The 115,343-nt window shown below is 70.4% G+C and carries 86 protein-coding genes and 2 pseudogenes (1 of these 88 only partly in view); 41 read left to right on the top strand and 47 right to left on the bottom strand.

All coding sequences use genetic code 11. The features are described 5' to 3' along the window. Positions 1-65 precede the first annotated feature (65 nt). The 5 genes from CLV68_RS29520 to CLV68_RS33550 all read left to right on the top strand — a co-directional run bounded on the left by CLV68_RS29520 (position 66) and on the right by CLV68_RS33550 (position 5,305). Positions 66-668 carry an outer membrane protein assembly factor BamB family protein gene (locus CLV68_RS29520; RefSeq protein ID WP_121394282.1) on the top strand — a complete coding sequence of 201 codons (603 nt, stop codon included), beginning with the start codon at positions 66-68 and terminating at the stop codon, positions 666-668. Between the two features lie 6 nt (positions 669-674). Further along, the gene (locus CLV68_RS34340; RefSeq protein ID WP_170224659.1) at positions 675-851 is read left to right on the top strand and encodes a hypothetical protein; all 177 of its coding nucleotides are present in this window, start codon (positions 675-677) and stop codon (positions 849-851) included. Between the two features lie 208 nt (positions 852-1,059). Next, a complete protein-coding gene (locus CLV68_RS29515; RefSeq protein WP_342772825.1) occupies positions 1,060-2,529 on the top strand; it encodes an AlbA family DNA-binding domain-containing protein in 1,470 nt (489 codons plus the stop codon). A gap of 4 nt (positions 2,530-2,533) precedes the next feature. Then, positions 2,534-3,412: a hypothetical protein gene (locus CLV68_RS29510; protein WP_147460212.1), complete on the top strand. Its 879-nt coding sequence runs from the start codon at positions 2,534-2,536 to the stop codon at positions 3,410-3,412. A gap of 1,185 nt (positions 3,413-4,597) precedes the next feature. After that, on the top strand, positions 4,598-5,305 hold the full coding sequence (locus CLV68_RS33550) for a hypothetical protein (RefSeq protein ID WP_147460211.1): 708 nt from the start codon (positions 4,598-4,600) through the stop codon (positions 5,303-5,305). A gap of 337 nt (positions 5,306-5,642) precedes the next feature. On the opposite strand, the gene CLV68_RS29500 is transcribed toward CLV68_RS33550, so the two are convergent. After that, positions 5,643-5,843 carry a hypothetical protein gene (locus tag CLV68_RS29500; protein WP_121394278.1) on the bottom strand — a complete coding sequence of 67 codons (201 nt, stop codon included), beginning with the start codon at positions 5,841-5,843 and terminating at the stop codon, positions 5,643-5,645. 163 nt (positions 5,844-6,006) lie between these two features. Beyond that, positions 6,007-6,234: pseudogene (locus CLV68_RS36085) on the bottom strand (VG15 protein); the annotation flags it as partial. A gap of 537 nt (positions 6,235-6,771) precedes the next feature. Between CLV68_RS36085 and CLV68_RS29490 the strand changes: the two are divergent. From CLV68_RS29490 to CLV68_RS29470, 5 genes are all read left to right on the top strand, one after another. Continuing rightward, the gene (locus CLV68_RS29490; protein ID WP_121394277.1) at positions 6,772-7,065 is read left to right on the top strand and encodes a hypothetical protein; all 294 of its coding nucleotides are present in this window, start codon (positions 6,772-6,774) and stop codon (positions 7,063-7,065) included. 280 nt (positions 7,066-7,345) lie between these two features. Next, positions 7,346-9,529, top strand: coding sequence for an NACHT domain-containing protein (locus CLV68_RS29485; protein ID WP_121394276.1), 2,184 nt, complete (start codon positions 7,346-7,348; stop codon positions 9,527-9,529). A gap of 682 nt (positions 9,530-10,211) precedes the next feature. Then, positions 10,212-10,547: a pentapeptide repeat-containing protein gene (locus tag CLV68_RS29480; RefSeq protein WP_121394275.1), complete on the top strand. Its 336-nt coding sequence runs from the start codon at positions 10,212-10,214 to the stop codon at positions 10,545-10,547. 204 nt (positions 10,548-10,751) lie between these two features. Continuing rightward, a complete protein-coding gene (locus tag CLV68_RS29475) occupies positions 10,752-11,066 on the top strand; it encodes a hypothetical protein (RefSeq protein WP_147460210.1) in 315 nt (104 codons plus the stop codon). After that, positions 11,026-13,041, top strand: a complete 2,016-nt coding sequence (locus tag CLV68_RS29470) for an NACHT domain-containing protein (protein WP_246010179.1) — start codon at positions 11,026-11,028, stop codon at positions 13,039-13,041. The genes CLV68_RS29475 and CLV68_RS29470 overlap by 41 nt, the downstream gene beginning before the upstream one ends. Before the next feature lie 727 nt (positions 13,042-13,768). On the opposite strand, the gene CLV68_RS29465 is transcribed toward CLV68_RS29470, so the two are convergent. Then, positions 13,769-14,038, bottom strand: a complete 270-nt coding sequence (locus CLV68_RS29465; RefSeq protein WP_170224658.1) for a M50 family metallopeptidase — start codon at positions 14,036-14,038, stop codon at positions 13,769-13,771. A gap of 999 nt (positions 14,039-15,037) precedes the next feature. Between CLV68_RS29465 and CLV68_RS29460 the strand changes: the two genes are divergently transcribed. From CLV68_RS29460 to CLV68_RS34845, 7 genes are all read left to right on the top strand, one after another. Next, on the top strand, positions 15,038-16,714 hold the full coding sequence (locus CLV68_RS29460) for a condensation domain-containing protein (RefSeq protein ID WP_147460209.1): 1,677 nt from the start codon (positions 15,038-15,040) through the stop codon (positions 16,712-16,714). 70 nt (positions 16,715-16,784) lie between these two features. Further along, positions 16,785-19,307 carry a BREX system ATP-binding domain-containing protein gene (locus CLV68_RS35820; RefSeq protein WP_121394270.1) on the top strand — a complete coding sequence of 841 codons (2,523 nt, stop codon included), beginning with the start codon at positions 16,785-16,787 and terminating at the stop codon, positions 19,305-19,307. A gap of 107 nt (positions 19,308-19,414) precedes the next feature. Continuing rightward, positions 19,415-20,704, top strand: a complete 1,290-nt coding sequence (locus CLV68_RS29450; protein ID WP_121394269.1) for an MFS transporter — start codon at positions 19,415-19,417, stop codon at positions 20,702-20,704. 2 nt (positions 20,705-20,706) lie between these two features. Further along, the gene (locus CLV68_RS29445; protein ID WP_121394268.1) at positions 20,707-21,366 is read left to right on the top strand and encodes a response regulator transcription factor; all 660 of its coding nucleotides are present in this window, start codon (positions 20,707-20,709) and stop codon (positions 21,364-21,366) included. Between the two features lies 1 nt (position 21,367). Continuing rightward, positions 21,368-22,708 carry a sensor histidine kinase gene (locus tag CLV68_RS29440; protein WP_121394267.1) on the top strand — a complete coding sequence of 447 codons (1,341 nt, stop codon included), beginning with the start codon at positions 21,368-21,370 and terminating at the stop codon, positions 22,706-22,708. A 13-nt stretch (positions 22,709-22,721) separates the two neighbouring features. Then, positions 22,722-23,651, top strand: coding sequence for a TAXI family TRAP transporter solute-binding subunit (locus tag CLV68_RS29435; protein WP_121394332.1), 930 nt, complete (start codon positions 22,722-22,724; stop codon positions 23,649-23,651). Positions 23,652-23,658: 7 nt separating this feature from the next. Further along, positions 23,659-26,325, top strand: coding sequence for an NACHT domain-containing protein (locus tag CLV68_RS34845; protein ID WP_425454889.1), 2,667 nt, complete (start codon positions 23,659-23,661; stop codon positions 26,323-26,325). Here the strand turns inward: CLV68_RS34845 and CLV68_RS29425 are convergent. The 12 genes from CLV68_RS29425 to CLV68_RS29370 all read right to left on the bottom strand — a co-directional run bounded on the left by CLV68_RS29425 (position 26,267) and on the right by CLV68_RS29370 (position 38,480). Next, on the bottom strand, positions 26,267-26,728 hold the full coding sequence (locus CLV68_RS29425; protein ID WP_121394265.1) for a DnaJ family domain-containing protein: 462 nt from the start codon (positions 26,726-26,728) through the stop codon (positions 26,267-26,269). The two genes, CLV68_RS34845 and CLV68_RS29425, sit on opposite strands and share 59 nt — an antisense overlap. Further along, on the bottom strand, positions 26,725-28,044 hold the full coding sequence (locus tag CLV68_RS29420) for a class-II fumarase/aspartase family protein (protein ID WP_121394264.1): 1,320 nt from the start codon (positions 28,042-28,044) through the stop codon (positions 26,725-26,727). The genes CLV68_RS29425 and CLV68_RS29420 overlap by 4 nt, the downstream gene beginning before the upstream one ends. An 8-nt stretch (positions 28,045-28,052) precedes the next feature. Beyond that, positions 28,053-29,873 carry an FAD/NAD(P)-binding protein gene (locus CLV68_RS29415; protein ID WP_121394263.1) on the bottom strand — a complete coding sequence of 607 codons (1,821 nt, stop codon included), beginning with the start codon at positions 29,871-29,873 and terminating at the stop codon, positions 28,053-28,055. 120 nt (positions 29,874-29,993) lie between these two features. Beyond that, positions 29,994-31,412 (bottom strand): condensation domain-containing protein, encoded by a 1,419-nt coding sequence (locus tag CLV68_RS29410; protein WP_246010177.1) that lies wholly within the window; start codon positions 31,410-31,412, stop codon positions 29,994-29,996. Between the two features lie 2 nt (positions 31,413-31,414). After that, on the bottom strand, positions 31,415-32,392 hold the full coding sequence (locus CLV68_RS29405) for an alpha-ketoacid dehydrogenase subunit beta (RefSeq protein ID WP_121394261.1): 978 nt from the start codon (positions 32,390-32,392) through the stop codon (positions 31,415-31,417). Positions 32,393-32,407: 15 nt separating this feature from the next. Beyond that, complete coding sequence (locus tag CLV68_RS29400) at positions 32,408-33,472, bottom strand: thiamine pyrophosphate-dependent dehydrogenase E1 component subunit alpha (protein ID WP_246010172.1); 1,065 nt, start codon at positions 33,470-33,472, stop codon at positions 32,408-32,410. After that, positions 33,465-34,352, bottom strand: a complete 888-nt coding sequence (locus CLV68_RS29395; RefSeq protein ID WP_121394260.1) for a class-II aminoacyl-tRNA synthetase family protein — start codon at positions 34,350-34,352, stop codon at positions 33,465-33,467. The genes CLV68_RS29400 and CLV68_RS29395 overlap by 8 nt, the downstream gene beginning before the upstream one ends. Next, the gene (locus tag CLV68_RS29390) at positions 34,349-35,008 is read right to left on the bottom strand and encodes a 4'-phosphopantetheinyl transferase family protein (protein ID WP_170224657.1); all 660 of its coding nucleotides are present in this window, start codon (positions 35,006-35,008) and stop codon (positions 34,349-34,351) included. The genes CLV68_RS29395 and CLV68_RS29390 overlap by 4 nt, the downstream gene beginning before the upstream one ends. After that, a complete protein-coding gene (locus tag CLV68_RS29385) occupies positions 35,008-35,871 on the bottom strand; it encodes a 2-hydroxy-acid oxidase (RefSeq protein ID WP_121394258.1) in 864 nt (287 codons plus the stop codon). The genes CLV68_RS29390 and CLV68_RS29385 overlap by 1 nt, the downstream gene beginning before the upstream one ends. Then, the gene (locus tag CLV68_RS29380; protein WP_246010171.1) at positions 35,871-36,176 is read right to left on the bottom strand and encodes a phosphopantetheine-binding protein; all 306 of its coding nucleotides are present in this window, start codon (positions 36,174-36,176) and stop codon (positions 35,871-35,873) included. Before CLV68_RS29380 ends, CLV68_RS29385 begins: the two co-directional genes overlap by 1 nt. A 16-nt stretch (positions 36,177-36,192) precedes the next feature. Next, a complete protein-coding gene (locus CLV68_RS29375; protein WP_121394257.1) occupies positions 36,193-37,125 on the bottom strand; it encodes a 3-oxoacyl-[acyl-carrier-protein] synthase III C-terminal domain-containing protein in 933 nt (310 codons plus the stop codon). After that, on the bottom strand, positions 37,122-38,480 hold the full coding sequence (locus tag CLV68_RS29370; protein ID WP_121394256.1) for a condensation domain-containing protein: 1,359 nt from the start codon (positions 38,478-38,480) through the stop codon (positions 37,122-37,124). The genes CLV68_RS29375 and CLV68_RS29370 overlap by 4 nt, the downstream gene beginning before the upstream one ends. Positions 38,481-38,650: 170 nt before the next feature. On the opposite strand from CLV68_RS29370, the gene CLV68_RS29365 reads away from it, so the two are divergent. The 4 genes from CLV68_RS29365 to CLV68_RS29350 are packed head-to-tail and all read left to right on the top strand — an operon-like array spanning position 38,651 to position 41,822. Further along, a complete protein-coding gene (locus CLV68_RS29365; protein ID WP_147460207.1) occupies positions 38,651-38,923 on the top strand; it encodes an acyl carrier protein in 273 nt (90 codons plus the stop codon). After that, entirely contained in the window at positions 38,920-40,098 is a 1,179-nt protein-coding gene (locus CLV68_RS29360; protein ID WP_121394254.1) for a glycosyltransferase, read from the top strand. Before CLV68_RS29365 ends, CLV68_RS29360 begins: the two co-directional genes overlap by 4 nt. Further along, positions 40,095-41,048, top strand: a complete 954-nt coding sequence (locus CLV68_RS29355) for an ATP-binding cassette domain-containing protein (RefSeq protein WP_121394253.1) — start codon at positions 40,095-40,097, stop codon at positions 41,046-41,048. The genes CLV68_RS29360 and CLV68_RS29355 overlap by 4 nt, the downstream gene beginning before the upstream one ends. A 9-nt stretch (positions 41,049-41,057) precedes the next feature. Next, positions 41,058-41,822, top strand: a complete 765-nt coding sequence (locus CLV68_RS29350; RefSeq protein WP_092774431.1) for an ABC transporter permease — start codon at positions 41,058-41,060, stop codon at positions 41,820-41,822. 226 nt (positions 41,823-42,048) lie between these two features. Here the strand turns inward: CLV68_RS29350 and CLV68_RS29345 are convergent, their stop codons facing one another. Genes CLV68_RS29345 through CLV68_RS29305 form a run of 9 tightly spaced genes read right to left on the bottom strand, consistent with a single transcriptional unit; the run spans position 42,049 to position 50,355 of the window. Beyond that, the gene (locus CLV68_RS29345) at positions 42,049-42,960 is read right to left on the bottom strand and encodes a phytanoyl-CoA dioxygenase family protein (RefSeq protein ID WP_211346808.1); all 912 of its coding nucleotides are present in this window, start codon (positions 42,958-42,960) and stop codon (positions 42,049-42,051) included. Continuing rightward, positions 42,957-43,976: a 4-hydroxyphenylpyruvate dioxygenase gene (gene hppD, locus CLV68_RS29340; protein ID WP_121394252.1), complete on the bottom strand. Its 1,020-nt coding sequence runs from the start codon at positions 43,974-43,976 to the stop codon at positions 42,957-42,959. Before hppD ends, CLV68_RS29345 begins: the two co-directional genes overlap by 4 nt. 29 nt (positions 43,977-44,005) lie before the next feature. Further along, a complete protein-coding gene (locus CLV68_RS29335) occupies positions 44,006-45,289 on the bottom strand; it encodes a beta-ketoacyl-[acyl-carrier-protein] synthase family protein (protein ID WP_121394251.1) in 1,284 nt (427 codons plus the stop codon). Beyond that, positions 45,286-46,899: a class I adenylate-forming enzyme family protein gene (locus CLV68_RS29330; protein WP_121394250.1), complete on the bottom strand. Its 1,614-nt coding sequence runs from the start codon at positions 46,897-46,899 to the stop codon at positions 45,286-45,288. Before CLV68_RS29330 ends, CLV68_RS29335 begins: the two co-directional genes overlap by 4 nt. Further along, entirely contained in the window at positions 46,896-47,408 is a 513-nt protein-coding gene (locus tag CLV68_RS29325; protein ID WP_121394249.1) for a beta-ketoacyl-[acyl-carrier-protein] synthase family protein, read from the bottom strand. The genes CLV68_RS29330 and CLV68_RS29325 overlap by 4 nt, the downstream gene beginning before the upstream one ends. Next, positions 47,405-48,451 (bottom strand): beta-ketoacyl synthase N-terminal-like domain-containing protein, encoded by a 1,047-nt coding sequence (locus CLV68_RS29320; RefSeq protein WP_121394248.1) that lies wholly within the window; start codon positions 48,449-48,451, stop codon positions 47,405-47,407. The genes CLV68_RS29325 and CLV68_RS29320 overlap by 4 nt, the downstream gene beginning before the upstream one ends. Then, positions 48,444-48,674 (bottom strand): hypothetical protein, encoded by a 231-nt coding sequence (locus CLV68_RS29315; protein ID WP_170224656.1) that lies wholly within the window; start codon positions 48,672-48,674, stop codon positions 48,444-48,446. Before CLV68_RS29315 ends, CLV68_RS29320 begins: the two co-directional genes overlap by 8 nt. A 2-nt stretch (positions 48,675-48,676) precedes the next feature. After that, positions 48,677-48,949 carry an acyl carrier protein gene (locus CLV68_RS29310; RefSeq protein ID WP_121394247.1) on the bottom strand — a complete coding sequence of 91 codons (273 nt, stop codon included), beginning with the start codon at positions 48,947-48,949 and terminating at the stop codon, positions 48,677-48,679. Next, positions 48,946-50,355: a class I adenylate-forming enzyme family protein gene (locus CLV68_RS29305; protein ID WP_246010170.1), complete on the bottom strand. Its 1,410-nt coding sequence runs from the start codon at positions 50,353-50,355 to the stop codon at positions 48,946-48,948. The genes CLV68_RS29310 and CLV68_RS29305 overlap by 4 nt, the downstream gene beginning before the upstream one ends. Positions 50,356-50,698: 343 nt before the next feature. Here CLV68_RS29305 and CLV68_RS29300 point away from each other — a divergent pair, with 343 nt between their 5' ends. Beyond that, positions 50,699-51,763, top strand: a complete 1,065-nt coding sequence (locus CLV68_RS29300; RefSeq protein WP_246010169.1) for an alpha-hydroxy acid oxidase — start codon at positions 50,699-50,701, stop codon at positions 51,761-51,763. A 5-nt stretch (positions 51,764-51,768) separates the two neighbouring features. Here the strand turns inward: CLV68_RS29300 and CLV68_RS29295 are convergent, their stop codons facing one another. Then, entirely contained in the window at positions 51,769-52,704 is a 936-nt protein-coding gene (locus CLV68_RS29295; protein ID WP_121394244.1) for an alpha/beta hydrolase, read from the bottom strand. Between the two features lie 1,131 nt (positions 52,705-53,835). Between CLV68_RS29295 and CLV68_RS29290 the strand changes: the two genes are divergently transcribed. From CLV68_RS29290 to CLV68_RS29280, 3 genes are all read left to right on the top strand, one after another. Next, complete coding sequence (locus tag CLV68_RS29290; RefSeq protein WP_121394243.1) at positions 53,836-55,638, top strand: chitinase; 1,803 nt, start codon at positions 53,836-53,838, stop codon at positions 55,636-55,638. A 102-nt stretch (positions 55,639-55,740) separates the two neighbouring features. Continuing rightward, entirely contained in the window at positions 55,741-56,241 is a 501-nt protein-coding gene (locus tag CLV68_RS29285; RefSeq protein ID WP_121394242.1) for a hypothetical protein, read from the top strand. A 31-nt stretch (positions 56,242-56,272) separates the two neighbouring features. Beyond that, positions 56,273-56,788 carry a hypothetical protein gene (locus CLV68_RS29280; protein WP_147460206.1) on the top strand — a complete coding sequence of 172 codons (516 nt, stop codon included), beginning with the start codon at positions 56,273-56,275 and terminating at the stop codon, positions 56,786-56,788. A gap of 170 nt (positions 56,789-56,958) precedes the next feature. On the opposite strand, the gene CLV68_RS29275 is transcribed toward CLV68_RS29280, so the two are convergent. From CLV68_RS29275 to CLV68_RS29245, 7 genes are all read right to left on the bottom strand, one after another. Continuing rightward, positions 56,959-58,635 carry a hypothetical protein gene (locus CLV68_RS29275; RefSeq protein WP_147460205.1) on the bottom strand — a complete coding sequence of 559 codons (1,677 nt, stop codon included), beginning with the start codon at positions 58,633-58,635 and terminating at the stop codon, positions 56,959-56,961. A gap of 91 nt (positions 58,636-58,726) precedes the next feature. Then, the gene (locus CLV68_RS29270) at positions 58,727-62,203 is read right to left on the bottom strand and encodes a DUF5682 family protein (protein ID WP_121394239.1); all 3,477 of its coding nucleotides are present in this window, start codon (positions 62,201-62,203) and stop codon (positions 58,727-58,729) included. Next, entirely contained in the window at positions 62,187-63,329 is a 1,143-nt protein-coding gene (locus tag CLV68_RS29265; RefSeq protein WP_121394238.1) for an ATP-binding protein, read from the bottom strand. The genes CLV68_RS29270 and CLV68_RS29265 overlap by 17 nt, the downstream gene beginning before the upstream one ends. Then, a complete protein-coding gene (locus CLV68_RS29260; RefSeq protein ID WP_121394237.1) occupies positions 63,326-68,092 on the bottom strand; it encodes a hypothetical protein in 4,767 nt (1,588 codons plus the stop codon). The genes CLV68_RS29265 and CLV68_RS29260 overlap by 4 nt, the downstream gene beginning before the upstream one ends. A 108-nt stretch (positions 68,093-68,200) precedes the next feature. After that, on the bottom strand, positions 68,201-69,352 hold the full coding sequence (locus CLV68_RS29255; protein WP_121394236.1) for a class I SAM-dependent methyltransferase: 1,152 nt from the start codon (positions 69,350-69,352) through the stop codon (positions 68,201-68,203). Positions 69,353-69,404: 52 nt separating this feature from the next. Then, positions 69,405-70,223: an oxidoreductase gene (locus CLV68_RS29250; protein ID WP_121394327.1), complete on the bottom strand. Its 819-nt coding sequence runs from the start codon at positions 70,221-70,223 to the stop codon at positions 69,405-69,407. Between the two features lie 38 nt (positions 70,224-70,261). After that, positions 70,262-70,678: an ATP-binding protein gene (locus tag CLV68_RS29245; RefSeq protein ID WP_170224655.1), complete on the bottom strand. Its 417-nt coding sequence runs from the start codon at positions 70,676-70,678 to the stop codon at positions 70,262-70,264. A gap of 227 nt (positions 70,679-70,905) precedes the next feature. Here CLV68_RS29245 and CLV68_RS29240 point away from each other — a divergent pair, with 227 nt between their 5' ends. From CLV68_RS29240 to CLV68_RS29220, 5 genes are all read left to right on the top strand, one after another. Next, positions 70,906-74,508: a SpoIIE family protein phosphatase gene (locus CLV68_RS29240; RefSeq protein WP_121394234.1), complete on the top strand. Its 3,603-nt coding sequence runs from the start codon at positions 70,906-70,908 to the stop codon at positions 74,506-74,508. A 1-nt stretch (position 74,509) separates the two neighbouring features. Next, positions 74,510-75,019, top strand: coding sequence for an ATP-binding protein (locus tag CLV68_RS29235; RefSeq protein ID WP_121394233.1), 510 nt, complete (start codon positions 74,510-74,512; stop codon positions 75,017-75,019). A 116-nt stretch (positions 75,020-75,135) separates the two neighbouring features. Then, a complete protein-coding gene (locus CLV68_RS29230; protein WP_170224654.1) occupies positions 75,136-75,480 on the top strand; it encodes an STAS domain-containing protein in 345 nt (114 codons plus the stop codon). After that, complete coding sequence (locus CLV68_RS29225; RefSeq protein ID WP_246010168.1) at positions 75,477-77,822, top strand: ATP-binding SpoIIE family protein phosphatase; 2,346 nt, start codon at positions 75,477-75,479, stop codon at positions 77,820-77,822. The genes CLV68_RS29230 and CLV68_RS29225 overlap by 4 nt, the downstream gene beginning before the upstream one ends. Before the next feature lie 94 nt (positions 77,823-77,916). After that, a complete protein-coding gene (locus CLV68_RS29220; protein ID WP_211346806.1) occupies positions 77,917-78,459 on the top strand; it encodes a DUF6328 family protein in 543 nt (180 codons plus the stop codon). Here the strand turns inward: CLV68_RS29220 and CLV68_RS29215 are convergent. After that, positions 78,441-81,185, bottom strand: a complete 2,745-nt coding sequence (locus tag CLV68_RS29215) for an ATP-binding protein (protein ID WP_121394231.1) — start codon at positions 81,183-81,185, stop codon at positions 78,441-78,443. The two genes, CLV68_RS29220 and CLV68_RS29215, sit on opposite strands and share 19 nt — an antisense overlap. Before the next feature lie 233 nt (positions 81,186-81,418). Here CLV68_RS29215 and CLV68_RS34330 point away from each other — a divergent pair, with 233 nt between their 5' ends. Genes CLV68_RS34330 through CLV68_RS35815 form a run of 3 tightly spaced genes read left to right on the top strand, consistent with a single transcriptional unit; the run spans position 81,419 to position 84,035 of the window. Then, a complete protein-coding gene (locus CLV68_RS34330; protein ID WP_170224653.1) occupies positions 81,419-81,559 on the top strand; it encodes a hypothetical protein in 141 nt (46 codons plus the stop codon). Between the two features lie 39 nt (positions 81,560-81,598). Then, entirely contained in the window at positions 81,599-83,074 is a 1,476-nt protein-coding gene (locus tag CLV68_RS29210) for a serine/threonine-protein kinase (protein ID WP_246010167.1), read from the top strand. A gap of 25 nt (positions 83,075-83,099) precedes the next feature. Beyond that, a complete protein-coding gene (locus CLV68_RS35815) occupies positions 83,100-84,035 on the top strand; it encodes a sensor histidine kinase (protein WP_147460204.1) in 936 nt (311 codons plus the stop codon). A 61-nt stretch (positions 84,036-84,096) separates the two neighbouring features. On the opposite strand, the gene CLV68_RS29200 is transcribed toward CLV68_RS35815, so the two are convergent. The 3 genes from CLV68_RS29200 to CLV68_RS29190 are packed head-to-tail and all read right to left on the bottom strand — an operon-like array spanning position 84,097 to position 87,078. Further along, on the bottom strand, positions 84,097-85,920 hold the full coding sequence (locus tag CLV68_RS29200) for a sensor histidine kinase (RefSeq protein WP_147460203.1): 1,824 nt from the start codon (positions 85,918-85,920) through the stop codon (positions 84,097-84,099). Positions 85,921-85,924: 4 nt separating this feature from the next. Beyond that, positions 85,925-86,587 (bottom strand): response regulator transcription factor, encoded by a 663-nt coding sequence (locus CLV68_RS29195; protein WP_092774404.1) that lies wholly within the window; start codon positions 86,585-86,587, stop codon positions 85,925-85,927. Beyond that, positions 86,578-87,078: a histidine kinase gene (locus CLV68_RS29190; protein ID WP_121394228.1), complete on the bottom strand. Its 501-nt coding sequence runs from the start codon at positions 87,076-87,078 to the stop codon at positions 86,578-86,580. The genes CLV68_RS29195 and CLV68_RS29190 overlap by 10 nt, the downstream gene beginning before the upstream one ends. 140 nt (positions 87,079-87,218) lie before the next feature. Between CLV68_RS29190 and CLV68_RS29185 the strand changes: the two genes are divergently transcribed. Beyond that, positions 87,219-89,417, top strand: coding sequence for an Hsp70 family protein (locus CLV68_RS29185; protein WP_121394227.1), 2,199 nt, complete (start codon positions 87,219-87,221; stop codon positions 89,415-89,417). A 43-nt stretch (positions 89,418-89,460) separates the two neighbouring features. Here CLV68_RS29185 and CLV68_RS34325 read toward each other — a convergent pair whose 3' ends face one another. The 6 genes from CLV68_RS34325 to CLV68_RS29155 all read right to left on the bottom strand — a co-directional run bounded on the left by CLV68_RS34325 (position 89,461) and on the right by CLV68_RS29155 (position 99,721). Next, complete coding sequence (locus tag CLV68_RS34325; protein ID WP_211346805.1) at positions 89,461-91,353, bottom strand: S8 family peptidase; 1,893 nt, start codon at positions 91,351-91,353, stop codon at positions 89,461-89,463. A gap of 171 nt (positions 91,354-91,524) precedes the next feature. Further along, complete coding sequence (locus tag CLV68_RS29175; protein ID WP_121394226.1) at positions 91,525-94,539, bottom strand: AAA family ATPase; 3,015 nt, start codon at positions 94,537-94,539, stop codon at positions 91,525-91,527. A gap of 98 nt (positions 94,540-94,637) precedes the next feature. Then, positions 94,638-98,246 carry a hypothetical protein gene (locus CLV68_RS35810; RefSeq protein WP_147460202.1) on the bottom strand — a complete coding sequence of 1,203 codons (3,609 nt, stop codon included), beginning with the start codon at positions 98,244-98,246 and terminating at the stop codon, positions 94,638-94,640. 87 nt (positions 98,247-98,333) lie between these two features. Then, positions 98,334-98,603, bottom strand: a complete 270-nt coding sequence (locus tag CLV68_RS29165; RefSeq protein WP_121394225.1) for a DUF397 domain-containing protein — start codon at positions 98,601-98,603, stop codon at positions 98,334-98,336. A 70-nt stretch (positions 98,604-98,673) separates the two neighbouring features. Then, the gene (locus CLV68_RS29160; RefSeq protein ID WP_121394224.1) at positions 98,674-98,850 is read right to left on the bottom strand and encodes a DUF397 domain-containing protein; all 177 of its coding nucleotides are present in this window, start codon (positions 98,848-98,850) and stop codon (positions 98,674-98,676) included. A gap of 19 nt (positions 98,851-98,869) precedes the next feature. Beyond that, positions 98,870-99,721: a helix-turn-helix domain-containing protein gene (locus tag CLV68_RS29155; RefSeq protein WP_121394223.1), complete on the bottom strand. Its 852-nt coding sequence runs from the start codon at positions 99,719-99,721 to the stop codon at positions 98,870-98,872. Between the two features lie 200 nt (positions 99,722-99,921). On the opposite strand from CLV68_RS29155, the gene CLV68_RS29150 reads away from it, so the two are divergent. The 3 genes from CLV68_RS29150 to CLV68_RS29140 all read left to right on the top strand — a co-directional run bounded on the left by CLV68_RS29150 (position 99,922) and on the right by CLV68_RS29140 (position 101,706). Continuing rightward, a complete protein-coding gene (locus CLV68_RS29150; RefSeq protein ID WP_246010164.1) occupies positions 99,922-100,188 on the top strand; it encodes a hypothetical protein in 267 nt (88 codons plus the stop codon). A gap of 158 nt (positions 100,189-100,346) precedes the next feature. Beyond that, positions 100,347-101,147, top strand: coding sequence for a helix-turn-helix domain-containing protein (locus tag CLV68_RS29145; RefSeq protein WP_121394222.1), 801 nt, complete (start codon positions 100,347-100,349; stop codon positions 101,145-101,147). A 73-nt stretch (positions 101,148-101,220) separates the two neighbouring features. Next, entirely contained in the window at positions 101,221-101,706 is a 486-nt protein-coding gene (locus tag CLV68_RS29140) for a GNAT family N-acetyltransferase (protein ID WP_121394323.1), read from the top strand. 75 nt (positions 101,707-101,781) lie between these two features. On the opposite strand, the gene CLV68_RS29135 is transcribed toward CLV68_RS29140, so the two are convergent. Next, positions 101,782-104,067: a helix-turn-helix domain-containing protein gene (locus CLV68_RS29135; RefSeq protein WP_147460201.1), complete on the bottom strand. Its 2,286-nt coding sequence runs from the start codon at positions 104,065-104,067 to the stop codon at positions 101,782-101,784. 147 nt (positions 104,068-104,214) lie between these two features. Here CLV68_RS29135 and CLV68_RS29130 point away from each other — a divergent pair, with 147 nt between their 5' ends. The 4 genes and pseudogenes from CLV68_RS29130 (at position 104,215) to CLV68_RS35925 (ending at position 107,455) form a co-directional block, all read left to right on the top strand. Next, entirely contained in the window at positions 104,215-105,279 is a 1,065-nt protein-coding gene (locus CLV68_RS29130) for an alpha/beta hydrolase (protein WP_170224650.1), read from the top strand. Between the two features lie 10 nt (positions 105,280-105,289). Continuing rightward, positions 105,290-105,586 (top strand): hypothetical protein, encoded by a 297-nt coding sequence (locus CLV68_RS29125; RefSeq protein ID WP_121394218.1) that lies wholly within the window; start codon positions 105,290-105,292, stop codon positions 105,584-105,586. Beyond that, positions 105,583-107,127: pseudogene (locus CLV68_RS34840) on the top strand (HYD1 signature containing ADP-ribosyltransferase family protein); the annotation flags it as partial. The gene CLV68_RS29125 and the pseudogene CLV68_RS34840, both read left to right, overlap by 4 nt. 37 nt (positions 107,128-107,164) lie before the next feature. Then, entirely contained in the window at positions 107,165-107,455 is a 291-nt protein-coding gene (locus CLV68_RS35925) for a DUF6881 domain-containing protein (RefSeq protein WP_121394217.1), read from the top strand. Between the two features lie 59 nt (positions 107,456-107,514). Here CLV68_RS35925 and CLV68_RS29110 read toward each other — a convergent pair whose 3' ends face one another. From CLV68_RS29110 to CLV68_RS29095, 4 genes are all read right to left on the bottom strand, one after another. Next, positions 107,515-109,854 carry a M4 family metallopeptidase gene (locus CLV68_RS29110; RefSeq protein WP_246010163.1) on the bottom strand — a complete coding sequence of 780 codons (2,340 nt, stop codon included), beginning with the start codon at positions 109,852-109,854 and terminating at the stop codon, positions 107,515-107,517. Between the two features lie 451 nt (positions 109,855-110,305). Next, positions 110,306-111,052 carry a GAF and ANTAR domain-containing protein gene (locus tag CLV68_RS29105; protein ID WP_425454888.1) on the bottom strand — a complete coding sequence of 249 codons (747 nt, stop codon included), beginning with the start codon at positions 111,050-111,052 and terminating at the stop codon, positions 110,306-110,308. Between the two features lie 153 nt (positions 111,053-111,205). Beyond that, positions 111,206-111,634 carry a DUF6292 family protein gene (locus tag CLV68_RS29100; RefSeq protein ID WP_211346803.1) on the bottom strand — a complete coding sequence of 143 codons (429 nt, stop codon included), beginning with the start codon at positions 111,632-111,634 and terminating at the stop codon, positions 111,206-111,208. Between the two features lie 150 nt (positions 111,635-111,784). Further along, on the bottom strand, positions 111,785-115,343 hold the final stretch of the coding sequence (locus tag CLV68_RS29095) for a toxin glutamine deamidase domain-containing protein (protein WP_121394209.1). Its footprint extends 7,742 nt past the window's final position; the window shows 3,559 of its 11,301 coding nt (coding positions 7,743-11,301); its start codon lies off the right edge, out of view — the gene reads right to left on this strand; its stop codon occupies positions 111,785-111,787.

Here is a 115,343-nt window from a genome sequence, read left to right as displayed (position 1 = left end):
TTCGAGCATGGTGGCCGAAGCTGCAGGTCAACCGCACATGATGCGAGCCCGCGGACCAAGGGCCGATGGGCACCAACGCTGACCCGGGCAACACCTTCTCACTTCCAACATGCTGTCGCAGCGGTCTGCGAACATCAACGATCACCTGCACCCACACCTGTCACCCGCCGCGGGAACTACGCGAGGACAACGCCGCCACGGGCGAACCGATGTGGGCGGCGGAGGTCGGCCCCGGTCGGGACATCCGGGTCAAGGGCGGGTTGGTCCTGATCGAGGGCGCACCCGTCCCCGATGTCGTCCTGGACCCCGCCGACGGCCGTCAACTCTGGCGCAGCCCCGGGACCACCACCAAGCAGGTCCGGCTCTTCGACGACGTCGTGCTGATCTCCTACGACTCCGAGACCGTCATGCTGGAGCGGAAAACCGGCGCCGAGCTGTGGCGAACCCCCGAGGTGGTGACGGTCCAAGAGGGCACCCTCGTGCAGGAGGGCAGCGGCCGGACCTGGTCGGTGCCCGACCCGCGCACCGGGGTCGCGAAGTGGGCCACCGCGCGCGACGAGTTCAGCAACGCCACGGTCGCGGCGAAGCTCGTGCTGATCACCCAGGACCAGGACGGGCCGGGTGACACGGTGACCGCCTACGACCTGGTCACCGGTGCCCAGGGCTGACGGAACGTGGTCCCCCGGACCGAGCGGGCGCACGCCGTCCGGCTCTCCGACACCACCGAGGTAGTCGCGAAGAACAACGAGACCGGCGATCACCACCGCCTGCGCGCTACTGCTGCCCAACTCACCGCCGTCCGCCGCCGCGGCGAGTCGCCCTGCCCATCGAACTCCCCACCCACAACCTGACCCACGCCACCCAACCCTGGAAGTGATGGCTAACTTGACCGGTGCTGGCGCCCCACAGGCCCAAACGTGCTCCGTGCCCAATCATGGTTCCGCTAAGCTGATCCGTGATCCGCGTGGCCACGGGCCGAGCTTCGCAGAGGTGCGGTTGGAGGACCGGGGTATGGCTGTGGTGGTCGAGCCCATCGTCACCGAGGAGAAGTTGCGCGCGGTGCTCGCCGAGCAGTGCGAGCAGGCGGCCTTGGACTACAAGCAGCCGCTCGATCTCGGCGAGCGCGGCGAATTGATCGAGTTCGCCAAGGACGTCGCCGCCATGCGGTCCAACCCGACAGGGGGCTACATCGTCGTCGGTGCCGACGACAGGGGCGACGTGGTCGCCGGCCTGACGCCCGGCCTCGCCGCGCATTTCGACGAGGCCACGCTGCGCCCGAAGCTGGGAAAGTTCCTTACCTCACCGGAGATCCACGCCGCCTGCCATGAGATCGACGGCCACACCGTCGCGTTGGTGTACGTCGCCCCCGCCCCTAACGGGTGGTGCGTCATCCACACCACCGGCGAATACACCGACACCAAAGGCCGCGACAAGACAGTGTTCCGCGCGGGCGACGTGTTCGTTCGACACGGCACCAGCAGCGAGCGTTGGAACGACACCGACGTCGACCGCCTCCTCACTCAAGCCATCACCCAGCGCAAAGACGCGTGGCGTCGAGAACTGGCCTCCGACCTCGCCGCGCAAGCCACCACCGGCGCGACGCTGCGGAACCTGACGAACCTGCCCGCCGCTTCCTTGTCCTGGGACATCGACGCCGCCACCTTCGAGGACCTGGTCACCGAACTGCTGCGCCGCGACGACGATGTCGCGCTGGGCCGTCTGCTCTCCCGAGCAGGCAACGACGTCGCCGGACTCCTCGACACCGATCCCGACGAGCTGCGGCGTCTGCTCGACCGGATCAGCACCATCGCGGCCCTGGCGATCGATCACGACCGCACTCGCTGGGTCGACCGCTCCGTCACCACGCTGCTCAGCGCCTACGAACTCGGCTTCGATAACGAAAGTAGCCCTCGCGACGGTGCCGCAGTGGTCTGGCTCTGGCTCGACATCATCACCCAGGTCTATGCCCTAGGCGCCCTCGCCGTCCGCAGGAGCGCCTGGACCACAGTGAGGTTGCTGGCTGACCGCCGCCCCGACGCGGAGCCGTTCAACCACTACGGAAGCTGGCTACGCCACGCCGTTACCACGGCCGCCCGGGCAAGCATCTTCGACAACGAGGCCACGGCCGGGCTGCTCGCCCGCGCCCACAACATTATCCGCGCCAATCCCGCCCTGCACCCGGACCGACCCGCCGAGCAGCCCGCGATCCTCAACAGCCTCTGCCAGTTCGACGTTTACGGCGCCTTGGTCGTGATCGGCGCGCGCGGCACGATCGACTCCGCGAACTTCTACACCAACTTCGCCCGCTACTACTCCGCCCGCAGCGCACCCGCCTTCGAGACCATCGTGTCCGACCCTGCTGTCCGCAACATCCTGTTCGTCGGCGACGACCAACTCCTCGCTGACGCGATAAGGGAGATCGCGAGCTTGGCTTCCCATGAGGGCTGGAAGTTCAACGGCTTCACCGGACTCGACTCCCCGGCCGTCGCCGCGTTCATCGCAGCTCACGTCACACCGGACCGAGGATGAGCCGTTGAGCCCGAGGCGATTCTCGGGGGCGTCGTGCGTGCTGTGCCATCAGCGCGAGTCGACGCCCACCGGGGAGCACGTGTGGCCGTCCTGGCTGCTGAGGAAGCTCTTCCCGCCAAACGACGGCCCGTACTCGGTGGAACGCAAGGGGCCGGGTGAGATCCCGGACGTGGTGTGGCAGGGCAGCTCCTTCAACCGGGTCAAGCTGCCGTGTTGCGCTGCCTGCAACGGCCGTCTCAACACACGGTTCGAGGCGGCCTGCCGCGGCGTGGTTGAACGTTTGGTGGGCCAGCACGACGACCCTGTGCTCGACACCGACGACACAGGACGGCTCGGGCTGTGGCTGGTGAAGACCACTCTCCTACTCAGCCACCCGGCCGCGGTGAACTCCTCCGGCACCATCCCTGCCGAACGATGGGACGCCGACCGGCTCCCCCAAAACGACCTCTACGCCTGGCTCACCAACGACGGCCCCCCGCCCGACGGCCTGTCAGCCTGGCTCTCCCGAGTCGATGCCGACGCCGTCGCACGCCAGCACCAACCGCTGATGTCGCTGCCCACCGTCGTCGCCGACGGCCAGAACACCCACTTTCTGGTCCGTAGCCAGGGATTCCTCACGTGGGAGATCACCCTGCTCTACCACCCCGGCTGGCCCGTCACCCACCCACTCGAACCCGCTGGCCAGTCGGCCCGGGTATGGCCGCCACGCACTGAGCCACTGGATCTCGACGCACTGCCCGCGATCGACAGGTACGCCGTCGCCTGGGCCCACGGTCCGGAACTGTGGTTCGCCGAGGGAACCTACAGACCCGACACGTTGCCGCCCCTCACCGACGTTGGCACCGGACACCAGATCCCAGGGGTCATCTTCGCGCGTCCCTGACCCGCACCGGCAAGAGCGCCGACGGTCCGGCCGCCGCGACCGGGCAGGCTGCTGACCGTCGACGGCAACGCGCGGGCGGGCCACGGTGAGGCCAGGAGCGTGCCGAGGTCGTTGCGGACCGCGCACGGCAGCGGCAACGACAGTCCGACGACGCGCAGACCCCCGCTGGGTCCGCTAGGGACAGCACCAGCGCTTCGGGGAGGGTGAAATCGCTGACCACGCCGGCAACCACCACGTCGACCACGGTCTTGGTGCGCGTCTTGACCCATGCCGAGGTGCGGGTGGCTTTGGCGACACGCCCGCGCAGCGAAGTGACCACCCTTCGCAGCCAGGCGCGGGTTTGAGCGCGGAAGGTGTGCCCCCACACCAGGCCCTGCCTGGTCGTGGGACCTCGTCCCGGCGATGGCCCGGTCGACGACGAACTCGAAGCCGTGGTGCTGCCCCAGCGACGCCAGGTGCAGCACGCTCTCGGCCTCGCTGTCGCCGACGTACGGATGTAGCGCCGACCATCCGGAACCTGGACCTTGTTCAGCACCCGACGCGCCTCGATCAGCGCGCCCCCCGCAGGTTGCCCAGCGCGTTGCCGATCGTCACGTTCTAGGTGGCACCGGTCCGGGTGCTCAGGCAGCGCCGCGCCAGGCCGCGGGCGACGGCCTTGGTCTGCGGGCGCAGGAGCTTGGCCCACTGGTCGATGTCGAAGTCGTTCTGCTCGTCGGTGAGCTTGACCGCAGAGTAGAAGGTAACGGCGATCTTGCGCTCCTTGTACTCGTCGAAGACGATGCCGCTGGAGCGGTTGTTACGCTAGGCGTACTCGTGGAAGGGCAGGACGTCCTCGACGTGACGGTGACGGTGTCGTCCTCGGCGCCGTTGAATTGGTCGACGCCTTCCTTGCGGAACAGGTTCGGGATGACGAGCTCCTGCTCCAGCATCCCGACCGCTGTCGCGGCTAGCTTCTCGGGCTTGACGACGCGGTGCTATGCCGTAGACACTCTGTTGCTCCTTCGGGCATAAGATGGAAAGCCAAGTGGGAGAAAGTTGTGAGCAAGGCTCAGAAACTTGCACTGCCAGCGGTTTCTCTTCGGACCGCTCGGGTCGGCCAGCAGCGCGCGCAATCGAGTCGGACAGGAAGGGCGACGTTTGAACCCCAGGAGTGCGACCGAGTGCGTCATCCTCGCCGCCGTCGGCGTGGCCTACATTGGGCAGATTCTTGGCCAAGACTCAATCTTCTGGACCACACTGGGAGTTTGTTCGGCCTTGCTTGTGGCATTCACTCAGTTGATTGACACAAGGCCCCGCGCGGTCGCGATTGCGCCAGAAGAAACTCGGGATGCAACCGTGCGCCTAGCGCCGGGTCATCTGAACCCAGTTGCCCATTCTTCGGAGAGTCAAGGATTTCCTTGGCTCGCAGTTGTCGCGCTGATCGGCGGCGGCGGGCTATATTGGCTCTACACGCAAACCGCTGGCGAGGTGGATGACAACAGAAGCGAGATCGCCTCATTGCCAAGCGCATGTGTAGCGGTTGATGGCGAACTTGCCGATCACTTCAAGATTGCACTTCCCGGCAAGTCCACAGACAAACTTTCGCTTGGGACACCGAATCGTTGCGACTGGAAGCAACCCGACGAGTCGGGTTCCCAATCCTACCGGGTTAGATACGATCCACACAAGATCCTTCCCCTAGGGACCGAGGATACTGTCAGCGAAGGCGTCAAAGCCTTTACGTTCAGGCAATACGAAAATGGCGAAGAGATCTGCGACGTCAGTTGGTCAACATCCTTCGGCTTCACTCAAGCTCCGGTATATTTCAAACTGGAAGGAGAGAAGGTCGCGCAAGATTCTTGTGCGATAGCCATGGAATGGGCAAAGGCGATATATCCACGTCTGCCTCACTGAGGCTATCGGCGGGTTCGTCGTGCGACCTTGCGCCGGTCCATCTCGCCGTCGTCGCCGTCGTCCGGGGTGAGGCCGCCGCCGAAAGTTGGTGGGCGGGGCTGGCTGGACGAGCGCGGCGAGGGTCCTCGCGTCGGCCTCCAGTTCGTCGACCCTCGTCCCGCGCAGGCGTGCGGCCATTTCGTCAGGGAGTTCGTGTTTGGCGGCGACCTTGGTGCGGAGCAGCTCGGTCTCCAGCTCGGTGAGCTTGGTGGTCAGCTCGGCCGCGGTGGCCCCGTACTCCTCTGGCGTCGCCACAGCCTCAAGGGACTTCTGCGCCTCGCGGAGCTGGGTGCGGTAGTTAGGCGGCCTCGCCGCGGACCTTGGTGAGCTCCTTGCGCGCCCAGTCCGGCAGGCCATCCTCACCAATCACCGTCGAGGTCGGGGCACCCCCGCCGGGAGCCTCGCTGCCCTCGGAGGTCTGGGTGGTCCCGTCTGTCTGGCTGGTCGCCGGGTGTCTGGTCCTCCCGTGCTGCGGCTGGGTCTCGGTGGACTCGGGCACGGATCGCCTCCTGGACGGTCACGAGGGAGCGGAAGCGGCCTGCTCTCGCGTGGCACGGGCGGCGGCTCGTTGTTCCTGGCGGGTGTAGCGGCGCCACGCGCTTACCGCGACCTTGCCGCTCAGGCCCCTTGGTGACCTTCGGCCACAGGGCCTTGTAACGGCGGTTCAACGCGGTCAACAACGAGGTGGCGAACTGCTCGCGGCTGTAGATGATTTCCGCGCAGCAGTGGCAGTTGTCGTGGTACTTGTCGCCATCGACATAGGTCGCGGAGCGCAGGGAGCGGTATGTCGCGCCACGCGAGATCAACATCGCGCACCACCCGCACGGGTTCCGGTGCGCTAGAGCCTGACATAGCCGATGGCCCGCCGGTCCCGGTCGACGGTCGACCACGTGGTGCTCCTGGCACCGTTCGTGGCGATCCGCTCCGCAGCGGCGGCGTGGCGCGCACCGGCCTGTCGGTGCGCAGTTCAAGCTCGGGGAGATGGGCGTCGTGCTGGATGAAAGTCGCTGTAGCCAGCTCGTGTCGGTCAGACCGAGGTCGGTCACAGTCACCGAACATCACCAGTTCCGCGACCCGCTAGCCTGCCACCTGTGCAGGCCCCTCTGTGGTTGACCAGCGCGTGGAGATCGCCGATCACCCCGACCTGACCGGCGCCGAGGTTTGCGTCGACACCAACCCCACCAGGTCGCCGGGGGCGGCTTGTGACACCTGCTGCCCGACGGCACGGTGTTCTACCGCCAACGCGACGATGTCGACGGCACCCGACCATGCAAGTCCGTCCTGTCCGCAGACGAGATCCGCACGTCCACCGTCGCCGGAGGATGGCGCCGACTCACCGACCACAACACCCGCCGCCCGCGGAGCGCTCACCGCCTCGGACCAGGTTACGGTCACTCCAGGAACCACAAAAGGAAGAGGTAGACGGGATGAGCAACGCACGCGCGCGGTCTCCGCCGATCGCCGAGGGACAGAGGATGCTGCTCGAGCTCGTCGGGGTGCTCGGCGCCACTGCCGAGGGCGAGGTCACCGACGCCGTCGACGACGCCCTGCAGCACATCGTGGGTGTCGGCGGGGACCTGGTGCTGGTGGATCTCACCGCCGTCACCCGACTCGGCACACTCGGGCTCGCCACCCTGCTACGCGCCCAAGAGGCCGCCGAGGAGATCCGCGGCATCGACCTCGCGATCAACGCGCCACCGGCCAGTATCGCAGTGCGTTAGCTCGCGGGAAGCAGACTGGCTGCCATGCTGCCCGGCTACGACACCGTCGACCACGCCCTCGCCGCGCTCCCTCGCAACCCCGCGTAACTGGTCAGGGGCGAGCCCACGGCCACGAACCACGACACCGTCTCTCAGACCGTGCCCCACCCGGCAGGGAGCAGTCGAGCGTCGCCCAGACCCGGTCAGGGCTGGACGGCTGGGGTAGCTCATCTATCCGGACGCGGATGTATTCCTGCGGGGCCGGTGTGACGGCGTACGGCGCATTGGCGATCATGAAGACATGCGACGCCGGTGGATGTGGGTTGGGTTGGCCATGCCGACCGTCGGGTTGGGGTGGTGGGTGCTGCAGGTGACACTGCTCACGGACACCGAACGCACCAACGCCAGCGGGTATGGCCAGTTCGTCCTAGCGGCCGCGGGCCTGCTGCTCACCGCCGGCGGACTCGTGGCGGACCGCCGCGACGCGACGCGTAACACTCCCAGCCTGGACGAGGTGGCCGACGCGCTGGCGGTGGCCACCCGGACACAGTGGACCGCGGCCGCCGCCGACCGCAGGCTGCTGCATCCGGTGCCGCTGCCGATCCGCTGGCGCCGCAGCCCACTCTCCGTCGCGGGCCCGGTATCCGCAGCCACCACGCCGCGAGTGGGCGCGTTCGCTCCACCTCCGGGCCTGGACCGCGTCACCCCGGCCCAGGTGCGGGAGGGCACCCACCGCACCTTGCACCGTCTCTACGGCGGACTGGCTTCCGGGAGGCTGATCATCACCGGCGGACCCGGCGCGGGGAAGAGTTCCGCCGCCATCCTGCTGCTGCTGCAAGCCCTCGACTTCCGCGACCACACCCCCACCGACCAGCGCGCCCAAGTCCCGGTCCCGGTCCTGTTCACCCTCACCGGCTGGGACCCGGCCAACCAGACCGTGCGCGACTGGCTGGCCGACAAACTCGCCGAGTTCGCCTCCCTGTCCAGGCGCCATGGTCGACAGCGTGCGGTGGACCTGCTCACCGCCGGGCGAATCGCAGTCTTCCTCGATGGGCTCGACGAAATCGCCGAAGACCTCCGCCCCACGGTGCTGCACGCGCTCGCCGAGCAAGCCACCTTCCGGCTGGTCCTGCTCACCCGCACCGACGAACTCGCGGCCGCCACAACCGTCCGCATACTCACCGGGGCCGCCTGCGTCGAACTACGTCCCCTCACCCCGGTGGACGCCGCGACCTACCTGCGGCACAGCCTGCCCGACCCCCCGCCCCCCACCTGGCAACACCTCCTGGACTCCCTCACCCCCAGCGGCACCAATCCCTTGGGCGCCGCGTTGACCAACCCGCTGACCATCACCCTGCTCCGCGACACCTACCACCCACCACCCCCACCCCACTCACCACTGGGCACACCCGACGAACTACTCGACACCACCCGCTTCCCCACCCCCCAGGCGGTTACCGACCACCTCCTCGACCATGCCATCACCGTCGCCTACACACCCAGACCGGGCAACCCGCCACCCCGCTACACCCCCGACACCGTCCGCCACACCCTCACCGTCATCGCCCACCACCTCCACCAGGCCAACACCCGTGACCTGCACTGGTGGCACATCCCAGGCTGGATACCCCAACCACACCGCACACTCCTAGTGGCTATCCCAACCGCACTCGTGTTCGGGCCCTTGGTCGGGCTCGGGGCCGGGGGGATAGGTGGGCTCGCGTTCGGGCTCGTGGTCGGGTTGGTAGGCGGGCTCATGGTCGGGTTGGCAGGCGGGCTCGCGGCCGGGCTCACTCCGGCCCAACTCGCCTCGTTCAAAGGGCTGCGCGTGCCGTGGCGATCAACCCTCGAGTTCGGGCTCTTGGTCGGGCTCGTGTCCGGATTCGCGGGCGGCCGAGCGTTCGGGCCCTTGGTCGCGCTCGTAGGCGAACTCGGGGTCGGGTTGGCTTCCGGGCTCATAGACGCGGTAGGGATGGGATTCCAAGAACAGGGCTCCATGCAAGGGCTGAGCCCGATCAGGCAATATGGTGACGACCTAACGTTCGGGCTCGTGAGCGGGCTGGTGTTCGGGCTGGCTTTAGGGCCCGTGAGCGGGCTGGTGCTCGGGTTGGATCTCAGGCTCGGGAGCGGGCTCGCGTTCGGGCTCACGGTTGGGTTGGTAGGCGGGCTCGCGTTCGGGCTCGCGTTCGGGTTGTTGCATTCGAGCGCTTGGCGCTTCGCCCTCAGCGCCCTCTACCTCGCTCGCAAGCACCGCATTCCCCTGCGACTGTTGAGGTTTCTCGACGACGCCCACGCACGCCACCTACTCCGCACGGTCGGCCCGGTCTACCAATTCCGACACGCGACCCTGCAAGACCGCCTCGCACCACGCACCACCCCCAAAAAAGGGAACGGAAGCGGTGAAGCGCGGGCCGATGGCGGTAACCGATCGCTCACGGTGGGCGAATCGACCTCGACAACCATGTCGGGGCACACCGGCCGGTAGAGGATCCGACCGCCGCGACCAAACAGGCCGGTGACCGTCGACGCCAGCGTGCGCGGCGGTTTGCCGGTGAGGGCCAGGAGCTCGCCGTCGACCACCACGTCCCCCAGCTCGGCGACCGCGGCCGCGACCTCGAGGAACCGCGCAGCGAGGTCGCGGCCGCCGCGCGACTGGATGACCCGGTCGCGGCGATCGCGGCGGCTCGCCACCAGTCAACCTTGGCCTCGAACGACCACATAGTCGGATCACGCGCCTAAGACACTGCGCGTGGGCTGCACTAGCGCGAACTCGATCGGCGGGACGAGTACCACCATTCCGCTGCCTCCAGCTCCCCCTGGACTGTCCACTGTGGAATATGGCGGACGGATGAGTGCCGGTGAGTGCCGGGCAGGCGACCGGATCAGGGATCGGCCGACCCCACGGCCGATCCTCGCACTCCCCCACCGGAACCTCGTCCATCGCGCGCAGGTACCGCACCAGATCGGGCGTCCACGGATCATGGACGACCAGGGCGATCCGACCGGTGGTGTTCTAGGCAATCGGGTGCTCGGCGTTCGGCGGCCTATGCACCCTCAGCGCCAGCGTCCGTCGGATCGGTCGCAGCGCCGTTGCCTCTTCGGTACACAGCGCGCGCCGCTGCTCGCTGACAAGCGGGTCGCCATGTCATTCATCCAGTCCACCAGAGATGGAGCCCACCATCCAAACCGTCCGATTCCGGGAGGCGATCTTCACCTGCGACGTCCAGTTCAGCCGCGCGACCTTCGACCGCAACGCGGACTTCGAGCGGGCGACCTTCCGCAGCGATGCCGTGTTCAGCGGGGCGGGCTTGCCAAGTGTGCGCTACACCGTGGCTGACACCCCGGCTCCGTGGACGACCTTCTCGGGTGCGCGATTCGAGGGTGGGGGACTTCCGGCGGAGGTGCCGCCGTTCCTGTCAGCACCGGATGTGCCAGGGCCGTCGGGCAAGCGCGCGGTGACCGGCGTGCCGTGTTCGACACCACCCAGCACGCTCAACCGGTAGAGCGACGTATTCGACGGTGACGAGTGCGCGAGAATTCGTGTTCCGCCTGCGTGGCCTGGTGCGATCCGCGCACGGGTTGGGGTGTCGTGCGCGATGCTGGGGGCATGATCGATCCGCAGACTGGTCCGCCGTCTACCGCCGATACCCGGCCCGGGCGGGTGCTGTCGTTGCCGGGGTGGGGTGCTCGTGGTCGGGTTCCCTGTGATGCTGCTGGTCGCGGTGGGCGCGGTGTGGCTGTTGCTGGGGCTCAGGGTGGATGGGGCCAAGCTGGACGTGATCCGCACCGGCGATGCGCTCGACGTGGGCTTGGGTGGGTTTCTGGCGTTGTGGTTGGCGGTGCGCAAGCAGCGGTCCACCACGGGTGTACCCCTTGTCACCGGCTCGGTGCGGGTAGGGATGATTGATCGTTATGACCGGTGGTTCAAGATCGGGATGGCTGTACGCGGTGGGCGCCGCAGGCTGCCTGGCGGTGGCGCTGATGGTGGGGTGGCAGCAGTTGCCGCGGATGCAGGTTGGTGATGTCGACCCGTTCTCGGCGGTAGTGGCGCTGGCGGCGCTGGCGGCGGCGCTGTGGTCGGGGCGCCAGTCGGTGCGAGCGGCTCAGTCGACGCCGGTGGCGGTGGTGGAGGTGGCCGCTCGGTTGGCCGATGAGGTGCGGCACCGTGAGGGGCGGACTCGAACTCAGTTGTTGGGCGGGGGAAGGCGCACGATCAACGTGGACTTCGACTTCCGGTCAGTTCCGGCCCATGGCGCCGACGACGCCGCCACCGCTGGCCGGCTGGCCGAAGTGGTGGACTACTACCAGGCGCTGCGGCCGCAGCGATTAGTGATCACCGGCGCGGCGGGCGCCGGTAAGACTGTGCTGGCGCTGGAGCTGCTGCTGGGGCTGTTGGAGGTCCGCAGCGCTGAGGACCCGGTGCCGGTGCGGATCCCGGCCACGGCCTGGGACATCGAGCGGCCGCTGCGCGACTGGCTGATCCAACATCTGATCGATGCCTACGGGCAGACCTCGCGCACCGCGCGGGCATTGGTCGACGCGGGCCGGATCCTGCCCGTGATCGACGGTCTCGACGAACTGGACGCAGAGCCCACCCCCGCCTACACCTCCAACGCCGCCCGCGCCATCGAGGCGTTGAACGCCTACCAGCACGGCAGGCAAGCCGCACCGCTGGTGCTGACCTGCCGCACCTTGCACTACCAGGCGCTGACCGACGTCGATGTCTGGACCCACGAAGCGGCCCTGGTCACGATCCGCGCGGTGGACTCCGACAAAGCGCGGGCGTTCATCCTGTCCAGGGTCGACACCCCCGGCCGGTGGAAGGCGGTGCTGTCCACCCTGCAACACCATCCTGACGGGCCGCTGGCCGAGGGCCTATCCACGCCGTGGCGGCTCTCGCTGGCCACCGTCGTCTACGAGCAGCGCGATCGCACCGGCGCCCACATCCGCGATCCCGACGACCTGATCGCTGTAGCCGTCACCGGCGACCCGACTGCGGTACGCGATCACCTCTTGGCCCACTTCATCCCCGCCGCCACCGCCGTCTACACGACGGCGTCCAACACCGAACCGCCCTACACCGCCGAGCAGATCCACCAGTGGCTTGCGGTACTCGCCGGATACCTGCATCACAACGCCACCACCGGACGCGCCGTCGGCGACGTGCCGCTCTCGGGCACCGACCTGGTGCTCCACCAACTGTGGCCCCTCGGCGGGATCAACCGCGTCCGCGGCACCGTAATAGCTATGACCGCCCTGCTCTGGCTCATCGCCACCGCGATTCTGCTGACCCGCAACGGGATCGGCTTCAGTCCCGGCCAGATATACGGCTTCACTAGCGCCATGCTCCTCATCGTTCCTCTCGCTTACACCTCTTGGCGGGAGCTCTGGCCAGTACCACTTCGAATCAACACACGCCAATTTCACACCAACAAAGGCCGCCACCAACTCGCGGGCTTCTGCCTCACGTTCGGGCTCGCGACTGGGCTCTCGGCTGGGCTCGCGGGCTGGCTGTTCGGGCCTGCGGACGGGCTCGCAGGCGGGCTCGCAGGCGGGCTCGCGGTCGGGCTCACGCTTGGGCTCGCGCTCGGGCTCACGCGCGGGACCCCGTGGGAACACCACGACGCCGCGTCCGGCACGTGGGATCCACGTGAAATCGTCAGACAGGACTTCGCGCTCACGCTTGGGCTCGGCCTAGTGTTCTGGCTCATGATCTGGCTCACGATCGGGCTCACGCCAGCGGTAATTTTGGGGCTTATGCTCGGGTCTGGTTCCCTGGCCGGATTAGGATTCGGGGGAACGGGAATCCGTTATGCGGCGTTGTTGCTGTGCACACGCGATCTGTTCACGTCCCGACCACTGCCCTGGCGACTCAGCCGGTTCCTGCACTGGTGCTATCACACCGGGCTGATCCGACAGGCTGGCATCGGCTACCAGTTCCGCCACCGCGAACTCCAGGACCACCTCGCCCAACACCCACACCCAACCACCCCATGACCCACCTCAGACCGATGGAAGCACCTCGCCTCAAAGCTAACGGTCTCGGCACTGGTCGCAACGCGCTCGGCCAGGACATGACCCGGCGAGATCGACGTGGTCGTGGCTCGGATCTAGCGATGCAGAGGCTCGTGCCGGTGGCGACGCGCGACATACAGCGGCCCCAAACGAGATTCCGCGTTCGCGTAGCAGCGCGGCCCGCGTCGTCTGATCGAGTGATCATCAGCGTGGCGGAGTGCCACGCGCGAACATGATCGACCGGTCGCGTGCCGGTGCCCCGTTTGAGGAAGATGTCGAACACGATGAGCCTGCCATCCGATTCCGTGTCGGAACCCTCGGCTACCACGAAGGCATCCAGCAAGCCGATGGCCGAGCTGCGGCGCTTGCTCAGGTCCGTGTTCTCGTTCCTGTCCGCACCACCTCGGATCGCGGCTGCGGTGTTGGCGATCGTGGCCTGTTGGCCGTCCTGTTGGGCTGGATCGGCAACCTCGGCGGCGGGGGTATCGCCTCGGGACTGCGGCCGGTCCCGCTGTTCGGCGCGTGTGCTCTCACCGCGTTTGCTGTCGCCGCCGCGTGTCTGCCCCGTGTGGCCTACAACTGGGCGGGACACCCGTGGTCTCCGCCAGGTCGGCGGCGTCGTCGTGCCCGGACTCACCGCCGTGCCAACGAGCACGGACCAGCATCCACCCTCCGGCGCATTCCCGACCAGCAGCAACCAGGTCGCGGCCTAGGCGACCGTTTGCTGCATCTGCGGGCCGGTCCACCACAAAGTGGCGAACGCGGCACCGACCACGACCACGACCACGACCACGACCACGACCACGACCAGCAGATTCTGACTCAAGGCCAGCAAGAGCAGCATCACCAGCACGACCACAGCCATGACCATCGGCGCTCGTCCCCGGTCAAACAGCTCGGCGAACCACCAGCCGACTAACGGCGGGGTGGCGTACCCGGCCGCGGTGGGTGACCGTGTCCGACAATCTGGACTCCCCACCAGACGCGCGTGCTGCCTGGAGTGGGCTCTGCTGATCTCGATCGTGGGACCCCGCAATCGGTGAGTACTCCAGCCAGGCCATGCCCGAACTCGTGCACGATCGTCGAAGGCCGGTCAGCCGGCAACGGCCTGGCGCCTCCGGCTATCGCGAGCCCCGACCGCCAACGTCGCCCCGGTCATCACTATCAAAGCCGGGGACGGCGCGAAAACCGTGCTGCCCAGCAGCTCCAGAACTCGTCGGGGTCCTGATCGAGCTGGGTCTGCTTCGGAAGGCGACACCGTGCCCGCGGGCACCGCTACCGAAAGTTGATCACGCAACCAATATGGGTGACGTTGCCGACGTTTCATCGTCAAGACGCGCACGTCACCGTTCACCCCGACCACGTGATGAACGTCGCGGGCCTAGACCACGTTGCCGGGCACGTCGCCGTCGACGTGCTCGGCGCGCGCTGCAATGTCGGGCGTCCTGTTCATCGAGTTCATCTCCCTGGGAGTTCGGCTGTTGAATGTGCCGCGGCGGTGTCGATAGCGACACAGGCTTCGTTGCCCGCAGGCCGCATGGACGCCCCAGGCGCGAACGCGGATGCGCGGCCGAGCAGCGCGCCGACCCACCAGCGGAAGCGGGTACACCCAGTCCGGCCAGGCAGGTCGCCCGGCGGAGGCGGTGGCAGCCACTCCCAGCATCGCCACGCACCTCAGACCCATCGACGCTGACGTACCCAAGGACACGACCACCGCCCACGTCGGCTCGGCGACCTTCAGCAAACGGGCTTGGTCACCGACAGTCAACTCCAACGGCCACTTTCCAGGCCCCTGGACGGCCCGAATCAGGCTTGATAGTGTTCTAGGCATGATCATCTCACTACGAAGAGTAATATTTCAGGTGGGGATCGATCCCGTGTTTGCGTGCTCGAAATAGGGGATTTCCCCCATGTTCGGCGCAGGCGGGCTGCCTAGGGTCCAGCTGGGTTCGTCGCCGGGACGTGAGGGGTGTTCGCCATGACGGTGGGGCAGTCGGTGGCCACGCTGCCGGTGCGGTTCCGGGGGGCGCGGGGCGGGAGCGGTCCGGTGACGCTCGGGCAGCGCAACGTGCTGCGCTGGCTGGGGACGGACGGGGACCGGTCGGACGTCTTACCCGTGTTCGTGGAGCTGTCGCCGGGGCACACGGTCGCGGAGATCGTGGGGGCGCTCGGGGTGCTCGTCGCCAGGCACGAGGCGTTGCGGACGACGTTCGTGCTCGACTCGGCGGGCGGGCCGACGCAGCGGGTGCTGGTCGAGGGCGAGGTCGAGCTCCAGGTGTACGAGGCGGGCGGCGCCGACCTGGTCGGGTTCGTCGGGCAGCTGGTCTACCAGCAGCTCGGGGTGCCGTTCGACGTGGTCGCCGGGTTGCCGCTGCGGGTGCTGGTGGTGACCACGGACGAGGTGCCGACCGTCGCGGTGCTGCTGTTCTGCCACGTCGCGGTGGACGCGGCCGGGGCGGCGATCGTGGGCGAGCAGCTGCGGGCGCTGCTGGCCGGGCGCGACGACCTCGCCGAGGAGCGCGGGCACCAGCCGCTCGACCAGGCCGAGTGGGAGCAGTCCGAGGTGGGCAGGCGGCGCACCCGGTCGGCGTTGCGGTACTGGGACACCAGGCTGCGGCAGGTCCCGCAGGCGATGTGCGCGCTGCCCCCGCACCCGGCCGGGTCGCCGGGCAACCTGGAGCGGCGGATGGTGTCGACCGCGGCCGCTTCCGCGCTGCGGACCATAGTGGGCCGCACCGGCGCCAGTCACTCCAGTGTGGTGTTGGCCGCCGCGGCGGCACTGCTCGGTGTAAGGACCGCGACGCCGGACGGTGTCATCGTGTCGATCTGCGGTAACCGGTTCCGGTCAGCGTGGCGCGAGTATGTGGGTCCACTCGCGCAGGACGCCCTGGTTCCGTTCACCCTCGACGGGGACGCCACCTTCGACGAAGTGGTCCGTCAGGTACAGACGACCACCATCAACGCTTACCGCTACGCGCAGTTCGACTCGGTTGAGCTGTGGGAGGTCATCGACGCCGTTGGCCGTGAGCGTGGCACCTACTTCCACCGGGACGCGGTCTTCAACGACCTGGGTGCCACGTCAGCGTCAGCGGCGGTCGACGCGCCAGAGGATCCGGTAGCGGCCCTAGAGGACACGACCATAGAGCCCATGCCGGACCGGACACTGCCTACGGCGTTCCTGCTGACGTTAGGTGGCGTGAGTAGCACCGCGGCCGACATCCGACTGCACGTCGACACGTCCCGCTTCCCCGCGGACGAGGTCGACTCGGTGTTGCTGTCGCTGGAGCGGCTGCTGGTGACGGCGGCGACCGGGGCGGTGCGGGTGCGCGACATCGCCGCGGTGACCGGGGTGGCGCCGGTGGAGCGCGCCGAGCCGTGGCAGCGGGTGGACTCGTCCTGGGTGGACCCCAGGGAGGTCGGCGCCGCGGTGGCCGAGGCGGCGGGTGGCGCGGCGGTGCGGGTGGCGGTCGAGGACGGTCGGATCACCGCGGTGGTGTCCGATCCGGCGGCGACGCCCGCCGGGCTGCACGCCGGGGTGCTGGCGGCGCTGCCCGGTCGGCCGGGGGCGATGGCCCCGCACGACTATGTGATCCACGACATCCAGGGTCGTGTTCTGGAGTCCGGTTCGGGACGTCCGACCGCTGCCGCCGATTAAGCGGGTAACCTAAGATCGACAATCGAGATCGGCGATTCCGCCTTTCGATTGGCGATACTGGGGGTGGCGGATGGGCGGACCCGCTCGCGAGCCCCTCGCCGGTCGCGAGCAGGAACTTTCCGCACTCCGGCGGTCACTCGACGCGCTGGTCGCCGGGCAGTCGCTGGTGGTGGCGGTGCACGGGGAGCCGGGCGCGGGCAAGACCAGGCTGCTGTCCGAACTGGCCACCGCCGCCGATTCCTCGGGGGTCGCGGTGCGATTCGCCGAGGTGTCTCGACCGCCGAGCGAACGGATCTCCGAGCATTCCCCGTCGGTGCTGGTGATTGACGACGCGCACACCGTGAAATGGGCGGAATGGCTGGAATCGCTGCTGCGGGTCCCGCCGTCCGGCCCGGTGATCGTGGCGTTGGCGTACCGCGACGGCTGCCAGTGGTTACCCGCCGCGTTGGCGCGGTCGCCGTGGCAGGTGACGCGCCTGTCCCCCGGCCCATTGGACACGTCCGCTGTAGCCGCGCTCATGCCCGGTACACCCCGCCATGTCTGCGCGCAGCTAGTCGCTGCCAGCGGCGGTAACCCCCTCTACCTCTCGGCGCTGGCAGGGATATCGCCGGAGATAGTGCTCTCGGCGATTGACCCGCGTGGGCTCGGCGAGACTCCACTTCCGGACGCGGTGCTCGCGGTTGCCGCGAGTGAGATCCTCGCGTTAGACGAGGTGCAACGGGAAGTCGCGTACGCGGTAGCGGCGTCCGGCTTCCCCGCGGATCTCGACGTCGTTGTCCGGGCGGCAGGGGTACCAGAGGCGGTCGTGCTGCGCGCGCTCGACGACCTTGTCGCGATCGGACTTGTGCGCGCGCACGGCTCACGGATCGCGTTCCGGCATCAGTTGGTCCGGGCGGCCGCGTACCAGTCCGCCGGTGTCACCTGGCGAACGGCGGCGCATCGTCGCGCGGGTGAGTACCTGCGCGCCAAGGGCGGGCCGTTGCCGCTCCAGGCATTCCACGCCGCCCGCACGGCCACGTACGGCGATGTCGCCGCTGCCGCGACCCTGGCCAGTGCCGCCGAGGTGGTGCTCGACTCCGCGCCCGCGATCGCCGCGCGGTGGGTGGACCGGGCGATGCAGATACTGCCGCACGGCGCGGGTGAGCGACTCGTGCCTCTGCTGGGTCGCGCGCTAGGACTCGGCGGTGACCTCACCCGCGCGCGGGATGTCCTGCACCAAGCCTTGGCCACAAAGGATGAGCCTGAGGTGGTTCGTGCCTGTGCGCGCACCGAGCGGCTGTTAGGCCGGTACACCGAGGCAGAGGCTCTACTCGCTAGAGCCGACACACCTGGCACTGCCGCCGAACGCGCGGCGATCGCGGCCTTGCTCGACGACACCGAGAGCTGCGTCGTCCACGCGCGCCAGGCCATCGCCCAGGGCGACGAGGTCGCGGGCCACGTCCTGGTGGCACTGGCCTCGGTGCGTGCCGGGCTGCGCGCCGACGCGGGCGATGACGGCCACGACCCGTGGGCCGCGGTCCGGTTGGTGGACGGTTTGCCGGACGCGGCGGTCGGTGACCACTTGGCGGGCCTGGCCTGGGTGGAGCTGGCGCTGGACCGGTCCGCCGAGGCCGCCAGGCACGTGCGGCGCGGGCTCGACATCGCCCGTGGGACGGGGCGGCGGTCGAGCGTGCCCGAGTTGTTGGCCGTCGACGCGGCGCTGGCCCTGCGGTCCGGTCACCTCGACCGGGTCCGCACTAGTTGCGAGGAGGCGCGCGCGGTCGCGACGGCCATGGGCAGCGCCGAGCTCGCGGCGTTGGCGGCAGCGGTCGAGTTGTCGGCGGTGTTGTGGCAGAACGGGCCGGAAGAGGCGCTGGCGGCGGTCCCGGCGCCCCGGTCGCCGTGGTGGGGCGAGATCGCGGGTATGGCGGTGGCGGAGTCGCACCTGGTCGCGGGCGACTTCGCGGCGTGTGTGCGGCACATGGCGGACGCGGTCGGCGCTGACCTCGGCCGGGCGAGCGGGTGGGGCCGGGGGACGTGGGCGGCGCACCTCGCGGTCGCGCTGGTGGGACTTGACCGGGTCGATGAGGCGGCCGGGTTCGCCGAGGAGGCGGTGTCGCGAGGCAGCGCGATCGGCCACTACGCGCGGTCGCACGTGTTCGCCGCGCTAGGGCTATCCAGCGCTGCCAGGGACGAGGCAGTTCGCGCTATCTCCGGCGGACCGGTCCGGCAGGCACGAGCCAGGGAGTTGCTAGCCGAGCATCTAGCCGCCGGAGGCGATCTGGGCACCGCGCGCGTGGAGTTGGGTAAGGCCAAAGAGGGCTATCTGGCGTGTGGGGCGACGTGGTTGTCGACGCGCGTTCGGCTTACCGAGGCCAGGTTAGGCGCACGCGCGCCGCGGCCCCGTCGTCCACACGGGACGGTGGAGGCGTTGTCCGGGCGTGAGCTGGAGATCGCCGAGCTGGTGGCGACCGGGTTGACCAACCGCGAGGTCGCGACCCGGCTGTTCCTCAGCCGCAAGACCGTGGAGGGGCACCTGGCGCGGGTGTTCACCAAGCTGGGCGTCAAGTCCAGGATGGGTGTGGCCCAGCGGTTGGCCGCCCGCTCGTCGTGAGGGGACTGCCTCGCCCTAAGGGACTGTAAGGTTGCCCGGCGACGCCTTGTCGACCGCCGACTACTCCCCGCACTGTGGTCCCGATCACCTGATCCACGGGAGGGGACATGGCAGTCACGGAGCGGGCCGCGGACCGGCGGGTGGTGTCGAACATCGCCAAGGGGTCCATCGGCAACCTGATCGAGTGGTACGACTGGTACGCCTACACCGCGTTCTCGATCTACTTCGCGTCGACCTTCTTCCCGAAGGGCGACCAGACGGCGCAGTGGCTGAACACGGCCGCGGTGTTCGCGGTGGGGTTCCTGATGCGGCCGATAGGCGGGTGGCTGCTGGGGCGGTTCGCGGACCGGTTCGGGCGGCGGTTAGCGCTAACGGTGTCGGTAACGCTGATGGCGCTGGGGTCGCTGATGATCGCGCTCACACCCGGTTATGCCACGATCGGAGTGGCCGCGCCGATCATCCTGGTGCTGGCGCGGTTGTTGCAGGGGCTGTCGGTAGGCGGTGAGTACGCCACCTCGGCAACGTACCTGTCAGAGATGGCGGCCAAGGGGCGGCGCGGGTTCTTCTCCAGCTTCCAGTACGTCACCCTCACCGCGGGCCAGCTCACCGCGCTCGGGTTGCAGATCGTGCTGCAGAACGTGCTGTCCCCCGCACAGATGGACTCGTGGGGCTGGCGCATCGCGTTCGGCGTGGGCGCGCTCGGGGCTCTAGTCGTCATGTGGCTGCGGCGGACGATGGACGAGTCGCCGAGTTTCGAGGCCGAGCGCGGCAACGAGACCCGCGGGACCATCAAAGCCCTCTTGCGTCATCCCAGGTCGTGCCTGCTGGTCGTAGGTCTTACCTTGGGCGGCACAGTCGCGTTCTACACCTATACGACCTATCTGCAGAAGTTCATGGTGAACACCAGTCACATCGATAAGAGCACGGTGGCCTGGATCAACTTCCTGGCGCTGGCCGTGTTCGTAGTGCTGCAACCACTCGCGGGAGCACTGTCGGACAAGATCGGGCGTAGGCCGCTTTTGCTGGGCTTCGGCGTTCTCGGCACGCTGTGCACGGTGCCTCTTCTGACCGCGCTCGCTGGGACCAGTCAGCCCATCTTCGCGTTCCTGCTCATGTTGGGCGCGCTCGTCATCGTCACCGGTTACACCTCCATCAACGCGATCGTGAAGGCGGAGCTGTTCCCCACGAAGATCCGTGCGCTCGGCGTCGGTTTGCCCTATGCGCTCACGGTGGCCATCTTCGGCGGCACCGCGGAGTACATCGCGCTCTGGCTCAAGCAGGCCGGGCACGAGTCGGTGTTCTTCTACTACGTGGCGGGGTGTGTGCTGGTCTCGCTCGTGGTCTACTCGGTGATGGGCGAGACGTCCGCCGACTCACCGCTCGAGGACCGGGACTGACGATGCGCGTGCTGCTGGTCGAGGACGACGACGGGGTGGCCGCCGCGGTGCACGACGTGCTGACCGCGCACGGGCACCCCGTGGAGCGGGTCACCCGGGGCGCCGACGCGCTCATCCGGCACCGCGACGCCGACGTGGTGCTGCTCGACCTGGGGCTGCCCGACATCCACGGGCTGGAGGTGCTGCGCAAGCTGCGCAGGCTCGCCTCGACGCCGGTGGTGGTGATGACCGCGCACGGCGACGAGCGGACCGTCGTGCGCGGCCTGCGCCTGGGCGCCGACGACTACCTGGTGAAACCGGTGCGGCTGATCGAGTTGCTGGCCAGGATCGAGGCGGTCACCCGGCGCGCGCTGGCGGCCGAGGGCACCCGGCCGGGGGTGGTGGAGGTCGACGACGTCACGGTCGATCTGGACGCGCGGCGGGTGTCGGTGGCGGGTGCGGCGGTCGCGCTGACGAATCTGGAGTTCGAGATCCTGGCGGTGCTGGCGCGGCACGCGGGCGTCGCGGTGAGCAGGCAGCAGTTGCTCGACGAGGTGTGGGGCGACGCGTACCTGGCGGTGTCGCGGTCGTTGGACGTGCACCTGGCCGCGCTGCGGGCGAAGCTGGGCCGCCCTGACCTGGTGCGCACCATCCGCGGGTTCGGCTTCCGCCTGGAGGCGTGAGGTGCGTAGGCGCCTGCTGTTGGTGCTGCTCGGGCTGTCACTGGCGGCGCTGGCCGGGCTCGCGTGGCCGTTGCTGCACAGCACCTCCGCCGAGCGTACGCAGCGGTTCGTGCTCGGCCGTACCGCCGATCTGGACCGGTTCGCGGAGCTGGCGTCGGTTGGCGGTGACCGGCTCGTCACCGAGGTTCGCGCACATGTGGACCTCTATGGGGACGCGGTGGTCGTTATCGACGCTAGGCGTACACCGGTGCTAGAGACGGGGATGCGGGCAGACGAGCCTGCGGTGAAGGCAGCGCTAGATGCCGCGTTACGCAACCAGCCCGCGACAGTGCCACCGGATGTGCTGCCTTGGTCGTCCGGCTCGGTGTTGTTCGCGCGACCGGTGGGCAGCGGCACCAGGGTGACCGGGGCGGTCGCGTTGCGGTCCGCCGTGGATCGGGCGGCGGCCGATGTCGGCGGGTCGTGGGGCATCGTGTTGACGGGGGTGGTGAGCGCGGCGCTGGCGTTCGTGGCGTTGGCGTTGTTGCTGGCCAGGTGGGTGTTGCGGCCGGTGGCGGAGTTGGAGCGCGGGGTGCGGGCGGTCGGTGGTGGTTCGCCGGGGGCGCACGTGTCGCCCGCGTCGGGGCCGCCGGAGTTGCGCGGGTTGGCGGCGTCGTTCAACCGGATGTCGGACGCGGTGGCGGAGTCGGCCCACCGGCAGCGTGCACTGGTGGCGGATACGTCTCACCAGCTGCGGAACCCGTTGGCGGCACTACGACTCCGGATGGACTCATTGGCGGGACGGGTGTCTGCGGACGGTGCGGTTACGTACTCATCGATGGTCGCGGAGTTGGACCGGTTGGAGTCGTTGCTCGACTCGATGCTCTTGTTGGCATCAGCCGACACAGCGGCTACGGAGTTGGCGGCCGGTTTCGATGCTAGATGCGATGCGGGAGTGGTAGTCAAAGACAGGGTCGACTCGTGGTTGCCCGCCGCTGATCGCGCGGGGGTGACGGTGGTGGAGGAGATCTCGTGCGTTCCAGTGGCGTGTTCAGAGTCGGATCTGGCTCAGGTGTTGGATGTGTTGCTGGACAACGCCATCAAGTACGCGCCTGGTGGGACTGTTCGCGTGTCGGTAGGGCTACCAGCGGTCGTTACGGTCACCGATGACGGCCCTGGAGTGAAGCCGGAGGATCTACCCAAGCTGACTGACCGGTTCTGGCGCGCGTCATCGACGCCCGGGTCGGGCTTGGGGCTGGCTATCGCGGACCGGTTGGTCACGGCCTATGGCGGTGAGTTGCGGATCGTGTTGGCGGAGCCCCATGGGTTGGCGGTGACCGTCGTACTGCCGGGAGGCTCGTGATGGGGGTGTGGTGATGGGACTGTCTCGACGCGGGTTTCTGCTGGGCGTGCTGGGGGCGGTCGGGTGCTCTTACACCGGACCGAGCGGGCGGGTGCGGATCGCCGCTGGGGAGGCGGGTGGGTTCTATGTCGAGTTCGCCCGGTTGTTGGCTGGGGAGATGAACGCGGCGGAGCCCGAGTTGCGGGTGGAGGTGGTGGAGACGCTGGGGAGCGTCATGAACATCGCGCGGATCTCGGCTGGTGAGGCGGAGTTGGGCTTGGTTCTCGCCGACACCCTTGCTGCCGCCCGCGCAGGCTCACCGCCGTTCCACTCGCCGATAGACCTGACTGCACTGGGCCGGGTCTATGAGAACTACATGCAACTCGTCGTCCGCGCCGATAGCCCTATCCACGCACTGTCAGACCTGTCCAGCCACCACGTCTCCCTCGGCGCCTCCGGCTCCGGCGCCGCCCTCTTCGGCGAACGCCTAGTGACCACAGCCGGCGTCCCCGTCGTCGTGGACCACCACCCGCTGGCCGAAGCCACATCCGCCCTACGCAACGGCCGCGTCCAAGCCCTCCTCTGGTCCGGCGGCCTCCCCACGCCAGCCCTCACCGACCTGGACAACGCCATCGGCATCCGCCTACTAGACCTAGCCGCCTACGCCCCCACCCTCCGATCCCACTACGGCCCCGTCTACGACGCGGTAACCATCCCCGCCAACACCTACCGCTCCCCCACCCCCACCACGACAATCGGCGTCCCCAACCTCCTAGTCCCCAACCCCGCCCTCCCAACCCCCACCATCAGAACCACCGTCCGCGTCCTGGTAGACCAAGCTACCCACCTAGTCCCCCAACAAGCCCTAGGCACCCAATACCTCGACGTCCGCTCCCTCATAGACACCATCCCCGCGCCCTTGCACCCAGCAGCAGCGGCCATGTACCGAGACCTCCGGGGCTGACCGTGCGGTGTACTTTGGCCGCGTGCGCCGACAGCCTGACCTGACGTTCGCCGAGGCCCTCCGAATCCTGGACCGGGACGAACCAAGGCTCGTTGACAAGCTGGACAAGGCCCTGGGCATCGTGGTTCTGGGTGCGGGCACCGTCGCCGGGATCGCCGCCTTGGGTACGCCGCTCGCGCCGCTGGTCCTGTTCGCCTCGGTGTGGGGGTGGGTGGATCAGAAGAACGAGGCCATCAAGCTGCTGTCGTCGCTGCTCAAGCCCGCCCGCTTCCGGAACAAGCGCGGCCGCGAACGGCGCGAACTCATCGAGGCCGCCCACAGCCTGCTGGTGGCGTCGTCGTTCCTGGAGGTCTTGCGGGAGACCATCGGCCCGAAGGCGATCAAGAAGCTGGCCATCACCGACGCCGAGCGGTCCTACGTCGCGACCGGCGCCATCACCGCGAACCTCCAGTCCACCCTCGACGCCCTGTACCTGGCCGAGATCCCGGCCCCGTCGCCCACCCGCGGCTTCCAGGAGAACCTGACCGCCATCCGCTCCTGGATCGGCACCGCCTCGGGCCGAACCGACTCCTTCCTCGCAGGTCTGGACGCCTGGCAGGGCCGCCCCGCTTTGGCGAACCCGACGTTCATCGGCAAGGTCCTCGCCCGCTACGAGTCCCGCTACCTCGAACTAGCCGCCGATGTCCCGGAGTTCCTGTTCTGGTCGTCCCTGGGCGAACACGCCGCCACCCGCACCGCCATCTCCACGGAACTACGCGCCGTCCTCGACCTCCACACCGAAGCCCTCACCCGCCTGGAAAGCCTGCTCTCCCTCACGCCGGTGGCGCCGCACCCGGCCGAGGACCTGGACGCCCTCCACCGCGCCAACCGGGCAATCCTGGACCACCCGATCATCGCCGCCGACGTCGAGAGCCATGACGTGCGGTTCCCGTCGGTGGAGCGGGGCTTCATCACCCCGCACTACCGGATCGCCGGCGCCAACAGCCGCATCTCGGATCAAGACTGGTGGGACCGCCAACCACGCCACGAAGACTTGGACGTCATGCTCGCCGCGCACCTGACGTCAGCCAGCGCGACAAGGGTGCCGATGCTGGTGCTGGGCCACCCCGGAGCAGGCAAGTCCCTGCTCACCAAGGTGATCGCCGCACGCCTGCCAACAGCCAACTACACGGTGATCCGCGTTCCATTGCGGAGCGTGGAAGCGACCGCGCCGATCGTCCACCAGGTGCAGCAGGCATTGGACCTGTCAACGCACCTGCGCACCTCCTGGCGCGAGCTCACGCGCCAAAGCGCTGACACAGTGCGGGTCGTTCTCCTCGACGGCTTGGACGAACTCCTCCAAGCAGCACAGGTCGACATGCGTGATTACCTGCAGAAGGCCATGGACTTCCAGCGCCTCGAACACGACCAGGAACGCCCGGTGGTAGTCATCGTGACGTCCCGGACCGTCGTGGCCGACCGGGTGTCCGTCCCCGCCGACGCGCCGATCGTGCAGTTGGCCGACTTCGACGATGACCAGGTGGATGCCTGGTTGTCACGGTGGAACGCGACCAACCCGACGATCCGAGCACTGCGACACGAAGACCTCGAACAACACCGCCATCTCGCGGGCCAACCGCTGTTGCTCCTGATGCTCGCGCTCTACGCCGCCGAACCCTCGGCCCAGGGCTTCGACGGCGATCTGTCGACCGCGGCGCTCTACGAGCGCATCTTCGACACCTTCGCCCGACGAGAAGCACGCAAGTCGGCCAGCGGCCCCGACTTGGACAAGGCAGTGGAGGAACAGCTGGAACGGTTGTCCATTGCCGCCATCGGCATGTTCAACCGGGGGACCCAACACATCAGCGAGGCAGATCTCGCCGCCGACCTGGCCGCCTTGCTCGGCCCCGACGCCGTCCCGGCCGAGCGGGTGATCGGAAAGTTCTTCTTCATCCACTCCGCCGAAGCGGTCGCCCGGGAGAAGACTCGCTCCTACGAGTTCCTGCACGCCACATTCGGGGAGTTCTTGGTTGCCCGCTACCTAGTGCACGAACTAGTTCGAATGGCCCGCGGGGCGGACTACAACCGGGGTGATCCAAATGACGAGTTGCTGCATGAACTGCTCTCCCACCGGACGCTGACGGCGAGGCCGATCATCCTGGCCATCATGGCCGAGATGCTCACGCCAGATGACCACACACTGACAGCGCCTGCCCTGTTGACACTGCTGCGCACTTACACCCACCGCACCCGGTCCCGACGATACGAGCGTTACCGACCCACACCCCAGAATACCGTTCGACAGCTGGCAACCTACTCCGCCAATATTGCCGTCTTGATCTGCGAACCAACACGTGACCTTTCGCAGATCGAACACCTTGCCCCAAGCCACTGGGAGTCCACCGTCAACCTGTGGCGGACACTTCACCAAGAAGAAGACTCCGTCATACGGCGCTTGTATGCCATGGCCGAACCGCGCCGGAGGCAGTCGCTCCTCCTCCACGAACAACGCGTGGCCAAACTGATCGGCGATTCGGCGGGGGTAGCTTTCTATCAAGCACTCGCCCGGATGATCGACATCGCTCACGGGTTCGCGGTACTCAAAGAGGAGGGGCCGGAAAGTATCACCGACCGGATCAATGCTTTTCTCGACGACGCCACCAGACTCGTTTTGCCGGAGAAGGCGGCGGAGTAGCGGGTGGTGCTGGGCGGGTGGTGTGCCAGGTGGCGACGGCTTCTTCTTCGTCTACCAGGGGGACGATGAAGTGGGTGTCCTGGCCGTTGCGCATCCAAGTGCGGATTCGGGTGTTGAGGTCACCGACCACCTCGCGGACGACGCGTTCGGTGGGGGCGGTGCGGAGGGTTTCCGGGAGGCGTTCGATCTCCTTGCGGAGGCGGAGGGGTTCGGGGAGGAGCGCCTCGGTTTCCACGCCTTCGCGGCGGAGGTAGGCGGTTAGCCAGGCTTGGGGGTCGTGGAGGTTGGGGAGGGGCTTGCCCGCGCCGGGGAGGTTGTCGAAGGTGCCGCGGTTGGTGGCTTCGCGGATCTGGGCTTCGACCCACGACTCCGGGCTGACGCCGGGGGGTTTGCGTTTGGTCATGTGCGGGGGCGCGATAGGGCCCTGTCGATGAGGGCGTTGGTGGCGCCTAGGTAGGCCGATGGGTCCAAGAGGGCGTTGACGTCCACGGAGGCTAGTTCGGGGGCGGAGCGTAGAGCCTCGGAGAAGTCGGGTGAGCGGGAGAGGCGGGCCAGGAGTTTCTTGGCCTCGACCTTGCCCAGCACGGGGGCCAGAGCGACGTTCAGGCGCTCGGACACGATAGTGCCACCGGTCAGCGATAGGTTCGCCCGCAGCCGTGAGGGGAAGACCTCCAGGCCCTCGGCCAACTCCGCGGCGGTCCAAGCGGCGCCGCCGAGACAGCGCAAGAGTTCGCGCAGGGGCTGCCACTCCGCGTGCCACGCACCCGGCGCGCGCTCGTCCTCGGCGATCATCGACTGCGCCAGGACCGTGGCGTACAAGGGAACCTGCCGGGCGGCGGCCATGATCAGTGTGGCCAGCACCGGGTTGCGCTTCTGCGGCATCGCCGACGACACGCCCCTGCCCTCGGCGGACGGTTCGACGACCTCGCCCACCTCGGTGCGCGACATGCCCTGCACGTCGAGCGCGAACTTCCCCAGCACGCCCGTGACCACGGTGGCCGCCGACCCGATGTCCACGAACGGCGTCCGCAGCGCGTGCCACGGGACCACGGCCTCCGGCAGCCCCAGCACGGAGGCGAACTCCGCGCTCAGCACCAGCCCGTGGTCCGGATCTCCCGCGTACTCCACATAGGACGCCAGCGTCCCCGCCGCGCCGCCGAGTTGGGCGGGCAGCACCACGCCGCGGACCCGGTCGAGCCCGTCGAGCACCGAGGAAAGCCAGCCTGCCGCCTTGAGCCCGAAGGTCACCGGCACCGCGTGCTGGGTCAGCGTCCGACCGGCCATCACCGAGTGCCGGTGCTCGTCGGCCAGCCGCGCCAGTGCCTCGGCCACGCGCAGCAGGTCGCGGTCGACCACGGCGAACACGCGCCGGGTGATCAGCATGGCCGCCGTGTCCAGGATGTCCTGGCTGGTACTGCCGCGGTGGACGTACTCGCGGGCGTCCTCGGGCACGCACGCGGTGAACGCCGTGACAAACGCCACGATCGGGTTCGCGCCGCCCCGGGACCGCACCGCCAGGTCGACCACGTCGATGTCGGCGACCGCGCCCGCGATGGCCTCGGCGGCCGGAGCGGGGATCACGCCCAGCGCGGCCTGCGCGCGGGCCAGGGCCACCTCGACCTCGACCATCGCGGCGACCCACGCCTCGTCGGTCACCAGGTCGGCGGCCTCGGCACCGGCCCACACCGGGGCGAGCAGGCCGCTGTCGGTACCGGTCACGCAGCTCCTCAGGCCGTCCGCGCCACCGGGGGTCGCGCGGTGCTGGTCGCCGCCAACGCCGCCCTGGCGATGGCGTCCGCGTCGGCCAGGATCACCGAGTTCACCCCTGGGCGGATCCCCGCCGCGGTGACCCAGTGCACCGACTCGGTAGGGACACCGTATCCGAATCGGCTGGGGTGGGGCGTGCCGTCCGCGCGCAACAGCCGGTACGGGCGGGGTGTCACGGCAAGGCCGCCTGTCTCGACCGCGCCACACGGATCAGGTATGTGGTAGGGGACGCAGTCGCCCCGTTCGAGCATGGACGCGATAAGAGAGTCTGTCGTCAGCCGGATGTCGACCTCAGGTAGCCGTGCCTCCACCAACGTCGTGCACATCACCGCGGAGCCACCGACCCGAGGTGAGCTGACCAGGAAACCTCGGTCGGCTAGGTCTACCCGCATGCCCGGCCCCACGACCCGCACGACCTCGGCTTCGATCAACGCGACCAGCTCGGCTACTCGATGCGCGGGCGGTCCGATCGACAGGTAAGCGTTGAGCGGGGTGTACCAGCCATCGAGGTCGTTGCGATAAGAGGATCCGGTGATGCCACCGTGGTCGACCGCGAGTCGGATCTCGTTGCGCATGTCCCGCAACACGTCCAGGGCAGCCTTAACAGGATCGGTGACGTTCCCGCCCGGCACGTCCGCCCGCAGCAACTCCAGCAGCCAGCCCTCGAACTCCGCCGGTGACGCGAACCGCCGCCCACCATCCGGGTTCGACACCGCCGCCCAGTCCCACGGCTCGACCCCGAACTCCTCGACCAATCCCGGCTCGCCCGCGATGAACCGGGCCGCGAACTCCTCCCCCACCAGAGTCCGGTAGTAGACAAGCTCGACCTCGCGCGCGACCAACGGCCAGATGTCGTCCCGGAACGACACGGCAGGCTTAGAGCGCAGCTCGGCGATCACCTCCGCGGTCAGGAACACCGGCTCGTGCCGCCCGAACGCGCCCTTCTCGTTCTCCCCGCGCGCGTGGTACGGCACCCCACGCCGCGACCCCGTGACAATCACCGGCTCTCGCCCCGACGGCACATAGGCCAACGACCCGTCGGCGCGCTCCTTGAACTGCCCGCCACGGTCGCCGGTAAGAAGCGCCAGGTAGTCGAAGAACGCGAGACCCATGCCACGTACCGCGACGACCTCGCCCGGCATGATCGCCGACAGGTCCACCTCGGACGGATTGCCCGGCGGCACATAGCCAAGCCCGCGCGCGTCAGCGAAGTCGGACAACCGAGCCTCGACCGCGCCAAGAGGCATATCCACATGCCCCTGCGCCAGCACCACGGCAGACAGACCGGCAAGCGTGGTGCCATCGGACAACGTCACGCACTGGCCGCCGTCAGGGAAGTCATCGACCGCGATCGCGGTAAGACGGTGCAACCGGACCTCCACACACGGTGGAGCCGTCTGCCGGACATGGTCAAGGAACCAGTCCAGATAGTGCCCGTAGAACGCCCGCGTGGGATAAGAGTTCGGAGTCAGCGAGGCAGCCTCTTCCGCGGGTGCCAGCCCGCTGACCGCCCACTCATAGAGGCTCGGTCCAGGCCGGATAGGCCCACCGCAGTCCACCGTGGCGTCGGTGAACATCGACACCTGGCAGGCGATCGTGTTCATCAGCAGCGACGCGGGCTGGCTCGTGGACCACACCCGGCCGCCGCGCCCGACGTACGGGTCGACGACGTGCACGACCACCGGCTGCACGGCGTTGGCGCACAGCCGCTCGACGACGCTGAGGCCGCGCGGGCCCGCGCCGATGACGCAGACCTGCCGGACCGGGCCAAACCTGTGCATGCGAGCTTCCCGGGTTGCGTGGGTGCGGGGGCGGGTCCACCAACGACCCGCCCCCGCACCCTGGGCGTTCAGTGAGCGCGGAAAGGCCCCCGCGCTACCGCGCGGTTCACTTGATCTCGATCATCGGGCACCTCCCTCGCCAGTGTCCGCCCCGGCCACCGCTGTGGCCGGGAGCCTGGGCCCGCCCCGCACGCCGGTGGGCGTGTCCGGGTCGAGCGCGGTGCGCACCGCCACCGACTCGATGCCGCGCACGACGGCCTCGGTCTCGGCGGCGGTGAAGTAGCGGGTGTCCACCGACATGGTCAGCTCGATGGCAGCCGGGCTCGACGCGGACCCCTGGTCGTCGTCGACGTGCAGGTACAGCTTCTGCCGCGGCATGCCCGGCTCGTCCTCCCAGTGCGCCGACGACCGCGACAGCGCCGAGGCCAGCACGTCCGCCGTCGGTTCCGGGCCTGCCGATGGCGCCCGGTCGGCGGCGCGGCGGTCGTTGAAGAAGCAGGAGAAGTCGATCGGCTCGCCGCGGTCGGCGACGACCTGGTCGACCACCTCGTCCTGGGCGTCCGGGTCGTAGTAGGCGTGCTTGTAGGCGTTCATGGTGCTGCGCGCGGCCCGCCCGACGGCTTCACCGAGGGTGATGTCGGCGACGTCGATCAGGTAGGGGCTGATCTGCACGATCGTGCTCACCGACTCGGCGAACCCCGGCCGGAACCGGTTGCTCACCATCAGCATCGCCAGCACCGGGTTGCTCGCCCCGGCCCTGGCCAGCGCGACCGCGAAACAGGCGAGCAGGACCGGCGAGGTGCTGATCCCGGCGCGCCTGGCGACCGCGTCCACCGCCAGCCGGGTGGCTGGCGAGCGGTAGCGGATCAACCGGTAGGTCGGGTCCCGCAGCTCGGACGGCTCACCGAAGCGCAGTGGCGACACCGTCCGCAGCACGTGTTCGAGGTAGCGCAGCGAGGCGGCCGACTGGCGCAACGCGGCGGGTTGCTGCTGGGCGCGGGCCTGCTCCAGCGGCTGCACGGCGGTGACCGGCGGCAACGTCGCCGGATCGCTGGCCAGCTCCCGGATCAGCACCTCCAGCCCACCGGCGTCCATCGCCAGGTGCAGGTACACCGCCACCATGTGGGTGATCGCCCCCTCGGTGCGGACCACGGCCATCCGCACCGGGAACTCGTGCTCGTAGTCGAACGGCACGCTCGAGTACCGCTCCTGCACGGCGGCGGCCACCGCGGCCGGGTCGGACCCGGTCGCGTCGACGACCTCCAGCACGACCTCGCCAGAGGCGGCCAGGCTCTGCCGGGGCCTGCCGTCGGTGAACACCAGCCGGGTGCGCAGCGCCTGGTGCCTGCCGACGACCGACCGCAGCGTGGCGACGACCTGCTCGACGGTGACCCCGGGCGGCAGCGGCGTGAGCCCGCCCATGGTCCTGGACTCGCCCGAGCGGGCGATGGCCTGCCAGATCCCGATCTGACCCCAGGTCAGCTCGGCCTCGCCGCTGCCGTCGCCGTCGAACGGAACGGGGACGCGTTCCACTCGCATGATCACCAGCCCGTGCTCTTGAGCACCGCGCGCACGGCCTCGGCCAACTGCGCCTTGGTGGGCTGGATCGCCACGTCCAGCTCGGGGACCGCGCCGACGATGGCGCCGTCCGGCCTGGTCACGCGCTTGGGCGGGGCCACCAGCCGCATCTCCTCCGCCGCGGTGGCCAGGATCTCCGCGCCCATGCCGCAGGCGCGGTTGGAGTCGTCGAACACCACCAGCCGCCCGGTGCGGGCGACCGACTCGGCCAGCCCGGTCCAGTCGAACGGGTACACCGAGCGCGGGTCCCACACCTCGACCGACGCCTCGTCCGCCAGCTCCTCGGCGACCGCGAGCGCCTCGTGCACCAGGTGCCCCAGGGCGACCACGGTGACGTCGGTGCCCGCGCGGTGGACCCGGCCGCTGCCCAGCGGGATCGGCGCCAGGTCGGCGTACTCGACGATCTCGCGGACCCCGAGCGAGGCGAGCGGCCCGAAGAACACGACCGGGTCGTCGTCGCGGATCGCGGTGGTCAGCAGGCCGTACGCGTCGGTCGGGGTCGCGGGCAGGACGGTCTTGACGCCCATGTGCGCGAACAGGCTGTACGGCTGGTCGGAGTGCTGCGCGCCCCACCCGGCCCGCCACCCGGCCGCGGGCATCAGGTAGGTGACCGGCACGCTGCGCTGCCCGCCGCTCATCATCAGGAACTTGTTGGCCTGGTTGGTGATCTGCTCGAACACCAGCAGCAGCAGGAACGGGATCTGGAACTCGATCACCGGCCTGCGCCCGGCCATCGCCGCGCCGGTGGCGAAGTTGGTGAACCCCTGCTCGGTCAGCGGGACCTCGACCACGCGGTCGGGGCCGTAGCGCTTGAGGAACCCGGCGGTGATGTTGGTGAGGGCGAAGTTCACGTCCTCACCGAGGACGAAGACCGACTCGTCGCGGTCCATCTCGTCGCCGAGCGCCCGGTTGAGGGCCTTGAGGTAGGACAGTTTGGGCATGGCGCACCCCCTTCCCTACAGCGAGACGCCCGGTCTCGGTCGGAAACCGTCGGCGTGGTAGTGGTCCGTGGCGTCGGCCGGGTCCGGCCGTGGACTGTCCACAGCGAACCGGACGACCTCGTCCAGGTCGAGCTCGACCTGCGCGTCGATCCGCGCCCGGTCGGCCTCGGCGACCCTGGTGGCCTGGATGTCGAGCGGGTCGCGCTCCTTCCAGCTGTCGATCTCGGCCTGCTCGCGGTAGCGGAGGCGGACCAGCATCTCGAAGGTGTGGTGACCGTGGTAGCGGTAGGTGCGCATCTCCAGCAGCGAAGGTCCGCCGCCGCCGCGGGCCCGCTCGACCGCCTCCGCGACCGCCGCGTGCACCACCTCGGCGTCCTGACCGTCCACAACCGACGACGGGATGCCGAACGCCTCGCCACGACCGGTGATCGTCCCGGCCACCGCCGCCTCCACCGGAAGCGTTGTGGCGTAACGGTTGTTCTCACAAACATACACCACCGGGAGCTGCCACAGGGCGGCGAGGTTGAATCCCTCCAACAACGCGCCCTGGGTGACGGCGCCGTCGCCGAAGAAGCTCAGCACGACCTTCGGGTCGCCCGCTTTCGCCGCGGCCCAAGCGATCCCGGCGGCGATGCCCGCGCCGTGGCCGACCGTCCCGGTCGAGTTGTAGACGCCCGCGGTGAAGTCCGACGGGTGGAACGAGCCGCCGCGGCCCTTGTCGATCCCGGTGACCCTGCCCGCCATCTCCGCCATCAGGCGGCTCGGGTCGGTCCCCTTCGCCAGCAGGTGTCCGTGGCCGCGGTGGCTGGACAAGACGATGTCACCGGGGTCGAGCGCCGCGCAAGCACCAGCAGCGACCGCTTCCTGCCCGATGCACGGGTGGATGCCGCTGAAGATCTCGCCCGCGCGCACCAGCTCGATGGCGCGTTCCTCGAACCGGCGGATGAACCGCATGGTCCGGTACAGCTCGACGGAGTCAGCGACGGCGACGGGAACCGTGACGCTGGTGGGCACCGCGGTGATCCCGGCGACCTCCAGCCCCTCGGCGACCTTGGCGGGAGCGACGACACCCTCAGGCACGGCGACCACCGCCCAACGCGGCCAGCACGTCCGCGGGCCACTGCGTGCAATCCTCACCGTGCCGGGTGATCAGCGCCATCGCCAGCCGCTCCAGTCCGAACGCGACACACGAGGTGTTCGCGGGCTCGCCACCGGCGGTGATGCCGAAGGTGTCGCCGAAGTGCTCCTTGTGGTAGTTGGCCGACGCGACGGCCTGCACGGTGCCGTCGGCGACCGGGACGCGCAGCTCCCACTTGAGCTCCTGCATCCGTTGCGCCGCTTGGTAGACCTTGCGGCCGGGGCCGAAGAACGGGTCGTCGGCCACCTCGACCGACACCGCCAGGCCCAGCTCGGTGAACCAGCCCTCGACCTGGTCGAGCCGGGCCGCGCGCCACTTCAGGCAGTGCTCGTCGGTGGCGACGGTGACCAGCTCCAGCATCCGGAACGACCGCATCCGCCCCGGCTCGCTGGTCGCCTCCTGCCGGAAGCACGACGCCTCGACGGTCACCTTCGCGGGCTCGTCGAGCGCCCTGCCCTCCAGGGTCGCGTAGACCGGGTAGCAGGCGGCTGGCAACAGCACCAGGTCGCCGATCTGCTGCTGGGCGTGCCACTCACCGCCCTGTTCCACCAGGGGTTTCAGCCTGGCCCAGCCGTTCGGCGTGCCGCCGTAGCCGTGCACGGTGCCCAGCAGGTTCGGGAACGCGGCGACGTACCCGGCGCGCTCGATGGTCGCCCGGGAGATCACCGGCGGGATCACCAGCCGGTGGAACGGCTCGTCGGCGGCCAGCGCGGCGATCCCGTCGCGCAGCAGCCCGATGACCCGCTCGAAGCCCGGCGGCGACAAGAACACGCCGGGAACCCCGGTCTCCAGCGGCAGACCCGCACCCAGTCCCGAACTCATGGCGCCACTCCCTGTCCTGGCCAGCGGTGCTCTCGCACCAGGTAGTCGTCCTCGCCCGCCAGCGCCACCGCCGCCGCGTAGCCGGTCGGCGCGGGCAGGTCCCGCACCCGGTATGGCCCGTCCGCCTGGTGAACCACACCGCGTTCGCGCACCGGGAGCCGCAGACCCGGGAACAGCCGCCCGCCCGCGGCTTTCACGCACGCCTCCTTGCGGGCCAGCAGCCCGGTGAAGCGCGCCGGTCGGTGCGGTGGTGGGCAGTCGGCCACGTGCCTGGCCTCGTCCCCCGGGTAGTACCTGGCCGCGGCCCGCGCCACGTCCAGCCCCTCGTCGATCCACTGCAGGTCGACGCCGATCGCGCGCCGGGCGGTGCAGGCGACCATCGCCATCCCCTCGGACCGCGACAGGCTGACCCGCAGGCCGTCGACCTCGGGCTTGCCGTGCCGCCCGATCCGCCAGCGCACCGCGCCCGGCGCGATCCCGAGCGCCCGCCCGGTCAGCACCCTGGCCGCCCCGTGCGCGGCGATGAACTCCCGCCGCCGCGCGGGGTGTGATCCCGCCGCCCGCTCCCGCTCGCCCTCGTCGAGGTGACCGTGCAACTCGTCGAGGACTTCTTGCGGGAGAACGGAATCAACCAACCAGACGCTGACCTCGTCCATCATGCCACCGCGACCACGGCCGAGTCCACAGCGGAATGATCGATGGTCGAAATGTCCACAGTGGCCGCGCACAGCAGCCCGAGGGAGGGCTCGTAGTCGGCGAGCACCACGAGGCCGTCGTGCCCGCCTTCGGCCAGCTCCCACCAGATCCCGGTGTAGGGCTGTCCCGCGTCGGCGACCACGTCGGCCACACCCGGCGCTGCCTCGGCCAGCCTGGACGAGGCGACCACGGTCGCCTGGCGCCCGAGTCGGTCCACGTCCTCGCGCAGCAGCCGGGCGACGCGCTGGGCGTCGACACCGGTGTGCTGCCCGACGCGGAGGGGATTTCCGTTGCTCTCCAACCGCAGGACGACTCCCGTGTGCCGGTCCGGGATCGGCGCGGGCTCCCCGAGTTCGTAGTGCAACGCGGACTGCTCCACGACCACCACCAGCGCCCGCTCACACGCTCCCGAGCCCAGGTACGACTCGGTGAGGCGCAGCGCGGTGAAGGCCGCGCCGCTGCCCTGGTCGCACACCGCGAACGCCATCGGCGTGCCGGGGCACCGGTCGCTGAGGTAGCAGGCCGTCGCCCGGCCCAACCGCAGGTCGTGCATGGCGAACGCGAGCACCAGCAGGTCGACCGGCTCGTCCGGTCCGACGACCGCGGGCAGCATCGCCTCCGCCATCTCGCCGAACGAGTGGCCGACACCCTCGGTCAGCAGGTCTTCCCGCAGGGCGTTGCCGTACGGGCGGACCAGGTCGGCGAGGAACGGCCGCAACGCCGGGTCCAGCGCGGTCGATGAGGTCTCCCCGAACACCCTGGCGTGCGCGGAAACCAGCCGAGCAGGACCGGTGGGCGACCCAGGAGGGCCGGAGGTGAACATCACTCGTCCGCGACGGTGTGGGCGGCGATGTAGGCCGCGAGGGTGCCGACGGTCTCCAGGTCGGCCTGGTCGATCTCCTCGACGTCGATCTGGATCTCCAGCTCGTCCTCGAGCTCCAGCAGCAGCTCCAGGGTGCTCGCCGAGCTCAACCCCAGCTCGGTGAACAGCTTGGTGTCGGTCCCCAGGTCGGTGACCTCCCGCTTGAGCACCCTGGGCAACAACTCGGCCATGCTGTCGGCGACCCGGCCGAGCAGCTCGGCGTCCACAGTGGACTCGGTGGCTCCAACTGCCTCAACAGACCCCACGGGTCCTCCCATCACGCTAGTGCTCGAAGACCATCGCGGAGAACGTCGCGCCCAGCCCGGCGGCGCCGACCAGGTACCGGTCCCCCGGCCGCAGCCGCCCCCGGTCCAGGGCGGTGCGGTGGTTCAGGAAGGGGTCGGCGGCGAAGCTGTGCCCGGTGACCGGCACGTTGTCGAGCAGCACCTGCTCGACCGGGTACCCGATCCGCTTGGCGACCCGCCGCCACGACACGGAGTTCACGTTGTGCGGCAACAGGAGCGTGATGTCGTCGAGGGTGAGCCCGGCGCGCTCGACCGCGGCCAGCAGCACCTCGGACAACAGCTGCGGGTACTCGTACTGGAACCGCGCCGCCAGGTCCGGGTCGATGATCAGCCTGCCGTCGAAGTCGCCGCGCACGAGCGTGGCGTAGGACAGCACCCGGTCGGACGGGCCGTCCGCGGCGACCAGCGCGGCGGCGGCACCCTCGCCGAACACCGCCGTCTCCGGCACCAGCATCGCGTCCGGGGTGAAGGTCTTCTCCCCCGAGACCACCAGCGCCAACGCGTCGGGATCGGGGTCGGACGCCAGCAATCGACCGGCGACGTCCAGCGCCAGCAAGCCGGTCGCGCAAGCCTGGTGGGTCACGGTGAACGACAGCGCGTGGTCCAGACCGAGCTTCGCGCACAGCTCGCGCAGGGGGTTGTTCGGGTACGGCACCGAGACCGGCATCCCGCGCGCGTACAGGACGTACTTGACCCGGTGTTCGTTGCCGCGCAACGTCTCCAGCCCGCCGGTTGCCGCGACCAGCAGGTCGAGCAGGGTGCCGTCGGTGTCGAGGCAGACCTGGTCGAGCCCGTGGAAGCGGCGGAACAGCCGGACCTGGCGCTCGGTCAACCCGAAGCGCGGCGCCAGTTCCTCCAGCGACACGCGGTCCGGTGGCAGGTGCGCGGCGACCTCGACCAGCGCGGTCACGACCGCACGCCCGTCATCGCGGTCGGGTCGAGCGCGGCGTCGACCAGGACGGACTCGATCTCGGTGAGCAGCCGCAGCATCGACTCGGGCGAGACCCGGGTCGTGTCGCCGGTGAGGGTGAACACCACGGCGTCCGGCTCGGCGTCGACGTCGAGGTAGAGCAGCGGGCTGTCCACATCGGTCCACATGACCCACTCGTGCGACGTCTGCTCGCGCGCGGCCAGGATCTCCGCGGCGGGCGGCGCGGTGATGTCGCGCTCGTCGCGGCCGGGCGGGCGGCGGTCGTTGAAGTAGGTGTCCATCTCGACCCGACCGCCGAGCTCCTCGGCGACCCGGTCGACCATGGCCGCCCGCTTCTCCGGGTCGTAGTAGGCGTACTTGTAGGTGACCATGGTGGCCTGCCGCGCGCGGTGCACCGCCTCGTCGAAGGTCACGTCGGCGATGTCGACCATCAGCGGGCAGGTCTGCGCCATGGTGCTGACCGACCCGACCAGCGACTGGCGGAACCGGTTGTTCACCGCGATCTGCACCGCGACCGGGTTGTTGCCCACGGTCCTGGCCAGCGCGCTGGCGTACCCGGCGAGCAGGATCGGCGAGGTGTCGGTGCGCAGCCGGGCCGCGATGGCCTTGGTCGCCAGCCACGCCGCCGGGGACCGCAGGGTCAGGTCGCCCCAGCGCGGGCTGCGGTGGTCGTCGGACTCACCCTCGACCCGCTTGGCCGAGACGGTGTGCAGCACCCGCTCCCAGTAGCGGATGGCCGCGTCGCTGTTGCGCAGCACGGTGGGCTTGCGCTGCTGCTCGGCCAGCGCCAGCGGCTGCGTCGCCGCCAGCGGCAGCGTCGGCCCACCGGTCGTCCAGTCCATCGTGGACAGATCGGTGACCAGCGCCTCCAGGCCGTGCGCGTCGATGGCCAGGTGGCTGTAGACCGCGACCGAGTGGGTCGGCACGCCGCCCTCGGTGATCACCGCCATCCGCACCGGCCACTCGTCGGCGTAGTCGAAGTCGGTGTCCTCGTACTCCAGCCGGACCCGCTCGGCGACCGCCGCCGGGTCCTCGCCACCCGCGTCCACGACCGACAGCGCGACCTGGCCGGTCTCGTGGACCTGTTGGCGCGGACCGCCACCGGGCCCGTCGAACACCAGCCGGGTGCGCAGCGACTCGTGCCTGCCCATCACGTACCGCAGCACCAGCACCGACTGCTCGATGGTGGAACCCGCGGGCAGCGGCGTGACACCGCCCATCGTCTCCGAGCGGCCGGTCTTGACCACCGTGCGCCACACGGTGCGCTGGCCCCAGGTGAGCTCACCCACCCCGGAGCCGGTCCCGTGGAAATCGACGAGGATCTTCTCCGTCATCCTGCTTTACTCCCCGCCGCGTCGTGCTTCTAGCGGGCATTGTTGGGAGCCGCTCGGAAAGTGTCAATACTCCACATGCCGACCATTCACCCGCGGTCAGATTCTTCGTGACTGCCCTAGGTCGGTGCGGTACCTTGACGCGCAAGTGGGCAGTTGTTTGGAGGGCGCGCGTGGCGCTATTCGAGGAAGTCGCCGGAATACTCCGAGAGGTCGTGGGACCGTGCGGCGGATGCCCGCCGGAGATTACGCCGAACGCCACGCTGGAGGGTGATCTGCGGTTCGACAGCCTCGACCTGGTCCGGGTGGACGCGGCGCTGTCGGCGCACCTGGGCGCCGAGGTCGGGTTGGCCGAGCACGTGCGCGGCCTGGACCTGGACGCCATCAGCACCTTCACCGTCGAGCAGGTCGTCGACCGAGTCAGGGATGGAGCAGCGCGCGCGTGAGCCGCTTCCTGTTCGTCGTGCCCCCGCTCGCGGGCCACGTGAACCCCACCATCGGGCTCGGCGCGGCACTGGCGGCGCGGGGCCACGAGGTCGCCTGGTGCGGCCCTGAGCTGCACCTTCGCCCGATGCTCGGCCAAGACGCGGTGGTCCACCCGACCGGGACCAGGCTGCACCGGCCGCAGGCCGACCACGGCGTGGCCGCGATCCGCTCGGTGTGGGACCGGTTCATCGTGCCGTTCGCCCGCTTCAGCCTGCCCGCCGTGGAAAAGGCCGTGCTCGACGCGCGACCGGACGTGGTGGTCGTCGACCAGCACTCCCCCGCGGGGGCGATAATGGCGCACCGGCTGGGCGTGCCGTGGGCGACGCTGGCCGCGTCGACGATGGAACTGGGTGAGCCGCTGGCCGAGATGCCGCGGGTGCTGGACTGGCTGCACGGCAGGCTGCGGCACCTGTGGGCCAAGGCAGGGCTGCCCGCCGACGAGTACTTCGACCTGCGGTTCTCCCCGTACCTCTCGCTCGCCTGCACCACCCGGGCATTGACCGCGGCCCTGCCGGACGACGTGATCGGCGTCGGTCCGATCCTGGCCGAGCGCCCAGGGCAGCCCGACTTCCCCTGGGAGTGGCTGGACCAGGGCAAACAGCACGTCCTGGTGTCCGTGGGCACCCTCGCCGACGACGTCTCCGAGCGGTTCCTCCGCGAGACCGCCGCCGCGCTGGCCCCGCTGGGCGAGCAGCTCCAAGCGATCTTCGTAGCCCCACCGGAGGTGCTGCCCGACCTGCCCCCGCACCTGATCGCGCGGACCAGGGTGCCGATGCTGGCCCTGCTGCCGCGCGTCGACCTGGTCGTCTCGCACGGCGGCCTCAACACCGTCTGCGAGTCCCTCGCGCACGGCGTCCCGCTGGTGGTCGCCCCCATCCGGCACGACCAGCCGATCAACGCCAACGGCGTGGTCGCCGCGGGCGCCGGCCTGCGGGTCGGCTTCGCCAGGGCGGACGCCGGTCGGCTGCGCGCCGCCATCACCACAGTCCTCGGCGACCCGGCCCACCGGGTCGCCGCCGCCCAGGTCCGCGAGTCGTTCGCCGAGGCGGGCGGAGCCGACGCCGCCGCGGCGGCACTGGCGGAGCTGGCCACCCGGTCGCCGGCAGCAGCCGGCATGAGCAGGAGCACGTCATGATCGAGGTCAAGGGACTGCGCAAGTCCTTCACGCTGGGCAAACGGCGCAAGACCCGCACCGTCGAGGCGGTGCGCGGCGTCGACCTGTCGGTGGCCGAGGGGGAGATCTTCGGCTTCCTCGGCCCCAACGGCGCGGGCAAGACCACCACCGCCCGCATCCTGTGCACGCTGCTCGAACCCGACGGCGGTGAGGCCGTCATCGCGGGTGCCGACCTGCGCGAGGACCCGGGCGCGGTGCGGACCAAGGTCGGCTACGTCCCGCAGGGCGGCACCACGACCGACGAGGTCACCGCCCGCGAGGAGCTCGTCCTGCAGGCCAGGATGTACGGGATCGGCAAGGCCGAGGCGATCGAGCGGACCGAGAAGGCGCTGGCCGCCTTCGAGCTGACCGAGTTCGCCGACCGCCAGTGCCGCACCTACTCCGGTGGCCAGCGCCGCCGGGTGGACATCGCGATGGGCATCATCCACGAGCCCAAGGTGCTCTTCCTCGACGAGCCGACCACCGGCCTCGACCCGCAGTCGCGGGCGCACCTGTGGGACGAGGTCCGCAGGCTGCGCGACGCGGGCATGACCGTCTTCCTCACCACGCACTACCTGGAGGAGGCCGACGCGCTGTGCGACCGGATCGCGATCATCGACCACGGTGAGATCGTCGCCATCGGCACCCCGACCGAGCTCAAGCACGGCGTGGCGGGCGACGTGGTGACCGTGGGCCTCAACGGCAGCGGACCGAAGGCGGCCGAGCTGCTCGACGGGCACGACTACGTGCGCAAACTCGAACTCGGCGAGGACGGCCTGCGCCTCTACGTCGACGACGGCACCACCGCGATGCCGCAGATCATGCGGGTGCTGGACGCGGGCGAGATCCACTTCGACACCGTGGAGCTGCACCGACCCAGCCTCGACGACGTCTTCCTGATCAAGACCGGCCGCTCGCTGCGGGACAAGTAGGAGTTGGACATGAAGTTCCTCCGTGACACCTGGCTGGTCTTCACCCGCCAGATGCTGCTGGTGTGGCGCACCCCGGCCCGGCTGGTGATCGGGTTCGTGCAGCCCATCGCCTACCTGGTGCTGTTCGCCCCGCTGCTCAAGACCGCGCTGGCCCCCACCGGCGCGCAGACCTACGCCGACGCCTACCGGGTGTACGTGCCCGGCCTGCTGGTGGTGCTGGTGCTGCTCAGCGGCTTCTTCGCCGGGTTCGGGCTGCTCGGCGAGCTGCGCTCGGGGGTCATCGAGCGCTCCAGGGTGACCCCGGTCAGCCGCACCGCGCTCATCCTGGGCCGGGCGTTCTCCGAGGTCGTGACCCTGATGGGGCAGGCGGTGGTGATCACCGTGGTCGCGCTGCCGTTCGGGCTGACGGTGCACTTCGGCTGGCTGATGCTGGCCTACGTGATGCTGGCCCTGATGGCGCTGATGGCCTGCGCGCTGTCCTACGCGATGGCCATGCTGATCCCGTCGCCAGCGGCCCTCGGCCCGCTGATCAACAGCGTGTCGCAGCCGTTGTCGCTGCTCTCGGGCGTGCTGCTGCCGCTGTCGCTGGCCCCGGGCTGGCTGGTGGCGATCGCCGAGTGGAACCCGATCTACTGGACCACCAACGGCACCCGGTCGCTGTTCACCGGCAACCCGGGGGACGTGTCGGTGTGGGCCGGGATGCTGATCGTCATCGCCCTGGCCGCGCTGACGGTCACCTGGGCCACCAGGATGTTCGCCCGCCAGGTCCGCTGACGGTCCGCGCGCCAAGGCCCCCGGGACGCGCCCTCCCGGGGGCCTTTCCCTGTCCGCGAACGACGCTACGGTGCCGTCCCCCCGCGCACAGGAAGTCCGCCCCATCGAGCATTCCTGGGTATGGGATTTCCGGTATGGCGAACCAGCCCTATCCGCTCACCGTTCTCCGGGCAGCGGAAATAGCCCGGAGGTGACCTTCCGGGCTATTTCCTCCAGGACCGAACTGTTATTCGCGCCAGAGGGTCGGGCAGTAGTTCTGGTCGGTGTAGTCGGGTAGGCCCTCGTCGTTTCGGCGGACCAGGACGTCGTGGTTGTAGAAGACCGGGGTGCCGTCCGGTTTGAGGTAGGGGCGGAAGCGGTTGTCGCCGTCCTGCAGGTGCAGGGAGATGGCCCGGCGGGGAACGTCGGCGAGGTTGGCGCCGCTGCCGTGGTAGGTGCGGCAGTGGTGGAAGCTGACGTGGCCCTTGGGGATGACCATGGGGACCTTGCTGACCACGGCCCCGTTGTGGGAGGCGTTGGCGTGCAGCAGGTCTTCCAGCTCCGAGCGGTCGCGGTGGGCGAAGTGCCTGGTGGAGTCGTCGCCGGGGATCTCGGTCCAGGTGTTGCTGCCGTCGACCATGGTGATGGTGCCCATGCGCTCGTCGCAGTGGTGGAACGGGATGAACGCGGTGAGCATCCGCTCGGAGGTGCAGGTCTGCCAGTAGTGCCGGTCCATGTGCCACGGGACCTGGTTGGACTGCTCCTCCGGGCGCGGCGGCTTGTAGATCAGGGTGCTCTGCCAGACCCGGATCTCGTCGGCCTTGGCGAGCCGGGCGGCGACCGCGCCGAGCAGCGGCTTGCGCAGGATCGCGGCGACCTCGTCGCTCTCGTAGTGGATGTAGTCGTTGTGCCGCTGGACATCGCCCTTCTCGGGGGTCCAGTAGGCCAGGTTGGGCGGGCGCAGCGGCAGGCGCCGGTCGGTGTGCCCGGCGTAGAACCGCTCGGTGGCCTCGACCAGGGTGTCCATCTCCGCGTCGGTGAACAGCTTGCGGGACAGGTACCAGCCGCGGTTGCCGTACTCGGCGACCTCGTCGTCGGTGGGCAGCAGGGCCCGGTCGGCGTCGGTCAGCGCGAAGGCGTGGGTGAGTTCGGCGGTCACTGGGCTGCTCCTCGGACGTGCTCCCCGGCGCGGTCCCGCTCGACGGCCTCGTAGAGCGCCTTGATGTTGGCGCTGCCGAAGGTGAGCGCGCCGAGGCGCTCGATGACCTCGAAGAACAGCGTGCGCCGGGGGTGGGTGGTCTGGGTGAAGATCTGGAACAGCTCGCCCTCGTTGTCCTGGTCGACCAGGATGTCGAGCTCGCGCAACTGCTCCACGGGCACGGCGACGTGCTCGAACCGCTCGGCCAGCGCGTCGTAGTAGCTGCCGGGGGTGCTCAGGAAGCCGACGCCGCGGCCGCGCAGGGTGCGCACGGCGGTGGCGATGTCGGCGGTGCGGAAGGCCAGGTGCTGCACGCCGGGGCCGTGGTGGGCGGCGAGGAAGTCGTCGATCTGGCCGGGTCTCGCGGTGGTGTCCGGTTCGAGCAGGGTCAGCGTGACCTCCTTGGACACGCTCTGCACGACCTTGGAGTTCATCGCCTGGCCGCCGACCTCGATGTGCTCCTCGAAGATCTGCTTGAAGCCGAGCACCTGCTCGTAGTAGGCGACGGTCGGGTCCAGCTCGCCCGGCGCCACGCAGGCCGCGATGTGGTCCACGGCGTCGAGCAGGTCGAGCGGGTCGTCCGCCGACTCGGTCGCGAGTTCCACAGTGGACAGCAACTCGCCCGGGCGGACGAACACGTGCCCGACGTCGCCGAACCCGGTGACCCTGGTGCCGTCGGCGGTGGCGCCCCTGGCCAGCGCGTCGGCGAGCGCGGCCGCCGGGTCGTCGGTCGACAGGGCCACCGTGGCCAGGCCGTCGCCGTGCGCGGCGACGTAGTCCGCCGCCGGGTGCCCGTCGGTGCGGGCGCTGGTCAGCAGCAGCTGGATGTCGCCTTGGCGCAGCAGGACCGAGTAGTGGTCCGGCTGGTCACGCACCCACCCGTGCAGCCGGAAGCCGTACTGGGCGCGGAGCGCGGCGGCGGCCTCGTCGGCGTCGCCGACGTAGAACTCGACGTGGTCTATGTCTTGTACGTGCATGGTGGACCTCTTGGCCGGAGGGCTGGGGTTCAGCGCGCTGGTGCGGGAGACGGGGTGGCGGTGCGGGTCAGTTGGGTGCCTGGGTGGCCGATCAGCAGGCTCACGTTGTGGCCGCCGAAGGCGAACGAGTTCGACAGCGCGGCGCGGACCGGTCCGTGCCGGGGTGCGCCGCGCACGTGGTCGAGCGCGCACTCCGGGTCGGGGTCGTCGAGGTTGTGGGTCGGCGGCAGCACGGAGCCCGCCACCGAGAGCGCGGTCACCGCGGCCTCCACCGCGCCGGAGCCGCCGAGCATGTGCCCGGTGAGGGCCTTGATGGAGCTGACCGCCGGGCTGTCGTCGCCGAACACGGTGCGCACGGCGGCGGCCTCGGCGGCGTCGCCGAGCGGGGTCGAGGTGCCGTGGGCGTTGATGTAGTCCACATCGGACGGTGTGAGGTCCGCGTCAGCGGTGGCGCGGCGCATGACCGAGGCGGCGCCGGAGCCGTCCGGACGCGGGGTGGTCGGGTGGTGGGCGTCGGTGCTGACCGCCCAGCCGAGCAGGCTCGCGTAGGACGAGGCGCCCCGCGCGTCGGCGAAGTCGGCTCGCTCGACGACCAGGATGCCTGCGCCCTCCCCCAGGACGAACCCGTTGCGGCGCTTGTCGAACGGCCTGCTCGCGGCGGTCGGGTCCGCGCCCCAGCCGCGGGCGAGTGCCCACGCGTTGGCGAACGCCGAGGCGACGGTCGGGTGCAGCGCGGTGTCGCTTCCGCCGCACACCACCACATCCGCCTCGCCGCCGCGGATCAGCCGCAACGCCTCCGCGATCGACTGCGCCCCGGCCGCGCACGCGGTGGCGATGCACGCGCTGTGCCCCCGGATGCCGTGTTTGATCGCGATCCGGGCGGCCGCCATGTTCGCCAGCATCCCGGGGAGCAGGTACGGACTCACCTTGGCGCGTCCGCGTTCCCGGCGCTGGGCGGCGAAGTGCTCGTAAGTCTCCAGTCCCGCGCCACCGGTCGAGACCACGACCGCGACCCGCTCGGGGTCGACGTCGGTGCCGACGGTGATCCTGGCGTCGGCGAGCGCGTCGTCGGCGGCGGCCATCGCCTGGAGCACGAACCGGTCGACGGCCTTCGCGGACTTGGCGTCCATGACCTCGGTCGGGTCGATGTCCGGGGCGATGCCCGCCGCGTCGAGGAGCCCGGCGAGCGGGTGGCCCTCGGGCGGGGTGACGACACCGGAGCGGCCGACGCACAGTGCGTCGAACACCTCGGCCGGTTTGCGCCCGAGTGGGGTCACCAGCCCGATTCCGGTGATGGCGGCGGCGGGTCTCATCGCGCGGCCAGGGTCTTCAGGTACTGCTCGCGCAACGCGACCTTGCGGACCTTCCCGGTGGGGCCCAGGGGGATCCGGTCCTCGTCGACCACGACCACCTCGCGCAGGGTCGCGGCCACGTCCGGGCCGAGGGCCGCGCGGATCGCCTCGTCGCGGTTGGCGTCCGGGTCACCGGCGGCGTCGAGTTGGAGCAGGACGTCGGTGACGACACCGGAGTCGGTGCGGACCGCGACGACCGTGCAGTCGGCGACATCGGGGCAGGCGTTGAGGACGCGCTCCTCGGACAGCGCGGTGTGCAGGCGCTTGCCGTCACCGAGGTCGACGGAGTCGACAAGCCGGTCCACGTGGTAGAAGTAGCCCTCTTCATCCCGGTAGACGAGGTCGCCGGTGAGGAAGTAGCCGCGGACCCGGGTGCGGTAGGTGGTCACCGAGTCGTTCCAGTACCCGAGCGAGAGCGTGGGCGACTTGGTGCCCAACTCCCCCACCTCACCCGGCGGCAGCTCGGTGCCGTCCGGGTCGAGCACGACGGGGTCGGCGAACGCGTGCGGCTTGCCGATGCAGCGGCCGTACCGGGTGGTCTCGGTGGTGTGGGTGATGTAGAAGTGCGAGTGGCCCATCTCGCTGGAGCCCAGGCCGTCGATGAAGGCCGATCCCGGCTTGCGAACCCGACCCTCCCGTGTGGACACCTCGCGGTAGCCGAGCGAGATCAGCCTGCGGATGTGGGCCTCGTGCGCGCAGTCACCGGTGTTCCACCACAGCGCGACCGAGTCCAGGTCACGGCCGCGCAGGTCGGTCTTGGCCATCTCCGACCACGTGGCCGCGAAGCCGAGCACACCGCTGGGCCGCCACTGCTCGATGGCGTCGACCACCGACGGACCGGTCTGCGCCGACACTGCGAGCAGCTGGCTCTCGCTCGCCAACACCAGGTTCAAGGCGATGAGCGTGGCGGCGTGCGGGGCGGGGAGCACGGAGAGGATGCGGTCGGTTCCCTGCGCCTTGGGCATCCGCAGCCGGTGCTTGTTGGCGGCGAACAGGCTCGAATGCGAGTGCAGCACGGCTTTCGGCACGCCGGTGGTACCCGAGGAGTGCGTGATCGCGACTGGGTCGTCCTGGTGGAACCGGTACGGCTCTGGCGCGGTGGCGGGATCGCCCTGGCCCAGCTCCTCGATCGGGGCGAGCAGGTGTACGCCGTGCGGGGCAAGGGCTTCGCGGCGGGCCTTGTCGGCGAGGACGCCGACAGCGCCGAGCCTGCTGACGTAGAGCGCGGTGATCTCGGGGGCCAGCTTGGCGTTGATGAGCGCCGGGATGGCACCGAGCCTGGCCAGCGCGAGGAAGGTGAGGATGTTGTCGGCGGCCGCGGTGGCGGTGACCGCGACCGGGTCGCGCTTGCCGATGCCCAGTGCGTGCAGTGCCGCGGCCCGGGCCCGGACGCGGTCGTCGAGCACCCGCACGGTGAGCGCCGTCCACGCCGGGACGTCCTCGACCGCGGTGTCGAAGGTGAAGGCGGGCCGGTCGAGGTCCCCGCCCAGTGCCACCAGGGTGGTCAGCACGTTCCCGGCGCCCACCTCCGGCGCGCTCGCCAGCCTGGCCCGGATGCTCGTGGCCCTCATGCCCGCTCCCTCGCCATGACCAGGACGGCCTCCGCCCGGTCGCTCCCACCCGACTCGTCCGCCAGCTCGGCGGTGATCACCAACGCCGCCTCCGCCTCACCGGCGGCGAACAGCAACTCCGCGCACGCGATGGCGTCCGCCATCGCCTCCCCGCTCGGGCTCGTGCACACCACCGGCCCGGCCAACCCCCACCGCGCGGCCACGTGCCCCAGCACCGCGTTCGGGTTGGATTGGAAGAACAGCAACGGCGCGACCCTCGTCCCGCCCGCCACCGCGTCGGCGACCGCGTCCGCACTGGTCCGGTCGCCGCAGGCACTGGCAAGCACGATGGCGGTGCGTTCGGCGACGATCTCCCCGCCGTACGCGCTCATGCACCGCTGGGCCACTTCCGCGACCAGCGGGTTGAACGTGGAGACGACGAAACCGGTCACCGGGGTGACCGTGTCCACATCGGACTCCGGCCAGTACGCCGACGCTACAACAACACCGGCCTCGACGGTAGCGCTCATGCCGCACCGACCAGGAGCGCGGTGTTGGCGCCGCCGAACGCGGCGTTCACCGTCAGCGCGTAGCCCACTCGCGTTCGCCGAGGCACGTCCACGACCAGGTCGAGCTCGCACCGCGGGTCAGTGCCGAGGTAGCCGGAGTTGACCGGCAGCTCACCGGCCCGCAGAGCCAGCACCGTCGCCACCAGTTCGACCAGGCCGGATGCCTCAAGCGCGTGGCCGTGCACGGACTTGGTCGAGCTCACCGGCGCCCCGTCGAGACCGGCCAACCGCAACGCGGCGACCTCGGCGGCGTCGTTGAACTCCGTGCCGGTGCCGTTCGCGTTGACGTAGTCGATGTCCCCAGTGGACACACCGGCGCGGGTCATGGCCTGGGTGATGGCCCTGGCCAGGCCGGTTCCGTCCGGTTTGGGCTTGCACACGTGGTAGGCGTCCCCCGAGCGGGACCACCCGGCCACTCGGGCCAGCGGGTCCTTGCCCGCGCGCTCCAGCAGGACGGCCGCGACGCCGTCACCGAGGAGCATTCCCTGCCGCCCGGCGCTGAACGGCCGCACCCGACCGTCGCGCGACAACGCCCGCCCGGCGTCGAACAGCGCGAAGGTCGACGGCTCGACCAGGTACCCGGCCGCGACCAGGACCCGCTCGGCGCGACCGGTGGCGATCATCGTCGCCGCGTCCGCCACCGCCGAAGTCGCCGCCACACAGGCTCCCGTGTACACCCGGGGCACGCCTGCCACCCCCGTGCGCTCCGCGACCTCGGCCGCCACCGCGCGGTTGCCCGCGTCGGCGTGCGCCGCGAGCAGGAGTGGAACCATCGACTTGGGACCGGTGTACATCTCATTGATGACACCGACGAGTTCGTCCACCAGCGAAGGCGCCCCGGGCAGGGTCGCGGCGTGCCGCGTTCGGCGCCCCTCGGTGGCGAAGCGCGTGACCGGGGCGAACGCGGGCACACCGGCGAACCCCTCGGCGCGCAGTCGCGTGTGGTCGCGGCCGAAGGCGGTCCGCGCGGCGGCGGCGGTGATGTGGACCGGGTGGTCAGCCATGGTCACGCAGCACCCTGGCCAGGGTGTCGACGGCACCGGTGACGGTGGCCATGCCGGAGAACACCTCGTCGGACAGCTCCAACTCGACCCCGTAGCGCTGTTCGACCTGGGCGATCAGCCAGGTCAGCTCCAGGGAGTCGAGGGTCTCGCCGACCTCGCCGGTGGCGCGGTCGCCGAAGCCGGAGAGCATGCCGATCACCTCGGCCCGGTCGGGTGCGCTCATCGTCAGGACGCGGCGTCCGACCCGGAGGCGACCGAGAGCCGCTCGGCGAGCGCGTCGACGAACTCGTCGAGGGTCATCAGCGCCAACGCCTCCATGTCGTCGTCGCCGAACTTGATCTGGTACTTGTCCTCGATCTGCACGGCCAGGTCGGCCAGCGCCAACGACTCCAGGTCCAGGCCCGCGGGCCCGAGGTCGGTGTCCCCCTCGACGTCGCTGACGTCGTAGTTCATCTCCCGCAGCGTGTCGAGCACGAACTCGCGGAGCTGGTCCTTCATCGCTGACTCTCCTTGTCCTTCGGTGCTGCATGGGCGTTCTCGGCAGCGACGAGCGCGGCGGCGGAACGCACGACCTTGCCGGTGGTCGTCCTCGGCAGCGCCGGGAGGACCACGAGCCTGCGTGGGCGCTTGAACGGCGCGAGAGTCTCGGTGAGGGCGGCGGTGACCTGCTCGACCGCGGCGCCGTCGGCGAGGCTCACGTACGCCTGGATGCCGGAGTCGTGCACCACCACGGCCTCGCGGACGGAGTCCAGCGCCGAGAGCGTTTGCTCCACCTCGGTCAGGTCGACCTTCAGGCCGCCGATGGACACCTGCGAGTCGAGGCGCCCCAGAACGGTGAGCAGACCGGCGTCGAGTTCGGCGGCGTCCTTGGTGCACAGCCAGCCGTCGACGAAGCGGGACGGGTCCTGCGCGCCGAGGTACGGCGAGTCGGCCATCGCGATCCACAGCTCACCGGCGCTGACCCGCAGGTCCAAGCCGTGCGTGGGTTCGACCGACGGCCAGCGGGTGCCGTCGAGGTCGGTGGCGATGACCCCGATCTCGGTCATCCCGTACATCGTGCCGAGCGGGACGCCGAAGCGTTCGCGGAACCGCGGCGGCACCGACGGTCGCACCAGCTCACCGGCGACGATCATCCCGCGCAGCTGGGGAAGCGGCGCCGGGTCGGGCAGCGAGGTCAGCAGTTCGGCGTGGAACGGAACGCCGATGATCGTGGTGGGCAGGTCCGACTCGGCGACCGCGGCGAGGATGCCCTCGGCGGTGAGCCTGCGCGGGAACACCAACTCCGCGCCGGTGTGCACCGAGTTGAGCAGACCGCCGACCAGACCGAGCACGTGCACGATCGACGACAGCAGCACCACCCGCTCCCCCGCCCGGGGGAACCCGGCGAGCCGGTCGTAGCGGGACAGTTCGGCGATCAGGTCATCGGATGTCCTGGCGATCACCTTGGACGCGCCGGTCGAGCCGGAACTGAACTGCACCAACGCGTGCGGTGTACCGGCGGGGCGACCACCCTCCCTGGCGGACACTCGGGCGACGACCTCGGCGTAACCGCTGAGCCGGTGCCCCGTGCTCTCCTCGACCTGCACCACGAGCTGCGCGCCCACCCGCTCCAGGGCGCCGTCGACCTCGTGCTGGGTGAGCCGGTGGTCGAGCAGGCTGACCTGGGCGCCGATCCGCCAGGCGGCGAACAGGAAACCGATGTAGGCCAGCGACGGCGGCAGTCGCAACGCGACAGTGCCGCCCGCGACCAGGCCGTGCGCGCGCAGGTGCGCCTCGCGCTCGGCGACCTCCGCGCGCAGACCGCCCCGGTCGACCGGTCGGTCCAGGCGCAGGCAGACCGCGTCGCCCGGCCCGCCGAGCAGCACGTCGTCGACCCATTCCGGGTTCACCGCAGGCTGATTCACCAGCGGAAGTTCCACGCCCGCCATTGGTTCCTTCACATTTTTTGCTAGGCCGAACGCCGTAGCGAGAGTCCTTTAGCCGCCCTGGCCGGCTAAACAATCGCATACCGCCTCAACGAGAGTCAAGGTCGCCCAAAAGGACTAATACCGGCCGGTCCGACAAGCCCACTACCAGGGGTTCTCACTGTGTGCACAGGCGAATCCGGCTACGCGGCGCGCACGCCACAAGGCCACTGAAACGCGGTCCGTGACCATCTTGGAAATTGCGGATAGCGGATGACAGGATATGCCGGGCGCAATACCCCGAACGGCGCAAAGCCATCAAGGAGGACCTGGCGTGAATCCCGTGGACGTCGCAGACTACGCCGAGCACGCGAAAGCCACCCTCGCGGGCGATGTGCTCGGCTACCTCGACGGCGGGTCAGGCGCGGAGTGGACACTGCGCGAGAACACCGCCGCGTACGACCGGATCCGGCTGCGGCCCAGGGTGTTGGTGGACGTCGAGTCGGTCGACACCGCGGTGGACCTGCTTGGTTCGTCGTTGGCCGCACCGCTGGGCGTCGCGCCGATGGCCTACCACGCGCTGGTGCACCCCGAGGCGGAACTGGCCACGGTCAAGGCAACCGGCGCCGCCGGGGCGCTGTTCGTGGCCAGCATGTTCGCCAGCACCGACCTGGTCGGGATGGCCGACGCGGCGACCGGTCCACTGTGGATGCAACTGTACTGGCTGCGCGACCGCGGCGCCCTGCTCGACCTGGTCGGACGGGTCGAGCAGGCCGGGTACCGGGCGCTGGTGCTGACCGTGGACGCGCCGAAGGTGGCCAGGCGGGCACGGGACCTGCGCAGCGGGTTCACCCTCCCGCCGCACGTGCGCGCGGTGAACCTGGCCGCGGAGCTGATGGCGGCGAGCCACGTCGCCGAGGCCGGGGTGTCGGCCATCGAACGGCACTCGCGGGAGCGGTTCGACCCGACGATCACGTGGGCCGACCTCGGCTGGCTTCGCGAACGCACTCGACTCCCGCTGGTGCTCAAGGGAATCCTGACCGCCGAGGACGCCCGACTGGCCGTCGGGACCGGGGTGGACGCGGTGGTGGTGTCCAACCACGGCGGCAGGCAGCTCGACGGGGTGCCCGCCACGGTGGACGTGCTGGCCGAGGTGGTCGACGCGGTGGCCGGTCGGCTGCCGGTGCTGGTCGACGGCGGCGTGCGGCGCGGGACGGATGTGCTCAAGGCGTTGGCGCTCGGCGCGGCAACTGTGCTGGTAGGACGGCCGGTGCTGTGGGGACTCGCGCACTCCGGGGCCGCCGGTGCCGAACACGTGCTGAGGTTGCTGCGGGCGGAACTGGAAGAGGCCATGGCGCTGTGCGGTCGCCCGACGGCGGTCGAGGTGGACCGGTCGGTGCTGGGTTGAGCTGATCACCCGGAGCGGCCCGCCCGCGACGGGTGGTCGGCGAAGGCGCCGCGCAACCGGGCCGCCGCGAGCGCGACGGCCTGGGCGGCGGCGGGCAGGACCCCGAACATGGTGAAGAAGCCGTGCGCCATACCGGGGAACCGGGTCAGCTCGGTCGGCACGCCTGCCTCGGACAACGCGCGGGCGTAAGCCTCGCCCTCGTCGCGCAGCGGGTCGTACCCGGCGGTGATGATCGTCGCAGGTGGGAGGCCGCTGTGGTCGGTCGCGCGCAGCGGGGAGGCCAACGGGTCCGCGCCGTCGGCCGGGGTGGCGAGGTAGTTATCCCAGTACCAGGCGACCGAGTGCCGGTTGAACAGGTACCGGTCGGTGTTCTCCCGCAGCGACGGGGTGTCCGCGCCGTGGTCGGTGTTGGGGTAGACGAGGAGTTGGTGGGCGAGGTCGGGGCCGTTGTCCCTGGCCAGCAGGGTGACGGCGGCGGCGAGGTTGCCGCCCGCGCTGTCCCCGCCGACCGCGATCGGACCCGCCCAGTCCTGTTGGGCGACCCACTCGGTCGCCGCGTGGCAGTCGTGGACGGCCGTCGGGAACCTGTGCTCGGGTGCCAAGCGGTACCCGACCGCCACGGTGACACAGCCCGCGGCGTTCGTCATCCGACGGCAGATGGCGTCGGCGGTGTCTATCGTGCCCAGCGTCCAACCGCCGCCGAAGAAGTAGACCAGCACGGGAGACGGCCCGGTCTCCGCGGTCGGCCGGTATATCCGCACCGGTACGCCGCGGGCGTCGGTGTCGAGCACCGAGGCCACCGGCTCCGGGTCGCCCGCCGCGTCCTGGATGGACCGCAGGTCCTCGGCACGGGCCTGGTCGAGGGTCAGCTCGTAGAGCGGGGTCGCCCGCCGCCGCTCGCGCTCGGCCCGGTACTGCTCCACCTGGGGGTCCAGGGTCATGCTCGTTCGTCTCCCACCCGAGCAGGCGCGGCCGTCCAGGCTCGACGGCCGCGCCGCGCTCACACCGCCCCGGGATCACACCCCGGCAGCGGCACCTGCTCGATACCGGGTCATCACACCTCGCGGACGTTGCGCATCAAGTTCACCTCCCGGAAGTCGATCATCGACGAGAACGCCGAATTCCGCGTGAGCATATGGCGACCCCGCGCGAGGAGTCGATACGCCAAAAGGCGCCAACCCCCGACTAGGCCGAATGGACACTCCATTATCTGTCCTTTAAGGATGATCACGCCAAACGCACCAACCGCACTGCTCCACCCGGCGCACACTCCCCCACCCCGCCCAGCCGACACCCCCGAACAGCCCAACCCCCCTCTCACGACCTGCTCGAACCCTCCATGCCCTCCCCGTGCCCCCGCGCGCCGTTCACCCCCCGGCCACCCCACGCCCTCCCGCTATCCGTCCTAACACGACAATCAGGTCCACTGTGGCCATCCATTGCCATCAGTCCACAGCAGACACTCCACTCCACACACCCCACCCAGCACTCCAGCCCTCGCCCCTTGCCCCCGTCCCGCACCCCGCAACTCGCACCCCACGGACGACGGACCACGGACCCAACGAGCCAACGAGCCAACGAGCCAACGAGCCAACGAGCCAACGAGCCAACCAACCGGAAGCCCGGATCGGCGCGGCCACCCGGATCGCCGCGGCCGCCGCGGCGCCTCCGGCCCGACCCCAGCCCCCACCCTCTCCGGGGGGCGGCCCCGACGCCAGTCTAACGGACGGGGGTGACAGAACCCGGGTTGCGGATCTTCGGAAAGCCTTGCTGTGGATAACTTCTGTCGCTGGACCGGGTGAACTCGGCGATGATCCACAGTGGCGTCCGCGCGAAGATCGGCAGGTCGACGCCGTGGTCGGATGATCGGGCCGCACCCGAACGGGGCCGCCTGGACGAAATCGATTCCAGACAGGTCTTGCGCGGTCGCTCAGCGCGGAATCCCTCGGCGAACGAGGAGCCGGAACAGCAGGTCAGCGGCAGCGCCGGAGAGGTCTGGACAACCCAACCGCATTGGTCTAGACAATAGGCAGCGGTGTCCCCCTGCGCACCGCGGTATCAGGGAGGTCGTGATGGCTCTCGGTTTACGGCGTCGGCGTGGGCGGGTGGTGGTGGCCGGGCTGGCCGCCGTCGCCGCGGTCGCGACCGGTGTCCTCGCCGCCGGTCCCGCGGCGGCGGCCAACCTGCTCACCAACCCCGGGTTCGAGACCGGCACCACCGCGGGCTGGACCTGCGACTCGGGTGCCGTGGTGAGCACCCCGGTGCACTCCGGCTCGAACGCGCTGGCCTCCACGGCGGCGGGCGCGAAGAACGGCCGGTGCGCGCAAACGGTGTCCGTGCTGCCCAACACCAAGTACACGGTGTCGGCCTGGGTGCGCGGCAACCCGGTCTACCTCGGCATCACCGGCGGCGGCTCCACCTGGACCGCCGCGGCGAACTACACGCAGCTGTCCCTGTCGTTCACCAGCGCCGCCACCCAGACCTCCGCCGAACTGTACGTGCACGGGTGGTACGGGGCGGGCACCTTCACCGTCGACGACCTCGTCCTCGACGGCCCCGGCGGTGGCGGCGACAACCCGGGTGGCGGTGCGCCGAGCGCGCCGGGCAACCCGTCCGTCGGCGCGGTCACCGCGAACTCGATCGCGCTGTCGTGGGGCGCGGCCACCGGGACCGTCACCGGCTACAAGGTCTACGAGGGTTCGGCGCTCAAGGCGACGGTCACCGGCACCTCGGCGACGATCAGCGGTCTCACCGCGTGCACGACGCATGGTTTCGCGGTGACCGCGTACAACGACAAGGGCGAGTCGGCGCGCAGCCAGGAGGCCGGCGCCACGACCCCCGGCTGCCCGGACACCGGTCTGCCCAAGCACGCGCTGATCGGCTACCTGCACGCCAGCTTCGCCAACGGCTCCGGCTACATCAAGATGGCCGACGTGCCGGACAGCTGGGACATCATCAACCTGTCCTTCGGCGAGCCGACCTCGGTGACCTCCGGCGACATCCGGTTCACCCAGTGCCCGGTGGCCGAGTGCCCGTCGGTGGAGAGCGAGGCGGACTTCATCGCCGCCATCCGCGCCAAGCAGGCCAAGGGCAAGAAGGTGCTGATCTCGATCGGCGGCCAGAACGGCCAGGTGCAGCTGACCTCGGCCGCGGCGCGGGACAAGTTCGTCTCGTCGGTCTCGGCGATCATCGACAAGTACGGCCTCGACGGGCTCGACGTCGACTTCGAGGGCCACTCGCTGTACCTCAACGCCGGTGACAAGGACTTCCGCAACCCGACCACGCCCGTGGTGGTCAACCTGATCGCGGCGCTGAAGACGCTGAAGGCCAAGTACGGCGCCAAGTTCGTGCTGACGATGGCCCCGGAGACCTTCTTCGTCCAGGTCGGCTACCAGTTCTACGGCGGCACCAGCGCGGGCGACAACCGCACCGGGTCGTACCTGCCGGTCATCCACGCGCTGCGCGACGCGCTGACCGTGCTGCACGTGCAGGACTACAACTCCGGGCCGGTCACCGGGCTGGACAACCAGTACCACACGATGGGTGGCGCGGACTTCCACATCGCGATGACCGACATGCTCAAGGCCGGGTTCCCGGTGGCCAACACCGGGTTCACCTTCCCCGGCCTGCGCGACGACCAGCTCGGCTTCGGCGTCCCCGCCGCGGTCAGCGCGGGCAACGGGCACACCGCGCCCGCCGCCGTGCAGCAGGCGTTGACGTGCCTGGTCAAGGGGCAGGGCTGCGGCGGCTACACGCTGCGCGGCGGCGCGTCGCCGAACCTGCGCGGGCTGATGACCTGGTCGATCAACTGGGACCGGTACTACAACTGGGAGTTCCAGAACGCCCACCGGCCGTTCCTCAACGCCCTGCCGTAGCCGTACCGAGCGAGGACCGACGATGGCCCACCTCCCGTGCCCGAGGTGGGCCATCACCTTTTCCGCACCGTCTCGTCGGGGTTCCGTGGTACCCATGGAGCCATGACACCCCGTCGGCGGCGCCGCGCGACCACCCAGGCGGTGGTCGCGGTGCTGTTCGCCGCGCTCGCCGTCGGGTTGGTGCTGTTATTCGGGCCGCGGGCGTTCGCGCTGTCGGGGTTCACCGGCGAGCGGGGGACGGTCGCGGTGGTCGAGTGCGGGCCGCGGTTGTGCCAGGGGGAGTTCACCCCGGACGGCTCGCGCATGACGATGGTGCGGGTGAACGTCGGGGACGTGCACGGCATCGCGCCGGGCCAGTTCATCACCGTTTACCGCGACGGGGACATCGCCAGCCAGCGCGTGCTGTGGCGACTGGTGCTGATGTTGGGGGCGCTGCTCATCGGCGTCGCGGCGTTGGGGGTGACCGCGGTGTCGCTGTGGTTGCGGGCGGTGCGGCGGGAACCGTGGGGGACGTGGGAGGTGCTCGGCCGGGGGTTCACGACGGCACTGGGGGTCGGTGTCCCGGCGTTGGTGCTGGCCCTGGTGCTGTACGTCCTGCGGTGATGGCGCCATACTCCGCCTACCAGGAGCGGAGGTGCGGGTGCTGAGGGTCGTGCGGGGCGTGGCCGCGATCGGGCTCGCGGTGGGGTCGGTGCTGCTGTTCCTCTTCTGCTGGCAAGCCGCCCTCACCAGCGCGGGCTACCGCGGCGACCCGGGCACGTACCAGATCGACAGGTGCACGACCCAGTCGACACCGGACGGCGACGTACACCGCTGCACCGGCGTGTTCTACCCCGACGACTCGACCGCCGCGGCCGCGACCGCCAGCCTGAACCCCGCCAGGGAACTCACCCCACCGGGCACCCACCTGGACGCGCGCCGGGTCGGCGACCAGGTCTTCCTCCCCTCCCGAACCATCGCCGCCGTCAGCTTCCCGCTCCTGCTGGCAGTGGCCGCGTTCGTCCTCGGCCTCGCCCTCCACCTCGGCTCCCTCACCCTCACCAACGACGACTGGCACCTCCCCACCGCCGCGATCTGGTCCCTGACCACCTCGGCCATCGCGGCAGCCCTGGGTGTCCTGGGCGTACTCGGCGTGTTGGTCTTCAGCTGATCCTTGGCAGCTCGGGTCCTGGCTTCGGCTGACTCCCGGCCCGGATCGAAACCAGCCAGGATAGACGGCGGAGCAGACAGGCTCCCCTGGTGTGCGGGACGGCAATCAGCCACGCGGTCAGTGATGCGGTCCCTGATCACGATGGTCTTGAGGTGCCGAGTGTCCTGATGTCAGTTGGCTCCCTGCTCGGGTGGGAGCCAACTGAGGCGGACGGCGGCGCGGGTGAACTCCCTGGTGTGCAGGGCGGCGGTCAGCCAGGCGGTGGGGAAGGCGTCGGTGGGGTCGGGGATGGCTCGGCCGAAGGGGTCTCTGGCGCGGGTGCGGGCGGTGGTGGCGAGGGTGTCGAGCAGGGCGGCGGTGGCGGTGAGGCCCGCCCTGGCGAGGGTCGCGGCGTCGCGGGTGGTGGAGGGGAGGGCGGCGACGGGGCGGCCGCCGAGGACGACGCGGTCGACGACGGTCGCCAGCAGGCCGGACGGCGGTGGCTCGACGGCGGGTGCGGGCAGTGCGGCGGCGGGCGCGCCCGGCGGCAGGTGCGACCGTTGGAGGCGGTCGATGGTGAGGTCGACGTGCCCGGTGACGGCGAGTTCTCCCGCCGCGGCCAACGCGACGGCGGTGGCGGGGCGGTCCGGGACCAGGCGGGCGACCACGCGCAGCGGCAGTCCCGGGCGCTCGCCGAGCAGGCGCAGGTTGTCCCTGGCCGCGTCGGTGGCGCCGAGGAGATCGATGTCGCCGGTGTCGAGGCGCAGGCGCAGCGCCGTCGTGGTCGCGCCGCTGACGACACCGCTGAGGAACACCAGGTCCTGCCCGGTGTGCAACGCGCGGGTGAGCTGGTCCGCCAGGGGCTCGTCCCACAGCCCCGCCACCGGCTGCTCGTCCCAGGTCGCCCCGGCAGCCGCCACGGCCCGAACCGCCCTGCCCGCCCCGAGTCGCCGGTCCGGCGCGGCCGTCGCCCCGGACAGCACCAACCCCGACCGCCCCAGCTGCCGGTGGCTCAACCCCGTCTCCCCCATCGCGACCGGCCCGTCCGCCGCGATGACAATCCGTTCCACACCACCGGGATAAACCGACGGCACCGTCCACAGTGTTCGGTCCGCGGCCACGACGTGGGTGACCACCCCGGCGTAGCCCGACGAGGTGAGCACCGCTTCCGTGCACAACCCGTACAGCCGCAACGCCCCAACCGGCTGGTACTCGCGCCGCGCGGTCCCCCGCAGTGCCACCGGATCCCCGATCCCGGAACGCAAGTCGTGGCACACCAGCATCACCTCGGTGAGGTCATCGGCCAACGTCTCCCGGTCGAACGACGACGCCCCCGCCTTCGCCGCCGCGAGCCCGGTCGCGATCCGCACCCCACCCGCCGCGGCCCGGTGCAGGCCCACCAACCGAGCCCCGTGTACCGCCCGCAACAACTCGCTCCGGACAACCGCGCCGCTCCCGGTGACCCCCACCCGCAGGATCTCCGCGCACGCCCCCCACAGCACCTCCGCGGCCGCCCGCTCCCCCCGCTTCTCCCCCACGACGACGTCGTCCTCCAGCTCGACGACGTCAGCCGCACGCGGCTGCACCTCGGCAACGGACGCGACCGCCACCGCGATCCCCCGGTGCAGGCACTTCGGCGCCAGCAGGCACGAGCACACCAGCTCGTCGGCACCGATCAACACTCCACTGTGGAGCGTCCAGCTCAGCACCGTGTCGGCATCGATGCGCGCGCTCGCCGCGTCGCCGACCACCTCGACGACCCACTCCCGCGCCCGGTCGAGCGCCCCGTCGATCCGCTTGCGCAACCGCGGCGGCAACGCGTCCAGCACCGCGGGCACCACTTCCGGTGCCACCGGGGGAACCGTCATCCCCACACCCCTTCCAGCCGACCGGATCGCACCGGACCCGCGACCACCACCGCCGGACCACGAGAGCGCCGGGCTCCCGACAGAAAAGTGATCATCCGCGAACCTTCTCCCCCACCCAGTTGGCGAGTTCCAGCGGGCTCAGCGCGGCGATGGGCATGCCCGCGGCGACCAGGCCCGCGGCGATGGCGGTGGAGTACCGGGCGGTGCCGGTGTCGTCGAGGCTGGCGCAGCCGAGCAGGGACACACCGGTGGCGGTGAGCTCCTTGACCTGGGCCAGCAGCGGACCGACGGGCCCGCCCTCCTCGAAGTCGCTGATCAGGATGACCAGGGTCCGGTCGGGCACGGTCACCAGACCGCGGGCGTGGCGGAGGGCGCCCGCGATATCGGTGCCACCACCCACGCTGACCTCCAGGAGCAGGGCCAGCGGGTCGTCGACGTGGTCGGTGAGGTCGATGACCTCGGTGGAGAACGCGAGGAAGTGCGTGCTCAGCGCCGGGACGCCCGCGAAGACGGCGGCGGTGAGCGCCGACCACACCGTCGATGCCTCCATGGAGCCGGACACGTCGACGACCAGGACAAGGCGCCAGTCACTGGTGCGCCGGGCCTTGCCGCGGAAGACGGGCCGGTCGGGCAGCACGATCACCCGTCCGTCGTCCCCGCGCCGGGCGGTGGCGAGGTTCGCGCGCACGGTCCGGCGCAGGTCGAGCCCACCCCCCGGGCGCCTGCTCGGGACGGGCAGCGAGATCCCGGTCAGCGCCGGGCGCAACCGGACCGCGAGTTGGGTGGTCAGTTCCCGCACCAGCCGCGCCACCAGCGGCCGCAGCCGGGCCACCGTGGCCTCCGGGAGACCGCCGGACAGCGCCAGCACCGTGCGCAGCAGGTCGACCGAGGGCCGCACCGAGTCCGGGTCGATCTGCAGCGCCGCGTCCACCCGGCCGCCCTCGACGGCCGCGGCCAACACCTCCTCCCGGACCCGGGTGCCGAACAGCTCGCCCAGTTCCGCCGCCCACTCCCGGGTGTTCGGGAACGGCGTGCCGCCACCACCGCCGATGCCGTGCCGGTCCGCGCCCTCCCCTCTGTCCATTCCGTACAGTTCGTCCAACGCGGCCGCGTAGCGCCGAGCGGAGCCGTCAGCCTGGTCAGCCCGCGACCCCAGTACCAGTCGCCACCTGGTCACCGGCGGGATCCCCTGGTGCACAACGGGTTCCTGGCCATCCTCGGCAGGCGGAGCGGTGAAGTGACCGTGGTGGAGTCCGTGCGCGGCCAGGACCGCCACCGCGGCGTGCTCGGCCTCCACCCAGCGGGCCATCAGCACGGGGTCGAGCGCGGTGTCGATCCGGGCGCCGGTGTGCTGCTCGACGACGTCGGTGATCCGCCTGCGGGGCGTGGGGCCGACGGTCGCGAACGCGGCGCGCAGGGTCGGCAGGCGGTCGAGGAACTGGCGGTCGGTGAGCGCGCCGACCCGGTCGAGCAGCGGGGTCAGCGCCTCCGGGGCCTCCAGCAGCGGCTCGGCGGCGGCCAGCGAGCCGGTGAGGAACCCGCGCAGCGTGTCCCGACCCGAGGTCGTGGTGGCGTTGTCGACCAGGGACGCGGCGCGCTCACCCAGGTCGCCGGGTGGCAGGAGGCCGAGCAGGACCCGGGTGGCCGCGGCGGCACCGGCGATCAGCGGGGCGCCGTCGTCGGTGAGGCGGCGCAGGGCCGAGGCGAGCCGCAGGCCGGTGCCGTGCGCGTCGTGGCGTTGGCCGAGCTCGACCAACGACCGGGCGTCGGCGGCGGAGTCGGACCCGGCGAGTCCGTCGAGCTGGGCGACGGCCGCCGTCTCCAGGGTGCGGGGCAGGTCGGCGTCGAGGTCGCCGCCGCCGGGGAGATGACCCGCGCGGAGTCGGTCCAGCAGGTCGAGGGCGGCCAGCAACTCGCCCAGCGTCGCGGAGGCGGGCAGCACGGTCGCGGCATCGGTGAGGATGTCGCCGAGCAGGTCGTCGAGTCCACACCGGGCCGCGTCTGCGAGGTCGGTGACCACATCGCGCGCGGTGTGCCCGTCACGATCGGCTCTCCGTGCCCGCAACCGCCCCGCGGCCGCCAACGGGAGCGTCGGCCCCCATAGTCCCGCGACCGGCAGGGTGGCCGCGGTCGCGGGCGTCCAAGTGGCTGTCCACCGGGTGGTGATCGCGTCTGCGCCACCGACGCCGGTCGTACCGGTGCTCTCGGCGTAGGGGACACCGAGCAGTATCAACCGGTTCAGTGTGACCTCACGGCGCGCGTCACGGTCAGAGCGTGCCGGATCGAGCCGCAGGTCGACCTGGTCCCGGCTGTCCGGGTTCGGCAACCGCAACTCGGCGAGCAGGGCCTCGACCGACGGCGCCAGACCCGACCTGGGTGTGCCGGGCGCGAGCCCCCCGGTGCGCTTGCCGATCAGGACGTCACCGGCGGCCCTGGCCACGACCCGCCCGCGCCCCAGCGGTTCGGCGTGGGTCAGCACGGTCTGGATCGCCTCGACGACCTCGCTGCGCCCCGGCGCGGGCAGGCCGCGCAACCGGGCGAGGTCGACGGCCAGCCGCAACGCCTCGCGGGCCTCGCCGGGGCCCGCGGGGTGGCCGAGTTCGCGGACCCGGACGCAGACCCGCACGATCACCTCGGCGGCAGCGGCCTCGACACCGCCGGGGTCACCCGCGGCCGTCAGGACTGCCTGCTGCCACTCGGGATCGCGGATGCCCGCCGGGTAGCCGGACCGCTCGTCCAGCATCGCGAAGGTGTACGGCACCAGCGACGTGATCACCTCACGCGCGCTGGCGGGCTCTTGCTCGATCGGCTCGCCACCGAGCAGGGCGGCCGCGTGGTACGACCCGATCACCGCCGCGCACGGCCGATCGCCGGTGTCGGCCATGACCTGCCGCATCCACGCCTCGCGGCGCAGGTCGAACGGGTCGACGGTGCCGTCGGTGCGCAGCGCCCACCCGACGTAGAGCGCGGTCCGCCGGATCGCCTCCGGCGTCTGCCCCGGCGCGGCAGCCTCCACGAGCCGGTCCCACAGGTCGTCCCCGTCGCGGCCGGTCACCTTGTGCCGCAAGGCATCGGCTAGAGGCGTCGCCGAGGCTGCCCGCTCCTGGTAGCGCTCACCTTGACGGGACAGCGGAAGGTCGCAGGTCTTGACCTCGACCCCCGCTCTCACCGCCCAGCGGATCGCGGCCAACTCCGGGGAGAAGTCGGCGAACGGGTAGAACGCCAGCCCGCCACCATCACGCCCGGCACCAGACAGCGCCACCGGCGCGCTCAACCCCGGCTCGGCCAGGTGGGGCAGCCACTCACCCATCTCCTCGGGCAGCTCGACCAGGACGACCTCGGGCGCGGCGGCCTCCAGCAGCGCGGGCACCACCGCGGCCACCGCCGGGGAGTGGTGCCGCACGCCGATCAGGTACGGCAGGCGGTGCGCGACGAGGGCGTCCAGCGCGGCGTCAGCCGTGTCCCTGTCCGGCCTGCCCGCGTCCACATCCCGTCGACCCGTGTCCCGGCCCGGCCTGTCGGTGTCCCTGGCGGTACCCCTGGCGGGCCCGCTACTGGTCGAGGACATCGCGCAGCTCCCAGAGGCGGCGCCAGGTGTGGGTGCCGGACTCGGCGCGGCGGCGGACCGCGCCGTCCCAGTAGGCGAGCAGCCGGGCCGCGTCGGTCGGGTCGTCCTTGCGGACGACCCCGAGCAGGTGGCCGGGCAGCAGCGACAACGGGTCCCGGTCGCTGGTGAAGTACGCGTTCGCCAATCCGAGGGACGTCGCGACGGACACGGCCTCCGCGGTGCTCATGACCGTCGTCGGCCGCTCGACCGCCCAGCCCTCCACCGACGTCCCGTTGCGCAGGTCGCGGAACGCGGTGACCAGGGCCTCGAGCACCACGTCGTCGATGGCGAACGGCGCCTCGACCCGGTCGAGCGCGGCCGTGGCCTGCCTGCGGACCAGCGCCGTCTCGGCGGCGAGGTCACCGATCGGGCCGACCGCCTCGAAGTTGAACCGGCGTTTGAGCGCCGCCGACATCTCGGACACGCCGCGGTCGCGCAGGTTGGCGGTCGCGATCACGGTGAAGCCGGGCGAGGCGTGCACGGTGGCGTCATCGGTGCCGGACAGCTCGGGCACGGCGATGCGCCGGTCGGACAGGATCGACACCAGCGCGTCCTGCACCTCGGGTAGGCACCGGGTGACTTCCTCGATGCGCACGACGCCACCGGTGCGCATGGCGGTGAGAACCGGCGACGGCACCAACGCCCGGGCACTCGGGCCCTCGGCGAGCAGCAGGGCGTAGTTCCAGCCGTAGCGCAACTGGTCCTCGGTGGTCCCCGCCGTTCCCTGGACCACCAGTTGGCTGGTGCCCGACACGGCCGCGGCCAGCAGCTCGGACAGCATGGACTTGGCGGTGCCCGGTTCACCGACGAGCAGCAGCCCGCGCTCCCCGGCCAGGGTGATGACGGCGCGTTCCACCAACGCCCGCTCCCCCACGAACTTCGGGCTGATCGCCAGCCGCGACGGCAGTCCGGCGACGGCCTTGGGCAGGGTCAACGCCTCGCTGCCCATCACGAAGGTGACGGCCGCGCGAGGTGTGAGCTGCCAGCCCGGCGGCTTGCGGCCGGTGTCGTAGGCGGCGAGGAACGCCAACTCCTCGCGGTACGCGTCCTCGGCGGGCTCGACCTGGCGGGTCTTCGGCGCGGTCATCGCCGCCGCCCGGTGCGGAGTTCCTCGTAGCCGGGCGCGTCGCCGGAGGTCGCCCGGGACCACGCCCGGGCGAACAGGTCGGCGAGGGGTTCCCGGGCGGCGATCACGCCGCGCGGGGCGTCGGTGAAGCCGAACATGGCGGTTTTCCACGTCTCCAGAGGTAGGTGGGGTGCGGCGAGCGCGAGCCAGCCGCCGGGGAGGAACAGGGACCGGCCCGCCCTGGTGCGTTTCGCTGTCACGACCAGGTCGGTCTCGGCGAGCGCCGCGCGAGCCTTGCGCAACCTGGCCGGCTTCCAGCCGGTCCAGCGGGCCACGTTGGCATCCGTCGGGTCCGGCAGCGCCAACAGTTGCAGGTAGAGCGATGCGGCGTCCTCATCCAAGCCGTGCTGCTCGACGACCTCCTTCACCAGGTGCGGCACGGAGAAAGTCGGGTCCTGGTAGTAGGAGTCCGCGTCGCCCGCGGACGGCACCGCGCACGCGGCGACGACTCCGTCAGCGGCGATGAGGTCCAAGGCGGCCACCACGTGCTGCGACTCGGTCATCTCGGCGACAGCGACCAAGAGGTCCCGGTCGTGCTGACCGAGCCGCCCTGGCCACAGCATCAGGTAGGACCAACGGGCGGCACTGGTGAGGGTGAGCCAGTCACGCACCCTGACGGTGTGCGAGGGCTCGGGCAACTCCACCCCCAGCAGCGCCCGCACGGCGGACTCGTCGACCACGTTGCCGAGCGGCACCGCGAAGTCGGGGTGCGCCACCCGCTGCCGTACCAGGGCCAGCGACTCGGCCAGGGTCGCGCGGTGCGGCGACGACGCGGGCAGCCGCTGCGCGAGCCACAGCAGGACCGGCGGGACGTCGTGCAGGTCCGCGCCGTGGAACCCGTCGGCGTGCCGGGAGACCACCTTGTCGCCGTCGAGCCGCATCTCCGCGTCCCTGACCAGCACCGAGGTGCCCGGGTTGAGCACGGCGACGACCCGGTCGGCCGGGCCGCGCAGCGGGAGCCTGGCCGCCTCGACGAGCACGTCGTCGGGCACCGGCCGGGACCGGCCGACGGCGTCGACCCACACCCGGGCCACCGCGGCGACGTCCGGGCCCGTGTCCCACAGCGCGCCGGGGAGTGACGGGGTGGTGGTGGCCAGCAGGCGTCTGCGCAGGTAGGGGTCGAGGTTCTTCATGCGCTGCTTGGCCGCCTTCGCGCCCGGCAGCGACAACCCCAGCAGGGCGCGGTTCTCGGTGCTGATGAACGTCGAGGCCCACATGTCGACACCGGGCAGTCCGGCGAGCAGGTAGGCGGCTTCCGCGCTGCCCATCCCGGTCTCCTCGACCAATGCCGCCACCGCTTCCGGGCGCCACGGCGCGGCACCGTCGCGGTCCAGCAGGAGGAGGAACTCCTCGATCCACTCGCGACCGAGGGCGGTCGGCAGATCCTCGCCGTGCGCGAGGGACCAGTCGCGCGGCAGGTCGAACTGCCCCGGCTTCCCGGTGTACTGCAGGGCGGTCGCCTCACGGCCGTACCACCCGCCGTCGACCACGACGATGAACCCGTCGCGCACCGGGATCACGTGGTGGCGGTCGATGGAGACCTTCTCCGGCAACGTCACCATCGCCCGCCGCCACCGGCCCGGCTGGTCGAGGACTCCGCTGTCCGCGGTCCACCGCAGCACCTGCGCCAGCGTGGCGCGCTCGGTCTCCGGGGTGACCGGGGACGCCGCGCGCTGCACCAGCAGGCCGATGTGCGGCAGGGCGTCGACCCAGTCCGCCGCCAGGGGCCCTGGCAGCGGCCCGGCGTCCGGTGCGGACCGGCCTGCGGCGGCGCGCAGGGCAGCCAGCGCGGCGGGCATGGTCGTGGCGGCGCCGGTCGGCCGACCGCTCTCGTAGCGGCCGAAGTGGTTGAGCGCGGCGCTGACCTCGTCCTCGGTCACCACCGGCCCGGTGCCCGCGAGCCAGTCGCCTTGCTCGCGGGCCGCCTTCGCGATGTCGTTGAAGGCGCGCAGCCGGACGAGGTGCTCGGCCGCCATGCGCACGACCCCGACGACACCCGCCACCAGCGCGGGGTGGCTGAGGCCGGGGAGACCCGCGAGCACGGCCTTCACGACCCTGTCCTGCTTGCCCGCGCGGAGCGCCGCGAACACCGCGCGCACAACGGACTCACCGTCGCCTTCCCGCTCGGCGACCGCGGCCTTGAGCATCTTCTCGACGGCGCCCCTGCTCACCGCGCGCAGGGCAGCCGACCCGGCCTCGTCCCGCGGCCGCAGCACGTGCCACCAGTGCAGCGGCACCACCAGCGGCGTCCCCGCCGCGTAGTCGGGGTGGTGCGCCCCGTCGGACACCCTGGCCAGTATCTCGCCGTCGGGGTCGAGCAGGCGCTGGGCGCCGTACTCGCGGACCACGGCGACGCGGCTGCCCGGCAGGTCGAGCAGGGCGCTCACCTGGTGCGAGGAGTTGATCCGGCGGCCATCGATGCCCTCGCCGGTCCACGTCCCGTCGGCCTCTTGCCGCAGCCGCCACCCGTGCAGACCACCCGCGGCCCCCAGCGGACTCGACTCCGTGCCGGGGGCGGTGGGCCTGAGGTCGCACTTGAGGAGTTCCAGTCGGGCACCGTCGGCGGCGAAGTCGTCGAGGAACGCCGGACGCCCCACCCGGCCGGTCGCGCCGGTGGCGGGGTCCACCTGGAACCACTCCCAGGCGTTGCCGTAGCGCGCGGACCAGACAGTGGAACCGTCGCCGAAAGCCGCTCTAGGCTCAGGAAGCCTGGTGTCGCCCGGGTGCACCGCTCGCTTGCCGGTGAACCTACCGCCGCCAGGCAGCGCGATGGAGGCGTTGGCACCCACGCGGTTCCAGACGTTCAGCTCGCCAGGCTCGAACTGCTTGGCCGGATTGTCCGCCCAGTACGCGAGGATCCCGTCCGGACCGCGCCAGTTGACCAGCAGCCCGCCGTCGAACCAGTGCGCGGTGGCGGAGTAGGACCACTGGCTCCGGGCGTCGGCCGGGATCCGCGCGGTGTGCTCGACGAGCACGCCGTCCGGCCCGACGGCGACGAAGTGGTCTTGCTTGCCCAGTACCAGTGCAGGCCAGCCCTCGCCGACGACCTCGACGTGGTGCTTGGTCTGGGTCAGGTACGCCTCGGCAGCATCGTCGAGCGCGGGCCAGCCGAGTTCGTCGAGGAGACCGGCAGCGAGGGTGTGCCGCAACGCCCCCACGACATCGGTCGCGGCGAGGGTGTCGGCGGCCTCGGGGACGTCGGTGAACGCGTACGGGGTGCCGAGCACCGCGAACTCCTGCACTGCGTCCGCGAGACCCTGGACCGTCTTCCTCGGCGCGGCGGCGCGGGTGGTGAGCAGGTCGCGCAGGGCGGCACGCAGGCCGGGCACGGCCATGACCGCGCGCACCTGCTCGATGTCGGCGACCTTGCCCCGATTGGACTGCCGGAGGTAGTCGACCGCCTGCGATCCCAGCCGGGGCCCGAGTTCCCCGCCCGCGACCGCGGTCAGGTCGCGGCGGCCAGGGCCGTCGTCGGCGATCCACTGGCGCAGGCCCATGTCGAGCGGTTCGGTCCCGAGCCGCAGCGGGACGTCGTTGGCCAGCAACAGGTCGAGCAGGTCGAGTTCGACATCGTCGCGGCGGGCGACAACGGCGACCGGCTCGGCGTCGGCGACCAACCGGGCGACCATCGCCGCGACCAGGGTGAGCAGTGCCTGGCTGCGGGCGGGCGCCTGCCAGTCGCTCCACCGCGCGGCGACGATCTCCCCCAGCCACCCGGCGGGGGTGGTCGGCACGGTCGGGTCGGGCGGGCCGGTGAGCGCCTCGGTCGCGCCACCCGCGGTGAGGATGTCCAGCCAGGTGTCGGTGGTGCCGCGCTGGCGTGGCACGAACGCCAACAACCGGGCCCGGATGCCGGGTTCCTCGGTGGCCAGCGCGACGAGCGAGTCGCGGTAGGACTTCCAGAACCCGGTGGCGGCCCGCGAGATCGACGCGGTACCGAGGATCTCGCGCAGCACCCACTTGTCCTCGGCGCGCAGGTCCAGCCTCGCCGCCTTGGCGAGCCTGCGCAGGTCCTCGGGCATGCCCGCGTGCGGCGGGAGCCCGCCGCGGACCCGTTCCACGCACAGGGTGCGGAACCGCTCGTACGCCTCGGCGGGCGGGAACCGGCGGGCCAGGTCCCTCGCGTGCGCGGTCAACGCCTTGGCGGGCAGCACCCCGGCGAAGGCGAACTCCAGGAAGACCGCCCGGACCCGTTCGCCGTCGACGGCGAGGTCGTGGACCTGCTCGGCCTCCCGCGCCTTGCCGAACATCGTCGCCGCGTAGGTCCCGTTGCCGTGCCTGAGGAAGATCCGCGCGGCCTCCTCGTAGAAGGTCGGCAGGAAGTGCGGTGCCGAGCGGCCCAGCATCGTCGCCAGTTCGCCGAAGCCGTCCTTGGCCGCGCCCGCCTTGGACTTCGCCACCCGGTCCAGCCGCTCGATGTCCTTGACCAGCGCCAGCGCGTGCCGCGCGGTGCCGGGGTCGTTGATCAGCGCCCAGGCCGGGAACCCCAGCGCCGAGCGCCTCGCCACCCCGACCGGGACGGCGCTCACCGGCGCGGCGAACCCCAGGTACTCCGCTGTCAGGTCCTCGGCGACCCCCAGCACCTCCGGCACCAGCCGCACCACGACCCGGTCCTCGACCGCCGGGTGCTCGTAGTGCCTGGCCACCAGGGTGTCCCGGTCGCCGCCCGCGCTCACGCCCGGCAGTACCGCGCCCGCGGCCACCAGTGCGGCTTCGGTGCCCATCCGCCTGCCCCCACCTCATCGTCCGAAGTGGAGGGAACCATTCCGACCACTCACGCAGAGGGTAGCGGCGGGCACCGACAGTCGCGTCGAGTTGTGCACAGGCCCAGGTCAGCGGGCGGGGAGCTCCAGTGCCCAGCGGTACGCCTGGACGAGTCCGGTGTGGAATCCCGAGGCGGAGCCCCAGAGGAACAGCCGGAAGTGCCGGTAGAGCGGCTCGCCCCAGGTGCGGATGACGTGCTCCCGGTTGGCGTCGAGCTTCTCGGCCCAGATCTTGCAGGTGAGGTAGTAGTTGTGGCGCTCGTCGTCCACCGACACGAGGTCGAACGGCGACTTCGCCACGTGCCGTAGGTAGTCGTGCAGCAACAGAGGGCTCGACACACCCGGGTAGATGTACCGGCTCATGAACGTCGACACGCGGTGCTTGGCACGCATCGCCAACGCGTCCAGGTAGACCCGCCCGCCCGGCTTCAACAGCTCTTCGTACTTGGTCAGCGACCTGGCGTAGTCGGGCAGGTGCTCGGTGACACCCATGTTGACCACGGCGTCGTACTTCACGCCGGGCGAGTACTCGAAGACGTGCTGCCGCAACACCTGGCAGGGCAGGCCCTCGCGGGCGATGAGGTCCTTGAGGTACAGCTCCGAGGGCTCGGACAGGGTCAGGGTGGTGACCTCGATGCCCTTGCGGCCCGCGTGTTCGACGAACGCGCCCCAGCCGCCGCCGACCTCGAGCACGGTGTCGCCGGGGTTGAGGCCGAGCTGCTCGATCGCCAGGTCCATCTTGCGGGTCATGGCGTCCTCGATGGGCTCGTCGTCCGATTTGAACGAACCCTGGGTGTAGCAGCGGTGCCGCTCGTCCAAGAAGGACAGGAAGAACTCCGGGTCGCGGTCGTAGTGCGCGGTGATGGACCGGCGGTCGTGCTCGGTCTTACCGCGCACCACGGCGGGGAGGAACCTGTTGGCGTAAGAGATCGGGTGGAAGTCGCCGAAGAACTTGCGCACCTCGAGCGCGGTCAGGATGTCGCCCTCGATGTCGATGTTGCCGTCGAGGTAGGCGAGACCGACCTGCACCTGGTCGAGGGAGTTCAACGCGGACATGCCCGCGTTGTTGTTGGCCACCAGGGTGAACACCGGCTCGCCGGACCCCAGGGTGCGCCCGTCCCCGGTCGGGGGCTGGACGCGGAAGGGTACCTCGGCCCGCTTGCGGAAGTACGTGCGGTAGCGCCGTCCGAAGGCGCCCCAGTCGGCTTTCTGCCCCGTCACGCGGCCAGACTAGCAGCGGCCACCGACGGCCCACCACGGTTTTCGACGTGGCTCAGCCCGCGATCGCGCCGAGTTCGGCCAGGTCCGCCGGGGTGAGCGCGATGTCACCCACGGCCAGGTTCTGCTCGAGGTGGGCGACGGTCTTGGTGCCGGGGATGAGCAGGATGTTGGGGGACCTGGCGAGCAGCCAGGCGAGCGCGATCTGCCGGTCGGTCGCCCCGTGCCTGGCCGCGACGGTGTGCAGGACCTCGGCCTGGATCGGCTGGAAGCCGCCGAGCGGGAAGAACGGCACGTAGGCGATCCCGAGTCGGTCGGTCTCCTCGATCAACGAGTCGTCTCCGCGCTCGGTGATGTTGTAATGGTTCTGCACGCACGCGACCGGCGCGATCTCGCGGGCTTTCGCGAGTTGCGCGGCCGTGACGTTGCTGACCCCCAACTCCCCTACCAACCCCTGTTCGCGTAGCGCGGCGAGAACGGCGAACGACTCCTCGAGCGGCGAGTCGTCCATCACGCGCAGGTTGACCACGTCGAGTCGGTCCACACCGAGACGGGTGAGGTTGTCGTGGACGGCGGAGCGCAGTTCGTCCGGCGCGAGCGCGGGCAGCCAGTTGCCCGTGTCGTCGCGACGCGCCCCGATCTTGGTGACGATCACCAGGTCCGCGGGGTAGGGCCGCAGCGCGCGGGCGATGAGGTCGTTGACCACGTACGGGCCGTAGTAGTCGGAGGTGTCGATGTGGTCCACGCCGAGCTCGACCGCGCGGCGCAGGACGGCGACGGCACCCTCGGGGTCGGCGGGCGGTCCGAAGACACCAGGCCCGGCCAACTGCATGGCCCCGTACCCGACTCGCTTGACCCCTCGCAGAGCGCTCATGCCGTTCACTATGCCCGTTCGCGACTGGGCGTGTGCGGTCAACCGCGGTGCGGGAAGTGCGCGACGAGTGTGCTCCTGCCGTCGGAGTGGCGAAGCTGCACCTCATCGGCCAGGACGCGCAGGAGCGGCAAGTTGAAACCACCGTCGATGGGGTTGTTGCCTTGGGCCGGTAACTGCCACGAGCCGTCCTCGGCGACAGTGACGACGATCGTCTTGGCCTTCGCGTGCAGCGTCAGCGTCACCGCGCCGTCCTCGCCCTCCGGCCGGAACCGGTGGTCGATGGCGTTGGTCACGGCCTCGTCGGTGGCCATGACGATGTTGCGGGCGGTCTCGATGGCGACGCCGAAGTCGGCCAGCCAGACGCGGACGTGGTTGCGCACCGTGACGACGTGTTCGGCGCGAGCCGGGAGTCGCACGGTGATGTGGTCGGCGGAAGACTCGGCCGTGACGGTCACGGGTGCTTCCATAGGGACCCCTGGACCGGGGACCTCGGTGGTCGGCGACCCGGTCTCCCCGGCGCCCGGTGCGGTCGACACCGTCTTACCTCCCTGCCAAGCAACGTGCACGTCACCGGATGAGTCGCCACCGGCAATGTAACTGTTACCGCCGGTTCATGATGACGGTAGCGAGCCGTCCGGGGAAGAGGTCGCGCCCACGCGGTTCATGCGGAAAAGTCACCAGCGTGCGCGCGGACGAGCCGGGGACCGGGGAGATGGCCGGGCTGGTGCTGCGGTTCGACTGGTCCGCGACGCAGCTCGGGCCGCGTCAGTGCTGGTCGGAGCCACTGCGCACGGCGGCGGGGATAGTGCTGGAGTCGCGCCACCCGATGCTGCTGCTGTGGGGCGAGCGGCTGACGATGCTCTACAACGACGCCTTCGTCCCGCTGGCCGGTGACCGGCACCCCGGCGCGCTCGGCGGGTCGGGGCGGGCGGTGTTCGCCGAGGTCTGGCCCACGATCGGGCCGGTGGTGGAGCGGGTGCTCGAGACCGGCGAGGCGGCCTGGGTCGACGACCAGCCGCTGGTGCTGACCAGGCACGGGGCCGCTGTGGAGACCTTCTGGTCCTACTCGCACAGTCCGGTGCGGGACGGCCGCGGCCGGGTGGTCGGGGTGTTCAGCACCACGAACGACACGACGTCGCGGGTGGTGGCGGCCCGCAGGTTGGCGGCGCTGCGCGACCTGGGCGGGCTGCCGCGCTCGGCGGACAACTCGGTCACGGCGGTGTGTTCGGCGGCGGCACGGGTGCTGGCCGAGCACCACGCGGAGATCCCCTACGCCCTGTTCCACCTGGTCGAGCCGGACGGGTCGCTGCTGGTGGCGGCCGAGTGCGGGGCGGTTCCACCGGATCCGGGGCGGGCGGGAGCGGTCGCGGCGGCCTGGCGGTCGCGGGAGTCGGTGCCGTGCGGGACCGGCGAGCTACTTGTGCCGTTGCAACCAGGGAGCGGGGGTGACTCGCCGGGAGTCTTGGCGCTAGGGCTCTCCGCGCACCGGGTGTTCGATAAGGACTATCAGGACTTCTTGGTCCTAGTGGGTGGCCAGGTGTCCGCGGCGGTGGGTGACGCGAGGGCCTACCAGGAGCAGCGGCGGCAGATCGCGGACCTAGCCGAGCTGGATCGACTCAAGACCGAGTTCTTCGCCAACATCAGCCACGAGTTCCGAACGCCGTTGACGCTGATCGCCGGAGAGACTGCGGACGCCGTCGCGGACGAGGTAGCGCCCTTGGCGCCTGCCCAGCGTGATCGGGCCGAGGTGGTGCTGCGCAACGCCGAGAGGCTGCGCAGGCTGGTCGATGACCTCTTGGACCTAGCGCGGCTCGAAGCGGGCGCCCTGACGGCGGATCCCACATGGACCGACCTGGCGGCGCTGACGGAGGAGGTGTCGACCTCTTTCGCGCCCGCGGTGAGCAAGGCGGGTCTGGCCATGGTGCTGCGGTGCTCTCCCCTGCCCCGGTTGGTCGCGGTCGACCGCGGGATGTGGGAGAAGGTCGTGCTCAACCTGCTGTCGAACGCCGTGAAGTACACCCTCGCCGGTCACATCGAGGTGGCGCTGCTCGACCGGGGCGACGACGTCGAACTCGTGGTGACGGATACCGGCGTGGGGGTGTCGGCGGAGGAGTTGCCGCGGCTGTTCACCCGGTTCCACCGGGCCGCCGACGGCCGTGGGCGGTCGTTCGAGGGAGCTGGGATCGGTTTGGCCCTAGTGGACGAACTGGTCAGGTTGCACGGTGGGTCTACCGGTGTGGCCTCGACCGTAGGGGTGGGGAGCGCGTTCACAGTGCGCATCCCGTACGGCGAAACCGCCGCCGAGGTCGGTACTACGCCTCCCGCCGGACGCACCGCTCACCTGACTGAGGCACTGCGATGGTCGGATCCCGCGAGTGAGCCGGTGTCACGCGCACCCGAGGACGCCCCGACTGTGTTGGTGGTCGATGACAACTCTGACTTGCGTCGGTTCGTGACCGCGCTGCTCAGTCCTACCTGGAAGGTCATCCAGGCTCCGGACGGGGTGACCGCGTTGGCTCGGGTGGCGGAAGACGCCCCGGACATGGTCTTGACCGACGCGATGATGCCGGGGATGAGCGGGTTCGAACTGCTCCACACGCTCCGCGCGGACCCTGCCACGGCAGAGCTACCTGTCGTGTTCCTGTCGGCGCGGGCCGGGGAGGACGCGGCGGTCGAGGCGCTGGACGCGGGCGCGGACGACTTCCTGCCCAAGCCGTTCTCCCCCGCCGAACTGGTCGCGCGGATCCGGTCGAACCTGGAACTGGCGAGGCTGCGGACGCGGGCGGCGCGATTCCGCAAGACCCTGGTCGAGGCGCTGCAGGAGGGGTTCTTCCTGGCCGACGCGGCGGGCACGGTGATCGAGGCGAACACGGCGTTCGGGACGATCACGGGCTACTCGGCGAGCGGGGTGCCGTTCCGGTGGCCCTACCCGTGGCTGTCCGAGGGCGGGGACCGGCACAAGCAGGAGCGGGTGCACGAGCAGTTCCTGCGCCGCGGCGGGGGTGAGTTCCTGTACCCGATCCGGCACCGCGACGGGCACCGGGTGTGGGTGTCGTCGCTGGTCGCGACGCTGCCGGACCGCACGGGGGCGGCGCGGATGTCGGTGGGGACGGTGCGCGACGTGACGGCGCGGGTCACCGCGACCAATCGCGAGGCGACCCTGGCGCGGTTCACCGGCGCGCTCGCGACGGCTGTAGACGTGGACGGGGTGCTGGGCGCCGGGTTGCCCGGGGTGGCCGAGGCGTTCGCGGCGTGGTCGGCGGCGGTGGTGCTGTGGCGCTCCGACACGCCTGACCCGCGTGTGGTGTCGTACCCGGTGTCGGTGACCTGGGACAGCTGGTCGTTCGAGCTGCGGCAGGCGATGGCGGACGCGGCGCGGCGGCGGGCGGGTGCGGTCGCCGAGGTCAGGGACGCGGCGGGGCCCGCGTTGGTGACGGCGCTGGGCGCGGCGGACGCGGTACTGCTGGTGCGGCCCCGGTCGGCACCGGACCCGGCGGACCGGTCGCTGTTCGCGTTGATGTCCCAGCACCTGGCGTTGGCGACGGCGCGGGCTCGCAGCTTCGACGAGACCCGAGGGGTGGCGCTGACGCTGCAACACGCCCTGCTCGGACCGAGTGACCTACCGCCGGGGTTCGCTGTGCGGTACGAACCGGCGGTGTTGCCGCTAGAGGTCGGTGGTGACTGGTACGACGTGGTGCGGCTACCTGGGGATCGCATCGGGATCGTGGTGGGCGACTGTGTGGGCAACGGGCTCGCGGCGGCCGCGGTGATGGGTCAGCTACGGAGTGCGTGCCGCGCGTTGCTTCGCCAGTCGGGTAGCGCTGCCGACGCGTTGCGTCAGTTGGACGGCTACGCGGAGGACGTACCGGGCGCGAGTTGCACGACCGTCTTCTGCGGGATCGTTGATCCTGTCGCGAGCACAGTGACCTACAGCCGTGCCGGGCACCCGCCGCCGGTGTTGCTCACACCTGATGGCAGTACCCGCGTGCTGGACGAGGCGGGTTCGCTTCCCTTGGCTGTCCTACCTGACACCGACCGCGTGAACGCTCAGACGGACCTACCACCAGGGTCGTTGGTGTTGCTCTACACCGATGGTCTTGTCGAAAGGCGCGACGAACCCTGGGACGTCGGCTTGGACCGGCTCCGCAACAGCCTGTCGACCCAGTCGGCCCCAGGGACCCCTCTTGCGGCGATCATCGACCGGGTCTTCGACGACCTCCGCCCGGCTTCCGGCTACGACGACGACGTCGCCGTGGTGGCCTACCGGTCGGCGGAGGACCGCTGAGGTGGGGATCGTGCTGGTGACGGGGTGCTCGGGCTCGGGTAAGACGTCCGTCGCGGCCGAGTTGACGCGCCGTGGGCTGGTGGCGGTGGACGCTGACACGACGTTGGCGATGTGGCTCGACCGCGACGGCAGCCCTGTCGAGTTGCCCGACGACACCACCTTCGAATGGCTCTCCGAACACGACTGGTCGTGGGACTTGTCGCTGCTCGACGAACTCGCCACGCGCCCGGGAACGCGGTACGTGTGTGGTAACGCGGGCAACATCGGTAATGCCTGGCCAAGGTTCGACCGGGCCTACCTGCTGGTCATCGACGAGGCCACGATGCTGTCCCGGCTGGACTACCCGCACCGCGACCACGACTTCGGTCGTAGTCCAGGTCAGCGCGCGTGGCTCCAGGACTGGCGCCCGCGCTACCAGGCGGAGGTAGCAGCGTTGGGCGCGATCCCCGTTGACGCTACCCAGGCCCTGATCACGGTGGTCGACCAGATCACCGCGCAAGTCCAGCGATGACGGCGGGCGCGGTTGCGCCTAGGCTGCTCGACGGGGGCGCGAACGCGGTCTTGTGCGGAGTGGCGACGTGCGCGGCTACGATCTGCACCCGGGTGAGCTGGTGGAAGGAGCCTGGCGTGGGTGAACCGGCACCGCTGGCGATCACGGTGGACGAGCGCGCGGCGGCGGTGGTGGTGTCCGTGGTCGGTCAGCTCGACTTCGGCACGACCCCGGAGCTGCTGCGGGTGGCAGCGCCGGTCGTGGACAGCGGGCGGGCCGTGGTGCTCGACCTGGGCAGGTTGTCCTTCTGCGACTCCAGTGGCCTCAGCGCGCTGGTGCGGCTGCACAAGGCGGCCGTGGCCGCCGAGGGGACGCTGACGCTCGCCGCGCTGCGCCCGCAGGTGGGGGCGACGATCACCGCGACCGCGCTGGACCGGTTGTTCAGCATCGTCGACGAGGTGCCGGGGACGGACGGCAGGTGAGCCCGAGCCGGGTGCCGGACACGCGGACCTACGACATCACCCGGTTCGGCCTCTCGGACATGGTCCGCACCGCCGCGGACCTGCGCAGGCTCGCCGAGCTCGCCCCGGACTTCACCTCGGCGGGGTGCGCGGTCGTGACCCGGCTGCGGGAGTGCTTCACCGATCCGGCCGGGTCGGTGCTGCCGGTGGTGCGGCTGCTCACCATCCGCTCCGGCGCGGAGCTGGGTTTGGACGCGGGCGCCAAGTACCTGGTGCTGGAGGCGGGTACCGAGTCGGATGCTCCGCGGGTGCGCACGCTGCCTCCGGTCGAGGAGTTCGAGTCGATGCCGATGATGGCGGCGATGACTCGCGAGTTCGGTCTGACTCCCGAGGACATCCTCAACGGCGGCGGTGACGGCAACGGGTTCGGCGTGTTCCACGTACCGGTGGCCCGCGGCAGCCGCTACATCGACGACCAGGCGTTGGTCACCACGCACGACATCGAGTCGGTGCTCGGGTTCGGCGGGGTGTTGCCAGGTGGGACGCCCTTCGCCGTGGTGCTGTACTCGCGTGTACCGATCCCGGTGAGCACCGCGGAGCAGTTCACGGCGGTCGCCATCGGGCTGCGCGTCGGGTTGCTCGCGCACGGCGCCGAGGTGCCCGCCGAGCGGGACGCGCTGCGCCAGCACCTGACGACCCTGGAGCGGGCTTCTCGCGACCAGGCGAACGCGCTCGAGGAGGCCGTGGACCAGCTCCGCGCGACGGCGGACCTCGTGGACACTCTGCAGGTCGTGGGGCGGCGCCTGACCGCGCAGCTGGATCTGGACGCGTTGGTGCAGGACGCCACCGACGCGGCGACGAAGGCCACGGGCGCGGAGTTCGGCGCGTTCTTCTACAACCTCGTGGACTCCTACGGCGAGTCTTACACGCTGTTCACGCTCTCGGGTGTGCCGAGGGCGGCGTTCGAGAAGTTCCCCATGCCGCGCAACACCAAGGTGTTCGCGCAGACGTTCAACGGCGTGGGCACCATGCGGTCCCCTGACATCACCGCCGACCCGCGCTACGGGCACAACCCGCCGTACCACGGGATGCCGGAAGGCCATCTGCCCGTGTGCAGCTACCTCGCGGTACCGGTGATCTCACCGTCGTCCGGTGAGGTGTTGGGCGGCTTCTTCTTCGGGCACTCCGAACCCGACCAGTTCACCGCGCGGCACGAGCAGCTGGCGGAGGGCATCGCCGGTTATAGCGCGATCGCCTTGGACAACGCGCGTCTGTTCTCCCGGCAGCGGTCCATGGCCACCGAGTTGGCGCGCAGCATGCTGCCGAAGATCCCCGCCACACCGGGTCTACGCGTCCTCTCGCGCTACCTTCCCGCAGCGACAGGCGCGGAGGTGGGCGGCGACTGGTTCGACGTGATCTCGTTGCCGGTAGGGCGAACGGCGTTCGTTATCGGCGATGTCGCCGGACGCGGTGTGTCAGCGGCGGCGGTCATGGGCCAGATCCGGACGGCGGTGCGGTCGTACGCGCTGCTGGACCTGCCGCCGTCGGAGGTGCTGCGCAACAGTTCCGAGTTGGCGATGGCGACGCCGGACGCGGACTTCATCACGTGCCTCTATGCGGTGCACGATCCCGCCGACGGCACGCTTACCTTCTCCAGCGCGGGTCATCCGCCCGCGGTGTACGTATCGCCGGAGGGTGTGTCGTCGCTGATCGGGCAGACGTTGGGCATGCCGCTCGGCGTTGGCACCAACTTCGCACAGCGGCAGATCGAGTTCCCTGTGGGTGCCCGGCTTGTGCTCTACACCGATGGCTTGGTGGAGACCAGGAACGGTTACCTGAACGAGGGAATCGACGCGCTCGCTGAGGCTGTGCGCGAGATGCCCGCCGACGGCGAGGAACTGGACGCGCTGATCACGCGTATGACAGCGGGCGCCCACGCGGACGACGTCGCGCTGCTGTACGTGCGGAACGAGGGCAACAACCGCCGGGTCAGCACGCTCGTGCTCGACACGTTGCCGGACGCCGCCGCGCGAGCGCGGTCCTTCACCACCGAGCACCTGGAGATGTGGGGGCTGGCGGCGTTGACCGACCGCGCCGTCACCATCACCAGCGAGTTGGTCACCAACGCGATCAAGCACACCGGTTCCCCCGCCGTCCTGCGCCTGCACGTGGACGCGCGCGGTCTGGGCATCGATGTCAGCGACCACGGCTACACCCAGCCGCGCACGCTTCCCGCCGCGCTCGACGACGAGCATCACCGCGGCCTCCACATCGTCGAGTCCTTCGCGACCCGTTGGGGCACACGCGCGACCTACGACGGGAAGTTGGTGTGGGCTGAGATAGCCCTACCGCGACGCTGCTAGCTCCTCGCCTTCCCATGTCCGTCAGTCAACGGATGTCTCGTTCGACGCGGGACGACATGCTCATACCAGGACAAACCAACCCTGGAGACGAGCGATGACCGTCGAAACACCGCACCAACGCCTCACACGCAACTACGGTGAGATGCTGCAAGAGATCCGCGTCGCGCAGACCGGGGTGCAGTTCCTCTTGGCCTTCCTGCTCGCGTTGGCGTTCACGCCGCGCTTCCCCGAGATCACCGAGTTCCAGCGCACCGTCTACGTTGTCGCTCTCCTGTTCGGGGCGGCGGCGACTGCCTTGCTGATCGCCCCCGCCCCGTTCCACCGCCTGGTGTTCCGCCGCAGGCTCAAGAGCCACCTGGTGACCGCGACGGGGTGGTTCACCTTGTGCGGACTGGGTTTCCTCGTGCTCTCCCTCGGCGCGTCGATGCTGCTGATCCTGGACGTGGTGCTGGGCACCCGGCAGGCGGTGTGGCTGACGATGGGCACGGTGACGTGGTTCCTGGTGTGGTGGTTCGTCGTGCCGATGGTGAGCAGGCGGCACGGGCGGCGCCACCCGAGCCAATCGCAATCGGGCCAGTCACCGACGGGCCGAGCACAGACGGGCCACCCGGACGCGGGTCACCCCGACGCGCGGTAGTGGGCGGCGGCCTCCCTGGCGATCTCGGTCCGGGAGGCCATGCCCAGTTTCGCGAGGATGTGCGAGACATGTGTGGCCACGGTTCGCCGGGAGAGCACCAAGCGGTCGGCGATGGCCGGGTTGGACAGTCCCTGTGCGACGAGTGCGGCCACTCTTGCCTCGGCCGGTGTCAGGCTGCTCCACCCGGTGCGCTCGACGCGGTGGCGCACTCTCGGTCCGCGACGGATGCCATGCGCGTGCAGCGCGGATCGCATACCTGCGGCGTCCCAGGCCGCGCCAAGTGTCTCGTAGAGGTCGTCAGCGGCGGTGAATGCGGCCCGAGCTGACACAGAGTCCCCCGCCTCGGCCCAGGCGATCGCAGCGGCGTGCAACGCTCGCCCACGCGCGAACGGCCGCCCGGCTGCGAGGTAGTGCTCACCGGCGCGAGTCAGCGCTGCCGGGTCACGGTCGATGAGTCCTCGACACAGTGCTGCCGCTCCGAGGCGATGCGATACCGGATCGTCGACCTTCTCCGCCAGCCCAGCCGTGTACTCGGCCGCAGTGAGATCACCGAGAAGTAGTGCAAGGCGCACTGTCTCGGGCAGGAGATCTTCCATCTCCTCAAGCTCTTGTGCTGACTCCGAGAGACATCCCAGCAGCCCTGCCAGAGCGCGGTCGGGCTGACCACGCCTCTCACGGTCGAGTGCCTTGGCCAGCGCCAACGACCCGATCACCCGGTTACCGATGCCCTTGGCCGGTTCGGCTGCCGCCGCGAGGTGGGCGACACCCGCGTCAGGGTCGCCGCGGTGGAACGCGATCAGCGCGGCGATGCCGTGGTCGCAGCACGCCACACCTGGGTCCTTGACGTCGTCGGGTAGCGCGGTCACCTCGGTCAGCGCGTCGTCCCACCGGCCCACGTCGAACAACAGCTCGCCGAGCGCGCTGTGCGACTGCGCGAGCCGGATCAGCCCGCCTGCCTCTTCGGCGAGCGTGCGGACCGCTGTGGCGGCGGCGATGGCCTCGGGGTAGCGGTCCACGTCGCCGAGCGCGACCGCCTGGTTGATCTGCAGCAAGAGCCTGAGGTCGAGCAGGGCGGGGTGGGCGTCGGTGACCGCGAGCGCCCGGTCGAACAGGGGAAGCGCCGCGGCGACGTCCCCGCGCATGATGGACACGACAGTGAGCACGTGCAGCGCCCATCCGATGGTCCAACGATCGTCCTCGGCAGCCGCCAACGCGCGAGCGGCGACCACACCGGCCAGTTCGACTTCCCCGAGATCGCGGTGCGCACGGGCGGTCAGCACCAACAATCGGGCGCGGTGTCGATCGGGCAAGTCAGTGCTGGCGGCGGCGAGCGCTGCAAGAGACTCACGCGAGCGACCAGTCAGTGCTCGGCACTGCGCAAGCGTCCAGTGGAGGTCGACGATGAGGTCCGGGTCCGTCGTTACCGCTAACGCGCGGTTGGCGACTTCCTCGGCGCCGCTGGCGTCACCCATGCGGTAGCGGGCGTCAGCCAGCCTGGCGGCGAGAGGCCCACCATCGCCACGGACCGCCCGGTCGAGTAGTCGCACCGCCATCGACGGTGACTGGGCGATCAACGCGGGCGCGGCTTCGACAAGCCAGGCCGTCGACCACGCGTCGAGACGAGCCGTGCCTGACAGATCTACCGCGCGCAGGTACTGCCGCGCGATGCGTCGGATCGGGGCACCAGAACCAGCCAGAGCAACAGCGGCGTCACGATGGAGGACGGCTCTAACCGCAACTGGTAAGTCGTCGTGGATCGCGGATCGGATCAATGGGTGGCGGAAGGCGAGTCTGTCGGCCGATTCGCGCAAGACACCGGCCGCGCGTGCTTCCTCCAACGCATCGATCACCTCAGTGACGCGCTCTCCGAGGACAGCGGCAACATCGGCAGGATCGAACTCGACGCCGAGTAGTGCTGCTGCGCCGAGTACCGCTCGAACACGCTCGGGCAGGAAATCCAACCGGTGGGCGATAGCGGCACCCAGTGAACCTGGGGCGAGATCTGCGGTTAGTTCTACCTCGCCCGCTTGTGCCGTGATGGCGCCGGATCGGCGGAGAGCTTCAACGAGTTCGGTCAAGTACAACGGGTTCCCCGCGGCCCCATCGGCCAACGCGAGCAGGCGGGTTCCGGGGGCGCCGCCCGCGAGGTCGCCGACGAGCGTGGTGACGGCATCGTCGTCGAGTCTGTCGAGTGGGACGACACCGGAGCCCGCGGCGCGCCTGATGGCGAGCAACTCCGTACCGCGCGGTGCCAGGCGGGTCATTCCGAGAACCAGTAGCGGTAGGTCGCGCGCGAGCCTGGCCAGGCGGCACCAGAGGGCGGCGGTGGCGCGATCCGCCCACTGGAGGTCGTCGATGACCAGCACGGTCGGTGTGACGGCGCACAGGTCGGTGATGATGGCCTGGAGTTGGCGGGACGCGGCGGCGACAGGGTCCGACGCGCCGGTCTCACCGCGCAGCAGCCGGTCAGCCGAAGCGAGCCTGGGATCGTCACCGCGCAGGGCGTCCAGCACCGGCAAGAGCGGCAGGTCTTGGCCGAGCTCGTCGCCGTAGCCCCACTTGATGATGTAGCCGAGTGACTCGGCTCGGTTCGTGGCCGCGCGCACCAACGTCGTCTTGCCGATCCCCGGCTCGCCCTCGACCAGCAGTGCCCGCCCCCGTCCGGCGCGCACGGCGTCGACGGCGGCGTCGAGGCGACGTCGCTGCCGGACGTGGCCAACGGACATCAGGCCAGGCTAGAAGGTGAACGAAAGGTAAACAATCGTCGGTGGACACGTCGAACCCAATGGCCTAGCAGCCCCTTACTCACCGTGGTCGCCTGGGGTTACGCGCGCATTCACCGGTCGTTGGCGCCTGCGTGGCACCACCGTGGCATGGCGTTGCGACCATCGGTGCGCTCCACACCGTGCACAGCCCGTCCGGGCCGCACCGGCCGGACGGCCGACCGACGGAGAACCCCATGCGCGCCAAGCGTTCCCTTCTCGCCGCCCTCCTCGCCGCCGCGACACTCGTCGTCGGGGCGATCATCGCAGCCCCCGCGTCCGCGGGCACCGACCCCGGTATGACGCACAACTCCACGCCGGGGATGACGCACAACTAGCCCGTTTCACGCCTCGCCCACGCGGGTAAACACCTCTGAGTGACTGAGCGACTGGTTTCCGGGCGCTACCGTCTGGTCGAGCCACTGGGCAGCGGCGGCATGGGCGAGGTGTGGCGGGCCTACGACGAACGACTCCACCGGACGGTGGCGGTCAAGCGCATGCGGGTCCCGGCGGGACCCGAGGCGGAGCGCGTGACGCGGCTGGCGATGCGGGAGGGCCGGATCGCGGCCAGGCTGCAGCACCCTGGCGCCATCACCGTGTACGACGTGATCGATGACGACGGCAATCCCTGCCTGGTCATGGAGTACCTGCCGTCGACGAGCCTGTCTGCCGCGTTGGCGTCCACGGGGCCACTGTCCCCGGAGGAAGCCGCGCGCGTGGGTTTCGCTATCGCGGCCGCTTTAGCCGCCGCGCACGAGGCCGGGATCGTGCACCGGGATGTCAAGCCGGGCAACGTGTTACTGGGCGAGGACGAGCGCGTCAAGATCACCGATTTCGGGATCTCCCGCCTGGCCGCTGATTCAGCTGTTACCGCGACCGCGACGGTCAAGGGCACACCGGCCTATCTGGCTCCGGAAGTCGCGCGTGGTGACGTGGCCACCTTCGCATCGGACGTGTTCTCGCTCGGCGCGACGCTCTATGCCGCTGTCGAGGGCGCGCCGCCGTTCGGGCGGGATGACAATCCCATCGCCTTGCTCTACCGAGTCGCGACAGGCGTGTTCGAACTGCCTACCCACGCGGGCGCTTTGACACCGCTGCTGATGCGCATGCTGGATATGGACCCCACGGCGCGTCCGACGATGGCCGAGGTCCGTGACGCACTTGATGCCGTCGAGCACGACCCCATCGCGTTCGTGCCCACGCAGCAGTTGGCACCAGTCGAGGCAGTACAAGCCAAGGTCGAAGCAGTACAAGCCAAGACGGTGTTGGTCGAACCGCCGGTTCAGGTTGAGGCGCGGCGGCGTCGGAAGTCCGCGCTGGTTGTTCTGGTCGCGCTCGCGGTGCTGGCAGGTGGGACTGTCGCCGCTCTGGCCCTGCTCGACGACCAGGCGTCTGGAGTCGCGGCACCGACCCCTCCCCCGACGTCCACCCAAGCTCCTCCGCAGCCCACAGCGCAGCCGACGACGGTTCAGCCCACGACGGCCGAGCCGACCACGACGGTCCCTCCTGCGGTGAACCCGGTAGCACCGACACCGGGCGACCCGGCGACAGCGCTCACGGACTACTACGGCCTGATGCCCGCCGGCCTCGACAAGGGGTGGGAGCGGCTGACCGAGAAGTTCCAGCGCTACCCCGCGGGCGGGTACGGGGGCTATCAGAGCTTCTGGGGCTCGGTTCGCGAAGTGCGGATCTCGGATGTGTCGTCCGTCGGCGAGAACACCCTGAAGGCGACCATCGACTACCGGTTCGCCGATGGCCGGTCCGTGCGGGAGGTGCACCGTTACGTGCTGGTTAACGCCGGGGGTCAGTGGAAGATCGACCAGTCGACGGTGCTGAGCAGCCGCCCCGTCTGACGTTCCGTGCGGGTACCGTGACAGGGTGGCGCGGCGTGATCACGGTGACCCGGCGGCAGATGCCGTCCTAGCCGCCGTCGCCACCGTTGTCGGCGAGCGAGACCCACGCCCGGAGGCGGTCGCGGAAGCGGTGGGCATCGCTTTGGGGGCCGATGGGTGCGAACTACGACTGGACGGTGTCCGCTACGCGTGGGGCGCGGGCGGTGCCGGGTTCCGCGCGGCGATCTCCCCTGGCGCTGACTTGCGCGTTCGACCTACCCGCAGCCGGTTGAGCTCAGTGGCCGCCGTGTTGGCTCCGGTGATCGACCTGATCCGGCTCACCCGCGAGGTCGACGGACTGCGCCGCCGCGGCCACGCCGCGACCGCGGACCTGGCCGACGGCCGCTGGCGCGCCGCCGCCGAGATGGACACCGAGCGCCGCCGCGTCGAACGCGACCTGCACGACGGCACCCAGCACCACCTGGTGGCCCTCCGGATGGCCGTCGCGGTCGCCGAGCACGACCCGAGGCTCCTCCCGACCCTGTCCCCCCGCCTGGACGCCGCCCAGGAGAGCCTGGTGCGCACGGCGGCGGGAATCCTGCCCCCGGCCCTCGCCAAGGGCCTGGTGGCCGCCCTGGGCGCCGAACTGGCCCCGCACACCGACGTCCGCCTCGACGTCTCGGCGGACCTGCCCCGCTACCCGGCCCCCGTCGAGACAGCCGTCTACTTCGTCTGCCTGGAAGCGGTCAACAACGCCCACAAACACGCCGTCGGCGCCGCCATCGACGTCCGCCTCCACCCCGCCCCCGACGGCCTCCACTTCTCCGTCCGCGACAACGGCCCCGGCTTCGAGGTAGCCCGAACCGGCACGGGCAACGGCCTGGTGAACCTCACAACCCGCCTCACCGACATCGGCGGCACAGTCCGAGTGGACTCGGGCCTGGGCAACGGCACGACCATCGCGGGCTTCATCCCGACCTAGGCCACTCTCGATGAGACGCAGGCAGGCAACTCGACTTCCTTGCTGCGTCGGGGTGCAGCGACTAGGAGCGAAGCAGCGAGAGACCTTCGCAGGTTCGGACCAGGACCAGGCAGGCGTCGCGGTGGTGGGGGCTGGTGGCGGGGTTGCTTGCGCGGGTGCGCCAGATGGCGGTGGCGGTGGTGGCGGTGTGGTGGATCTCGTCCAAGGGGGCTGTGGCGGGGAGTCCTAGGCGGATGTGGGGAGCGCGGCCGTTGGCGCCTAGGAGGCGTTCGGCGTCGGTGGGGAGGGTGAGGATGCCTGACTCCAGCTCGTTGAGCAGTGCGAGCTCGGCGAGCTCGTGTGCGTCGGCCTCGATGCGGTCCAAGAGGCGAGCCAAGGGTTCTGGGCGGGGTGCTCTGCGCGCGGCGGCTAGGACTGAGCGGGCGGTGATGAGGTCGGCTCGTTCTATGACGCGGCGGCGTAAGAGGCTGGCTAGGTCTTCGGTGCCGACGATGATGTCGACCTTGTCGCGGAAGGTGCGGAGGAATACGGGGTCTGGTCGCGAGAGGACGACGACGTCGTAGCCGGACACCGCGGTCGGGAGCGCGGGCACGTCGACCAAGGTCATGTGGCGCAGGATGTCCGCGGGCCACCGGATCACGAGGCGGTCGGCGTCGGCGGGGCGGGTGATGCCCGCGACGGAGACCGGGGTGGTCACCGGTGGCAGACCCGGTCGGTGGAAGGTGACGTCGCGGGTGCGGCCGTGGACGTACCAGGTGATGGCGTCGTCCGCGGCGAAGGCGTACCCGGTGAGGAGTTCGACCGCGCCGGAGGAGTCCACCAACGCGACCGTAGGCGGCTGATCGAGGCGGTCGGCGATCTCGGCCCATCCCGCCACGGACTCCCGTACGGCCGTAGTCACCAGGTCGCGCACTCGGGCCAAGAGGGTCCCCTCGGCGTAGGCAGGCGCAACGACGGCCGTCCCGTCCAGACGCTCTGGCAGCCAGATCCGGACGAGAGCCCGCCCGTTGGCCACCCAGGTATCCAGCACACCACCGAAAGCCGCCAACCGGTCCGCGTCGTCTTTCAGTGCCCCGCGCAGTTCCGCCGCAGTAAGCCGGGGGGTGCTATCCGTGAAGGTCAGCGTCAACGCACCGTTCGCACGCGACAGTGCCACCCCGACAGGTTCGCGCGAGGTCCCCTCGGCCAGCAGCGACATCACAGCGGCGGCAGCGTGGTAGACCCCGGACTCGACCTCCCACCCCACCCGGCGCCCCAGGTCGCCGGCGAAGCGGACTGGGCGAGGTAGGTCAGCGGCCAACTCTTCAAGCGCGGCAAGCGGTCCACGCTCAGGCAGCATCGCCGGGTGCACGCCACGCACCACGGTCCGGAAACGGTCGATCACCTCGTCGAGCGCGGTGCGGAAAGACGTCAACGCGCGCGCGGTATCGCTACCTGCGTTGTCCAGATCTGCCAGTAAAGACCGCAGATCAGTGAACTCACGGGTCGTGACCGAGGTCAGTGCCCCCGCGATCCGTCGACGCTCCAGGTCACGTACCTCGGCAAGCCTCTCCCGTGCGGCGCGCGCGTCAGCCTCTAGTACCTGGACCCGCTCGGTGAGCCGTTCTCGTTCCGCGCGGAGCCGTTCGTCGGCAGCCAGCAGAGCGATCCTGTGCGCTGTTCGGCGTAACCGCTCCTGGTCGCCCGGACCTGCCTCAGATAGGGCTACCGCTCCCCCACTTGGGACACGCTCCACAACGCCCGGGATCGCCTCTACGCGTTCTGCGGGCGCGGCGGAACCTGGCCAGGAGGCGACAACAGTCAGCCCATCGCCGTCCGGGGCGTAGTAGGCGGCGGCGTGGCCGGTCGACTCGGCCAAGTCGCGGATCAGCGCCTCGAAACCCACGCCACTACCCGTCGATCCGCCTGGCTCGCAGGTACGCCAGCACGGCGAGGACCCTGCGGTGGTGGACACTGGGGTCGCCGGGCAGGTCGAGCTTGGTGAAGATGGCCGCGATGTGCTTCTCCACGGCTTTCGCGGAGATGAACAGTTCCCCGGCGATGGCGTTGTTGGTGCGCCCCTCCGCCATGAGCCGCAGCACGTCGTGCTCGCGTTCGCTGAGCGCGCCGACCGGTCCCGCGCCGCCCGCGGGCCGCTCCACCAGCCGCTTGGCCAGCGACGGTTCGATCACGATCTCGCCGTCGGCGAGCCGGGTGAGGGTGTCGTCGAGGACCTGGACACCCGCGACCTTCTCCTTGAGCCGGTACCCGACGCCCTCGGTGCCGATCTCCAGCACCCGCATCAGGTAGTGCGTCTCGGCGTAGTGCGACAGCAGGAGCAGGCCGGTCTCGGGCCGCAGCGCCCTGACCCGTTCGGCGGTGGCCAGGCCGCCGTCGGGCTCCGGCGGCATGCGGATGTCGAGGATCGCGACGTCGACCGGGTCGGTAGCCACGAGGGCGACCAGCTTGTCGCCGTCCGGGACCGATCCGACGACCTCGTGGCCCGCGGCGCGCAGCAGCATGACCAGGCCCTCGCGGAACAGGGCGCCGTCGTCGGCGATGGCTACCCGCACTTGCGCTCCTCGGTGACGTCGACCCACACCGAGCCGAGTCCCCGGCGTACTCGCACGTCAACGTGGGTGTCGCGGGGCACGGACCGCAGGTGGTCGGCGACAGCGAGGCAGGCGGCGGCCGCGGTAGCCCTATCGACCGGGTCGCTGTGCACGGCGAGCGCCACCCCGTGCTGTTCCGCCACCGCGTGCAGCGCTGGTTCGAATCCGTCGCTGGACAGCACAGGCGGATAGAGAGCGCCGCCGATCTCACGCAGTTCGGCGAGCACCGCGGCGAGCGAGCCCTGCAGTTCGTCTATGCGTCCGTTGAGCGTGGGATTGTCGGGGAGGTCCACGGACAACAACCCTAGCTCCACCGACAGTGCCGCGACCCGCTGCGCGGGGCCGTCGTTGAGGTCACGTTCCAGTCCCCGACGCAGCGCGCAGGTGGTCGGGTCCACCGGGCGCAACCGCACCGTGCGGACCCGCCGCCACCAGCGCGTGATCGGGTTCATCGGACCATGGTGCGGTCGGCGTGTCAGTTCGGGCAACAGGGGTTGCCCTCTAGCCGGGTAGGGATATCCCTACCCGAACGCGCGAGGATAGAGTCAACTACCGGAGCAGGGCTGTCGCCCGCGCGGACTGGGAGAACTCCATGGGCCACGGCCTCGGCATCGACCTCGGCACCACTTTCACCGGAGCCGCCATAGTCGGTCCGACTGGTCGTGGTGTCTCGGCCGGAGGCCCCCATCACGCCGCCGGAGGCCCCAATCGCACGGCCGGAGGCCCCAGTACAACGACAATGGTGCCATTGGGGCGCGACGGAGTCGTTGAGCCATCGGCTGTTTACGCGTCGGTTGACGGGACATTGCTGACAGGTGACGCGGCGATGGACGCGGCGCGGGTCGAGCCACATCGGTTGGTGCGCGGGTTCAAGCGCAGGTTAGGTGACCCGACGCCGCTGGTGGTGGGCGGTGCTCCTTACTCCCCCGCAGCGCTCTTAGCCGCGCAACTGAAGTCCGTTGTCGCTCGCATGACGGCCACCATTGGCACCGCGCCGGAGTCGATAGTGCTGACTTGCCCGGCGGTGTGGGGGCCCTACCGGCGCGAACACTTCGACGAGGTCCCGCGACTGGCAGGGTTATCCGGCGCGATCATGGTCACCGAGCCCGAGGCGGCGGCCACGCACTACGCGGCGGAGCGCAGGCTGGGGGTCGGCGAGCTAGTCGCGGTGTACGACCTCGGCGGTGGGACTTTCGACACGACGATCCTGCGGGCGCGCGAGGACGGCATGGAGATCGTCGGCACGCCGGAGGGCATCGAACGCCTGGGCGGCATGGACTTCGACGAGGCGCTGTTCGCCCATGTGGACGCCCAGGTCGGTGGGGTGCTCGCCGACCTGGACCCGGCGGACCCCGAGGCGGCGGCCGTGTTGGCGGCGACGAGGGCGGCCTGTGTGCGGGCCAAGGAGGAGCTCTCGATCGAGCCGGACGTGACGGTGCGGGTGCCGTTGCGGTCAGGTCTGCGCGAGGTCGTGGTGACCCGCCTGGCGTTCAACGAGATGATCCGCCCGTCGGTGGAGCTGACAGTGGAGGCATTGCACCGCACGATCTCGTCGGCGGGCCTCACGCCGCGGGATCTCGCGGCGGTGTTGTTGGCGGGCGGGTCGTCCCGTATCCCGTTGGTGGACCAGGTGGTGTCTGCCGCGTTCGGTCGGCCGGTGCGCACCGGCCTGCACCCGAAGTTCACTGTTGCCCTAGGGGCCGCCGCGATCGCGGCGCGACGGGTAGCACCAACGCCGACGTTCATCCCGTCACCGGTCCCGCGACCGAAGGTGAATCGACGGAAGGTCCTCGTCCCAGCGGCGGCCGTTGTCGCTGCCGTGCTCGTCGGTGGCGGCATCACTGTCTTCGCGAGCAATACCAACGAGTCTTCGTCGTCAGCACTGCCTGAGGCGATCATCGGCGCGAGTACGGGCACTCCAACCGTCTCGGGAACCATCAACGGTGTCGGTCGGCGCCCACGTGGGGTGGCCGTGTCGGGGTCGAAGGTCTATGTACCGAGCAGCGTGTCCAACACGGTGTCGGTGATCGACCGCGCCTCGCAGAAGGTCATCAAGGCGATCCCCGTGTCAGCGCCACCGCAGTACGTGGCGGTCAACGGGAACAAGGCGTTCGTGACGCTTCTTAATCCCAGCAACGCTGTTGCGGTCATCGACATCGCGCGGGATGAGGTGGTCACGACCGTTCCAGCGGGGAAGGGTCTGTTCGTCCCGGACGTGACCGCGGACGGCAAGAGGCTGCTGATCCCCGATCAGGACACCGCCCAGATCCTGGAACTGGAGTCCGAGGGAACCGTGGCGACGCCGTTCGCGAAGGCGCCGACCGGTTCGCGTGGGCTGGTCGTGGACCGGAACCGGGTGTACGTGGTCAGTGTGGAGCTCAGCCAGGTCACCATCCTCGACCTGGAGAGCCATCGGCTGCTCGGGTCGGTGCGAGTGGGCAAGAGCAGCATCGGTCTCGCGGTGTCGCCGGACGGTAAGACCCTCTATACAGCAAATTTCGACGAGAACACCGTGTCGGTAGTGGACACGGACTCGCAGAAGGTCACCGACACCATCGACGTGGGCGAGCGTCCGATGGCGATAGCGGTAGCTCCTGACGGCAAGCATGTCTACGTCGCGAACAACGGGTCGGGGACCGTGTCGGTCCTCGAATCCGGCAGCAACAGGGTGACGGCGACCGTCAAGGTGGGGCGTGAGCCGTGGTTCCTGGCCGTGTCCCCTGACGGCGGAGAGACCTACGTGACCAACACCCTCAGCGACTCGGTCACCATCCTGAAGACCGGGGTCTAGGCCGCGAAGAGGGTGGCACGGGGTCCGCGCCACCCTCTTGCAGCTAGGACGCGATCAAGCTGACGTCGTCGAAGACGAACGCGGTACCGGCCGCGAAGTCCTCCATTCCGTCGAAGGACAGCACGATGGGCTGCCCGGAGTAGGCGCCGACGGGGAAGGTCTTCAGTGCGAAGGTGCCCGCGTCGACGTTGCTGTAAGTGGCCAGGACCGTGTTACCGGCCCAGACAGTCACAGTGTCGTAAAGGACCGGGTCGGTCTCCTCTGTCACGATCTTCAGGTAGAACGACAGTGTCGAGTGGACACAACCGGCGGGGACGACGACGGCTTGGTTGAGCATGTTGTCGGAGTCGACGCCGTGGCCGTTCAGGGCGGCGGCCCTGGTCCCGGTGCGGGGCGCGTTGGCCCCGCTCCAGACGCCGATGGTCTGCGTGTCACCGGACCACGACGCCCGCCCCGACTCGAACCCGCCGTTGAGGATCTTCTGCCCCGGGCTGGAGCAGGCGCCCGCCGCGGGGGTCACATTGATCGGGAACGCGGTGGGGCGCGCCCGGTTCGCGGCATCGGTGGTGGTCACGGTGACGTTGTAGGTCGAGGCCGTGGTGGGCGTGCCCGAGATGACACCGGTGTTGAGGTTGATGGTCAGGCCGGGGGGCAGCGTCGTGGCAGTCCACTTGTACGGGGCACTGCCACCGGTGGCGGTTAGCGTCTGCGAGTACGCGGTCCCCACGCGCGCAGCTCGGAAGCCGGGGTTCACTACAACGGGGTAGCCCGGCCGGTTCCCGGTGTTCGTGGCCAGGAGCCGATTGGGTGTACCGACGCGGGCAGCCGTAACGCGGTTGGCACTCGCGTCGAGTAAGAGGGCTTCGGCTGCTCTTGCCGGGGTCAACGTCGGTTCGGCGGCCAGGAGCAGCGCGACCGCGCCAGTCACATGCGGCGCGGCCATCGATGTGCCGTCGAGGATCTCGGTGGCCGTGTCGCTGGCGTTCCACGTAGAGGTGATGCTCTCACCGGGGGCATAGATGTCGACACAGGGGCCGTAGTTCGAGAAGTCGGCCGAGCGGTCGTTGATGGTGGTCGCGGCGACCGTGATGGCCTCTGGCGTGCGGGCCGGGGTGTGGTTGCACGCGTCCTCGGTGTCGTTGCCCGCCGAGATGGAGTAGACGACGCCGTCCTTGATGGAGTTGCGGACGGCGTCCTCCCATGCCTGATTGGTCCCGCCAGCGCCAAGGCTGACGTTGGCGACCGCGGGGCCGGTGGTGTGATGCGCGGTCACCCAGTCCAAGCCCGCGATGAAGGACGCGCTGGTGCCTTCCCCGTCGCAGTTGAGCACCTTGACCGCGATCAGCTTGATGGCCTTGGCGACGCCGTGCGTGCTACCGCCGATCGTTCCCGCTACGTGCGTGCCGTGACCGTCGCAGTCGGTGTTGTTGCCGTCCCCGAGGGTGTTCGTTCCCCATGTCGCTCGACCACCGAAGTCCTGGTGCGTGGTGCGGATTCCGGAGTCGATGACGTAAGCGGTGACGTTGGACGCGGTGTTGGTCGGGTAGTTGTAGGTGTTGTCACCCGGCCGATCGCGTTGGTCGATGCGGTCCAGGCCCCATGGCGGGTTGTCCTGCGCTCCGTCGGCCTTGACCTTGAGGTCTTGGCTCACGTAGGCCACGGCCGGGTCGGCAGCGATCTTGCGCGCGGTGTCGGCGGTGAACCGACCGGCGAACCCGTTGAGCGCGTGCCGGTAGGTGTGCGTCAATTGTGCGCCGTAGCGGGATGCCACGGTCGCCGCGGTGGTGGAGGCCGCTGACCTCGCTCCCGGCGCCTCCTTGAACACGACGATGTAGCTGCCGTCGATGACGCTGGATTCCTTTGTGGGTGGCTTCGCCGGACGGTTGGACGCGCTCGACGCGGTGGGCACCAGCACAGACAGGCTCGCGATGAGCACTACCACAAGCGATAACCGTCTACGCCTCTTTTGCTCGTACAAGTAGATTCCTCCCCCTTACGCCGCAGCACAACGGCCGCGGTCCGGACAAGGCTCACATCCCTTGTCCGGCCGCACAACCCGCCGATCGGGCAGGCCAATCCGGCGTAGTGGGTACCTACTCGCGGATACCTACCCCTGACCCGGCGGCTTGCCGTTAGCGCTAGGAGCGGGGATGTCGTCAGGAAGCAACACACACAGGTCACTGATGGTCGGCGAGGAGATTCCGCGCATTCGGCGGGCGTGCCGGGTGACCGCCTCGTCGAGGACCTGGCGGGCATATCGTCCGTTGCCGAACGACTGGTCCCTGCGGATCGCCAGGAAGTGGCTGCGCAGCGCGGTGACCGTGGCGGCGGTGCATTCGTAGCCGACCTTGGTGGCGTGCTGGCTGACGATGGTGACCAGTTCGTCGGCGGTGTAGTTCGCGAACTCGACGTGGTGGGAGAACCGGGACTGGAGACCGGGGTTGGCCGCTAGAAAGCCTTCCATCTCGTTGGCGTAACCGGCGGCGATGACGACAACCTCGTCGCGGTGGTCCTCCATCAGCTTGACGAGCGTGTCGATCGCCTCACGACCGAAGTCCTGCCCGCCACCGGGGCGGCTCGACAGGGTGTACGCCTCGTCTATGAAGAGAAGTCCCCCGCGCGCGCGGTCGAAGGACTCGGTGGTGCGCTTGGCGGTGTGACCGATGTACTCGCCCACGAGGTCTGCCCGGCTTACCTCGATCACCTGGCCCTGTGCGAGAACCCCCATGGCAGCAAGGATCGAGCCGTACAAACGCGCGACGGTTGTCTTACCGGTTCCGGGTGGTCCCGCGAAGATGAGGTGCCTGCTGAGTGACGGCACGGGCAGGTTGGCTTCGCGTCGTTGGCGCGCCGAGTCGAGCAGGTCGACCATGCTGCTCACTTCGCGCTTGACGTCGTCGAGTCCGACTAGACCACGCAAGTCCGAGAGAAGCCTGTCGACTTGCTCTTGGTCTATCCGACCCGCGCCTGCGCCGATTCCGCTACCTGGCAACGGTCCCAGGTCTTCGGGGAGGAGTCGGGTCAAGGCGACGGCGGGCGCGTGCTCGTCTTCAGCGAGCCGGTATGCCTGTCTGCCGACCATCTCCTCGAATACCTTGCGCGCCGTGCGACCGTTGCCGAACGTGGCGTCGCGCGGGAGCTTGGTGAAGTAGGCGTGCACGGCCGCGCGGGTCTCGAACTCCAGCCGGTAGTCGTGCGCCCGGCAGAGTCCCTCCACGATGGTCACCAGTTCGGGCGCCGTGTAGTCGGTGAACTCGATGGTGCGGGTGAACCGCGACGCCAGGCCGGGGTTGGCGGCCATGAAGGTGCGCATGTCGTTGGTGTAACCGGCGACGATGACCACGACATCGTCGCGGTGGTCCTCCATGAGCTTCACCAACGTGTCGATGGCTTCTCGGCCGAAGTCGGGGCCGTTGCCGCCGGACCCGGCGGAGAGCGCGTAAGCCTCGTCGATGAACAGGACGCCGCCTAGAGCCTCGTCGAACTTCTCGGCGGTCTTGAGCGCGGTACCACCAACGACCGCTGCGACGAGGTCGGCGCGGGCGACCTCTACGAGCTGCCCGGTGCGCAGCACTCCTAGCGCGGTGAGGATCCGGCCATACAACCTGGCGATGGTGGTCTTACCCGTGCCGGGAGAGCCCGCGAAGACAAGGTGCCGGCCGAGGGGCGGTGAGGGCAGCCCGGCCGCTGCTCGGCGTTCGGCCATCTGGTGAAGCCGGACCAGCGTCTCCACCTCACGCTTGACCCCGTCGAGTCCTACGAGGTTGGTGAGCTGGTCGAGCAAGGTGGTGAGGTCGCTGGAGGTTTCGACCTTCGGCGGCGAAGTCTCTTGTGGTGTCTCGACCTGGGCGAGACCCGCGTCGTCGCGCAAGTCCTTACCCCGGTTCCGCTCGATACGGCAACCACGCAGGTCCACCGGTTCGCTCGAACGAAGCACTACGCCGTCGCCGAGGTTCTGTTCGACGACTACGCCACCGAGTTCTCCGGTGGCAGCGCCTTCCCAGAGCGCGCCGGTGCCGCATTCCCTGATAGCGCCACCGTCGATCCTTACCCGTGCCGAACCGCGCGCGATGACAGCGGTGCCCTTGGCGCGTTCGATCTTGGGCTCGGTGATGGTGACTGTCGCGTTCTCCTCCGCGATGACCGCCGACCCGGTGCCACCTGTCACGGTGAACTTGGTGAGGTTCAGGAAGCCCGTGCCACCGACTAGGACGACATCGTGGCCGGAGTCGGTGAAGACGCAGTCAGTCAGGTCTGCGCGGGAGGAATCGAGGACGTGCAGACCGTGACCGCGCGCACCTCGGACCTCGGTGCGCTCGATCGTCGCGGTTCCCCCTTGCACCAACACGATCGCTTGGGCCTGAGCGTTGACGATAGTGCTGTCGAGCAGGGTCGGTGACGAACCGGCTCCTACGAGGAACGCCACACCTTCCACTTCGGACAATGTTGTGCTGTCCACGTGCAGGGTGCTGTTCTCCTCGACGACGATGCCGGGGCCGTTGATGCGTTCGATCCGGCAGTTCTTGACCGTGCCACCACCGTTGTCAGCGGCGAGGAACGCTCCCCCGGACTCGGCGATGTCGCAGTCGACCAGCCGCGGGGCTCCCCCGGAGCGGGCGACCACGGCGGTGGTGGCGATGCCGGTGAACGTCGACGCGCGGACCTCCGCGCCGCCGCCGTCGAACACGAGCAGGCCCGCGCCGCCCGGGTTGGTCACGCGGCAGTCCCGCGCGTGCAGCTCGGCGCCGCCCCGCACCGCGATCGCCACGGCCGACTCCGCTGCGATCGTGCACTCGTCCATTCGCAACGAACCGGCGGTGAGGTCAACGGCGGCCTCGCCATCGCGATGGGCGAGCACGATCCCGGAGACCGTCGCACGTTCGGCGGCCAGGTGCACCGCCGGTCCGCCGACAGCCTCGACGCGCACCTCGCCCGCCGAACCCGCGCCGGAGAGGGTGATCTCCCGCTCGATGACGACCGACTCGCGGTAGGTGCCCGGTCGCACCGCGATGACGTCCCCGTCGACCGCGGCGGCGATGGCGTCGTTGATGGTGCGGAAGCAGTCGGCGTCGGTGGCCGACACGCTGAGCACGGACCGCACGGTGGTCAGCCTGCCTGCCATCGCGGAGCCTCCTCGGGGTCGGTCCCGGTCAGGAAGTCGATCAGCTGCTGGTGGGTGTCGACGTCCGGCTCGGGGTCGGTGGGCATCGCGGTCTCCGGTCAGGCGGCGGGGAGCGCGCCGAACCAGCGCGCCGTGTGGGGGTGGTGGGGCACGTCGACAGCGGCCCGCGCGGCGGCGGCCGCCCGGAGGTTGCTCAATGCGCGTTCGGTAGAAGCACCTTCCTCGGCCAAGAGCAGACGGTTGCCCTCTACGCCCAAGACACGCAACGCGGTGTGGGTAGGGATCACCACGTCGTTACGCCTGTCAGCGTCGAGGAGTCCCTCTAGGCGGCGGGCGGTGGTGGTCCAGATCAGCAACTCGGTGTCACCTGGGACAGACGCGCCTACCGAGGACACGGCGAGCATGGGTCCCTCTAGGCGTAGGAGAGCGCCTTCGGCGTGGTTGGCCTGGTGGGCACCGGTAACCACAACGCCGCGCATCGTGGGCAACCTTCGTAGTCCCGCGGTGAGGCAGGTGTGGAAGGCGGTGTCGTAAGCGCCGGGGGCTTCCGCGAAGACCCGGACCACGGCCAGCTCGGTGAGGAGCGTGGCCTGGTCACCGGATGCGCGCAGACCTGGCCGTTCGGCTAGGAGCTGGACCACGGCCCTGGTGGCGGAGTCATAGAGGGTCCCCAACGAGGCCCTCACCGCGCGGCGCTGGGCTTCATCACTGCGCGCGTCAGCGGGGACGGCGGGGTCGGTGTGCGCTTTGGAGACTAGAGCGGGGAGCGCGTTCGCGGCGGGCGGGGCGGTGATCGCGGCCGGGAGTGGGAGGGCGGAGGACGTGGGGGCAACGGAGGGCAGCCGGGGAGCACTGGCCTGCGCGGTCAACGACGCGATCGCACCGGGTGCGGTGGGCAGCGGGGCGGCTTCGTTGGCTGGGGCCGGCAGCGGCGGCAGGGCCTGGCCGGCGGGCTGCGCGATGGTGGCTCGCTGCGGCGAGGCTTCGACAGACGGCAAGACCTGGTTGGCCTGCGGAGCGGCGGCGGACGGCATCGCCTGCGCGGCGGCGGGAATCGCTGGTGCGGCGGTGGGAATCGCTGGTGCGGCGGTGGCGGCCGGGTTCGTGAGGTCGGCGGCCATCGAGGGGGCCATCGCACCAAGCGGCGGGGCGGTGGGTGGCACGGCTGCTGCCAAGGGAGCGGATGTGGGCAGTGGCGCCGGGGACGCGGTGGGTGGCACAGCTGCTGCCGAGGAAGCGGATGTGGGCAGTGGCGCCGGGGACGCGGTGGGTGGCACGGCTGCTGCCGAGGGAGCGGATGTGGGCAGTGGCGGCGGGGACGCGGTGGGCGAGGTCGTGTTTGCCGTTGGTGGCAGGGGCTCGGCAGCGGATGTCGGGGTGGGGATGTCGCTCGTGGTGGCCTTCGGCGGCGCGGCGGCCGTGGTCGAGGCGGCGATGAGGGGCAGCGCGGCGGCGGGGCGTGGGGCTGCGGTTGCTGCCGAAGGGGCCAGGTTGGTGGGGAGTGCGGCTGGGCGCGGGGTGGCGGGCAGCGGGCCTGCGGCGGGGAGCGAGGGCGCGGGGGTGGATGCGTGGGCCGGGATCGGGGCTTCGTCGGTCTGCCGCGACGAGGTGGCGAGGGGCAGCAGCGGACCGGCAAGTGAGTCACTGGAGGCCACGACCGTCACGGGCGACACGGGCTCAGCGGTGGCTACCGCGCGGGGCGGGGTATCTGCCGTGGGCGAGGCGGCAACGGGCGGAAGACCACCAGCGGGCGAACCGGCGGGCACGGCGGAGACGGCCGGGGTGTCTACCTCCGGCGGCGTGACCGAGGGCAGCGATGGACCACCAGCGGGCAGACCGACCACCGTCGCGGCGGACACCGCACGGGGTGAGAGGTCCAAAGCGGCCGGGGTGTCTGCCTGCGGCGGTGTGATCGAGGGCAGCGAAAGACCACCAGCGGGCGAACCGACCACTGTCCCAGCGGACACCGCACCGGGCGAGAGATCCACCGCGGCCGGGGTGTCCGCCTGCGGCGGCGTCACCGAGGACAGCGAAGGACCACCAGCGTGCGGACCGACCGCCGTCCCAGCGGACACCGCACCGGGCGAGAGGCCCACCGCGGGCGAGATGGCTGCCTGCGGCGGTGTGATCGAGCTACCGGCGGGCGGGCTGGGCGGCGTGGCCGCCGGGCGAGGTGGGGCGTCCGCTGCGGGCGGGGTCGTGGGCGGCGCGGAGGTCGGTGTGGGGGCACCAGACTCCGGGGTGGCGGCCATCGCGCGGGGGGCGGCAGCCAGCGGGGGAAGTGAGGCGTCCGCCGCGGGTGAGGGCGGCGCGGCGGTCGGTGTGGGGGCACCGGGCCCTGGGGTGGCGGCTGTTGCGCGGGGGGAAGTGGGTGCGGCGGGCAGGGGGGTGGGTGCGGCAGTGGCTGTGGCGGTGGCGGGGTGGTCTTCGGGGAGGTTGAGGGATTCGGGGGTGAGGAGGCTGGTTCCGGCGGTCACCCGGGGCAGGGGGATGGACCAGTTGTCGAGGGTGAGGCGTTGGGTGTGGTCCTCCGGCCACGGGGTGGGGGGGGGGGGGGGGGTGCCCACGAGGTGGGAGGCCAGGGATCGGGCGGCGAGGGTGGCGCCCGGGGTGGCGGGGAGGATGCGGAGGGTGGACTTGGTGGTCGCCGGGAGGTTGTCGAGGACCTCGGTGAGGGCGGCGATGACGTCCGGGGGGATGTCGGGGCCGCAGGCGAGCAGCAGGTCCGGGGTGGGGGCGGTGGGGGTGTGGATGGCCGGGTCGACCGGGAGGGTGTCGGGGCGGGCGAGGAGACCTCGGGCCAGGACGTCGAGGGACCAGCCGGGGGTGAGGCGGTAGCGGGCGGGGGCGAACATGGCCAGCGACGGCAGCGGGGCGGTCCAGCGGTCGAGGACCGGGGCGCAGCCGGGGCGGTAGACGCTCTCGATGGCGAAGGGGTACCAGGCGAAGTGGCCGTCGGGGTCGAGGTGGACGAGGCCGTGTTCGCTGGGCAGGCCGTGCAGGGCGCGGACGGCGGCGCCGCGCTCCCGGGCGACGGCCTGGGCGATGTCGGTGCCGTAGCAGGCCAGGACGACCCGGCCGCGCACGTCGACGGGGAAGGCGTCCAGCACCTCGACGACGTCGGCGGCCGACGGAGCCGGTTCCCCCGGCGCACCGACGACTACGGTCGGTCGCTCCGGGTCGGGTTGTATCCACCGCAACGGGTCATCTTCACGCGAAGGGCCGCCGCCTGCGCGCACCCAGAGTCCCAGCGGGATCTCCTCGTGGCCGGACGGTAGGTAGCCCTGCCACCACGGTTCGGGGAATCGGTGCCCCATCGGGCGACGGTCGGAGCCCGCGCCGTGCGCGACCCAGCCGAGTCCGGTGGCGAAGGTGTGCCCGCCGGTCAACGTGTAGAGGTCGCCATCAGGGGCGATGACCTCGACGCCGAGCCGGTCGGCGAGGCGCCTGGCCAGGGAGACCTCGCCCGCGGCCATGGTCGAGGAGTGCGCGGCGAGCAGTCGGACACCGGTGTCGACCTGGTCGTCGAGGTCGGCGACGAGCCACGGGTCCAGCCGGGCCAGCGCGGGCCAGGCCGACGCGCCGACGACGACCGAGGTGCGGTGCCGTTCCTCCGGCAACGCCGCCGCGATGGCCGCCGCCTGCTCGTCGGCACCTGGTTCGCGCAGCACCAGCGCGTGCCCCGCCCGCTCCACCGTGATCGCCACGATGTCCTCCTTTCCGTTCCCACTCACCACACGGGCGAGCGGGTGCGGAAGGTTCACCGCGATCCGGAACCGGCGGGAAGACGCGGGTTACCCGAGGGCACCGCGCTTGATGGCGGAGATGAGGGCGCCGAGGTCGACGGTGCGCAAGACGGGCCCGTCCGGGTTCTTGCTGTCACGGATGGCCCCCGGCGCGATCTGCACGCACTGACCACCGTTGCCGCTACTACGGGAGCTCTTACGCCACACCTCGACGCACTCACCGTTGTTGCCACTGCTGAACGAACTCTTACGCCAGACCTCGATGCACTGACCGCCGTTGCCGCCACTGAAGGAACTCTTGCGCCACGGGATGGACATGGGGCCTCCTCCGCCGAGAAACGGGCTGGCCCCCGCCCCGGGAGGGGCGAGGGCCAGTGCCGTCCCGGGGTCAGTGACCCAGGGACCCATTCTTGACGGCGGCGACCAGCGCGTCGATCCGCCCAACGAGGGTCGGACCCGCCGGGTTCTTGCTGTCGCGGACCACTGTGAGCGTGTGCGCCAGCTCTACGCACTGCCCGTTGTTACCGGAACTGCGAGAACTCTTACGCCACCTGATCTGATCCATGATTGACCTCCCTGTTGGACTAGCCGTCGACCAGGCTAGCCAAGAAGGAGCGCGTCTCCTCCGGCGAGAGCGCCAGCTTCGCCACCCGCTGGAACCTGTCGGCGTAGTTCTCCAGATCTGCCGGTCGTTCCAGGTAGACCGCGCCGTCCGCGTGCTCCAGGTACACGAAGTTCGGCGCGTCCTCGTCGGGCAGGGTGAGGAGGGTGAACGGACTCGTGATGCCCGGGTGCGGCCCGACAGCGAAGGGAAGCACCTGCAACGTCAGGTAGGGACGCTGAGACACCTCGATCAGATGGTTGATCTGCTCCCGCATGTCCCCGATCGGCCGCCGCACAACAGCTTCGTTGAGGATCACGTGGAGATCAGGTTGCCTGGTGTCCAAGCGCTGCTGGCGTTCCTGCCGGAAGGCGATCGACTTGGCCAGTTCGGCTTCGTCGATGTGATCAACGAAAGCCGACCGGACCGCGCGGGTGTAGCTGGGAACCTGGAGCAGGCCGTAGACCAGTTCGGACTCGTAGACGGAGATCGCCTTGGCGTCGGCCTCGAAGCCGACGTAGGTCTCGTGCCAGTCGGGCATGGTGTCGCTGTGGCTGACCCACCAGCCACGCTCGTTGCTCTCCTCGGCCTGGCGCATCAGGGTGTCGACCCTGGGGGCGCCGATGTCGTAGAGCTGGCAGAGGAACCGCACGTTCTTGGGCAGGATCGAGTGCCTGCCGTTCTCGATGCGACTGATTGTCGGTCGGCGGACGCCGAGGTACTCCGCGGCGTCGTCCTGGGTCTTGCCCGCGGCCTCGCGCAGTTCGCGGAGCTGCTTGCCGAGCCGCCACCTGCGCACCAGTGAGCCTGGTGTCAGGTCATCCGTTTCGTTCATGGTCGACAGTCTCCCGGTTGCCTGCGTACGTACGCCAGTCACACGATCGAGGTATTTCCTTGGCGCACGTACGTGACGTACGGTTCACTCACCGGTACAACTCTCGCCAACGAGGTGGTGCGCGCCGCTATGGATGGATATTGGACACCATGCAGGGGCAATAGCGAACGGCGGGGTCATCTGCACGATCGGGGGCGACGATGAGGAACCCCGGCGGGCTCGTGTGCGGCCTGTTCGCCAGGTGGGGGTGGCGGCCGGGGCCGGACGCCTGGTCGATCCCGTGCCTCGACCAGGCGGGCCACCGGGCGTCGATCACCGTCGCGATCGCGCGGGGCGGCGTTGTGGTCACCTCATCGGCGCCGGGACCCTGGCTGATTCACCCGTTGCGCGTAGGCAGATTGCGCGCAGCGTTGCGGGACGCCGCTCTTACCGTCGCCGCAATGGACGAACGTCCCCGGGCGGGCTGACCTCCGGCGCGCGGGCGACCCTCCCCGCCCGCGCGCCGGTTCCCCGGTGCCCCCGGCCGTCATGCCCCGACGGCAGGCGCCACCCGACCGGTCCGCACGCCACCTCCCCGTGCGGACCGGTCGGTCCAGCCCGGTCCCCCCGAGAAGAAAGGCACGCGTTGACCTCCCGCATCCCCTCCCTGCGGACCTGGCTGCTCGGCAGGCGCCTGCGGCACCTCATCGACAGCACCGGCATCGCCCACCGCGACATCGCCGAACGCCTGAACTGGCACCGGTCCGACCTGTCCCGCTTCCTCAACGGGCAACGCGGCATCCCCAACCCCGAACTGGGCCTGTTGCTGTTCACGTGCGGCGTGCACACCAGGTCCCAGCGTCAGCACTACCTGTCGCTCAATAGCGACGCGCGCCGCGAGGAGTGGTGGCACGACGGCCACGACTCCCCCTTGTTCACCCAGACCCTGGACGAACTCGAGACCCAGGCGACCCGGATCACCTCGTTCACCCCGGGCACCCTCCCGGCGCCCCTGCAGACCGACGACTACGCCGCCGCCGTGGGAGCCACGCCGCGGCGACATGTGCTCGACACGCTCGCACAGCCGAACTGGCACTTCGTGCTGACGCGGGAGTCCCTGACACCGGCAGCGCTACCGCCGCGGGTGATCCAGGAGCAGGCGCGGCACCTGTTCTGGGAGTCGACGCGGCGCAACGTGGTGATCCAGGTGGTGCCGCACACGGTGCTCAGCCACGACATCCCGTTCCGGGTGATCACCGTCGCCGACCAGGGCAGCCTGGTGCACCTCGACCTCGGCAACTCCGCGCTGTTCCTGGAGAGCCAGGCCACCATCGACCGCTACCTCGCCCTGGCCGCGCGGCTGGTCGACACCTGCGTGTCCGCCGACCGCAGCCGCGTCCTGCTCGCCGCACTCGCCGACCCGGTGGTCACCGGCCAGCCGACCTGACCCGATCTTCCCTGGTCAAGGGGTGTGGACAACTTTCTGCACGCTGTCGGGGGTCGGGTTTACCTTGGGCGCCATGAACGAGATTCGACCGGCACGGGCCGGGGACGGCACGGCCATCGGCGAGGTCCACGCAGCGTCGTGGGGGGCGGTGTACGCACCGCTGTTCCCGGCCGCGTTCGCCGCCGAGGGGATCAGCAGTCGGTTGGGGCGTTGGCACGCGCGGATAGCGGAGGGGGTCGGGGTGCTGTTGGTGGCGTCGCGGGAGGGGCGGGTGCTGGCGTTCTCACACACGGTGCCGTCGGCGGAGCGGGACGGGTACCGGGAGATCCTCAGCTTCTACGGCCATCCGGACGGGTGGGGCACGGGGGTGGCGCGGGACCTGATGGCGGAGACGGTGCGCAGGGTGGACCGGGTGCACCTGTGGACCCTGCGGGACACGGCCCAGTCGCGGCGGTTCTACGCGAAGTGCGGGTTCGTGGAGACGGGCGAGACCCGAACCCGGGACTTCGGGGACGGGAACCCGTTACCCCAGGTCGAGTACGCGCTCGTGACCGGCTGATCCCGGGCGGCGCTCCTCGGGTGAGTCTCATCGGGTGGTGCTCGTCCGGTGGTGCTCATCGGATTCGGGTGGCGCTCAGCGGGTGAGGTGGGAGCGGAGGCGGGCGTGGCGGAACTGGTAGACGGCGCCGGATTGGCGTAGGACGCCTCGGGTGTGGGCGTCGGTGAGGAAGTCGGTGACCGACCAGGGCAGGCGGCCCAGGAGGGGGAGGCAGACACGGGTGAAGACGATCCACTGGCCCCAGGCGGTGAAGGTCAGGACGTAGGAGGCGGCGCCGCTGAGGCCGCCGATGGTGCTGAGGACGAAGGCGTCGTGGCCGCTCCAGCGCAGTTCGCCCAGCACACCGCTGAGCACGACGACCATGAGGAAACCGCTGGCGAAGATGGCCAGCGCGAGGAGGGGGGTCAATACCAGGAAGAGGTGGATCGCGGCGGTGCGGTTCGCGGCGAGGATGGTGAGCGGGCCGGTGGCCGAGGTGAGGTCGTGGGGTGACTCGAGGAAGGCGACGAGTCCCAGGGCCACCGCGACGGCGACGGCGAAGACGAACCCCAGGGCGAGGGCGTTGATCGTGGCCAGCCGGATCGTCTCGGCCGGGGTGGGGAAGCCGCCCGCCATGCCGCGCAGCAGGACGCCGACCGGGCCGTAGCCGAGGCCGACGACGAACCCGCCGACGAAACCCGCGAGCACCCGCGTGGGCACAGTCGGGCGCACCCGCACCCGGTTGCCGAGGCGCAGGCGGACCCGGGACGGTCCGACGGACACGTCGAGGTACACGATCATCAGCCCGTAGATGACGCCGAAGCCGAGTCCGACCACGGGGCCGATCAGCAGGCCGTCGAGCAGCACCGTGACCGGTCCCAGGCCGTTGGCGAGGATGAACGGCGCCGACACGGCGATGTCGCACACGGCGGTGACCAGGGAGGTGGCGATCACCACGGCCAGCACCCTGGTCGAGCGGCTGAGCGCGTCACCGAGCCGCCACCACGCGACCTCGACGGGGCTCATCTCGGCCAGCCCGCCGAGCCAGTGCCGGACCCGCGGCAGCGGCCACCGGCGGTTGTCGCGGTACACCGACGGCACGTACCCGGCGAGCAGGTGCTCCTCGACGACCGCGCGGGTGTCGAGGGCGGGGTCGGTGAGCGCGGCGGGGTCGGCGCGGTAGGTGGTGCGCGCCAGGGCGACCATGAGCGGGGTGCGCAGCGCCTCGGTCAGCGGCGCGGGCATGTCGGCGACCAGCCGGTCCCACGACGGGTCGTGGCGGGTCGCGCGGGGCAGGTAGTCGGCGAGGTCGCCGGGGTCGAGGTCGTCGAGCTCGACCCCGGCCGACCAGTTCAGCACCCGGCCGACGGCGGCGTACTCCTCGGGGCGGCTGGTGAGCAGCATCGGCAGCGAGGTCTCGTCGCACGCGGCCAGCGCGGCGGCCCGCAGCCCGGCCGGGAGCTCGTCGAACCCGTCGAGCACCGGCAGCACCCACCCGGCCTCGACCAGCGCGGCGGCCAGCGTCGGCCCGGTCGGCGCCGGGGCGAGCAGTCCGGGGTCGTCGCGCAGCAGCCGGTCGACCAGCCACTCGCGCAGCGGGGTCGCCGGGTCCCAGCCACCCAGGCTGAAGATCACCGGGACCGGCTCGGTGGCGGCCCGGGTGCGCAGGTAGTCGAGGGTGAACCGGATCGCGAGGACCGACTTGCCCGAGCCCGCCTCGCCGAGCACCACCAAGCGCCGGGAAGGCACCATGCGGTAGATCGTGGCGATATCGGGCAGGGTGCCGGTCAGATCGATGGGCAGCGCCTCCTCCCCCGGTGGGAGCCTGCGGACGTTGTCCCAGCGGTCGGCGAGTTCGGCGGCGACGGGGTGCCAGCGGACCGGGAGCGGGAACGGGTCGTGCACGCCGCGCTGGCCCTCTTCGCGTTCCCACCGCGTGTGGACGATGTGGGCGAGCCTGCGCACGGCGTCGGACAGGCCATCATCGGCCGGTAGACCTGCCTGGACCGGCCAATCCCGCCGGGCGGGTGGTTCTGCCGCGTCCGACCGCGTCCCGAAGTCGAGCGATACCACCGGATCGGGTGACATCTCCGGATCGGGTGCTGCCTCTGGATCAGGTGATGTCTCTGGATCGGGTGCTGCCTCCGGCGTCGCGGGGACCTCGGAGCTCGCGGCCGCCATCAGGGTCCGCCGGTCCTCGGGGCCGAGGTCGAGCGCGTCGGCGACGAGCTTGACGGTGCCGATCCTGGTGTCGCCCGGGTCCGCGCTCTCCAGGCGGCGGACCGTGCGGTCGCTGATCCCGGCGCGACGGGCCAGTTCCTCCTGGGTCAGGCCCGCCGCGCGGCGCAGCGCGCGCACCAGCCTGCCGAACTCCCCCGCCACAGTGCGACACCCCCTGATCGGCCGGGAGTTGACCTTATCGCCAACCGGACTTCCTTGTCCGGTCGCTGACCTGTTCGGCTGACCAGCGGGTTCGCCACGGTGATGGGGCCGGTCCACCGGGATCGGCTTCCTGGGAGGGGAACTCGCATGAACATCAGGACACTGGCCCGATGGGGCATGGCGGTGGCCACCTGCGTCGCGGTGGTACTACCGACACCGGCTCGGGCGGAGGTGGAGCCGCCCCGGTTCGCGAACGGGTTCGGGCTGACGGTGAAGGTCCAGCCCGCGTGGATCGACGAGGCGCACCGCACGTTCACCTTCTCGGTCGCGTCGACCGAGGTGCCGCGGCCGACGCTGTTGCCGACGCAGGTGGCCGGGCAGCACGTGGTCGTGGTGACGCTGCCCGAGGACTACACGGGCTCGGCGAAGCGCTACCCCGTGCTCTACGCGCTGCACGGCAACCCGGACATGCCCAACACCCAGTGGAACGTGGACCGGGCGGAGATCGCCACCGCGGGCAAGCCGCTGATCACGGTGCAGCCCAACGGGGTGCGCAGCTGGTACTCGAACTGGGTGAACCCGGGCGCGGTCGGCAAGCAGAACTGGGAGAGCTTCCACCTCGACCAGTTGATCCCGTTCGTGGACGCGAACCTGCGGACCATCGCGAACCGGGACGGGCGGGCGATCCTGGGGCACTCGATGGGTGGGTTCGGCGCGCTGCACTACGCCGAGCACCGGCCCGAGCTGTTCGGGTACGTCGGCTCGATGTCCGGTGGCCTGGACCTGCGGAACCCGGTGATGCGCGGCGTGGTGGTGACCACGGAGCTGATCGAGGCGTCCGGGGTGCCGACGGTCGGCGCCGACGCGATCTTCGGGGCGCCGGTGTGGCCGTTCGACGGGATCTGGAACGCCGAGAGCCCCGCGCACAACGTCGCCCGGCTGCGGGGCATGGGGGTCGCGCTGTACACGGGCAACGGCGGCAACCTGCTCGACAACCCCGTCCAGGCGATCGCCGAGCAGCAGGCCAGGGAGACCAACCTGGTCGCGGTCGCCAACCTGACCGCCGCGGGTGTCCCGTTCGACTTCCTCGACTACGGCGACGGCAGCACCTGGGCCCCCGGCTGCACCGGCAAGCACGCCTCGGCGCCGTGCGTGCAGCAGGCCATGACCCACTTCGTCGGCCTGGTCCTCGGCCGTCTCCAGCACCCGTGAGGCGGCGGCGATGTCCCAGTTCCAGTACGCGTGCGGGGAATGCGGCTTCCGCACCCCCTGGTCGACCGAGTCCCAGGGCGCCGAGTGGCAAGAGGCCCACTACTCCCAACGCCACCCCGGCATCCCGCCGGGCGGCATAGTCCGCACGCGCGAGCAAGGCCGCTCCGGCAGCGGAGGCGGAGGCGGCTGCCTGGGCCTGGTGGTGGTCCTGTTCCTCCTGCTCCTGGCCGCGAGCACCTGCCGCGGTACAGCTCGCAGCGCACCGGCACAGGCTCCGGTGGCCATCGTGTGGGAGGTCGGGCGATGACCCGGGGAAAGCTGTTCGCGGCGCTCGCGGTGGTGTTGGCGCTCGTCGCCGGGGTGGTGGCCTGGTGGTCAGGCTCTGCTGACGACGTGCCCGCCCGGGATCGGGGGGCGTTCGAGGAAGCCGTGGAGGGGCTCGGCGCGGCTCCCGGGATCCGCTACGAGGACACCTCGATCACAGGGCAGCGGCGGGAAGTCACCACCACCGAGTTCGGAGCCCAGTTCGGCGTCACGGGATACGCGGGGCTGGAGGACAACGACCAGGGGCTGTTGAAGGTCGACGGCAAGCTCTACACGAGGTTCTTGCGCGACGAGGACAAGTTGGGGCGGTGGAAGGCCGGTGATCCCAACGACGAGTACATGTACGGGGACCTGGGTAAGCAGTTCCCCTCCCCCGGCGACCTGGCTGCCAAGCTGCAAGAGGCGGTTGCCCAGGTCCCGAACCTACCGGCGCCCGGCGACGTCAACCTGACGGCGGTCGACGTCCGCGGTGTCCCCGCTCTAACAGCGGAGACAGGGCTCGGCACGATCTATGTGTCGAGAGACAGGCCCTATCGCGTGCTGCGGCTGGAACCGCAAGGCATCCTCACGCCGTCGCGGATGCCGACAGCGCTGCCGGAGTTCGTGCCACCACCGGCGGCCGAGCGGATCGCGGAGGACTCGCGCGGGGTGGACATCATCCCGATCGAGGACGACGACGCGGTCGCGCGGATGTACGAAGCGCTCGCGGAGAACACCAAGCGGCTGGCCGAGGCCGTGGACGCGGGGATCTCGTTCTCGCTCACCACGTCCGCGGCGTTCGACTGCACCGCGGCCGGGTGTTCGGTGACGGCGGCGTTCAAGGGCGAGGTGGGCACCAAGGCCCGTGAACGACTCTCCGGCGGCTCTGTGAGCGCGCGGCTGACCGTCAAGAACGTGACCATCGACGGTAGACCTGCCGGTGGTTGCATGAGCGCGCCAACGACGATCCAACTCAGCGGCGACAGCGCTACCGGCGAACTGTCGTGTGTGGACGTTGACGCGGGTCCCGTGTTCGCGGCCGTTGACGCGGAGTACTCGGCAAGAGCGCAGCAAGAGGCCAACGCGAGCGGTGGCCGTGTCACGCTGAGGTTCTCCTCACGGGGCGAGGCGTGGGTTGACGCTGTCGCGGTCGCGCAGACGACCGTGGACCAGTTGTTGGCGCAGCAGAAGAAGGAGCGGGAGTCCGGGACCTGCTCGACAGGACAACCGTCGCCGCCCCGGCGAACGCTGTACCACTACACCAACGAGAAGGGGATGGAGGGAATCCGGAGCAGCGGCGAGCTGTGGCCGTCGAGGCTGGCCGACAACCCGAAGGACGCGCGCTACGGCGACGGGCAGTACCTTTCGGACATCCAGCCCGGCACCAGGAGCAGCAGCCAGTTGGCGCGCTGCTTCCTGGGGATGCCGTGGCCCAAGACCAAGTACACGCACTACGTGGAGGTGGACGTGACCGGGTTGAAGGTGACCAAGGCCGCGGGGCGTGAGCACGTGTTCGTGGTCCTCAACGACGCCGCGCTCGACGTCAGCGGGCGGATCGCGAGTTGGGGAGGAACTGAGCGCCATGCGGTACCTGAAGACCCGCTGGCACCACGACCACCCGGACGAGCCGGTGCTGGTCTACAGCGAGATCGACGCCGAACGGGCGGAGACGCGCAAGGTCGAGGTCTACCGGGACGGCAGGCACGACTGGGCCGACGAGCGGGAGAGCACCGGGAGCACGTTCCTCGCCGAGACCGCCATGCCCGACGACGAGGAGTTCGCGGAGATCGCGGCAGACCCGGAGTTCAGCCCCGAGTGGATCGAGCAGGCCGAGTTCGAGCGGGCCTGGGCCAGGGCCGGTAGCGGGACCTGACGGACACGGCACCCCGCGATCTCGACCGATCGCGGGGTGCCGTGCCGACTCAGGTTAGATCAGCAGGTGCCCGCGTCCTGCCAGACAGCCCATGAGCCGGGCGCGCCGGGCTCGGCGCCGGTGGAGTACCAGGTGGACTTCCACTTGTGGCCGTTGTGCGAGACCTGGTCGTTGGGGACGTATGCCTGCGACGCGCTCCACGCGTTCACGCCGCCGCAGCCGCCGGGGTTGCCGCCGGTGACGGTCAGGGTGAAGGTCGCGGAGTGGGACACGGAGCCCGAGCCGGTGACGGTCACCGAGTAGGTGCCCGCGGCGACCGACGCGGTGGTCGAGATGGCCAGGGTCGAGGTGCCCCCTGCCGTCACCGAGGACGGGCTGAAGGTAGCGCTGGCGCCCGACGGCAGGCCCGACGCGCTCAGAGTCACCGTCTGGGCAGAGCCCGTGGTGACCGCCGTGCCGACGGTGGTGCTGACGGAGCCGCCCGCGGCAGTGCTACCGCTGGTGGGGTTGAGGGCCAGCGAGAAGTCGTTGGCCGGGGGCTGACCGCCGACGGTCAGGTTGTAGACAGCGGTGTGTGTGGTGGTGCCTGCCGCGCGGACCGTGATCGGGTAGGTCCCGGCAGAGGCGTTGGAACCAACGGCGATGTTCAGCGTTGACGAAGCACCGGTCTGCACCGACGACGGGCTGAACGTGACCGTGACACCGTTGGGCTGACCGGTGGCGGACAGCGCAACCGTCTGCGCGCTACCGGAAGTGGTCGCGGTCGACACCGTGGAGGTGGTGTTGGCGCCTGCCTGCACGGTGCCGGAGGACGGGTTGAGCGAGAGGCTGAACTCGTTCCCGGGCTGGTTGGTGCACGAGGGCTCACCGGACTGCGCGGGCAGGGTCACGGCGTTCCAGGCGGACTTCACGGCGTTGTACTGCTGGCAGGACGGGTCCAGGTTCTTCGCCGCGGTCAGGGTGGCGACGCGGTACCGGGCGTAGGACATGCCCGAGGTCTTGAGCAGCATCGCGTTGTAGAAGATGCGGCCCGCGTTCTGGATGCCGATGCCGGTCAGCGACGTGCTGTTGCAGGTCGGGCTGGTCGGCTTGCCGCCGCCGGGGTTGGTGCCCTCGGCGAGCAGGTAGAACCAGTGGTTCAGCGGACCGGCCGCGGCGTGCACCTCGGTGCTGGGGATGGCGCTGGAGTAGCAGTTCGGGTCGCCGTTGACCTGCGACGGGTTGGCCATGTTGCGGATCGGGCCGTTGCCGACGAGGTTCACCGACTCGCCCACGGTGTAGTCCGGGGTGTCGTACGGGGAGGGCTCGTTGGCGTACGCCTCGGTCAGCGCGCCGAAGATGTCACCGGTGCCCTCGCCGAGCCCGGCCTCGGTCCCGGCGCCGCCCGGGGTGTACTGGTCGATGGCGTGGCCGTGCTCGTGCGCGGTCACGTCGACCGAGGCGATCCACTGGTTGGCCTGGTTGCGGCCGATCTCAATGTGGTCGCCGGTCCAGTACGCGTTGACCTGGTTGAGGCCGACCTGCACCTGCACACCGCGGCCGTTGCCGTCGATGCCGTTGCGGCCCAGCCAGTCCTTGAGCATCCCCCACTGCTTCTGGGTGGAGAACAGCACGTCGACGCAGCCGGTCTCCTTGCTGGTGGCCTGGCCGTTGCCGAAGGAGTTGTTCGCCTTGGTGAACGGCTGCTTGGTCGAGTAGTCGACGCAGCTCAGGCCGGGCCGGGTGCTGTCGACCGTGCTGTTGTTGCTGGTGTCGATGGTCAGCGGGTTCGGGCCGTTCCACTGCGAGGTGCCGGTGCCCGCGCGCACGTCGTCGACCGAGTCGACCACGGCGCCGGTCTGGGCGTCGACGTAGACGTGCAGCCGGGTGGGCACGCCGTCGGCGCGGTGCCCGGCGACGACGGTCTCGTACACGAGGGTGCCGACACCGCCCGCGCGCACCGAGAGCTTGCCCGACTCGACCTTGTCCACGTGCGACACGCGGGCCCTGGCGATGTCGTCGGCCTGGCGCGCGGTCAGCTTGGGCTTGGTCGACACGGCGAGGCCACCGCGGTTGGCGGCGACGGTGTCGAGGGTGTTGCCCGCGGCGTCGGTGGCCACGACGGCGTCACCGCCGACGACCGGCAGCCCCTTGTAGGTGCGGTCGTAGGAGACGTAGAACAGCTCCTTGCGGCCGGGGATCCCGCCTTGGTAGACCGCGCGGCGGACGAACTGCTCGTCGGGGCCCTTGGCGAGGGCGTCGAGACCGGACGCGGCGGCTTGGTCCGCGGCGGCGACGGCGAGCGCGAGCGGGGTCTTGGCGGCGGGGGCCGGTGGGGCGGCGTCCGCGGCGCCGGCCACCGCGTGGACCGCCAGGGTCGCCGCGCCCGCGGCGACGACGAGGGCAAGGGTGCGTTTCACGCCACACTCCTCTAAGGATGCAGGGAATGCCGAAGAACTCGGACCGCCACAACGTATGAGCCACCCCATACAGCGTCAACAAATGTGTCCAAGCCACCCGACTTCCCAGTTGCCAAAAGCATTTCCGAGACCGAAATGCCTGGTCATGACCGATCTCGCCATATCGGGCGGATATCGGGAAACTTGATATGCCGAGAATTCCATCAACGGGACCATCGAATGATTCATTGCGAGCATATGGACGGGATTTTGACCGCCCTTTACCCGGCTCGGCGGCGGGACCCGGTGACCGGTCGGCGACCGTGTGGTGTGGATGATCGCGAGATGGGTATCACTGCGTCGTCCTCGTGCCGCTGGACGTGAGCCCGCTCGTGTTAAGCAGCAGCACGCGGGCTCATGGAAAGAAGCCGTCCGCCGGGTCGCCGCGACCCGGCGGACGGTCCGGTCCCGGCTAGTCGAGCAGGTGGTGGCGATCGACCAGGGTCTTGGCCAGGTCGCGGAGCTTGACGTTGATGTTCTGCGAGGTGCGGCGCAGCGTGTCGAACGCCTGCTGGGCGTCGATGCCGCGGCGCACCATCAGGATGCCCTTGGCCTGGCCGATGACGTCGCGGGTGTCGAGCGCCTCCCGCAACTGCTCGATCCGCAACTGCTCGCGGGTGACGCCCTCGGTGGCGGCCAACGCGAGCGAGGCGTGGGTGGCGAGCAGCATCAGCGCGTCGCGGTCGACGGGGTCGAACTCGTGCGGCTCGCGCGAGTACACGTTGAGGGCGCCGGACAGGCGCGGTGCGAGCGCGTCGGGCAGCAGCGCCACCGACGCCAGCGAGCGGAAGCCGAGCTCGGCGGCGGCGGGGCCGAAGCGGGGCCAGCGGTCGTCGTGGGCCAGGTCGGGGCTGTAGGCGGCGGCCGGGCCGGACTCGCGGGCGCACTCGACGCAGCAGCCCTCACCGAAGCGGTACTGCAGCCTGTCCAGCTCGTCGGCGATGACGTCGGTGGACACCGGGGTGTGGAACCCGCCGTCCGGGCCGCGCAGTGTGACGCTGACCAGGTCGCCCCCGGAGACCACGTCCTTGGCGGTGACCACGACCCGCTCCAGGACGTCGACCACGGAACCCGCGGCCAGCAGGTCGGCGGTCAGTCCGACCATCTGGCTGACCAGGTTCCCCAGGTCGGAGTCACCGTCGTCCGGTTGACTTCCCACGGCAGCACCCTCCACGCACGTCCGATGAACCCCGGCCACGATGGCCGCGATCGGCTCGGCGCTGGCTGCTCAACGCGAGACCTCGCGAGGATCCTAGTCATGGGAGCGCTCCGGGCCGCGTGAAGCTCGGCCCGGAGCGCGGTGTCGTCGCGCCTAGGCGGCCACCACCAGCGCGGGCGCCAGCACCAGCCCGTCGAGCCCGGTCGGCACCCGCAGCGACGGCGGGTCGGTGAACCCGACCTGCCTGCCGACCCGCAGCGCGTTGACGAACCGGGACACCTCGCGCGGGGACGCGTCGACGGTGCCGCCGAGGTAGCGCAGGACGATCAGGTCCTCACCGGAGTAGGTCTCGACGGCCAGGGCCCAGCCCGAGCGCTCGTCCCACAGCAGCGCCACGTCCCGGCCCGGATGGCTCGGCAGGCGCACGTCGAGCGCGAGGTAGGCCGACACCGGCGTGTCGAGGTCGACGGTGACCGATTCCAGGCCGACCCCGACCTCGGTGGCGACCTCGCGCAGGTAGGCGCGCAGGGCGCGGTGGGCCGGGTGCTGGTAACCGAGAGACAGCTCAAGGACCGCGGTCACGGAGGAAACCTTTCTCCACTGCTGAAGCTCCACGTCAGGTGACGCCGAGGTCCTAGTGCCCGGTTTCGGCGCGGCTCAAGCATCGGATCGCGGCGGATCACCCGGGACAGGCGACCCACCTGGGCACTTGTCGTCGTGGTGATAGATAGGTCACGCCTCGTCACCGTTGGCGTAGGCGAAGACGCCTTCGTCCACGGGCAGCGGGCGGCCCCGCGGCGGGAACTCGAGGACCTGGGGCGACTCGGCGTCGGCGCCGATGACCAGGGCGAAGATGCTGCGGCCCAGGACGTAGGCGGCGAGTTCGGCCACGAAACCCGGGTCGGCGGGGCCGTGGGAGACGAGGTGGTACTTGGGGCCGTGCGGGACGAGGGTGTAGGTGGTGCCGCGGATGGTGATGACGTCGCCCGCGGCGGCGAGGGCCCGCATGCGCTCGATGTCGACGGCGCGCAGGTGCAGGGCGAGGGCCTCGGCGTGGGCCTTGGTGGCGGGGGCGGCGGTGTCGACGACGTCGAGGAGCGTGTCGAGCTCGTGGCCCACCTCGTCGACGTGGGTGGCCCAGTCGGGGTTCGGCATGGCGGCGGTGGTGGCGTAGTCGTCGGCGATGCCCGACGGGAGACCGGTGGGCAGTCCGGGGGTGCTCGGCGTGCCGGGGATGAACTGGTTGGCGGCGTCGAGGGGGATGGCGTGGACGCGGCCGACACCGGGCAGGGCGTCGGGGGTCGCGGGCACGATGGTGCCCTTCTGCGGGTCGACCAGGGACACGGTGCCGTGGTGGTTGACCACGTTCCAGGCGTGACCGCGGCCGCCGTTGGCGCCGAAGGCGATGAGCATGGCGTCGGCGCCGTGGCCCGCGCGGGTGACGCGCTCGATGACGTCGCCGAGGGCCTTGGCGCCGGTGCCGACGAACTCCGGCGCGTAGGACGTCCACTCGGCGGCCCTGCTGACCGCGCCGCGCGGGGCCTGGCCTGGGGTGCCGATGCCCGCGACCCGGGGTTCGCCGTGGTAGGTCGAGTGGAACGACACGACCGCGTCGACGCAGTTGATGTCGCGGCCCGGGGTGGTGCGGTCGCCGTTGAGCAGGTCGACGAACAGGGCCGGGTCGGTGAACCGGGACCCGCTGGGCACCACGGCCGTCAACGCCAGGACCTCGTGTGCCGAAGCAGGGGTCAGGGTGTCCTGGACGCTCCTGGTGCCGGGCGGCTCGGGGTGGGTGACCGGGCCGAAGTCGGACTCGAAGTCCTCCCGGGAGCGCTTGGTGCCCCGCGGACCGCCGGAGTCCACCGTGGTCGTGGTCGCGGGCGTGGTCGCGGTGTTCGAGGGCGTGGTGGCGTGGTCGGCGGGGTTCCACAGGCCGGTGACCTCGTCGGTCCCGTTGCCGCGGGACCCGCTGGGGAAGGTCGTCATCTGGAACGACTGCGAGCCCGCTGGCCCGTTGTCGATCTGCGGCGACTCCTCCTGGATCGGGTTCATCGGGGTGCTCCGGCTCGGCCGGAACTGCCCCTGCCTGCCCGACGAACTCGAGGACGAGGAGGACGACGAGGACGACGAGGACGACGAGGACGACCCGAAGGTGGGGAACGGCCCGGGCCGGTTCGGGGTGGTCTGGTTCTGGAGTGACTGGTTCAGGGCGGCCTGGTTGGCCAGCGTCACCGCGGGCGTGCCGCGGCGCAGCGGGGTGGGCACGAAGTTGGGGATGACCGGGTCCGGCTGCACGACGGTGCCCTGGACGTCCGGCGGCGCGGTGCGGGCGGCGACGGCGTCGGCGATGTCCTGCGGGGTGAAGGTGCTGCCCGCGGGCACGACGAAGGTCTGTGGCCGGATGTCGAGCCCGAGCCCGGCGACGAAGTCCACGACCTGGTTCTGGGTGACGCCCGGCTCGACCCGCAGGGTCCGGCCGCGACCGTCGGCGGGCCCCTGGTTGAGCAGGCCGGGCGGCGGCACGGCCGGGGTGCCCTGCGGGTGCAGGATCACCCCGTCGGCCGCCGGGGTGAAGGCCAGCCCGGCGGGCGGGTTCGTGCCCGCGGTGGTGTAAACGTCGGCCAGGGTGATCAGGCCCTCGCGCAGCGCGTCGGCCTCCCATACCCGGACCCGGACGTCGTCGGTGCTGGTGATCTTGACCGTGGACGGGGTGGCCAGCCTGCGGAACCAGCCCTTGATCTTGGGGATGACCTTGTTGGTCTGGCGGGGCGTGGTCTGCACGTAGAACTCGGCGGTCACGTCGAACAGGTAGGACCGGCCGCCCTGGGCCACCACCGTCAGGTCGAAGGCGCCGTTCGACGTCGACTCGGGCTGCGCGATGCCGCTGTCGGTGCCGAGCGTGGGCGTGGTCTGCACGGTCGCGGGTGACGGGGTCACGTTGTCGTTCGGGTGTAGCGCCGTACCGCCACCCAGGCCGGACGCGGTAATGCCACGCGACCACGTAACCGTGCGGGACGACCCGGTGAGCGTGATGTCCTCGGTCTCGCGGCCGTGGTCGACCTTGCCCGGGTTGTTCAACGGGACCAGGTTGAACGTGCCGGGAACGAAACGGCCGGAGACAGACACATCGAGCAGTTCGTCGTGGAAAGTGCGCTTGGCGCCGACGATTCCCTTAGTGGAGTACGAGGAGTTGCTGAACATGGACCAGCCACCGTTGTGCAGACCGGTGCCGGTGGTCAGGGTGTGCAGCGCGTACTCGGAGGTCGTGCCTTTGGCGGTGTAAGGGGACCGGTTGTTGCCCGCGGTGCGGAAGTTGTTGCGGGCCACGGTATTGCCGACCGCGACAGGGGTGTTCGACGTCTGCGCGAAGGCGACCTCGCGGATGGCCTTGGCGGTGTCGGACCCCAGCGACTCCAGGTGCCACATGGAGTCGGGGTTGAGCGTCTGCTGCTGGATGAAGTTCGGGTCGGTCGGCGGCAGGGTCAACGGGTTGTTGTTCAGCACGTCGAACGTGGCCGGGGTGGTCGGCGTGGTCATCGCGGGCGAGGAACCGGGCTTGGGGGCGACCAGGTCGACCGAGCCGTGCGTGGTGACCGGCGCGGTGGCCATGTCGCTGCGGTCGAAGTGGCGGGCCGCGGTGAGCGTCAGCGCGTCGGCGGTCGGGTTCGGGATGCGGACCCGGGAGATCTCCAACGAGTAGGTCACGTCGTGGGTGGAGCGGTCGAGCTGCTCGAAGGTCTCCAGCCGCATCGGCTTGAGGGTCTTGCTGCCCGGCAGCGTCTGCGACTCCGACACCTGCTTGCCGACGCCGAGCAGCGCGCCGAGGTTGCCCGCGGTGGCCCCGGGCAGGACGTTGCCCTGCGGGTCCTTGGGCGCGGCGGTGCGGACGACCAGGTCGTTCTGCAGACCCGCGGCCATGCTGTAGGAACCGGTCTTCTGGGCCGCGTCGGTGGTGGTGATGTAGGAGTAGGTGGTCTGCGAGTTCGGCGTCAGCGCGTTGGCGGGCAGCGCGGGGCGGGCCGGGACACCGGGGGCGAACCGGGTGGGCGCCGAGGTGATCCGCACGTCGACCACGTCGGTGTAGAACGGGTCGTTGTCCGGGATGGAGATCACGCCCGTGTCGGCGAGCACGTCGCGCAGCGAGATCTGCCCGCGCGGGCTGCTGAACAGCTCGGTGATCCGCTCCAGCACGTCGGCCTGCCACTTGCCGGTCACCCCGAGCTGGTCGAGGCGGGTACGGACGTCGCGCAGCGGGTCGGGGCCGTGCAGGCGCGAGTTGAACACGGTGGTG

Origin of the sequence: Actinokineospora cianjurensis (assembly GCF_003663795.1) — a bacterium.
Taxonomy (GTDB): Bacteria; Actinomycetota; Actinomycetes; order Mycobacteriales; family Pseudonocardiaceae; genus Actinokineospora; species Actinokineospora terrae.
The sequence above is the reverse complement of the archived record's forward strand: the minus strand, read 5'-3'. Positions and strand labels throughout refer to the sequence as shown.

What these genes read in the sequence shown, in the direction of transcription:
- CLV68_RS29485 (WP_121394276.1), top strand. Translation starts at nt 7,346, where the DNA reads ATGCGACGCCGGTGGATGTGGGTTGGGTTGGCCATGCCGACCGTCGGG.
- CLV68_RS29220 (WP_211346806.1), top strand. Translation starts at nt 77,917, where the DNA reads ATGACCGTCGAAACACCGCACCAACGCCTCACACGCAACTACGGTGAG.
- CLV68_RS29125 (WP_121394218.1), top strand. Translation starts at nt 105,290, where the DNA reads ATGTCCCAGTTCCAGTACGCGTGCGGGGAATGCGGCTTCCGCACCCCC.
- CLV68_RS29160 (WP_121394224.1), bottom strand. Translation starts at nt 98,850, where the DNA reads ATGGATCAGATCAGGTGGCGTAAGAGTTCTCGCAGTTCCGGTAACAAC.
- CLV68_RS29275 (WP_147460205.1), bottom strand. Translation starts at nt 58,635, where the DNA reads ATGACGGTTCCCCCGGTGGCACCGGAAGTGGTGCCCGCGGTGCTGGAC.
- CLV68_RS29460 (WP_147460209.1), top strand. Translation starts at nt 15,038, where the DNA reads ATGACGGTGGGGCAGTCGGTGGCCACGCTGCCGGTGCGGTTCCGGGGG.
- CLV68_RS29140 (WP_121394323.1), top strand. Translation starts at nt 101,221, where the DNA reads ATGAACGAGATTCGACCGGCACGGGCCGGGGACGGCACGGCCATCGGC.
- CLV68_RS34330 (WP_170224653.1), top strand. Translation starts at nt 81,419, where the DNA reads ATGCGCGCCAAGCGTTCCCTTCTCGCCGCCCTCCTCGCCGCCGCGACA.
- CLV68_RS29410 (WP_246010177.1), bottom strand. Translation starts at nt 31,412, where the DNA reads ATGCGAGTGGAACGCGTCCCCGTTCCGTTCGACGGCGACGGCAGCGGC.
- CLV68_RS29520 (WP_121394282.1), top strand. Translation starts at nt 66, where the DNA reads ATGGGCACCAACGCTGACCCGGGCAACACCTTCTCACTTCCAACATGC.
- CLV68_RS29470 (WP_246010179.1), top strand. Translation starts at nt 11,026, where the DNA reads ATGGTGGGGTGGCAGCAGTTGCCGCGGATGCAGGTTGGTGATGTCGAC.
- CLV68_RS29445 (WP_121394268.1), top strand. Translation starts at nt 20,707, where the DNA reads ATGCGCGTGCTGCTGGTCGAGGACGACGACGGGGTGGCCGCCGCGGTG.
- CLV68_RS29370 (WP_121394256.1), bottom strand. Translation starts at nt 38,480, where the DNA reads ATGACGGAGAAGATCCTCGTCGATTTCCACGGGACCGGCTCCGGGGTG.
- CLV68_RS29250 (WP_121394327.1), bottom strand. Translation starts at nt 70,223, where the DNA reads ATGAGCGCTCTGCGAGGGGTCAAGCGAGTCGGGTACGGGGCCATGCAG.
- CLV68_RS29395 (WP_121394260.1), bottom strand. Translation starts at nt 34,352, where the DNA reads ATGAGTTCGGGACTGGGTGCGGGTCTGCCGCTGGAGACCGGGGTTCCC.
- CLV68_RS29130 (WP_170224650.1), top strand. Translation starts at nt 104,215, where the DNA reads ATGAACATCAGGACACTGGCCCGATGGGGCATGGCGGTGGCCACCTGC.
- CLV68_RS29405 (WP_121394261.1), bottom strand. Translation starts at nt 32,392, where the DNA reads ATGCCCAAACTGTCCTACCTCAAGGCCCTCAACCGGGCGCTCGGCGAC.
- CLV68_RS29350 (WP_092774431.1), top strand. Translation starts at nt 41,058, where the DNA reads ATGAAGTTCCTCCGTGACACCTGGCTGGTCTTCACCCGCCAGATGCTG.
- CLV68_RS29155 (WP_121394223.1), bottom strand. Translation starts at nt 99,721, where the DNA reads ATGAACGAAACGGATGACCTGACACCAGGCTCACTGGTGCGCAGGTGG.
- CLV68_RS29285 (WP_121394242.1), top strand. Translation starts at nt 55,741, where the DNA reads ATGACACCCCGTCGGCGGCGCCGCGCGACCACCCAGGCGGTGGTCGCG.
- CLV68_RS29390 (WP_170224657.1), bottom strand. Translation starts at nt 35,008, where the DNA reads ATGGACGAGGTCAGCGTCTGGTTGGTTGATTCCGTTCTCCCGCAAGAA.
- CLV68_RS29310 (WP_121394247.1), bottom strand. Translation starts at nt 48,949, where the DNA reads ATGAAGGACCAGCTCCGCGAGTTCGTGCTCGACACGCTGCGGGAGATG.
- CLV68_RS29490 (WP_121394277.1), top strand. Translation starts at nt 6,772, where the DNA reads ATGAGCAACGCACGCGCGCGGTCTCCGCCGATCGCCGAGGGACAGAGG.
- CLV68_RS29435 (WP_121394332.1), top strand. Translation starts at nt 22,722, where the DNA reads ATGGGACTGTCTCGACGCGGGTTTCTGCTGGGCGTGCTGGGGGCGGTC.
- CLV68_RS29325 (WP_121394249.1), bottom strand. Translation starts at nt 47,408, where the DNA reads ATGAGCGCTACCGTCGAGGCCGGTGTTGTTGTAGCGTCGGCGTACTGG.
- CLV68_RS35925 (WP_121394217.1), top strand. Translation starts at nt 107,165, where the DNA reads ATGCGGTACCTGAAGACCCGCTGGCACCACGACCACCCGGACGAGCCG.
- CLV68_RS29175 (WP_121394226.1), bottom strand. Translation starts at nt 94,539, where the DNA reads ATGGCAGGCAGGCTGACCACCGTGCGGTCCGTGCTCAGCGTGTCGGCC.
- CLV68_RS29290 (WP_121394243.1), top strand. Translation starts at nt 53,836, where the DNA reads ATGGCTCTCGGTTTACGGCGTCGGCGTGGGCGGGTGGTGGTGGCCGGG.
- CLV68_RS29150 (WP_246010164.1), top strand. Translation starts at nt 99,922, where the DNA reads ATGAGGAACCCCGGCGGGCTCGTGTGCGGCCTGTTCGCCAGGTGGGGG.
- CLV68_RS29295 (WP_121394244.1), bottom strand. Translation starts at nt 52,704, where the DNA reads ATGACCCTGGACCCCCAGGTGGAGCAGTACCGGGCCGAGCGCGAGCGG.
- CLV68_RS29165 (WP_121394225.1), bottom strand. Translation starts at nt 98,603, where the DNA reads ATGTCCATCCCGTGGCGCAAGAGTTCCTTCAGTGGCGGCAACGGCGGT.
- CLV68_RS29215 (WP_121394231.1), bottom strand. Translation starts at nt 81,185, where the DNA reads ATGTCCGTTGGCCACGTCCGGCAGCGACGTCGCCTCGACGCCGCCGTC.
- CLV68_RS35820 (WP_121394270.1), top strand. Translation starts at nt 16,785, where the DNA reads ATGGGCGGACCCGCTCGCGAGCCCCTCGCCGGTCGCGAGCAGGAACTT.
- CLV68_RS29415 (WP_121394263.1), bottom strand. Translation starts at nt 29,873, where the DNA reads ATGCACAGGTTTGGCCCGGTCCGGCAGGTCTGCGTCATCGGCGCGGGC.
- CLV68_RS29475 (WP_147460210.1), top strand. Translation starts at nt 10,752, where the DNA reads ATGCTGCTGGTCGCGGTGGGCGCGGTGTGGCTGTTGCTGGGGCTCAGG.
- CLV68_RS29355 (WP_121394253.1), top strand. Translation starts at nt 40,095, where the DNA reads ATGATCGAGGTCAAGGGACTGCGCAAGTCCTTCACGCTGGGCAAACGG.
- CLV68_RS29270 (WP_121394239.1), bottom strand. Translation starts at nt 62,203, where the DNA reads ATGTCCTCGACCAGTAGCGGGCCCGCCAGGGGTACCGCCAGGGACACC.
- CLV68_RS29450 (WP_121394269.1), top strand. Translation starts at nt 19,415, where the DNA reads ATGGCAGTCACGGAGCGGGCCGCGGACCGGCGGGTGGTGTCGAACATC.
- CLV68_RS29480 (WP_121394275.1), top strand. Translation starts at nt 10,212, where the DNA reads ATGGAGCCCACCATCCAAACCGTCCGATTCCGGGAGGCGATCTTCACC.
- CLV68_RS29265 (WP_121394238.1), bottom strand. Translation starts at nt 63,329, where the DNA reads ATGACCGCGCCGAAGACCCGCCAGGTCGAGCCCGCCGAGGACGCGTAC.
- CLV68_RS29320 (WP_121394248.1), bottom strand. Translation starts at nt 48,451, where the DNA reads ATGGCTGACCACCCGGTCCACATCACCGCCGCCGCCGCGCGGACCGCC.
- CLV68_RS29190 (WP_121394228.1), bottom strand. Translation starts at nt 87,078, where the DNA reads ATGAACCCGATCACGCGCTGGTGGCGGCGGGTCCGCACGGTGCGGTTG.
- CLV68_RS29425 (WP_121394265.1), bottom strand. Translation starts at nt 26,728, where the DNA reads ATGACCAAACGCAAACCCCCCGGCGTCAGCCCGGAGTCGTGGGTCGAA.
- CLV68_RS29330 (WP_121394250.1), bottom strand. Translation starts at nt 46,899, where the DNA reads ATGAGGGCCACGAGCATCCGGGCCAGGCTGGCGAGCGCGCCGGAGGTG.
- hppD (WP_121394252.1), bottom strand. Translation starts at nt 43,976, where the DNA reads ATGCACGTACAAGACATAGACCACGTCGAGTTCTACGTCGGCGACGCC.
- CLV68_RS29385 (WP_121394258.1), bottom strand. Translation starts at nt 35,871, where the DNA reads ATGTTCACCTCCGGCCCTCCTGGGTCGCCCACCGGTCCTGCTCGGCTG.
- CLV68_RS29185 (WP_121394227.1), top strand. Translation starts at nt 87,219, where the DNA reads ATGGGCCACGGCCTCGGCATCGACCTCGGCACCACTTTCACCGGAGCC.
- CLV68_RS29315 (WP_170224656.1), bottom strand. Translation starts at nt 48,674, where the DNA reads ATGAGCGCACCCGACCGGGCCGAGGTGATCGGCATGCTCTCCGGCTTC.
- CLV68_RS29260 (WP_121394237.1), bottom strand. Translation starts at nt 68,092, where the DNA reads ATGGGCACCGAAGCCGCACTGGTGGCCGCGGGCGCGGTACTGCCGGGC.
- CLV68_RS29335 (WP_121394251.1), bottom strand. Translation starts at nt 45,289, where the DNA reads ATGAGACCCGCCGCCGCCATCACCGGAATCGGGCTGGTGACCCCACTC.